Source organism: Microbacterium lacusdiani (genome assembly GCF_054779895.1).
In genome coordinates, this window is sequence record NZ_BAAGXJ010000001.1 from 56393 (window position 1) to 167072 (window position 110680).

General features: G+C 72.5%; 113 protein-coding genes, 1 tRNA gene, 2 pseudogenes and 3 riboswitches (2 of these 119 cut by a window edge). Of the genes and pseudogenes, 66 read left to right on the forward strand and 50 right to left on the reverse strand.

The window, feature by feature from the left end:
* The 5 genes from mfd to hisS form a co-directional block, all read left to right on the forward strand.
* Positions 1–1071, forward strand: the 3' end of a protein-coding gene (mfd, locus tag ACYVGN_RS00255) for a transcription-repair coupling factor (RefSeq protein ID WP_460788024.1). It extends 2553 nt beyond the left edge of the window; 1071 of the gene's 3624 nt are visible here — the last part of the coding sequence; its start codon lies beyond the left edge, outside the window; the stop codon is at positions 1069–1071.
* Between the two features lie 43 nt (positions 1072–1114).
* Positions 1115–1453: a GNAT family N-acetyltransferase gene (locus tag ACYVGN_RS00260; protein ID WP_167626768.1), complete on the forward strand. Its 339-nt coding sequence runs from the start codon at positions 1115–1117 to the stop codon at positions 1451–1453.
* A 114-nt stretch (positions 1454–1567) separates the two neighbouring features.
* Positions 1568–2728 carry a Na+/H+ antiporter NhaA gene (nhaA, locus tag ACYVGN_RS00265; RefSeq protein ID WP_460788026.1) on the forward strand — a complete coding sequence of 387 codons (1161 nt, stop codon included), beginning with the start codon at positions 1568–1570 and terminating at the stop codon, positions 2726–2728.
* Positions 2729–2765: 37 nt separating this feature from the next.
* The gene (locus ACYVGN_RS00270) at positions 2766–3422 is read left to right on the forward strand and encodes a nucleoside triphosphate pyrophosphohydrolase (RefSeq protein WP_055989940.1); all 657 of its coding nucleotides are present in this window, start codon (positions 2766–2768) and stop codon (positions 3420–3422) included.
* 15 nt (positions 3423–3437) lie between these two features.
* Positions 3438–4724, forward strand: coding sequence for a histidine--tRNA ligase (hisS, locus tag ACYVGN_RS00275; protein WP_460788027.1), 1287 nt, complete (start codon positions 3438–3440; stop codon positions 4722–4724).
* 6 nt (positions 4725–4730) lie between these two features.
* Here the strand turns inward: hisS and ACYVGN_RS00280 are convergent, their stop codons facing one another.
* Entirely contained in the window at positions 4731–5213 is a 483-nt protein-coding gene (locus tag ACYVGN_RS00280; protein ID WP_460788029.1) for an NUDIX domain-containing protein, read from the reverse strand.
* 13 nt (positions 5214–5226) lie between these two features.
* Positions 5227–6504 carry an APC family permease gene (locus ACYVGN_RS00285; protein ID WP_460788031.1) on the reverse strand — a complete coding sequence of 426 codons (1278 nt, stop codon included), beginning with the start codon at positions 6502–6504 and terminating at the stop codon, positions 5227–5229.
* An 89-nt stretch (positions 6505–6593) separates the two neighbouring features.
* On the opposite strand from ACYVGN_RS00285, the gene nagA reads away from it, so the two are divergent.
* The 7 genes from nagA to ACYVGN_RS00320 all read left to right on the forward strand — a co-directional run bounded on the left by nagA (position 6594) and on the right by ACYVGN_RS00320 (position 13754).
* The gene (nagA, locus tag ACYVGN_RS00290; protein WP_460788032.1) at positions 6594–7748 is read left to right on the forward strand and encodes an N-acetylglucosamine-6-phosphate deacetylase; all 1155 of its coding nucleotides are present in this window, start codon (positions 6594–6596) and stop codon (positions 7746–7748) included.
* Between the two features lie 57 nt (positions 7749–7805).
* Complete coding sequence (locus ACYVGN_RS00295) at positions 7806–8480, forward strand: O-methyltransferase (protein WP_460788034.1); 675 nt, start codon at positions 7806–7808, stop codon at positions 8478–8480.
* Positions 8481–8595: 115 nt separating this feature from the next.
* A complete protein-coding gene (gene eno / locus ACYVGN_RS00300; RefSeq protein WP_460788035.1) occupies positions 8596–9876 on the forward strand; it encodes a phosphopyruvate hydratase in 1281 nt (426 codons plus the stop codon).
* Between the two features lie 31 nt (positions 9877–9907).
* Complete coding sequence (locus ACYVGN_RS00305) at positions 9908–10450, forward strand: septum formation initiator family protein (RefSeq protein WP_460788037.1); 543 nt, start codon at positions 9908–9910, stop codon at positions 10448–10450.
* 73 nt (positions 10451–10523) lie between these two features.
* Positions 10524–11042, forward strand: a complete 519-nt coding sequence (locus tag ACYVGN_RS00310) for a DUF501 domain-containing protein (protein ID WP_055989919.1) — start codon at positions 10524–10526, stop codon at positions 11040–11042.
* Positions 11039–12343: a S8 family serine peptidase gene (locus ACYVGN_RS00315; RefSeq protein ID WP_055989916.1), complete on the forward strand. Its 1305-nt coding sequence runs from the start codon at positions 11039–11041 to the stop codon at positions 12341–12343. Before ACYVGN_RS00310 ends, ACYVGN_RS00315 begins: the two co-directional genes overlap by 4 nt.
* A gap of 19 nt (positions 12344–12362) precedes the next feature.
* Complete coding sequence (locus ACYVGN_RS00320; protein ID WP_460788038.1) at positions 12363–13754, forward strand: NAD(P)/FAD-dependent oxidoreductase; 1392 nt, start codon at positions 12363–12365, stop codon at positions 13752–13754.
* 329 nt (positions 13755–14083) lie between these two features.
* On the opposite strand, the pseudogene ACYVGN_RS00325 reads toward ACYVGN_RS00320, so the two are convergent.
* Positions 14084–14812 (reverse strand): annotated as a pseudogene (locus ACYVGN_RS00325) (carbon-nitrogen hydrolase family protein); the annotation flags it as partial.
* A gap of 152 nt (positions 14813–14964) precedes the next feature.
* Between ACYVGN_RS00325 and ACYVGN_RS00330 the strand changes: the two are divergent.
* Together ACYVGN_RS00330 and ACYVGN_RS00335 are read left to right on the forward strand one after the other, a co-directional pair.
* Entirely contained in the window at positions 14965–15129 is a 165-nt protein-coding gene (locus ACYVGN_RS00330) for a hypothetical protein (RefSeq protein WP_460788040.1), read from the forward strand.
* Positions 15130–15182: 53 nt separating this feature from the next.
* Positions 15183–15800 carry a hypothetical protein gene (locus ACYVGN_RS00335; RefSeq protein WP_460788041.1) on the forward strand — a complete coding sequence of 206 codons (618 nt, stop codon included), beginning with the start codon at positions 15183–15185 and terminating at the stop codon, positions 15798–15800.
* Positions 15801–15891: 91 nt separating this feature from the next.
* Here the strand turns inward: ACYVGN_RS00335 and ACYVGN_RS00340 are convergent, their stop codons facing one another.
* From ACYVGN_RS00340 to ACYVGN_RS00350, 3 genes are all read right to left on the reverse strand, one after another.
* Complete coding sequence (locus ACYVGN_RS00340) at positions 15892–16917, reverse strand: Bug family tripartite tricarboxylate transporter substrate binding protein (RefSeq protein WP_460788043.1); 1026 nt, start codon at positions 16915–16917, stop codon at positions 15892–15894.
* 94 nt (positions 16918–17011) lie between these two features.
* Entirely contained in the window at positions 17012–17557 is a 546-nt protein-coding gene (locus tag ACYVGN_RS00345; protein WP_460788044.1) for a tripartite tricarboxylate transporter TctB family protein, read from the reverse strand.
* Complete coding sequence (locus tag ACYVGN_RS00350) at positions 17554–19065, reverse strand: tripartite tricarboxylate transporter permease (RefSeq protein WP_460788045.1); 1512 nt, start codon at positions 19063–19065, stop codon at positions 17554–17556. The genes ACYVGN_RS00345 and ACYVGN_RS00350 overlap by 4 nt, the downstream gene beginning before the upstream one ends.
* Before the next feature lie 109 nt (positions 19066–19174).
* Here ACYVGN_RS00350 and ACYVGN_RS00355 point away from each other — a divergent pair, with 109 nt between their 5' ends.
* Together ACYVGN_RS00355 and ACYVGN_RS00360 are read left to right on the forward strand one after the other, a co-directional pair.
* Entirely contained in the window at positions 19175–20212 is a 1038-nt protein-coding gene (locus ACYVGN_RS00355; protein WP_460788314.1) for an NAD(P)-dependent oxidoreductase, read from the forward strand.
* A complete protein-coding gene (locus ACYVGN_RS00360) occupies positions 20212–20931 on the forward strand; it encodes a class II aldolase/adducin family protein (RefSeq protein ID WP_460788047.1) in 720 nt (239 codons plus the stop codon). The genes ACYVGN_RS00355 and ACYVGN_RS00360 overlap by 1 nt, the downstream gene beginning before the upstream one ends.
* 32 nt (positions 20932–20963) lie before the next feature.
* On the opposite strand, the gene ACYVGN_RS00365 is transcribed toward ACYVGN_RS00360, so the two are convergent.
* The 7 genes from ACYVGN_RS00365 to ACYVGN_RS00395 all read right to left on the reverse strand — a co-directional run bounded on the left by ACYVGN_RS00365 (position 20964) and on the right by ACYVGN_RS00395 (position 27450).
* On the reverse strand, positions 20964–21731 hold the full coding sequence (locus tag ACYVGN_RS00365; protein WP_460788048.1) for an IclR family transcriptional regulator: 768 nt from the start codon (positions 21729–21731) through the stop codon (positions 20964–20966).
* Between the two features lie 91 nt (positions 21732–21822).
* The gene (locus tag ACYVGN_RS00370; RefSeq protein WP_460788050.1) at positions 21823–22362 is read right to left on the reverse strand and encodes a 3-phenylpropionate/cinnamic acid dioxygenase subunit beta; all 540 of its coding nucleotides are present in this window, start codon (positions 22360–22362) and stop codon (positions 21823–21825) included.
* Positions 22362–23861 carry an aromatic ring-hydroxylating oxygenase subunit alpha gene (locus ACYVGN_RS00375; RefSeq protein WP_460788052.1) on the reverse strand — a complete coding sequence of 500 codons (1500 nt, stop codon included), beginning with the start codon at positions 23859–23861 and terminating at the stop codon, positions 22362–22364. The genes ACYVGN_RS00370 and ACYVGN_RS00375 overlap by 1 nt, the downstream gene beginning before the upstream one ends.
* Positions 23862–23900: 39 nt before the next feature.
* Positions 23901–25151 carry an NAD(P)/FAD-dependent oxidoreductase gene (locus tag ACYVGN_RS00380; RefSeq protein WP_460788053.1) on the reverse strand — a complete coding sequence of 417 codons (1251 nt, stop codon included), beginning with the start codon at positions 25149–25151 and terminating at the stop codon, positions 23901–23903.
* Positions 25152–25153: 2 nt separating this feature from the next.
* Positions 25154–25348, reverse strand: a complete 195-nt coding sequence (locus ACYVGN_RS00385; RefSeq protein WP_460788055.1) for a ferredoxin — start codon at positions 25346–25348, stop codon at positions 25154–25156.
* A gap of 157 nt (positions 25349–25505) precedes the next feature.
* Entirely contained in the window at positions 25506–26240 is a 735-nt protein-coding gene (locus ACYVGN_RS00390) for a FadR/GntR family transcriptional regulator (protein ID WP_460788057.1), read from the reverse strand.
* On the reverse strand, positions 26218–27450 hold the full coding sequence (locus ACYVGN_RS00395; protein WP_460788058.1) for an MFS transporter: 1233 nt from the start codon (positions 27448–27450) through the stop codon (positions 26218–26220). Before ACYVGN_RS00395 ends, ACYVGN_RS00390 begins: the two co-directional genes overlap by 23 nt.
* A gap of 241 nt (positions 27451–27691) precedes the next feature.
* Between ACYVGN_RS00395 and ACYVGN_RS00400 the strand changes: the two genes are divergently transcribed.
* Positions 27692–28447: an ABC transporter ATP-binding protein gene (locus ACYVGN_RS00400; protein WP_460788060.1), complete on the forward strand. Its 756-nt coding sequence runs from the start codon at positions 27692–27694 to the stop codon at positions 28445–28447.
* Positions 28448–28494: 47 nt separating this feature from the next.
* Here ACYVGN_RS00400 and ACYVGN_RS00405 read toward each other — a convergent pair whose 3' ends face one another.
* Both ACYVGN_RS00405 and ACYVGN_RS00410 read right to left on the reverse strand, forming a co-directional pair.
* A complete protein-coding gene (locus tag ACYVGN_RS00405) occupies positions 28495–29316 on the reverse strand; it encodes a shikimate 5-dehydrogenase (protein WP_460788062.1) in 822 nt (273 codons plus the stop codon).
* Positions 29317–29354: 38 nt separating this feature from the next.
* Entirely contained in the window at positions 29355–31049 is a 1695-nt protein-coding gene (locus tag ACYVGN_RS00410; protein ID WP_460788063.1) for a formate--tetrahydrofolate ligase, read from the reverse strand.
* Positions 31050–31119: 70 nt separating this feature from the next.
* Between ACYVGN_RS00410 and ACYVGN_RS00415 the strand changes: the two genes are divergently transcribed.
* Positions 31120–31193, forward strand: a tRNA-Leu gene (locus tag ACYVGN_RS00415).
* A gap of 13 nt (positions 31194–31206) precedes the next feature.
* On the opposite strand, the gene ACYVGN_RS00420 is transcribed toward ACYVGN_RS00415, so the two are convergent.
* The 3 genes from ACYVGN_RS00420 to ACYVGN_RS00430 are packed head-to-tail and all read right to left on the reverse strand — an operon-like array spanning position 31207 to position 33208.
* Positions 31207–31563, reverse strand: coding sequence for a hypothetical protein (locus tag ACYVGN_RS00420; protein ID WP_460788065.1), 357 nt, complete (start codon positions 31561–31563; stop codon positions 31207–31209).
* A complete protein-coding gene (locus ACYVGN_RS00425) occupies positions 31536–32012 on the reverse strand; it encodes a glycosyltransferase family 2 protein (RefSeq protein ID WP_460788316.1) in 477 nt (158 codons plus the stop codon). The genes ACYVGN_RS00420 and ACYVGN_RS00425 overlap by 28 nt, the downstream gene beginning before the upstream one ends.
* Complete coding sequence (locus ACYVGN_RS00430; protein ID WP_460788067.1) at positions 31901–33208, reverse strand: polysaccharide deacetylase family protein; 1308 nt, start codon at positions 33206–33208, stop codon at positions 31901–31903. The genes ACYVGN_RS00425 and ACYVGN_RS00430 overlap by 112 nt, the downstream gene beginning before the upstream one ends.
* A 504-nt stretch (positions 33209–33712) precedes the next feature.
* On the opposite strand from ACYVGN_RS00430, the gene ACYVGN_RS00435 reads away from it, so the two are divergent.
* The 6 genes from ACYVGN_RS00435 (at position 33713) to ACYVGN_RS00460 (ending at position 39809) form a co-directional block, all read left to right on the forward strand.
* Positions 33713–34279: a LemA family protein gene (locus ACYVGN_RS00435; protein ID WP_055989900.1), complete on the forward strand. Its 567-nt coding sequence runs from the start codon at positions 33713–33715 to the stop codon at positions 34277–34279.
* A 186-nt stretch (positions 34280–34465) separates the two neighbouring features.
* The gene (locus ACYVGN_RS00440) at positions 34466–35776 is read left to right on the forward strand and encodes an HNH endonuclease signature motif containing protein (protein ID WP_460788069.1); all 1311 of its coding nucleotides are present in this window, start codon (positions 34466–34468) and stop codon (positions 35774–35776) included.
* Between the two features lie 108 nt (positions 35777–35884).
* Positions 35885–36826: an ABC transporter ATP-binding protein gene (locus tag ACYVGN_RS00445; protein ID WP_460788071.1), complete on the forward strand. Its 942-nt coding sequence runs from the start codon at positions 35885–35887 to the stop codon at positions 36824–36826.
* Entirely contained in the window at positions 36823–37680 is an 858-nt protein-coding gene (locus ACYVGN_RS00450) for an ABC transporter permease (RefSeq protein WP_460788074.1), read from the forward strand. Before ACYVGN_RS00445 ends, ACYVGN_RS00450 begins: the two co-directional genes overlap by 4 nt.
* The gene (locus ACYVGN_RS00455) at positions 37677–38501 is read left to right on the forward strand and encodes an ABC transporter permease (protein ID WP_460788075.1); all 825 of its coding nucleotides are present in this window, start codon (positions 37677–37679) and stop codon (positions 38499–38501) included. Before ACYVGN_RS00450 ends, ACYVGN_RS00455 begins: the two co-directional genes overlap by 4 nt.
* Positions 38502–38558: 57 nt before the next feature.
* Entirely contained in the window at positions 38559–39809 is a 1251-nt protein-coding gene (locus ACYVGN_RS00460; RefSeq protein ID WP_460788077.1) for an FAD-dependent oxidoreductase, read from the forward strand.
* On the opposite strand, the gene ACYVGN_RS00465 is transcribed toward ACYVGN_RS00460, so the two are convergent.
* Positions 39810–41132 carry a winged helix-turn-helix domain-containing protein gene (locus tag ACYVGN_RS00465; protein WP_460788078.1) on the reverse strand — a complete coding sequence of 441 codons (1323 nt, stop codon included), beginning with the start codon at positions 41130–41132 and terminating at the stop codon, positions 39810–39812.
* A 96-nt stretch (positions 41133–41228) separates the two neighbouring features.
* On the opposite strand from ACYVGN_RS00465, the gene ACYVGN_RS00470 reads away from it, so the two are divergent.
* Together ACYVGN_RS00470 and ilvA are read left to right on the forward strand one after the other, a co-directional pair.
* A complete protein-coding gene (locus ACYVGN_RS00470) occupies positions 41229–42518 on the forward strand; it encodes an AI-2E family transporter (protein WP_460788080.1) in 1290 nt (429 codons plus the stop codon).
* Positions 42515–43789 (forward strand): threonine ammonia-lyase, encoded by a 1275-nt coding sequence (gene ilvA / locus ACYVGN_RS00475; RefSeq protein ID WP_460788081.1) that lies wholly within the window; start codon positions 42515–42517, stop codon positions 43787–43789. The genes ACYVGN_RS00470 and ilvA overlap by 4 nt, the downstream gene beginning before the upstream one ends.
* A gap of 10 nt (positions 43790–43799) precedes the next feature.
* Here ilvA and greA read toward each other — a convergent pair whose 3' ends face one another.
* On the reverse strand, positions 43800–44288 hold the full coding sequence (greA, locus tag ACYVGN_RS00480; protein ID WP_055989882.1) for a transcription elongation factor GreA: 489 nt from the start codon (positions 44286–44288) through the stop codon (positions 43800–43802).
* 80 nt (positions 44289–44368) lie between these two features.
* Positions 44369–44764, reverse strand: a complete 396-nt coding sequence (locus ACYVGN_RS00485) for a DUF4307 domain-containing protein (RefSeq protein WP_055989879.1) — start codon at positions 44762–44764, stop codon at positions 44369–44371.
* 56 nt (positions 44765–44820) lie between these two features.
* On the opposite strand from ACYVGN_RS00485, the gene ACYVGN_RS00490 reads away from it, so the two are divergent.
* Positions 44821–45066 carry a hypothetical protein gene (locus ACYVGN_RS00490; protein ID WP_460788084.1) on the forward strand — a complete coding sequence of 82 codons (246 nt, stop codon included), beginning with the start codon at positions 44821–44823 and terminating at the stop codon, positions 45064–45066.
* A 34-nt stretch (positions 45067–45100) separates the two neighbouring features.
* Here the strand turns inward: ACYVGN_RS00490 and trhA are convergent, their stop codons facing one another.
* Positions 45101–45835: a PAQR family membrane homeostasis protein TrhA gene (gene trhA / locus ACYVGN_RS00495; protein ID WP_460788085.1), complete on the reverse strand. Its 735-nt coding sequence runs from the start codon at positions 45833–45835 to the stop codon at positions 45101–45103.
* Between the two features lie 66 nt (positions 45836–45901).
* Between trhA and ACYVGN_RS00500 the strand changes: the two genes are divergently transcribed.
* From ACYVGN_RS00500 to ACYVGN_RS00520, 5 genes are all read left to right on the forward strand, one after another.
* The gene (locus ACYVGN_RS00500) at positions 45902–46687 is read left to right on the forward strand and encodes an isoprenyl transferase (RefSeq protein ID WP_055989870.1); all 786 of its coding nucleotides are present in this window, start codon (positions 45902–45904) and stop codon (positions 46685–46687) included.
* Positions 46688–46731: 44 nt separating this feature from the next.
* Positions 46732–47841, forward strand: coding sequence for an aminotransferase class V-fold PLP-dependent enzyme (locus ACYVGN_RS00505; RefSeq protein WP_460788087.1), 1110 nt, complete (start codon positions 46732–46734; stop codon positions 47839–47841).
* A 292-nt stretch (positions 47842–48133) separates the two neighbouring features.
* A complete protein-coding gene (locus ACYVGN_RS00510) occupies positions 48134–49420 on the forward strand; it encodes a PhoH family protein (protein ID WP_460788318.1) in 1287 nt (428 codons plus the stop codon).
* Between the two features lie 165 nt (positions 49421–49585).
* Positions 49586–51817: a carbon starvation CstA family protein gene (locus ACYVGN_RS00515; RefSeq protein WP_460788089.1), complete on the forward strand. Its 2232-nt coding sequence runs from the start codon at positions 49586–49588 to the stop codon at positions 51815–51817.
* Positions 51807–52037: a YbdD/YjiX family protein gene (locus tag ACYVGN_RS00520; protein ID WP_460788090.1), complete on the forward strand. Its 231-nt coding sequence runs from the start codon at positions 51807–51809 to the stop codon at positions 52035–52037. Before ACYVGN_RS00515 ends, ACYVGN_RS00520 begins: the two co-directional genes overlap by 11 nt.
* Positions 52038–52139: 102 nt before the next feature.
* Here ACYVGN_RS00520 and ACYVGN_RS00525 read toward each other — a convergent pair whose 3' ends face one another.
* From ACYVGN_RS00525 to xseA, 5 genes are read right to left on the reverse strand one after another with little or no spacing between them, the layout of a single operon-like run.
* Entirely contained in the window at positions 52140–53534 is a 1395-nt protein-coding gene (locus ACYVGN_RS00525) for a class II fumarate hydratase (protein ID WP_055989855.1), read from the reverse strand.
* Between the two features lie 53 nt (positions 53535–53587).
* Positions 53588–54259 carry a carbonic anhydrase gene (locus ACYVGN_RS00530; protein WP_134745333.1) on the reverse strand — a complete coding sequence of 224 codons (672 nt, stop codon included), beginning with the start codon at positions 54257–54259 and terminating at the stop codon, positions 53588–53590.
* Positions 54256–54897, reverse strand: a complete 642-nt coding sequence (locus ACYVGN_RS00535; RefSeq protein ID WP_134745334.1) for a DUF4245 family protein — start codon at positions 54895–54897, stop codon at positions 54256–54258. Before ACYVGN_RS00535 ends, ACYVGN_RS00530 begins: the two co-directional genes overlap by 4 nt.
* Positions 54897–55145 carry an exodeoxyribonuclease VII small subunit gene (locus ACYVGN_RS00540; protein WP_055989846.1) on the reverse strand — a complete coding sequence of 83 codons (249 nt, stop codon included), beginning with the start codon at positions 55143–55145 and terminating at the stop codon, positions 54897–54899. The genes ACYVGN_RS00535 and ACYVGN_RS00540 overlap by 1 nt, the downstream gene beginning before the upstream one ends.
* 9 nt (positions 55146–55154) lie before the next feature.
* Positions 55155–56468 (reverse strand): exodeoxyribonuclease VII large subunit, encoded by a 1314-nt coding sequence (gene xseA, locus ACYVGN_RS00545; protein WP_460788092.1) that lies wholly within the window; start codon positions 56466–56468, stop codon positions 55155–55157.
* Positions 56469–56560: 92 nt separating this feature from the next.
* Here xseA and ACYVGN_RS00550 point away from each other — a divergent pair, with 92 nt between their 5' ends.
* The 3 genes from ACYVGN_RS00550 (at position 56561) to ACYVGN_RS00560 (ending at position 59240) form a co-directional block, all read left to right on the forward strand.
* Positions 56561–57637: a 4-hydroxy-3-methylbut-2-enyl diphosphate reductase gene (locus ACYVGN_RS00550; protein ID WP_082543019.1), complete on the forward strand. Its 1077-nt coding sequence runs from the start codon at positions 56561–56563 to the stop codon at positions 57635–57637.
* Entirely contained in the window at positions 57634–58185 is a 552-nt protein-coding gene (locus tag ACYVGN_RS00555) for a DUF6264 family protein (protein WP_134745335.1), read from the forward strand. Before ACYVGN_RS00550 ends, ACYVGN_RS00555 begins: the two co-directional genes overlap by 4 nt.
* Positions 58186–58277: 92 nt before the next feature.
* Positions 58278–59240: a D-alanyl-D-alanine carboxypeptidase family protein gene (locus ACYVGN_RS00560; protein WP_460788094.1), complete on the forward strand. Its 963-nt coding sequence runs from the start codon at positions 58278–58280 to the stop codon at positions 59238–59240.
* A 72-nt stretch (positions 59241–59312) separates the two neighbouring features.
* On the opposite strand, the gene fbaA is transcribed toward ACYVGN_RS00560, so the two are convergent.
* Complete coding sequence (gene fbaA / locus ACYVGN_RS00565) at positions 59313–60341, reverse strand: class II fructose-bisphosphate aldolase (RefSeq protein ID WP_055989835.1); 1029 nt, start codon at positions 60339–60341, stop codon at positions 59313–59315.
* A gap of 178 nt (positions 60342–60519) precedes the next feature.
* Here fbaA and glpX point away from each other — a divergent pair, with 178 nt between their 5' ends.
* Together glpX and ACYVGN_RS00575 are read left to right on the forward strand one after the other, a co-directional pair.
* Positions 60520–61500 carry a class II fructose-bisphosphatase gene (glpX, locus tag ACYVGN_RS00570; protein ID WP_134745337.1) on the forward strand — a complete coding sequence of 327 codons (981 nt, stop codon included), beginning with the start codon at positions 60520–60522 and terminating at the stop codon, positions 61498–61500.
* A 120-nt stretch (positions 61501–61620) separates the two neighbouring features.
* Positions 61621–61836, forward strand: a complete 216-nt coding sequence (locus ACYVGN_RS00575) for a hypothetical protein (RefSeq protein WP_055989829.1) — start codon at positions 61621–61623, stop codon at positions 61834–61836.
* Here the strand turns inward: ACYVGN_RS00575 and ACYVGN_RS00580 are convergent.
* Together ACYVGN_RS00580 and ACYVGN_RS00585 are read right to left on the reverse strand one after the other, a co-directional pair.
* Positions 61823–63130: a DNA recombination protein RmuC gene (locus tag ACYVGN_RS00580; RefSeq protein WP_460788097.1), complete on the reverse strand. Its 1308-nt coding sequence runs from the start codon at positions 63128–63130 to the stop codon at positions 61823–61825. The two genes, ACYVGN_RS00575 and ACYVGN_RS00580, sit on opposite strands and share 14 nt — an antisense overlap.
* A gap of 37 nt (positions 63131–63167) precedes the next feature.
* A complete protein-coding gene (locus ACYVGN_RS00585) occupies positions 63168–63755 on the reverse strand; it encodes a 3'-5' exonuclease (protein WP_055989823.1) in 588 nt (195 codons plus the stop codon).
* Positions 63756–63837: 82 nt separating this feature from the next.
* On the opposite strand from ACYVGN_RS00585, the gene ychF reads away from it, so the two are divergent.
* Both ychF and ACYVGN_RS00595 read left to right on the forward strand, forming a co-directional pair.
* Positions 63838–64911 (forward strand): redox-regulated ATPase YchF, encoded by a 1074-nt coding sequence (gene ychF / locus ACYVGN_RS00590; protein ID WP_460788098.1) that lies wholly within the window; start codon positions 63838–63840, stop codon positions 64909–64911.
* Positions 64912–64955: 44 nt separating this feature from the next.
* A complete protein-coding gene (locus ACYVGN_RS00595) occupies positions 64956–65126 on the forward strand; it encodes a hypothetical protein (protein WP_156377125.1) in 171 nt (56 codons plus the stop codon).
* A gap of 29 nt (positions 65127–65155) precedes the next feature.
* On the opposite strand, the gene ACYVGN_RS00600 is transcribed toward ACYVGN_RS00595, so the two are convergent.
* Positions 65156–65854, reverse strand: a complete 699-nt coding sequence (locus ACYVGN_RS00600; RefSeq protein WP_460788100.1) for a hypothetical protein — start codon at positions 65852–65854, stop codon at positions 65156–65158.
* Between the two features lie 71 nt (positions 65855–65925).
* Complete coding sequence (locus tag ACYVGN_RS00605; RefSeq protein ID WP_460788101.1) at positions 65926–66894, reverse strand: bile acid:sodium symporter family protein; 969 nt, start codon at positions 66892–66894, stop codon at positions 65926–65928.
* Between the two features lie 161 nt (positions 66895–67055).
* Between ACYVGN_RS00605 and ACYVGN_RS00610 the strand changes: the two genes are divergently transcribed.
* On the forward strand, positions 67056–67517 hold the full coding sequence (locus ACYVGN_RS00610) for a phage tail protein (RefSeq protein WP_134745338.1): 462 nt from the start codon (positions 67056–67058) through the stop codon (positions 67515–67517).
* Positions 67518–67618: 101 nt separating this feature from the next.
* On the opposite strand, the gene ACYVGN_RS00615 is transcribed toward ACYVGN_RS00610, so the two are convergent.
* Positions 67619–68044: a CHRD domain-containing protein gene (locus tag ACYVGN_RS00615; protein WP_460788102.1), complete on the reverse strand. Its 426-nt coding sequence runs from the start codon at positions 68042–68044 to the stop codon at positions 67619–67621.
* Positions 68045–68154: 110 nt separating this feature from the next.
* Complete coding sequence (locus ACYVGN_RS00620; RefSeq protein WP_055989806.1) at positions 68155–68448, reverse strand: DUF1905 domain-containing protein; 294 nt, start codon at positions 68446–68448, stop codon at positions 68155–68157.
* A gap of 74 nt (positions 68449–68522) precedes the next feature.
* Between ACYVGN_RS00620 and ACYVGN_RS00625 the strand changes: the two are divergent.
* Positions 68523–68735: pseudogene (locus ACYVGN_RS00625) on the forward strand (dihydrofolate reductase family protein); the annotation flags it as partial.
* A 185-nt stretch (positions 68736–68920) separates the two neighbouring features.
* On the opposite strand, the gene ACYVGN_RS00630 reads toward ACYVGN_RS00625, so the two are convergent.
* Positions 68921–69337 (reverse strand): pyridoxamine 5'-phosphate oxidase family protein, encoded by a 417-nt coding sequence (locus tag ACYVGN_RS00630; RefSeq protein ID WP_167626750.1) that lies wholly within the window; start codon positions 69335–69337, stop codon positions 68921–68923.
* 116 nt (positions 69338–69453) lie between these two features.
* On the opposite strand from ACYVGN_RS00630, the gene ACYVGN_RS00635 reads away from it, so the two are divergent.
* Positions 69454–70200 carry a GntR family transcriptional regulator gene (locus tag ACYVGN_RS00635; protein ID WP_460788105.1) on the forward strand — a complete coding sequence of 249 codons (747 nt, stop codon included), beginning with the start codon at positions 69454–69456 and terminating at the stop codon, positions 70198–70200.
* 178 nt (positions 70201–70378) lie between these two features.
* Positions 70379–70603 carry a hypothetical protein gene (locus ACYVGN_RS00640; RefSeq protein WP_460788106.1) on the forward strand — a complete coding sequence of 75 codons (225 nt, stop codon included), beginning with the start codon at positions 70379–70381 and terminating at the stop codon, positions 70601–70603.
* 77 nt (positions 70604–70680) lie between these two features.
* On the opposite strand, the gene ACYVGN_RS00645 is transcribed toward ACYVGN_RS00640, so the two are convergent.
* Positions 70681–72570, reverse strand: a complete 1890-nt coding sequence (locus ACYVGN_RS00645) for a penicillin-binding transpeptidase domain-containing protein (protein ID WP_460788107.1) — start codon at positions 72568–72570, stop codon at positions 70681–70683.
* A gap of 81 nt (positions 72571–72651) precedes the next feature.
* The gene (locus ACYVGN_RS00650) at positions 72652–73014 is read right to left on the reverse strand and encodes a nuclear transport factor 2 family protein (protein ID WP_460788108.1); all 363 of its coding nucleotides are present in this window, start codon (positions 73012–73014) and stop codon (positions 72652–72654) included.
* Between the two features lie 155 nt (positions 73015–73169).
* On the opposite strand from ACYVGN_RS00650, the gene ACYVGN_RS00655 reads away from it, so the two are divergent.
* Entirely contained in the window at positions 73170–74168 is a 999-nt protein-coding gene (locus ACYVGN_RS00655; RefSeq protein WP_460788110.1) for a magnesium and cobalt transport protein CorA, read from the forward strand.
* A 25-nt stretch (positions 74169–74193) separates the two neighbouring features.
* Here the strand turns inward: ACYVGN_RS00655 and ACYVGN_RS00660 are convergent, their stop codons facing one another.
* From ACYVGN_RS00660 to ACYVGN_RS00675, 4 genes are all read right to left on the reverse strand, one after another.
* Entirely contained in the window at positions 74194–74895 is a 702-nt protein-coding gene (locus ACYVGN_RS00660; RefSeq protein WP_055989784.1) for an SGNH/GDSL hydrolase family protein, read from the reverse strand.
* 63 nt (positions 74896–74958) lie between these two features.
* Positions 74959–75375, reverse strand: a complete 417-nt coding sequence (locus ACYVGN_RS00665; protein WP_055989781.1) for a CBS domain-containing protein — start codon at positions 75373–75375, stop codon at positions 74959–74961.
* Positions 75376–75489: 114 nt separating this feature from the next.
* Positions 75490–75615, reverse strand: a complete 126-nt coding sequence (locus ACYVGN_RS00670) for a hypothetical protein (RefSeq protein WP_460788112.1) — start codon at positions 75613–75615, stop codon at positions 75490–75492.
* Between the two features lie 51 nt (positions 75616–75666).
* Positions 75667–76446, reverse strand: coding sequence for an MFS transporter (locus ACYVGN_RS00675; protein WP_460788114.1), 780 nt, complete (start codon positions 76444–76446; stop codon positions 75667–75669).
* Between the two features lie 50 nt (positions 76447–76496).
* Here ACYVGN_RS00675 and ACYVGN_RS00680 point away from each other — a divergent pair, with 50 nt between their 5' ends.
* Positions 76497–77417 (forward strand): DeoR/GlpR family DNA-binding transcription regulator, encoded by a 921-nt coding sequence (locus ACYVGN_RS00680; RefSeq protein WP_460788115.1) that lies wholly within the window; start codon positions 76497–76499, stop codon positions 77415–77417.
* 37 nt (positions 77418–77454) lie between these two features.
* Here ACYVGN_RS00680 and ACYVGN_RS00685 read toward each other — a convergent pair whose 3' ends face one another.
* Positions 77455–78942: an MDR family MFS transporter gene (locus ACYVGN_RS00685; RefSeq protein WP_460788117.1), complete on the reverse strand. Its 1488-nt coding sequence runs from the start codon at positions 78940–78942 to the stop codon at positions 77455–77457.
* 237 nt (positions 78943–79179) lie between these two features.
* Between ACYVGN_RS00685 and ACYVGN_RS00690 the strand changes: the two genes are divergently transcribed.
* Positions 79180–81192 carry an ABC transporter ATP-binding protein gene (locus ACYVGN_RS00690; protein WP_460788320.1) on the forward strand — a complete coding sequence of 671 codons (2013 nt, stop codon included), beginning with the start codon at positions 79180–79182 and terminating at the stop codon, positions 81190–81192.
* Here ACYVGN_RS00690 and ACYVGN_RS00695 read toward each other — a convergent pair.
* The 6 genes from ACYVGN_RS00695 to ACYVGN_RS00720 all read right to left on the reverse strand — a co-directional run bounded on the left by ACYVGN_RS00695 (position 81189) and on the right by ACYVGN_RS00720 (position 88152).
* Positions 81189–82076, reverse strand: a complete 888-nt coding sequence (locus tag ACYVGN_RS00695; RefSeq protein ID WP_460788119.1) for a glycosyltransferase family 2 protein — start codon at positions 82074–82076, stop codon at positions 81189–81191. The genes ACYVGN_RS00690 and ACYVGN_RS00695 overlap by 4 nt on opposite strands.
* Positions 82077–82231: 155 nt before the next feature.
* Positions 82232–83377 carry a cysteine desulfurase family protein gene (locus ACYVGN_RS00700; RefSeq protein ID WP_460788121.1) on the reverse strand — a complete coding sequence of 382 codons (1146 nt, stop codon included), beginning with the start codon at positions 83375–83377 and terminating at the stop codon, positions 82232–82234.
* Position 83378: 1 nt separating this feature from the next.
* On the reverse strand, positions 83379–84251 hold the full coding sequence (gene nadC, locus ACYVGN_RS00705) for a carboxylating nicotinate-nucleotide diphosphorylase (RefSeq protein ID WP_460788123.1): 873 nt from the start codon (positions 84249–84251) through the stop codon (positions 83379–83381).
* Positions 84245–85831, reverse strand: a complete 1587-nt coding sequence (gene nadB / locus ACYVGN_RS00710; RefSeq protein ID WP_460788124.1) for an L-aspartate oxidase — start codon at positions 85829–85831, stop codon at positions 84245–84247. The genes nadC and nadB overlap by 7 nt, the downstream gene beginning before the upstream one ends.
* A gap of 1 nt (position 85832) precedes the next feature.
* On the reverse strand, positions 85833–87176 hold the full coding sequence (nadA, locus tag ACYVGN_RS00715) for a quinolinate synthase NadA (RefSeq protein ID WP_460788125.1): 1344 nt from the start codon (positions 87174–87176) through the stop codon (positions 85833–85835).
* A 343-nt stretch (positions 87177–87519) separates the two neighbouring features.
* A complete protein-coding gene (locus tag ACYVGN_RS00720; RefSeq protein WP_460788323.1) occupies positions 87520–88152 on the reverse strand; it encodes an NUDIX hydrolase in 633 nt (210 codons plus the stop codon).
* A 132-nt stretch (positions 88153–88284) separates the two neighbouring features.
* Positions 88285–88381, forward strand: a riboswitch (TPP riboswitch).
* Between ACYVGN_RS00720 and thiM the strand changes: the two genes are divergently transcribed.
* The 7 genes from thiM (at position 88373) to ACYVGN_RS00755 (ending at position 96771) form a co-directional block, all read left to right on the forward strand.
* Entirely contained in the window at positions 88373–89200 is an 828-nt protein-coding gene (gene thiM / locus ACYVGN_RS00725; RefSeq protein ID WP_460788127.1) for a hydroxyethylthiazole kinase, read from the forward strand. It overlaps the preceding riboswitch by 9 nt.
* Positions 89197–89871, forward strand: coding sequence for a thiamine phosphate synthase (thiE, locus tag ACYVGN_RS00730; RefSeq protein ID WP_460788128.1), 675 nt, complete (start codon positions 89197–89199; stop codon positions 89869–89871). Before thiM ends, thiE begins: the two co-directional genes overlap by 4 nt.
* Complete coding sequence (gene thiD, locus ACYVGN_RS00735; RefSeq protein ID WP_460788130.1) at positions 89871–91382, forward strand: bifunctional hydroxymethylpyrimidine kinase/phosphomethylpyrimidine kinase; 1512 nt, start codon at positions 89871–89873, stop codon at positions 91380–91382. Before thiE ends, thiD begins: the two co-directional genes overlap by 1 nt.
* 49 nt (positions 91383–91431) lie before the next feature.
* Positions 91432–91547: riboswitch (glycine riboswitch) on the forward strand.
* Positions 91548–91654, forward strand: a riboswitch (glycine riboswitch). It begins immediately after the preceding riboswitch.
* Between the two features lie 53 nt (positions 91655–91707).
* A complete protein-coding gene (gcvT, locus tag ACYVGN_RS00740; protein WP_460788131.1) occupies positions 91708–92838 on the forward strand; it encodes a glycine cleavage system aminomethyltransferase GcvT in 1131 nt (376 codons plus the stop codon).
* Positions 92835–93212 (forward strand): glycine cleavage system protein GcvH, encoded by a 378-nt coding sequence (gene gcvH, locus ACYVGN_RS00745; protein ID WP_460788133.1) that lies wholly within the window; start codon positions 92835–92837, stop codon positions 93210–93212. Before gcvT ends, gcvH begins: the two co-directional genes overlap by 4 nt.
* A 56-nt stretch (positions 93213–93268) precedes the next feature.
* Positions 93269–96079, forward strand: a complete 2811-nt coding sequence (gene gcvP / locus ACYVGN_RS00750; RefSeq protein ID WP_460788324.1) for an aminomethyl-transferring glycine dehydrogenase — start codon at positions 93269–93271, stop codon at positions 96077–96079.
* Between the two features lie 107 nt (positions 96080–96186).
* A complete protein-coding gene (locus tag ACYVGN_RS00755) occupies positions 96187–96771 on the forward strand; it encodes a GNAT family N-acetyltransferase (RefSeq protein ID WP_460788134.1) in 585 nt (194 codons plus the stop codon).
* Positions 96772–96780: 9 nt separating this feature from the next.
* Here ACYVGN_RS00755 and ACYVGN_RS00760 read toward each other — a convergent pair whose 3' ends face one another.
* Entirely contained in the window at positions 96781–97359 is a 579-nt protein-coding gene (locus ACYVGN_RS00760; protein ID WP_460788136.1) for a hypothetical protein, read from the reverse strand.
* 135 nt (positions 97360–97494) lie between these two features.
* Positions 97495–98280, reverse strand: a complete 786-nt coding sequence (locus ACYVGN_RS00765) for a CPBP family intramembrane glutamic endopeptidase (protein WP_460788138.1) — start codon at positions 98278–98280, stop codon at positions 97495–97497.
* A gap of 210 nt (positions 98281–98490) precedes the next feature.
* Here ACYVGN_RS00765 and ACYVGN_RS00770 point away from each other — a divergent pair, with 210 nt between their 5' ends.
* The 13 genes from ACYVGN_RS00770 to ACYVGN_RS00830 all read left to right on the forward strand — a co-directional run.
* The gene (locus tag ACYVGN_RS00770) at positions 98491–100119 is read left to right on the forward strand and encodes a peptide ABC transporter substrate-binding protein (protein WP_055989744.1); all 1629 of its coding nucleotides are present in this window, start codon (positions 98491–98493) and stop codon (positions 100117–100119) included.
* Between the two features lie 205 nt (positions 100120–100324).
* Positions 100325–101254, forward strand: a complete 930-nt coding sequence (locus ACYVGN_RS00775; protein WP_460788140.1) for an ABC transporter permease — start codon at positions 100325–100327, stop codon at positions 101252–101254.
* A complete protein-coding gene (locus ACYVGN_RS00780; RefSeq protein WP_055989737.1) occupies positions 101244–102185 on the forward strand; it encodes an ABC transporter permease in 942 nt (313 codons plus the stop codon). Before ACYVGN_RS00775 ends, ACYVGN_RS00780 begins: the two co-directional genes overlap by 11 nt.
* Positions 102182–103906 carry an ABC transporter ATP-binding protein gene (locus ACYVGN_RS00785; protein WP_460788142.1) on the forward strand — a complete coding sequence of 575 codons (1725 nt, stop codon included), beginning with the start codon at positions 102182–102184 and terminating at the stop codon, positions 103904–103906. Before ACYVGN_RS00780 ends, ACYVGN_RS00785 begins: the two co-directional genes overlap by 4 nt.
* Before the next feature lie 2 nt (positions 103907–103908).
* Positions 103909–104484 (forward strand): PH domain-containing protein, encoded by a 576-nt coding sequence (locus ACYVGN_RS00790; protein ID WP_460788144.1) that lies wholly within the window; start codon positions 103909–103911, stop codon positions 104482–104484.
* A gap of 96 nt (positions 104485–104580) precedes the next feature.
* Positions 104581–106485 carry a translational GTPase TypA gene (typA, locus tag ACYVGN_RS00795; protein WP_460788146.1) on the forward strand — a complete coding sequence of 635 codons (1905 nt, stop codon included), beginning with the start codon at positions 104581–104583 and terminating at the stop codon, positions 106483–106485.
* Positions 106486–106500: 15 nt separating this feature from the next.
* Positions 106501–106983 (forward strand): NUDIX hydrolase, encoded by a 483-nt coding sequence (locus ACYVGN_RS00800; RefSeq protein WP_460788148.1) that lies wholly within the window; start codon positions 106501–106503, stop codon positions 106981–106983.
* 33 nt (positions 106984–107016) lie between these two features.
* Positions 107017–107751: an AzlC family ABC transporter permease gene (locus ACYVGN_RS00805; RefSeq protein WP_460788149.1), complete on the forward strand. Its 735-nt coding sequence runs from the start codon at positions 107017–107019 to the stop codon at positions 107749–107751.
* Entirely contained in the window at positions 107748–108062 is a 315-nt protein-coding gene (locus ACYVGN_RS00810; protein ID WP_055989722.1) for an AzlD domain-containing protein, read from the forward strand. The genes ACYVGN_RS00805 and ACYVGN_RS00810 overlap by 4 nt, the downstream gene beginning before the upstream one ends.
* A gap of 40 nt (positions 108063–108102) precedes the next feature.
* Positions 108103–108558, forward strand: coding sequence for a histidinol dehydrogenase (locus ACYVGN_RS00815; protein ID WP_460788151.1), 456 nt, complete (start codon positions 108103–108105; stop codon positions 108556–108558).
* 9 nt (positions 108559–108567) lie between these two features.
* Entirely contained in the window at positions 108568–108894 is a 327-nt protein-coding gene (gene fdxA / locus ACYVGN_RS00820; protein WP_230667523.1) for a ferredoxin, read from the forward strand.
* A gap of 10 nt (positions 108895–108904) precedes the next feature.
* On the forward strand, positions 108905–110017 hold the full coding sequence (dapC, locus tag ACYVGN_RS00825; RefSeq protein WP_460788154.1) for a succinyldiaminopimelate transaminase: 1113 nt from the start codon (positions 108905–108907) through the stop codon (positions 110015–110017).
* A 216-nt stretch (positions 110018–110233) separates the two neighbouring features.
* Positions 110234–110680, forward strand: the beginning of a protein-coding gene (locus ACYVGN_RS00830; protein WP_460788156.1) for a citrate synthase. The gene runs 852 nt beyond the window's last position; 447 of the gene's 1299 nt are visible here — the first part of the coding sequence; the start codon lies at positions 110234–110236; its stop codon lies beyond the right edge, outside the window.

Consider the following 110680-nt stretch of genomic DNA (forward strand, 5'->3'; position numbering starts at 1 on the left):
GCCATCCGGCGTGAGCTGCTGCGCGAGGGCCAGGTGTTCTACGTGCACAACCGCGTCACGTCGATCAACTCGGTCGCCGCTCACCTCGCCGAGCTGGTGCCGGACGCCCGCATCGCCGTGGCGCACGGCAAGATGGGCGAGCACCAGCTGGAGCAGGTCGTCGACGACTTCTGGGAGCGCAAGTTCGACGTGCTGGTCTGCACGACGATCATCGAGACCGGCATCGACATCGCCAACGCGAACACGATCATCATCGACCGCGCCGACAAGTACGGACTGGCGCAGCTGCACCAGCTCCGCGGCCGCGTGGGCCGCGGACGCGAGCGCGCGTACGCGTACTTCGTGTACGACGAGAACAAGCCGCTGAGCGAGACCGCCGCGGACCGGCTGCAGACGATCGCGGTCCACAACGACCTCGGGTCGGGCATCCAGGTCGCGATGAAGGACCTCGAGCTGCGCGGCGCGGGCAACCTGCTGGGTGCCGAGCAGGCCGGTCACATCGCGGGCGTCGGCTTCGACCTGTACCTCCGGATGATCGGCGAGGCCGTCGCGACGTTCCGCGGCGAGGAGACCGAGGGCCCGGTCGAGCTGCGGCTCGAGCTGCCGGTCGAGGCGCGCCTGCCCGAGTCGTACATCGACGCCGAGCGCCTGCGTCTCGAGGCCTATCAGAAGCTCTCGGCCGCGGCCACCGCGACCGCCAAGGACGACGCGATCGACCTCGTGATCGAGGAGCTCGCCGACCGCTACGGCGCGCCGCCGCCCGAGGTCGACGGGCTGATCGCGGTCGCGCGCCTGCGCCGCCGCGCCGCGCAGGCCGGGCTGACGGACGTCGTCGCGATGGGCCGCAACCTGCGGATCGCGCCCGCGCAGCTCCCCGACTCGATGCGCGTGCGGCTGCAGCGCCTGTACCCGGGCGCCAAGCTGCTGGCGGGCGGCGAGGCCATGGTCGTGCCGATGCCGACCGCGGGCGGCGAGCCGCTGGGCGACGCCGACCTGCTGGCGTGGGTCGCCCAGCTGCTGGACGCGATCTTCCCCGCGGCGAAGAAGGAGGACGCGGCCACGGGATCGTGACCGGGGGTTGAGCCCGCACCGGCCCGCCGGTTGGATGGGCGTCATGACCGAGTCGCAGTCCGAGCCCGACATCGTCGTGTCCGACAACCCGGAGCACACCCGCTACGAGGCCCACTTCAGCGACGCGCAGAACCCGCACGGCGCGCTCGCCGGCGTCCTCGTCTACGAGGACGGCGAGGGAACGCGCACGCTGCTGCACACGGTCGTGTGGGAGGAGTACTCGGGCCACGGGATCGGCGGACGCCTGGCGACCCACGCGTTCGCGGACGCGCGCGAGCGCGGCGTGAAGATCGTGCCGGTCTGCACCTTCGTGCAGGGCTGGCTCGAGCGCCATCCGGAGCAGCACGACGTGCTCGCCGCGCGCCCCGACGACGCCCGGTAGGCTGGATCGCGGTGTGCCGGGAAGTCTGGTCGGCGGCGGACGAGCGTCCGTCCTCTGAACCGGCGATCCCGCCCGCATGATCCGTCAGCGGATGACGGGCGACGAAAGGCACACATGAAGCTGCTCCGCTCCGAGCGATTCCCCGCCGTCCTGCTGCTGGCCGCCGCGGCCCTCGGCCTGCTGTTCGCGAACCTGCCGTTCGGCCCGGCCGTGCTGGACCTGAGCCACGCGCACCTGGCGATCCCGGGCACGCCGCTCGACCTGTCGCTCGCGCACTGGGTGTCGGACGGCCTCCTCGCGATCTTCTTCTTCGGGGTCGCGGTCGAGCTGCAGTACGAGCTGACGACGGGTGAGCTGTCGAGCGTGCGCAAGGCGCTGCAGCCCGCGATCGCCGCGGCGGGCGGCGTGATCGTGCCGATCGCGGTCTTCCTGCTGTTCGCGGGAGGAGACCCGGCGACCCGCGACGGATGGCCCGTGCCCACCGCGACCGACATCGCGTTCGCCCTCGGCGTGCTGGCCGTGTTCGGCAAGGGCCTGCCGTCGCCCGTGCGGATCTTCCTGCTCGCGCTCGCGATCATCGACGACATCGTCGGAATCGTCTTCATCGCGGTGCTGTTCGCGCACGACATGGATCTCGGCCTGCTCGCGATCGGGATCGTGCTGGTCGTGGTGTTCGCGGTGCTGAGCCGCCTGGACGCCGGCAGCCGTGGCGCGCGCGTCGCGATCGTCGCGGCCATGATCGTCGTCGCGGTGGCCGTGTGGGTCTTCGTGCTGCTGTCGGGCGTGCACGCCACGATCGCGGGCGTCCTGCTGGGGCTCGCGGTCCAGCAGAGCCCCGGCATGCGTGCGCGGCACGTCCTCGAGCCGTGGATCAACGGCGCGATCCTGCCCCTGTTCGCCTTCGTGGCGGCGCTGGTCGTCATCCCGCAGGTGAGGCCGTCGGAGCTGTCCCCGGCCCTGTGGGGCATCCTGGTCGCCCTGCCGGTCGGCAAGATCCTCGGCATCACGCTGTTCGGCTGGCTCGCCATGCGGATGCGCCCGCGCGGCACGGCGCCGACCATCGCGCTGCCCGACCTCGTCGCGGCCGGCACGCTGGGCGGGATCGGCTTCACGGTGTCGCTGCTGCTGGCGAACCTCGCGTACGCCGAGTCCGACGCCATCCGGGATCAGGCCATCCTCGGCGTGCTCGGCGGCTCCCTCATCGCGCTCGTGCTGTCGGGCGTCATCGTGTCGCTGCGCGCGCGCCATCACCGCCTGAACGCGGCATCATCGTGACGGGCGCCTCGTGGGCGGCCGAGCGGAAGGTGAGGGGATGACGGCGGACGCGCTGCGGCAGGCGGTCGAGACGATGCGCACGGTGCGCGATCGCTGCGTCTGGACGCAGGGCATCGACCACCGCGCCCTCGTCCCGTATCTGATCGAGGAGAGCCACGAGCTGATCGACGCGATCGAGGCCGGTGGCCGCGGCGATCTGCGCGAGGAACTCGGCGACCTGCTGTGGCAGGTGCTGTTCCACGCCGAGATCGCCTCGCGCGACGCGGCCGAGCCGTTCGACATCGACGACGTGGCGGCGACGCTCGTCGAGAAGATGGTGCGGCGGCACCCCCACGTGTTCGCGGGGGAGACGGCCGAGACGCCCGAGCGCGTTCTCGAGCTGTGGAACGCGGCAAAGGCCGCCGAGAAGCGGCAGCGCCTCAGCGTGCTGGACGGCGTCGCCCGCTCGATGCCCTCGCTGGCCCTCGCGCAGAAGCTGGTCGGCAAGGCCGCCCAGGTCGGCGCGGGCGACGAGATCGCCGTGGCCGTGCACGACGCGGCCGAGGTCGGCGCGGTGCCGGAGAGCGAGGAGGAGCTGGGCGACCTGCTTCTCACGCTGGCGGCCGCGGCCCGCGCGAACGGCTGGGACGCCGAGCGCGCCCTCCGCGAGCGCCTCCGCGCGCTGGAGGCGGAGATCCGCGAGCGGGAATCCTGAGAGAATTGCTTCCCTATGGCTGCTGTGAACGCCCCGCGCGGCATGCGCGACTTCCTCCCCGCTGACAAGGCCCGACGCGAGCGCGTGCTCGCCGTGATCCGCGAGCGCTACCGCGCCCACGGGTTCGACGAGATCGAGACGCCCGTCATGGAGGAGTACGCGCGCCTGCACGCCGGCATCGGCGGCGACAACGAGAAGCTCGCGTTCAACATCCTGCGTCGCGGTCTCGACGCCGACGCGATCCGGCACGCCGCGGACGACCCCGCGAAGCTGACCGACCTGGGCCTGCGCTACGACCTCACGGTGCCCCTCGCCCGGTTCTACGCCACGAACCGCGGCGAGCTGCCCACCGTGTTCCGGTCCATCCAGATCGCGCCCGTGTGGCGCGCGGAGCGTCCCCAGAAGGGGCGCTACCGGCAGTTCATGCAGTGCGACATCGACATCATCGGCGACGCGTCCGCGCGCGCCGAGGCCGAGCTGATCGTCGCGTCGCTCGACACGCTCGTCGCGCTCTCGCTCGAGGGCGCGACCGTGCGGATCAACGACCGCCGCGCGCTCGACGCGATGCTCGAGGCGTTCGGCTTCGCGCCCGAGGAGCGCCCCGGCGTGCTCATCACGATCGACAAGCTCGACAAGATCGGTCCCGGCGGCGTCGCGGCCGAGCTGCGCGAGCGCGGCGCGACGGCCGGGGCCGTGGACGCCTTCGAGGGGTTCCTGAACGGGCTCTCGGCCGCCGAGGCGCCGGCCCGGTTCGGCCGGGACCAGATCGTCGCGAAGCTGCCCGGCGGCATCCCGGACGAGATCGTCGACCACCTCGTCGGCGTGGGAGAGGCCGTCGCGGCGGCGCGCGGCGGCGGCGAGATCCCGCTGCAGTTCGACCCGTTCCTCGTGCGCGGCATGGGCTACTACACGGGCACGATCTTCGAGCTCGCACACCCCTCGGTGTCGTATTCGCTGGGCGGCGGCGGACGCTACGACGGCATGATCGGACGCTTCCTGGGTCAGGACGTGCCGGCGGTCGGGTTCTCGATCGGGTTCGAGCGCATCGTGGACCTCGTCGAGACGGCCGGGGCGGAGACCGCCGAGGCCGTCGTGCTGGTGCACGACAAGGACGTGCCGGTGGCCGAGCTGCTCGCGCTGAAGGCCGCGCTCGTGGCCGAGGGCTCGCGCGTGCGCCTCGAGCAGCGCACCCGCAACCTCAAGGGGCTGCTCGACCGCGCGACGGCCGACGGCTACACGGCCTACGCGAGCGTGGCCGCGGGCGCGACGCGCGAGTCGCTGGAGCTCAGGCCCCTGGGCTGATCCGCCTCAGAAGCCGAGCGGCAGGATGGGCCGCAGCGCGCGCTCGCGCCAGGCGTCCAGCACGATGCGCTCGTGCGGCACGACGGGGTCCGGCAGCGCGTCGAGCGGGAACCAGCGCAGGTCGGACGCCTTGTCCTCCTGCAGCACGGGCTCGCCCGTCCACGTGCCGCACGCGAAGAACACGTCGATCCGCTCGTCGATCGCCGCGCCGTCTCCCGTGCGGTGCTCGAGCGTGAGGAACTCGAGGTCGCCCGGCGCGACGCCGACGCCGAGCTCCTCCGCGGCCTCGCGCACCGCGGCCGCGAGCAGGGACTCGCCGCGCTCCACGTGACCCGCCGCGCCGGCGGCCCAGTGCGCGTCGTAGCAGCCGGTGCCCGCCCGCAGCTGCAGCAGGACCTCGTCGCCGCGGCGGAGGAACACGTAGGCGGCGGGGATGACGGTGAAGCGCCCATGGGCCGCCGCGTAGGCCTCGGTGTATCGCTCGCTCATGGGCTCCAGCCTGTCAGTCGCCGTGACCCGCGTCGGCGCGCGAGCGCTCGCGCATCAGCCGGATGGCGCGGAGCGCGAGGCCGATCGCGACCACCGCGGCCCCCGCGGCGACGCTCTGCCACGGCAGCGTGAAGGCCAGCACGACGCATCCGATCGCGCCGAGCACCTGCATCCAGCGCGGGTACCGGCGCACGGCGGCGCGCTGGCGGTACGCGGACAGGTTCGCGATCAGGTAGTACAGCAGCACGCCGAAGGACGAGAACCCGATCGCCCCGCGGAGGTCTGCGACCGCGACGACGGCCACGACGATCGCGCCGACCGCGATCTCCATGCGGTGCGGAACGTGGAACCGCGGGTGGATCGCCGAGAGCCACGACGGCAGGTCGTGCTCCCTCGCCATCGCGAGCCCCGTGCGGCCGATGCCGGCGATGAGCGCGAGCAGCGCGCCGAGCGACGCCGCGGACGCGCCGATCCGCACGACCGGCTCCGCCCAGCCCCATCCGGCCGCCGCGACCGCGTCCGACAGCGGCGCGGCCGACGCGGCGGTGCCGGCGGACCCCAGCGCGGCGAGCAGGGAAGCGCCCACCAGCGCGTACACCGCCAGGGCGATGAGGAACGCGATCGTGATCGCGCGCGGGATGACGCGCGCCGGATCCCGCACCTCCTCGCCCATCGTGGCGATGCGCGCGTACCCCGCGAACGCGAAGAACAGCAGGCCCGCGGACTGGAGCAGCCCTCCCACGCCGGCCGGCAGGTCGCCGCCGAACCCGCCGTCCGCCGCGGCCGGCGCCGCGAAGCCGGCCGCGACCGCCACGGCGAGCGCCAGCAGCGCGACGGTCACGATGATCTTCGCCGCGAGCGCCGTGCGCGTGACGCCCAGCAGATTGACGCCCGTGAGCGCCACGACGGCCGCGATCGCGACGGGCCGCTCCCAACCGGCGGGGGCCGCGTAGGCCGCGAACGTCATGGCCATCGCGGCGCAGCTCGCGAGCTTGCCGATCACGAAGCACCATCCCGCCGCGTACCCCCACCAGGCGCCCAGCTCGGCGCGGCCGTAGGCGTAGGTGCCGCCCGACGTGGTGTGAACCGCCGCCAGCTGGGCCGACGCGGTCGCGTTGCAGTACGCCACCACGGCGGCGATCGCCAGCCCCGCGAGCAGCCACGAGCCCGCCGCGGCGGCCGCGGGCGCGAAAGCGGAGAACACGCCGGCGCCGACCATCGCGCCGAGTCCGATCGCGACCGCGTCGCCCAGCCCGAGACGGCGGGCGAGGGCGGGGGAGGAGGAGCTCATGGGCCGGATTGTAGGCGATCGACGTGTCCCGGCGGGGAAGCGGTCTAGACCGGTCCTCCACTAAGCTCGGACGGCGTGAGGATCGCCCGATGAACGCCCCCGCCGCCACCGTCATCCACTCCGCGCGCCTGGTCACGCATCGCGGCGAGACCGCGGACGCGTGGGTGCGCTTCGAGGGCGACCGCGTCTCGGCCACCGGGACCGGGGACGGCTGGCGCGCGCAGCCCGCCGATGAGGTCGTGGACGCATCGGGCCGCATCCTGACGCCCGGGTTCATCGACCTGCACTGCCACGGCGCGGGCGGCTTCGCGTTCGACATCGCCGAGGACCACGCGATCGAGGCCGCGCTCGCGGTGCACCGGCGGCACGGCACCACGCGCAGCGTGCTCTCGCTCGTGACCGCCGCGCTGCCGGACCTCACGTCGCGCCTCGAGGCCATCGCGCGCGTCGCGAAGGCCGACCCGCTCGTGCTCGGCTCGCACGCCGAGGGGCCGTTCATCGACGACGAGTTCCGCGGCGCGCACGACCCGCGCCTGCTGATCCGCGCCGACGCCGAGGCGATCGAGGCCGTCCTCGAGGCCGCCGACGGCACGCTGCGCCAGCTGACCATCGCGCCGGAGCACCCCGGCGCGCTCGAGGCGATCGAGCGCCTCACGGCCCAGGGCGTGCGCGCGGCCGTGGGACACACGGGTGCGGACCTCGAGACCGCGCGCACCGCTTTCGACCGCGGCGCGTCCATCCTGACCCATGCATTCAACGGCATGCGGGGCATCCACCACCGGGCCCCCGGCCCCGTGATCGCCGCGATCAGCTCGGATCACGTCACGCTCGAGGTCATCAACGACGGCGTGCACGTGCATCCCGAGGTGGTGTCGATGGCGTTCTCGTCGGCGCCGGGCCGTATCGCGCTCATCACCGACGCCATGGCGGCGGCCGGCGCGGCCGACGGCGACTACATCCTCGGGTCGCTCGCGGTCGTGGTGCGCCACGGCGTCGCGCGGCTGAAGGACGGCGACGCGATCGCCGGCTCGACTCTGCTGCTCGACGAGGCGCTGCGCCGCGCGGTCGAGGCGGGGATCCCGCTGCCGGACGCCGTCGGGGCGCTCACGATCGTCCCCGCCCGCACGCTCGGCCTCGACGACGGGCTCGGCACGCTCGAGCCGGGCTACGCGGCCGACGCCGTGCTGCTCGACGTCGAGCTGCGCCCCGAGTCGGTCTGGGCGGCCGGCGAGAAGCTGCGCTGACGGGCGGGATCGCGGCACCGGCTTGACGCGCGCCGCGCGCGGCACTGGGATGGCGGCATGGCCGAACCCACGCTCGAGAACTGGACCGCCGCCGACCGCTGGCTTGCCGACGTCCTGATCGGACCCGACCCTGCGCTCGACGCCGCGATCGCGGCCCAGCAGGCCGCCGGGATGCCGGGCATCGAGGTCGCGCCGGTCTCCGGCAAGATGCTCCACCTGCTCGTGCGCATCTCCGGGGCGCGGCGCGTGCTCGAGATCGGCACGCTGGGCGGCTACTCCACGATCTGGCTCGCGCGGGCGCTCCCGGACGGCGGACAGGTCGTCACGATCGAGGCCGAGCCCGCGCACGCCGAGGTGGCCCGGTCGAATCTCGCCAGGGCCGGCGTCGCGGACCGCGTGGACGTGCGCGTCGGCGGAGCGCTCGACGTGCTGCCGACGCTCGAGGGCGACGGCGAGCCCTTCGATCTCGTGTTCATCGACGCAGACAAGGAGTCGAACACCGCGTACCTCGACTGGGCGGCGCGGCTCGGGCGGCCCGGCGCCGTGGTCGTGGTCGACAACATCGGCCGCGAGGGCGAGATCGTGCGCGACGACTCCGAGGACCCGATGGTGCAGGGGACACGCGCGGCGCTCGCGATGCTGGGATCCGATCCGCGCTTCGACGCCACCGCGCTGCAGACCGTGGGGATCAAGGGCTGGGACGGCGTCGCGATTGCGGTGCTCGCGGGCTGACGGCCCGGCCGCAGGGGCGGGCGCCGTCACACGGCATGAGGGCGTCACGGCGGGGCCATAGACTGACCGCGGGGCTCTGCGGCCCCGAACCCGTCCACTCAGAGGGAGTCGTTCCGTGGCACTGATCGAAGCTGTAGGCGCGCGCGAGATTCTGGATTCGCGCGGAAACCCGACCGTCGAGGTGGAGGTGCTGCTCGACGACGGCATCGTGCAGCGGGCGGCCGTCCCCTCGGGCGCGTCGACCGGCGCCTTCGAGGCGTACGAGCTCCGCGACGGCGACAAGGGCCGCTACGGCGGCAAGGGCGTGCTGAAGGCCGTCGACGCCGTGATCGGCGAGCTCGGCCCGGCCATCGAGGGCCTCGACGCCAGCGATCAGCGCGTGATCGACGCCGCGCTGATCGAGGCCGACGGCACCCCCAACAAGCAGCGCACGGGCGCCAACGCCATCCTCGGCGTCAGCCTCGCGGTCGCGAAGGCCGCCGCCGACAGCGCCGACCTGCCCCTGTTCCGCTACATCGGCGGCCCGAACGCCCACGTCCTGCCCGTCCCCGCGCTCAACGTCATCAACGGCGGCGCCCACGCCGACACCGGCGTCGACATGCAGGAGTTCTTCCTCGTGCCGCTCGGCGCCGAGACGTTCAGCGAGTCGCTGCGCTGGGGCACCGAGACCTACCACGTCCTCAAGAAGGAGCTGCAGGCCGGCGGCTACGCCACGGGCCTCGGCGACGAGGGCGGCTTCGCGCCCGACCTGCCCAGCAACCGCGGCGCGCTCGACTTCCTGATGGCCGCGATCGAGAAGGCCGGCTTCACGCCCGGCAAGGACATCGCCGTCGGCCTCGACGTCGCGTCGACCGAGTTCTTCGAGAACGGCGTGTACCGCTTCGAGGGCAACGAGTGGTCGGCCGAGCAGATGACCGCGTACTACGAGGAGCTGCTCGCCAACTACCCGCTCGTCACGATCGAGGACGCGCTGGCCGAGGACGACTGGGAGGGCTGGAAGGCCCTGACCGAGCGCATCGGCTCCAAGGTCCAGCTCGTGGGCGACGACCTGTTCGTCACCAACCCGCAGCGCCTGGCCGAGGGCATCCAGAAGCGCGTCGCCAACTCGCTGCTCTGCAAGGTCAACCAGATCGGCTCGCTCACCGAGACGCTCGACGCCGTCACGCTGGCGCAGAACTCGGGCTACACGGTCATGATGTCGCACCGCTCGGGCGAGACCGAAGACACCACGATCGCCGACCTTGCGGTCGCCGTGAACGCGGGTCAGATCAAGTCGGGCGCGCCCGCTCGCAGCGACCGGGTCGCGAAGTACAATCAGCTTCTGCGCATCGAGGAGGAGCTGGGCGCCGGTGCGACCTTCGCAGGTCGCGGCGCGTACCCGCGCTTCACCGCGTAACCAGTCGCACAGATCTACCGGAGGGGGAGCCGTGAGCAGGAAGACGGCTCCCCCTTCCGCGTCCCGGGGCGCGGGCGGCGCGGCCGCGCCCGCCGCGCGTGCGGATGCCCGCGAGTGGCTCGGGGGCATCCGGTTCTCGGGCTTCGCCGCGATCATGCTGGGCCTCGTGGTGCTGGCCGTGCTCGTCCTGGCCCCGACCGTGTCGACGTACGTGGAGCAGCGGCAGAAGATCGCCGCGCTCCAGGAGTCGGTCCAGGTCACGCGCGAGGAGATCGCCGAGCTCGAGCGGGAGCGGGATCGCTGGAACGACCCGGCGTTCATCACCGCCCAGGCACGCGAGCGGCTCTACTACGTCAAGCCGGGGGAGGTCTCCTTCCTGATCGTGGACGACCTCGACGAGGCCGAGGTGCCGCGCGACCCGGAGCCGGTCAGCGCCGACGTGGAGGAGCGGGCCGCGGACTGGATGGGCGTCCTGCTGCGTTCGATCGTGGGCGCCGGCACGGCCGAGACCGCCATGGAGATCACGATCGGCGTGCCGGACGAGCCGGAGCCGACCGAGACGCCCGCGCCCTGACGAGACCTCACGGAATGCTGGCAAGCGGCCGCCCTGGCCGGGGCTCCCGGTGCGCCGCCGGTAGCCTGGAGGGGTGACGACTCCTCCCTTCGATCCCGTGCGCCCGGTCGACCTCGAGGTGGTCTCGGCGCAGCTCGGGCGCGAGGCCCGCGGGGTCGTCGGCATCGCCGCGCGCTGCGTGTGCGGCAACCCCACGGTGGTCGCGACCTCGCCGCGACTGCCCGACGGCACGCCGTTCCCGACCTTCTACTACCTGACGCACCCGGCCGCCACGGCCGAGATGTCGCGACTCGAGGCCGGCCAGCTGATGCCCGAGCTCGCCGCGCGCCTCGCCGAGGACGCCGAGCTGGCCGCGCAGTATACGCGCGCGCACGAGGCGTACCTCGCCGACCGCGCCGCGTTCGGCGACGTGCCCGAGATCGACGGGATCTCCGCCGGCGGGATGCCGACGCGCGTCAAGTGCCTGCACGCCCTCGCGGGCCACGCCCTCGCGGCGGGCCCCGGTGTGAACCCGATCGGCGACGCCGCGCTCGAGCGCTCCGCGTGGTCGCCCGACCGCTGCGAGTGCGCGGAGCCCGGGAAGGCCGGATGACGCGTCTGCGCCGGATCCTCGCGACCGCGGTCCTCGTGGTCGTGCTGACCGGTGCCGCCCCGACGCCGCCGCCGACGCCCGAGGGCACGCCGAACCCCGCGGCGACCGCGGAGCCGACGCCGCGCGAGCGCCAGTACTGGCTCGAGGAGTACGGCATCACCGACGCGTGGGAGACCACGCGCGGCGCGGGTGTGACGATCGCGATCATCGACACGGGCGTGGTCGCCGGGCCGGCGCAGTTCGAGGGCGCCGTCGTGGGCGGCACGGACGTGTCGGGCGCCGGCGCCCCCGACGGGCGCACGCCGGTCGACGTCGTCAACCGCAACCACGGCAGCTGGGTGGCCTCGCTCGCGGCCGCCCGCAGCGGCGGCGACCCGCGGGCGATGATCGGCGTGGCCCCGCAGGCGAACCTGCTCTCGGTCTCGCTCGGATTCGGCTCATCGGCGGCCGTGCCGTTCGCGCAGCAGGTCGCGGAGGCCATCCACTGGTCCGTCGACAACGGTGCGGATGTCATCAACCTCTCGTTCACGACCAACAAGCAGAGCTGGGACGAGTCGTGGGACGACGCGTTCCTGTACGCGATGGAGAACGACGTCGTGATCGTGGTCGCCGCGGGCAACCGCGGCGCGGGCACGAACTCCGTCGGAGCGCCTGCCACCATCCCGGGCGTCCTGACGGTCGCCGGCGTGGATCCGCAGGGCAAGGCGAGCGTCGAGGCCTCGACGCAGGGCATCACGATCGGCGTCTCGGCGCCCAGCGAGAAGCTGCTCGGGGTGTCGGCGGACGGCGAGATCGTCGAGTGGGACGGCACGAGCGGCGCGGCGCCGATCGTCGCCGGCATCGCGGCCCTGGTGCGTTCGGCGCATCCCGAGCTGAGCGCGAACGACGTGATCAACCGGATCGTGCAGACCGCGCGCAAGCCGCCGGGCGTCGCCAAGGTCCCCGACGCGTTCTACGGCTACGGCCTCGTCGACGCGAACGCGGCGGTCAACGCGGCCGTCGCCCCCGTCACGAAGAACCCCATGGGCGACCTCGAGCGCTGGATCGCGCTGCACCGCCGCCAGGACGCCGCCCCGCAGCCGACGCAGTCCCCGGCCCCGGTCGAGATCCCGCCGCTGCCGCCCGCCGACCCGCCCGCGGAGGCCGGCTCGGCCTACCTGCCCACGGCCGACGGCCTGCGCTACGGCACCCTGCCGCTCGTGGCCCTCAGCGGCGCTGGTATCCTCGTGGTGCTGGGCGTCATCGCGGCAGTGCGACGCGTCCGATCGGCCCGTGTGCGGCGGTCGCCGGGCAATCCCTGACTCAAGGAGTTCTTCACTCGTGCCCAAGATCCTCATCGTCGGTGGCGGCTACGCGGGGTTCTACACCGCGTGGAAGCTGGAGAAGCACCTGCGTCGTGACGAGGCGGAGGTCGTCATGGTCGACCCGCTTCCGTACATGACGTACCTGCCCTTCCTGCCCGAGGTCGCGGCCGGCTCGATCGAGCCGCGCCACACGGTCGTCTCGCACCGTCGTCACCTCAAGACCACCAAGGTCATCACGGCCAAGGTCACGGGCATCGACCACGCCAACAAGACGGCCACGATCACGCCCGAGGGCGGCGAGCCCTACGAGATGGCGTACGACCAGATCGTCGTGACCGCCGGATCCGTCTCACGCACGTTCCCGATCCCGGGCATCGCCGAGAACGCCGTGGGCCTGAAGTCGGTCGAGGAGGCCGTCTTCGTCCGCGACACCCTCATCTCCAACTTCGAGAAGGCCGCGGCCCTGCCGGCCGGCGACCCGCTGCGCCAGCGCCTGCTCACCGTCGTGATCGTCGGCGGCGGCTTCGCGGGCATCGAGACGTTCGCCGAGCTGCGCTCGCTCGCGTCGTCGCTCGTGGGCAAGTACCCCGAGATCTCGTTCGAGGAGACCCAGTTCCACCTGATCGAGGCGATGGGCCGCATCATGCCCGAGGTCTCGCTGCCCACGAGCGAGTGGGTTCTGAAGGACCTCGCGCAGCGCGGCGCCAACGTGCACCTGGAGACGCAGGTCACCAGCGCGGTGGACGGCGTGGTCGAGACCTCGACCGGCCAGTCGTTCCCGAGCGGCCTGATCGTCTGGACCGCGGGCGTCATGGCCAACCCGGCCGTCGTGCGCGGCAGCGACCTGCCGACCGAGCCCCGCGGCCGCATCACGACGCAGGCCGACCTGCGCGTGGTCGACGGCGAGACCGTGGTCGAGGGCGCCTGGGCCGCCGGCGACATCGCGGCCGTCCCGGACAAGACCGGCGGCCTGCCCGACGGCACGTGCGTGCCCAATGCGCAGCACGCCGTGCGCCAGGCCAAGCGCCTCGCCAAGAACCTGGTCGCCGTCCTCCGCGGCGACGAGCCCGTCGACTACTTCCACAAGAACCTCGGCGCCGTCGCGGGCCTGGGCCTCTACAACGGCGTCTTCCAGTCCGGCAAGTTCGCGCTGAAGGGCTTCCTGGCCTGGGTCGCGCACCGCGGCTACCACGGCCTGGCGATGCCCACGTGGGAGCGCAAGTGGCGCGTGCTCTGGGGCTGGTGGCACAACCTCTGGCTCGGCCGCGACATGGTGCAGCTGAGCACCACGCAGTCGCCGCGCGTCTTCTTCGAGACGTTCGCGTCGCGTCCGAAGCCCCCGGTCGAGGCTCCCGTCGAGCCTGCGCCGGAGAAGGCGCCCGAGCCCGTCGAGGCCGGCGCCCGCTGAGGCCGACGCCCGAGAGCCGCCGCTCCTCCTTGGTGAGGGGCGGCGGCTCTGTCTTTGGACGGAGCGCAGCGTCGCTGTGCGCAGGCTCCTCGGCGGCCTCGGCACGAGGGGTGAAACGGGGGACGACCGGAGGTGCCGGCTCCTGGTTGAACACGAGCCGGAACACGTCCGGGCGCGAGTGGTGGCCGACCGGATCCGCCGCCGACTTCGCGATCGCGATCAGGGCGAAGTCGAGAGCGGCGTACAGGATGCCCTCCGCGGTCTCCGAGAGGCTCCGCCAGCGAGCGGCCCTCGGGGCCGTAGATCCGCGCGAAGCCGTCTCCTTGCAGCAGGAACTGCCGCCTCAGGTCGGTGTCGGCGAACAGGTCGTGCCCCGCCTGACCCACCACGGCGCACGGCGCGAGCACGAACGTCTGTCCCTCGACTGCGTACATCAGGCGCGCGGCGTTGTTCACCTCGGCGCCCAGCGCCTGCGCCGCGCCGCGGTAGACGGAGAAGCTCGGCCACGATGCGACGTGGATCTGCTCGCCCTGGCTGTACATCGCGTACTTCGTGAGCGGTTGCAGGTGCTCCCAGCAGCTCAGCGCGCCGACCTTGCCGAGCGGGGTGTCGAACACGACGATGTCGCTTCCGTCGCCGTCGCCGAACACCGACCGCTCGACGTGCGTCGGCTTCAGCTTGCGGCGCACGTGCACCGAGCCGTCGGGCTGCGCGATCGCCTGCGACATGTACAGGCTGCCGCCGTCGCGCTCGCTGAACCCGAACACGATCGTGATGTCGTACTCGACGGCGGTAGCCGAGATCCGCGCCATCTCCGAGCCGTCGCGCGTCATCGAGCTCGCGGCGTAGTGGCGCACGAGCGACATGCCCCACGCGGGCGCGTCCAGCCAGATCCACCACGGATGACCGGGGATGAACGTCACAGGAAAGACGACGATCCGGGCGCCGTTCGCGGCTGCCTGGGCCGCGAGGTCGGCGGCCTGCTCCACGCCGGCATCCAGGTCGAGCCATCGGGGCTCGGCTTGCACAGCGGCGGCGCGCACGGTTCTGTGTGTCATCGGGACTCCTCACGTCGATCGGTTGGGTGACTCGACGGTAGGTTCGGCACGCGCCGGGCGCTCGGCGATCCGCGCACCGGGAATCGGCGATTCGCGCACGATCGGCCGGTATCCGTCTGGTGCGGGCCGCGCACCGGCCCTACGGTGTCGTCATGGAAGCGCTCCGCGCGGCAGGCATCGACGAGTGGTCGCGGATCTGCAGCGACAGCTTCGTGCCCCTGCGCGCCCGCGGCGACGCGGACTTCCGCGGTGCGATCGCACACCGCGCGCACGGCGCGACCCCGAGCCGCTGGCGGCGAGACCGGGCCGGCGCCTGAGATCCCGACCGCGCGGCTCCGGGCGCCCCATGGCGGCGGGCTACGCTGGTGCCATGCGCGCACGGTGGGAGCTGCTCGTCGAGACGGAGCCCGCCGACCCGGTGCACGGCCTGGCGCAGGACGTCCGGTTCGCGGAGCACGTCCTGTCGGGGGCGCGGCGCCCGCTGCTGCGGCTGTGGCAGCCGGATCGCGCGGCGCTGCTGGTGGGATCCGATGCCGCCGTGCCGCCCGCGGCCGACGGGGTCGTCGTGGCGCGACGCGCGACACCGGGGGAGCCGTGGCCGGCTCCGGCGACGGACGTCATCCTGTGGTCGGTCATCGCGCCGCGGTCGGCGCTGAGCATGGACGACGGGGGCAACCCGCTCGACGCGGTGAGCGAGTGGGCGCTGTCCTCGTTGCGCCAGCTCGGGATGCAGGCCAGCCTGGCCCCTGGCGGAGCGGTGATGACCCCCATGGGCCCGGTCGGCGCGTGCGCGGTCGTCGAACGCGACGGCGTCCTGCTCGGCCAGGGGATCATCGACTACGCAATCCGGCCGGCGGATCGTCCCGGACACGAGGGCCTCGACACCGAGAACGTCCGCAGCCAGTCGGGGCTGCCGCTGCCGCTCGTGATCGACCGGTTCGCGCGCATGGCGCGCACGCTGCACCTCGCGGCGCCGGTCTCCGACTGAGCTGCGCGTCGACGGCCCGCGGCACGACTGAACGGGGGCCGACCGGCGGTGCCCCCGCCCGTCGACCCCCGCGCCCGAGGGGGATCGACCCTCAGCCCGTGTAGGCTTTCTTGACCAGCTCGACGTAGTCGGCCGGCGAATCCATCAGCGTCTCGATCAGGGTCTGGATGTCCTGGCCGCTGCGGAAGAACACCGGGCGACCGGCGTCGGCAGCGGTCTTCTGGAACGCAGCGTCGGTCGCGACGGCCTCGAACGCATCGCGGAGGGCCGCCAGCGTGCCGGCGCCCACTCCGGGCGGGGCCGCGATGATGCGCCCGCTCGAGACGAGCGCCGAGTGCGCCTCGGCGAGCTCCTTCGCCTCGTCCGGCACGACCTCGAGCAGGTTCGGGACGTCCGCGATCTGTGCTTCGCCGGTGTTCTCGCCGATCACGAGCACGGGGAGGAGGTCGCCCGCGTCGATGCCGGGCAGCTGGCTGCCCAGCGAACGCGAGTGCAGCTCGACGTTGCCCTGGACCACGCTCAGGCTCGCCTCGTTGCTCGACGCGAAGCCCGTGACGACCTCGTTCCCGAGACCGAGCAGCTCGTTGAGCACGACCGCGTCGATGTACTCGTTCGATCCCGGGCCGGTCGCCGCGAAGCGGTGGCCCGCCAGGTCCTCGGGGCCCGCCACGCCCGATCCGGGGCTCGTGACGACGACGTCGGGCTCGGAGCTGATCTGACCGATGTAACTCATCGCCGCGGCGTCGTACTGGACGCCGTCGGCCTCGGCCAGGGCGGAGCCGACGTGGCCCGGGCCGTTGAGCAGCACGATGGTCAGTCCGTCCGGCTTCGCGTGCGAGACCTCGTTCGTCGCGAGGATGCCGCCGGCGCCGGGCTTGTTCTCGACGATGACGGTCGCGCCGAGCTCCTCGCCGAGCTCGGGCGCGAGCATGCGGGCGTACGCGTCGTAGCCGCCGCCCGGATCGAAGGGAACCACCAGGGTGATCGTCTGATCCTTGAGGGCGGCCGCCGCCGCTTCGGGGTCGGCGGAGTCTGCCGGGGTTCCGGACGCTGAGGAGCAGCCGGCGAGCGTGCCGACGAGAGCGACCGCGGCCAGGCCGGTGAGGATGGTGCGCATGGGTGACCTTTCGTACTTCAGGGTCCGGTCGGCGATGACCGGGTTCGGGTGGGTGGGTGGGGGACGGGGGACGGGGGGAAGGGGGATCGGGTCGTCAGGCGAGCCCGAAGGCGCCGCCCGGCAGGGGGAGCTTGAGGACCAGTTCGAATGCCAGGTAGATCACACCGACCAGGGCCACGGTGTACGCCACGGCGAAGCGCCACGACTTGCTCGCCTGCAGCCGGAGGTAGGCGAGCGTGAACCCGCCGATCGCGATGTAGATGCCGAGGATCGAGAGCGCGACGAAGAAGCCGCCGAGCCATCCGATCGACGTGAGCCAGTCGCGGGCCGTCAGGCTCTTGAAGAACTCGTACTCCTGCTCGGACATCGACTTGGCCGCCTCGGGCACGTTCGCCTTCGGGGCGTCGGGCTTGCGTGGGAAGAACACGACGCGCACGAGGAACGTCGCGGTGGCGACCATGCCGGCCACGCTCACGCCGAGCGGGAAGTACGCCGCGAGCGGCTTCCAGGCGGTCGCCATCGCGAACGCGCCCGCGAACACGATCAGGAGCACGAGGGTGATGACGAGGTCGGAGACGTTGATGCGGCTCCACCGGCTCGCCGGCTCGCCCTCGGGCGTGCGGATGACTTCGGTGCTCATGCTCGGCCTCCCGTGAGGATGCGGGCGCGCTTGGCTGCGCGCTTCTGACGTCCCAGACGGACGGCGGTGAACAGGATCATCGCGGCGATGATGCACTCGACGACGATGACGCCCGGGCGGTCCAGCCACCCCCACTGGAACAGGGTGTAGCTGACCGTGAAGTAGCGCTCCAGGATCTCGCCGAGCACGAGGCCGAGCAGCAGCGGGACGCGCGGCCACTTGAAGCGGCTCGCGATGACGCCGATCGCGAGGAACACCAGCATGATCCACACGTCCTCGAGCGTGTTCTTGCTCGCGAAGGCGCCGATCGTGAGCATCGCGATGAGGAACGGCACCAGGATCCGTCCGGTCACGGAGGTGAGCCGGGCGAGCGGGCGGATCAGCAGGAAGCCGAGCACGACGGCCGCGAGGGTGCTGAGCACGATGATCCACACCAGCGACAGCGTGATCTCGAGGTTCTCCGTCAGCATCTCGGGGCCCGGGTTCAGGCCGAGGATCAGGAAGGCGCCGAGGAGGACCGCCATGCTCGCGCCGCCCGGGACGCCGAACGCGATGGTCGGGACCAGGGCCCCGCCGTCCTTCGCGGTGGTGGTCGACCCCGCCGCGACTACGCCCTCGATCGATCCGTTCCCGAACTCCTCGGGGTGCTTGGAGGTCTGCTTGGCGTGACCGTAGGCGATGAACTGCGACACCGAGCCCCCGAGACCGGGCAGGATGCCGAGTGCGGCGCCGATCGCGCTCGCGCGGAGCGTGAGCCACCAGTGGCGGAAGCTCTCCCGGATGCCCTGGAGGACGCCGCCGAGGTGCGGTTGGGTCGCGTTCTTGGTGTGCCCCTCCTTGTCGAGCATGGTCTGCAGCACCTCGGCGCCACCCAGCAGACCGACGACGACCGGGACGATGCCGATGCCCTCCCAGAGGTGCAGGCTGTCGAACGTGTAGCGCGGGACGCCCACGTTCGGGTCGATGCCCACGAGCGAGAGCAGCACGCCGGCGGTGGCCATGACGAAGCCCTTGTGGATGCTGCCGGTCGACAGCGAGGCGATGAACGTGAGGCCGAGGACCGCGGTCGCGAAGAGCTCGGGCGCGCTGATCGCCATGATGAGCGGGCGCATCACGGGGATCAGCGCCATCAGGAGGACGGCCCCGAAGATCGCTCCGATGGCCGAGCTGGACAGCGACGCGCCCAGCGCCCGGCCGGCCTGCCCCTTCTTGTTCAGCGGATAACCGTCGAGCACCATCGCCGCCGCGGTCGGCTCCCCGGGGATGCCGAACAGGATCGACGTGAAGTCTCCCGCGATCGACGACACGACGTACATGCCCAGCAGCAGTGAGAAGGCCGGGACGGGGTCCATCCCGAACGTCACGGGGATGAGCAGCGCGAGCGTGACCGCTCCGCCCAGTCCCGGCAGGATGCCGACCACGAAGCCGATGATCACGCCGATGAGCAGCATCAGCAGAGACATCGGGCTCAGGGCCTGTTCGAGCGCACTCCCGATCGCCTCGAGCATGCTCTATCTCCTCTCTGGCGTCTTCGCCAGGCGGGGACCGCCGCCGGCGAGCCGGCGAGGCAGTGTCCGTATGCACCGCGCCGTTGCACTGTGCAGAAAAATTCTCTTCATGAGCGAGTCTAGGTGTGCCCGAAATGCGCTGTCAAGCCGACGTCGGGGGTGTCGATGCGGGGATGATGGCGGACCGGCGGTTCTCAAGCAGAAAGAAGTTCTGTATTGTGGGACAGGCGAAGGCGCACGAAGGGTGAACCATATGAACACGAACCATGTCGGAGTCGTCGGTCTCGGCGTGATGGGCAAGGCGCTCAGTGAGAGCCTCATCGCGGGCGAGCATCCGGTAGCGGTGTGGGATCGCCACACCGACCGCGTCGCGACGACCGCCATGATCGGCGCGGCGCCGTCGGTGAGTCCGCGGCAGCTCGCGGAGCAGAGTGATGTGATCTTCCTCGCCCTGCCCAACCCGACGGCCGTGCGCGAGGTGCTGTACGACGAGAGCACGGGCGTGCTCGCGGGCCTGCGCCCCGGCGCGCTCATCATCGACATGACCACGGGCGATCCCGAGCTCGCGCAGGACGTCGCGCAGCGCGTCGCGTCGCTCGGCAACGGCGCGCGCTATGTGGATGCGCCGGTCTCGGGCAAGGCGCCCCACCTGACGCTCATGGTCGGCGGTGCCGAGGGCGTGCTCGGCGGCGCCGCCGAGATCGTCGCGGACGTCGCCCGCACCGTGATCTACGCGGGCGCCCTGGGCGACGGGTTCGCGATGAAGCTCGTGCACCAGCACGTGAAGTACGCGACGCACCTCGCCGTCGCCGAGGCCCTCGTGATCGCCGAGAGCGCGGGCCTCGACCTCGCGGCGGTGATCCAGGCGCTCGAGAGCTCGAGCGGCGTCGCGGGTGGGCAGCGCGGAGTGATCGAGCACGTCACGGGCGACAAGCGCGCCGTGGCGAAGCACGCGCCCGCCACGACCATCGCCAAGGACATGCGCCTGGCGTCGGGCTTCGCCCGGTCCGTCGGGGTGACGAGCGCGACGCTCGACGCCGCCGCCGAGTTCTTCGGCGCCGCCGCCGAGGGGGAGTACGCCAAGCGCCCCTACCCGGAGAGCACCGCTCTGCTCCGCACGCTGCGCACGGCCGAGCGAGGGGCGTGATGGCGCTCGACGCCGGCACGCGCGAGCTGCTCGCCGAGGCCTGCCGGATCCTGGCGCACGCGGGCCTGGCGGAGGACATCCTGGGGCATGTGAGTCAGCGCACCGAGGCGGGCATCGCCATCCGGTGCCGCGGACCACGCGAGAGCGGCCTGCTGTTCACGAGCCCCGAGGACATCCACGAGGTGCGGCCGGGTGTCGCGCTCGAGGGCGGGTACTGCGCCCCGAACGAGTTCCCGATCCATGCCGAGGTGCTGCGCGCGCGGCCCGACGTCAACGCGGTCGTGCACGCGCACGCGCCGCACGTCGTCGCGGCCGATCTGGCCGGCATCCGGATCCGCCCGGTGGTGGGCGCGTACAACATCCCCGCGATGCGGATGGCCTCCGAAGAGGTGCCGCTGTACCCGCGGAGCCTGCTGATCAACACGGACGAGCTCGGCGGCGACGTCGCGTCGTCCCTCGGCGACGCGTCGGTGCTCGTGCTGCGTGGCCACGGGATTGTCTCGGTGGGCCGCACGGTCGAGGAGGCGGTGGTCCGCGCGATCAACATCGAGATCCTCGCGCGGATGCTGGTGCTCGCCAGCGCGCGCGGCCCGGTCGAGTACGAGGTCTCCGACGAGGATCGCGCCGCGATGCCCGACCTCGGGTCGACCTTCAACGACACCTACGTGTGGCAGTACCAGCGGTCCCGGCTCGTGCACGCCGGCCTCGCCGTGCGCTGACCTGCCCGGGTGCGCTGCGCGCGGCCGGGCCGTCAGGCCGGCGGGGCCGCGCGCAGCGCCTCCTCGATCTGCGCCGCCGCCGCGTGCAGCTGGCGCGCGATCTGCTTCTGGTCCTGCTTGGACATGCGGGCGGACGGGCCGGCCGCGTTGATCGCGGCGATCGCGACGCCGTGGGGATCCTGGACCGTCATGGCCATCGACGCGACGTCGTCAGGACGGAAGTTCAGCGCGTAGCCGACCTCGCGGATCTGCTCGAGCTCGTCCCGCAGCGCATCGACGTCGACGTCCTGCTCCGCGAGGGTCTGGAGGATCCGCTCGAGCTGCTCCTGCGGCAGATCGGCGAGGAGGGCGCGACCCATCGCGCTCGTGTGCGCGGGGAGCACCTGACCGGTGCGGTCGGCCACGCGCAGCTGACGCTCGCCCTCGACGCCGAACACGTAGCGCACGTTCATGCCCTCCAACACCGCGAGGTGGACGGTCTCGTCGAGGCGCAGGGCGAGCTCGGTGAGGATCGGGCGTGCGAACGCACGGATGTCCATGTGCTGCACGGCCTTCAGGCCGAGATCCAGCAGGACCGGCCCGAGCGTGTAGGTGCGGACCTCGGGATCCTGCCGGATGAAGTCGTACGACTGCAGCATCGCGAGGAGCCGATGCGCCGTGGAGGTCGAGACGCCGAGCGCGGCCGCGGCGTCCGACAGCCGGATCCGCGGCTGATCCTTGAACATCAGCAGCAGCCGGAGCGCGTTGCCGACGGAGGAGATCGGATAGTTCGGCTGCTTCGCGGCGTCGGCGTCGGTCACGTGTTCATTCTAGAAAGGTTTCCCGCTGGGTGGCGAGGTCGAGGACCTGCGCCACCCAGCCGGGGGAGGCTCGCGCCGCGCGGCGCGAGCCTCAGAGGAAGACCGACAGGTTCTTCGCGAGAAGCACCGTCTGGTCGAGGAGCAGGTAGCGGCGCACGACCTTCCAGCCGTCGTCGGTCCGGCGCAACGTGTCCTTGCGGCGGCCGACGAAGAAGTCGGTCTCGTCCGCGACACGGTTGCGGTAGACGAGGAACCGGCTCGAGAGCTTCACCTCGGGCCAGGTCACCTCCTCGATCCGCACGTTCGTCACGAGGTGCGAGACGCGCGAGACCGGCTCCTCCGCCCAGTGCACGCCGGTCGCGAGCTGCATCACGCGCAGCTCCACCGTCGACTTCGGCTCGTCGAACCAGCACACCTCGGAGCCCGCCTTCGTCTCGCCGCGCGTGTCGGCGTCGGCGTACTCGACGTTCATCCGCAGGGGGACGCTGTACTGGTAGTCGTCCGCGAGCAGGTCCAGCCACTCGTTGTAGCGGCGCTCGTCGAGCAGGTCGGCCTCGGCGTAGAGGAACTCCGAGACCTCCTGGAGGAGGTTCCAGCGGTCGGGGCCCTGGGTGTGGTCGGGGGCGGACATCAGTACGTCTCCTTCTCCGAGGCGAGCTCGGCGGCGGCCTCGTCCTGCTGGCGGCGGATGATCGCGTCGATGCGGTCGTCCGACTTGGCGATCGCGATCAGCTCCTCCCAGCTGAGGTTGTCGACGAACTCCGACCAGCGCCGGTAGAACGCGCGGGCGTTCACCTCGCCCGAGATGGCGTGGTTCGAGTGCACGGCGCGATCCAGCTCGGACAGCTGCTCGGTGCCGAGCCCCTGCTGGTAGTTGTACGGGTACCGCTGGGCGACGACGCCCTTGGACGCCTGGGTCGCGTAGTCCCAGTTCTCCATGTCGTCCTGCTCGGTCATGCCTGCGGGACCGCCGTAGCGCATGTAGTACTGGCGCAGCCACTCGCGCACGTGCTCCGGCGCGCGCTTGTCGGTCAGGAACCAGCGCCATACTTCGGTCTCGGTGGGGCTGATCGGGTGCGCGACGAGGATGCTGCGCGGGAAGCCGGCCGCGAACGACATGTTCGGGAACATCGTGGCGGGGCCGCGGCCGCCGAGCCGGCGGCCCTCCGCGTCCAGGCGCTCCTTGCGGACCTGCCACGCCTCGTCGAAGTACGCGTTCATCTCGGGCTCGAGGAACTCGGGGTACGCGATCTCGTACGCGAGGTTGTCGCTCGCGCCGTGCCCGTTGCGGAAGGAGGTCTTCATGCGGCCGGTCGAGTGGCCGCCCTGGTCCTGGCGCTCGCCGTGGCGGCGCTTGCCGCGGCCGCCCGGGCCGATGCCGACGGCCTCGACCGACGCGTGCGTCGACGCGCCGTGGTAGGTGTCGCCCAGGAAGTTCTCCGAGACGAACTTCCAGTTCGACTTGATGCGCCACTTCAGCACGCCGTGGAACACCTCGGTGTCGCCGGGCGTGCCGTCGAACGCGTCGGCGAGGTTGTCGAGCCACCAGTGGAAGTCGCCGACGTAGTCGAGGAACTCCTCGGCGTTCTCGTCCCAGTTCGCGAACACGAGGCCCTTGTAGTTGTAGACCTTCGGGCAGCGCACCAGGCCCCAGTTCGGCTTGTCGAGCTTGCCGTCGTAGGCGGCCTTCATGTGCGGCACGCCGAACAGGTCGCCGGGAACGTTCACGAGGCTGCCGTCCATCGAGTACGACCACGCGTGGTACGGGCACGTGAACTGGGTCGTGTTGCCCTCGTCGTAGCGGCACACGCGCATGCCGCGGTGCCGGCACGAGTTGAGGAGCACGTAGATCTCGCCGTCCACGTCGCGCGTGAGCAGCACGGGGTCGCTGCCCATCCATGACGAGAAGTAGTCGCCCGGCTCGGCGACCTGCGACGCGTGGCCGACGAAGAGCCAGGCGCGCGGGAAGAGGTTCTGCATCTCGAGGTCGAAGACCTCCTGGCTGAAGAAGACCTCGCGGCTGATCTGACCGGTCTCCAGGTCGACCAGGTCGCGCGCGCGGCGCGGATCGGCGGCGGGCGCCGGGGGAGGAGGGGTCTCGGAGGTGGACCCGATGTTGGTGGCGGCCATCGACTGCCTCGCTTTCGTGGGTGTGGGATGTGGGGGTGTTCAAACGCCGACGGGGCGGGCGCCCGCGGCGAGGGTCTCGAGCTCGACGAGCATCTCGGCCGTGGTCGGATCGAGCGGCATCAGCCGGCGTACGGCGACCATGCCGCGCGGCCACCCGAACGTGACGACCGCGCCGCAGCCGCCGTCGTCGCCGTGGGTGTAGATCGCGACGCGACGCGGCGTCGGGCCGTCGAGGGTGAGGAGGTCGACGTGCGCGTCCGGGTCCGGATGGCCGGCGACCTGGATCTTCTCGCCGAACTGATCGGACCAGAAGTACGGCGCCTCGCGATACCCGACGGGGTCGCGGGGATTGAGCAGGTTGTGTGCGACGACCGTCGCCTGATCGGCGGCGTTCGTCCAGTGCCCGACTCGCCGCGGCTTGGCCGAGTGCACGTCGTAGAAGTGCGCGACGTCGCCGAGCGCGTACACGCCCGCGGCGCCGAACGCCCGGCAGCGCGCATCCGTCACGACGCCGCCGTCGACGCGGAGGCCGGAGCCGTCGAGCCAGGCCGTGTTCGGCTCCGACCCCATGCCCGACACCAGCACGTCCGCGGCGATCTCGGTGCCGTCCGTCAGCGTGACCATGGCGCCGTCGCCGGCGCGCGCGATAGACGCGACCTCGGCCCGGCTGCGCACGTCGACGCCGTGGGCGCGGTGCGTGGCGGTCACGTGCGCGCCGACCGTGGCGCCGAGCGCGCGCTCCAGCAGATGCTCGCGGCGGTCGACGATCACGGCGTCGAGGCCCAGTTCGCGCGCCACGGACGCCGCCTCGGCGGAGATGAATCCGCCGCCGATCGAGACGAGGCGACGGCCCTCGGCCAGACGCGAGCGGAGCGCGTCGGCGTCCGCGAGCGTGCCGATCACGTGCCCGATCGGCTCGCCGTCATCGGCCCGCAGGGGCCGCGGGCTCAGCCCCGTCGCGATCACGAGCGCGTCGTAGTCGAGGGCGGTGCCGTCCACGAGGGTGAGGGTGCGGGCCCGGGGGTCGAGCGAGGAGGCGGCCGCGGGAATCACGGTGGCGTCGACCGACGCCCATCCGCCGGGGATGAGGTCGATCTGCTCGCGCGACCACGTGCCCTTGAGGTACTCCTTGGACAGCGGCGGACGGTCGTAGGCCTCACCCGGCTCGGGTTCGACGACGACCAGCTCGCCCGTGAAGCCGTCGGCCCGGAGGGCCTGCGCGGTGCGGGCGCCCGCGACGGATCCGCCGACGATGACGATCCGCTCGGGATGGCCGGCCGCGGGTGCCACGGTCAGTCCTCCGCCAGGATGAGCGCGTTCACGGGGCAGCTGCGGATGCCGGCCTGCACGGTCGGCAGCTCGCCTTCGGCCACGGTGGCGCGGGTGACGACGACGAGTCCCTCGTCGTCGAGGTCGAGGTGGTCGGGGTCGATGGCGACGCAGTTGCCATAGCTCTGGCACAGGTGTCGCTTCGCTTCGATCCGCATGGTGACTCCTAGGGGGTGAGTCGCCGCGGCGGGCGCCGGGCGGTCCAGGGAGCTCGCTCGTCGTCGAGCATCCGTCGTGTTAATGGTTAGACCATTTACGCTTCGATGATCCTCGTCCGCAACGCGGTTGTCAAGACGGGGCGGGTGGCGCCGGTGATCAGGCGGAGGCGACGCGCGCGGCCGTGCGCTGCAGGTGGGCGCGCATCACCGCGACGGCCGCGTCGACGTCGCGCGCGGCGACCGCGTCGATGAACTGCCTGTGCTCGTCGACGCCGCTCGTGTCGCTGTGGTGGGCGTCGGTCAGCGAACGCAGAATCGGGCCCTCGAACGAGGTCAGCAGCAGCACGATCGCGGGGTTGTGCGTCGCGGCCGCCACGCGGCGGTGGAAGTCGAACGATGCGCGCGCGTCGTAGATCCCGCGCTCGCGGGCGGCGTAGGCGCTGTCGCACAGGGCCCGCAGGTCGGCGAGATCCTGCGCGGTGGCGCGCTCGCAGACGAGCGGGGTGATCCCGAGCTCGACGATCGAGCGCGCCTCGGTGATGTCCGCGCTGCTGAGGGCCGAGAGCGCCAGCAGATCGCCGATGCTGTCGCGCACCACGTCCACGGAGGGCACCGTGACGACCGCGCCGCCGGCGACGCCGACCTTGACGGTGATCAGGCCGTTCGCCTCGAGGATGCGCAGGGCCTCCCGGAGCGTCACGCGGCTCACGCCCAGGCGTTCGCAGAACTCGCGCTCGGGGGGCAGGCGGTCGCCGACGGCGATCGTGCCGTCCTGGATGAGCGCGCGGATCCGGTCCGCCACGGTCTGCGATGACCGCTGCGTTTCGATCGGCGCGAACAGTTCGGCGGGTACGGTCTGCAGCTCCCGCTTACCGTGTCGGGTCGTCGTCACCGGCCGCATCGTCCTCGCCTTCCTGTGACGGTTCCGCCTTCGTCCGGCGCCGGAGCGCCGCGAGGGCGGGGGTGGACATCATGATACCGGCCACGCCGGAGGCGATCGCGGCGCTGGGCAGGACGAGGACCAGCCCCGCCGTGAGCAGGGGGGAGATCAGCAGGGAGATCGACCGGAACGTCCCGATCGCCGCGATCGCTCTGCCGCGCTCCTCGGGATCGACCGAGTCCGCGGCCAGGGCCGGCCCGACCGTCTGCAGGACGCCCGCGCCGGCGCCGGACACGGCGAGCACCGGCACGACCAGCGCCAGCGGTCCCGGCAGGAATGCCGCGGCGGCGAGACCGAGCCCGGCCGCGGCGGTGCCGATCGCATTCGCGGCGGCGGCCCCCCACGCGTGGATGCGACCCGCGATGGCGCTGCCGCCGAGCGACGCGAGGTTGGCAACCGTGACGAGCGCGCCGACGATCGTGACGGAGTGGCCGGCCGCGGTGAGGACCACCGGAAGGTAGGAGTTCAGCACGCCCCGCCAGGCGCCGCCGACCGCGGTCATGCTCGCGGCCGTGGCGACGCCCGGTCGCAGCCAGATCCGGTCGGGTCGTGTTCCTGCCGCCGTCCGCGGCCTCCCCGCGAACGGCGCGAACCGGATCAGGGCCAGGGACGGGATCACGGCGAGCGCACTCAGGGCGCCGGCCGCGATCAGCGCGGCCTGCAGCGACAGCGCCCCGATCGCGCCTGCGAGCGCGGGGCCGATCAGCTGGCCGACGCCCTGCACGACGTTCAGCCGGGACAGGGCCGCCACCGCGGAGTCGGAGGAGCGCACGACGTGCGTCTGGCTCCCGGTCCAGAAGTACGCGCGCGCCGCGCCCTGCAGGAGCTGCGCGACGACGAAGGCCCACAGCTGGGTGCTCGCGCCGAGGATGAAGCACGACCCCGCCAACAGGAGCGTGGCGGCGACGATGAAGTGCTTGGTGGGGATGCGGCTCATCAGGGCCCCCATGCCGAGGCGTGCCGCCGTCTGCGACACGGCCGACAGCGCGACGATGAGGCCTACCACGCCGATGGGATGCCCGGCCTGGACCGCGATGAGCGGGATGGCAACGGCCGCCATCGCCTGGCTCACCGCGAACGTGAAGTTCGCGGTCTGCGTCAGCAGATGGTCGCGGTGCGTGCGCTCGGATCGCGGGTCGGTGGGATCGTGGTCACGCGCCATTCGGACCTCCGCTCAATGGTTAGACCATTCTACAGCGCCCACTGCAAATCATGGCAACGCCCTCGCCATCGGCTGTTCGCGTGCTTGGCCCGGCGCTTCTCGTCGGATCCGACGTTCTCGAACGCCTCGTCGCGTTCCCGTCAGAGACGCCCCCTGCCTCCGAGCATAGGCCGCGCCCCGGCTCGAGGCGCGCGGGCTCACCGTGGGCTACCCCCCCCCGTCGGCGCCGATCCTCGAGGGCGTGGATCTCACCTTCCCGCCTGGGCGCATCACGGCGCTCATCGGCGGCAACGGGTCGGTCCACTCTGTTGCGCACCGTCGGGGGAGCGCTGCCGCGGGCTCGGCGGCGGCGTGCTGCTCGACGGGCGCCGACCTGCGGACGCGTTCGCGGCGCGACGTCGCGCTCACGGTGTCGTTGCTGCCGCAGCAGCCGATGGCGCCCGAGGGGCTCACGGTGCGCGGACTGTGCGAGTGCGGCCGCCACCCCCACCGCGGGTTCCTCGCACGCGAGCGTCGCGAGGACCGGGAGATTGTCGACCGCGCCCTGGCGTCGGCGGGACTCGGCGAGCTCGCCGAGCGTCCACTCGATGAGCTGTCGGGCGGCCAGCGGCAGCGTGCGTGGATCGCGATGGCGCCGGCTCAGGCGACCCCGATCATGCTGCTGGACGAGCCGACCACGTATCTCGACATCGCTCACCAGCTCGAAGTGCTCGATCTGCTCGCCGATCTCAACCGGCGCGAGGGCATGACCATCGTCATGGTGTTGCACGAGCTCAACCTCGCGGCGCACTACGCGCACCACATCGTCGCCCTGCACGGGGGCACCGTGCACGTCAGCGGCGTCCCGGCGGCCGTCATGAACGCCGACATGATGAGCGCCGTGTTCGGCATCCGGGCGGCGGTCGTGAACCATCCGCTCACGCGCGCCCCGCTCGTGCCGCCGACGCCCGAGACGCCTTACACCGGCGAACGTGCGTTCGCGCCGCACGCACGGTGACGGCGAGCCGGCTCCCGCGAGCTGATCGACGGCCCGCGCGTGCGGCGTCAGGCGCCCGCGCGCATGAACTCCTCGGCCGCGCGGACCTGATCCTCCGTGGGCCGGAGGCCGGTGTACAGCACGAACTGCTCGAGCGCCTGCAGGGTCGCGACCTCCGCACCCGTGATGACCGTCTTCCCCGCGGCCCGGCCGGCCGCGATGAACGGCGTCTCGGCGGGGAGTGCGACGACGTCGAACACCACGGCGGCGTCCGCGATCGCGGCCTCCGGGAATGCGAGCGCGTGCTCGTCGGCACCGCCCGCCATCCCCAGGGGCGTCACGTTGACGAGGACGTCGGCCGTGCGGTCATCGAGGTCGGCCCGCCAGCCGAAGCCGTACAGGTGGGCAAGTGCCCGGCCGCGCTCCTCGTTGCGCGCGACGATCGTGACGTCGCCGAATCCCGCGTCGCGGAACGCCGCCGCGGTGGCCTTGGCCATGCCACCGGATCCGCGCAGCAGAACCGTGGCGGCGGGGTCGAGACGGTTGCGCTCGATGAGCTGCGCGATCGCGGAGTAGTCCGTGTTGTAGGCCGTGAGCACGCCGTCGTCGTTGACGACCGTGTTGACCGAGTCGATGGCCGTGGCCGACGCATCCATGCGGTCGACGAGCGCGATCACGTCCTCCTTGTACGGCATCGAGATCGCGCAGCCGCGGATCCCCAGCCCGCGCACTCCTGCGATCGCCTGCCCGAGATCCGTCGGCGCGAAAGCCTTGTAGATCCAGTTCAGGCCGAGCGCCTCATACAGGTGGTTGTGGAATCGCGTGCCGTTGTTGCTCGGGCGAGCCGACAGCGAGATGCACAGCGTCATGTCCTTGTTCAGCATCGTCACGTCCTCAGCGTACGTGTTGCCGATGTGCGCCGCCGCGGTCAGAACAGGCCGGTGATCCGGCCGTCGTCCGTCACGTCGATGTGCGCCGCCGCGGGGTCGGCGGGCAGGCCGGGCATGGTCATGATGTCGCCGCAGATCATCACGACGAACTCCGCGCCCGCCGCCAGCCGCACCTCGCGCACGTCGACGACGTGTCCGGACGGCGCGCCGCGCAGCTTCGCGTCGGTCGAGAAGGAGTACTGCGTCTTGGCGACGCACACGGGGAGGCCCCCGTAGCCCTCCGCCTCGAGCGTCTCGACCGCGCGCAGCACGGATGCCGAGCCGGTCACGTCGGCGGCGCCGTACACGCGCTGGGCGATCGCGCGCATCTTGTCCCACAGGGGCGCCTCGTCGGCGTAGGTGAAGGTCGGGGCGGCCCCGCCCTCGTCGCACAGCCGCACGACCTCGCGCGCCAGGTCCTCGGCTCCCGCGCCGCCGTCGGCGAAGTGGGTCGCGGCCACGGCGCGCACGCCCATCCGCTCGGCACCCGCGATCAGCGCCGCGATCTCGGCGTCGGTGTCGTCCGCGCGGCGGTTGATCGCCACGACGCACGGCAGGCCGTACACCTCCCGGACGTTGCGCACGTGCCGGTCGAGGTTCGCCAGCCCTCGCTCGAGCGTGGCGACGTCCTCGACCGGCAGCTGCGGCACGTCCACCCCGCCGTGGTACTTGAGGGCGCGGACCGTGGCGACGATCACCGCGCAGTCCGCCTGCACGCCCCGGCGCCCGACGATGTCGGCGAACTTCTCGGCCCCGAGATCGGCGCCGAAGCCGGCCTCGGTCACCACGTAGTCCGCCAGGCGCAGGGCGGCCTCGGTCGCGATCAGCGAGCTGCAGCCGTGCGCGATGTTGGCGAACGGGCCGCCGTGCACGAATGCGGGCGTGTGCTCGAGCGTCTGCACGAGATTCGGGGCGAGCGCGTCGCGCAGCACGGCGGTCATCGCGCCGTGCGCTCCGAGGTCGGCGGCGGTGACGGGCGCGCCGGAGCGGGTGCGGGCGACGACGATGCGGCTGAGGCGCCGCTTGAGGTCCGCGAGGCTCGTCGCGAGGCAGAAGATCGCCATCACCTCGCTGGCCACCACGATGTCGAACCCGCTCTCGCGCGGGTGCCCGTTGCCCGTGCCGCCGAGGCCGATCACGGTATCGCGCAGCGCGCGGTCGTTCATGTCCAGGACGCGGCGCCACGTGATGCGCCGCACGTCGATGCCCAGCGCGTTGCCGTGGTGCACGTGGTTGTCGATCATCGCGGCGAGCAGGTTGGTCGCGACGGCGATGGCGCCGAAGTCGCCCGTGAAGTGCAGGTTGATGTCCTCCATCGGCACGACCTGCGCGCGGCCTCCGCCCGCGGCGCCGCCCTTCATGCCGAACACCGGGCCCAGGGCGGGCTCGCGCAGGCAGATCATGGCGCGCTCGCCGATCCGGGTCAGCGCGTCGCCGAGCCCCACCGTGGTCGTGGTCTTGCCCTCGCCGGCCGGGGTGGGGGAGACGGCCGTGACGAGCACCAGCCGGCCGCGCGGCCGATCCGCCAGGCCCTGCAGCCAGGACAGCGCGACCTTGGCCTTCGTGCGTCCGTACGGTTCGAGCGCCTCGTCGGGGATGCCGGCCGCCGCGGCGATCTCGCCGATGGGGCGCAGGCGAGCGGCCTGGGCGATCTCGATGTTGCTCGCGGGCGTGTGGCCGGGGGTGTGCGGCACGGGACCTCCTGCGTCTTCGTCGACAGCGGCACCAGGCTATGCCACGCGCGGCGGGTAACGTGGAGCGACCGCCCCCGTAGCCCAACCGGCAGAGGCAGGCGACTTAAACTCGCCGCAGTCTGGGTTCGAATCCCAGCGGGGGCACGCGCGCGTCGGCTCAGATGTGCTGCGCGACCGCGCGCATCAGCGCCCTCTGGTCGTCCGCCCAGAGCCGCACCTGCTCCACGAGGTGGTCGCCGCCCTTCGGCGCGAGGCCCGGCAGCCGCACGACGGTCGGCCGCTCGAGCGCGATCAGGATGTTGGTCTCGTTCGCCATCCGCAGCGCGAGGGTCGCGCGGCCGTCCTCGTCGGCGATCCGCGGCGCCTTCTCCTCGTCGGCGCGTCGGGCGATCTCCACCGAGGCGATGTCGTCCCACGCGAGCGGCACGTCGATCTCGAGCCCGCTGCGGGCGCGGATGCCCTCGTGGCCGACCGTGTGCGGGCGCATCAGCATGGCGCACAGCGGTGCTTCCACATCGCCTGCATCGTGCCGTAGCACCAGCGGTATCGCTGCCGCCACAGCGCGCCGATCGAGGCGGGTGCCTCCGTCCACGCGACGGCGTCGTCCTGGTACACGACGCGCCAGCCGTCCCGGCACACGGCCATCGTGAGGTCCGTGCACTCCGCGACGTCGAACAGGCGCCGGTCGAGGTTGAACCCCACGACGTACTCGATGTGCTGCCAGGCTCCGAGCACGCCGCCGCGGTTCACGATCTTCGTGTTCCCCGACACCGCGCCGACGCGGCTGTCGGAGAACGGCTGGATGAGCGCGCGCACGGTTCCCGGCTCGAACACGGTGTCGCCGTCGACCATCACGATGAGCTCGTGCGACGCAGCGCGCAGGCCCGTGTTGAGCGCGGCGGGCTTGCCGCCGTTGGGCTGCCGGATGACGCGGACCCGCGGCAGGGCGAGCGCCTCCACCATGTCGGCGGTGCCGTCCGTCGAGCCGTCGTCGACGACGATGATCTCCACCTCGTGCTCGACGCGGCGATCGAGCGGACGGCCGCCTCGATGCCGGCGGACTCGTTGTAGGCCGGCACGATGACCGTCACCGGATCGAGCACCACGGGCCGCGCCGGCTCCTCCCGTCGCCGTCGCGCGGCACGGCGATGCCGAGCCGCCGCGGCCACGGCCAGCACGGCCCGCGCGACGGTCAGGGCGCCCGTGATCACGAGCATCCACGCGATGACGGTGACGACGGCGTCGCTGATCCGGATGCCCCAGGCCGCCGCGGACGCGGCCAGGCGGTCGCCGGGTGCCGCCTCGGTCATCACGGGCTCCAGCCCCACGGCCTCGCTCACGGTCGTCGCCCGGTGCCCGGCGTCGTCGAGCCGGTCGAGCGCGCGGTCGAGCGCCGCGACGGTCGCGGCGCGGTTCCGGCCGCCGTCGTGCAGCAGCACCACCTGGCCCGACGCGGCGCCGTCCACGATGGCGCGCTCGATCGCATCCGGGTCCGGCGTCTCCCAGTCGCGGGCGTCCTTCGTCGCGAGCACCGTGAGGTAGCCCTCGTCGCCCGCGTGCCGGATGGCCGACCACATCGCGTCGTCGACCGCCGAGTTCGTCGAGGTGTAGGGCGGCCGCAGCAGCGACGCGGACCGCCCGGTCGCCTCGATGATCGCGAGCTGCGCGGCGTCGATCTCGACCTCGCGACGCCACGCGGGGGCCGTGGCGAGGTCGACGTGCGTCAGGGTGTGCACGCCGAGCTCGTGGCCTTCGGCGCCGATGCGCCGCGCGAGGTCGGGGTGGTCGATCACGGCGGTGCCGACCGCGAAGAATGTCGCGGTGGCGCCGTGCTCGCGCAGGACGTCCAGGATGCGCGGCGTCCACTCCGGATCGGGCCCGTCGTCGAACGTGAGCGCCACGGTGCCCGGCGCGGGTGACGCCGTGCGCGGATCCGCGCCCCTCGTGTCGATCACCGGCCCGCCGTGGAGCACCTCGGAGGGAACACGCTCGGCGCTCGCGGTCGCGGGCGGCGCCGCGTCGCCGATCGTGCTGAGGCGATGGGTGTAGCCCTGCACCAGCAGGGCGACCAGGACGGCGAGCAGTACGGCCGCGAGGACGACCCAGTGGGCGCGCTCCGCGGGACGTCGCCGCAGGGCCCGTCGCATGCCGCCGGTCACGGTCGCGGCGGCTCGGTCGGCTTCTTGGCGCGGCCGGGGGCGTCGCCGCTGCGGCCCGGCGCGGTCGCGGTCTCGGGCTCCGCGGTCGGCGCCGGAACGGCGGCCGTGGCGGGCTCGGCCTCGGGCTGCGTCGTGACGGCGGGCTGAGGCGTGGGGGTGGGCGTCGGAACCTCGACGGTCTCGGGAGCGGGCGCCGTCGTGGGCCGCGCGGCGGGCGCCGGCGTCGCAACCGGGGTCGGTCGCGGCGCGGGGGTCGCCGCCGCGGCGCCCGGCTCCGGCGTCCCGAGGTGTCGACGAACACCGGCTTCGCGGCGAGCGTGGTCCGGGCTTCACGCAGCTGTCTTCGGGTCGATATCCGGCCCCATTGCAGGAAGCGCGCGCTCCGAGCGCGCTGGGGACCTGTCCCCGGAGCGACGATGGGGAGGCCCTGCGAGTCCCGCGGCCGCCGATCGTGCGGGGAGGACCCGCGTCTAGGATGGGGGCAATCACCGAGGGGGGTTCCCGATGGAATGGCTGATTCCTGTCGTCATCGTGCTGGCGATCGTCGTCATCGCCGGCATCTACCTGTGGGCGACGTACAACTCGCTCGTGCAGCTCAACGTGCGGGTGGACGAGGCCTGGAGCGACATCACGGTGCAGCTCAAGCGCCGCGCGGACCTGATCCCCAACCTGATCGAGGCCGTCAAGGGATACGCGGCGCACGAGAAGGCCGTGTTCGAGAACGTCACCCGGGCACGCGCCGAGACCCTCTCTGCGCAGGGGCCCGCCGAGGCGGGCGTCGCCGAGGGGCACCTGCAGCAGGCGCTCAAGAGCCTGTTCGCGGTCGCGGAGGCCTACCCGCAGCTCCAGGCCAGCCAGAACTACCTGCAGCTCCAGCACGCCCTCGTCGACACCGAGGACAAGATCCAGGCGTCGCGCCGGTTCTACAACGGCGGCGTGCGCGAGCTGAACACCAAGATCAAGGTCTTCCCGAACAACCTGTTCGCACGCAACCTCGGCTTCCACGAGCGGGAGTTCTTCGAGGTGGTCGACGGCGCCGCAATCGCCGAGCCGCCCCGCGTCCAGTTCTGACCCTTCGGTCGTTGAGCGGAGGCGTGCCAGCGCCGGCGTCGAAACGTGTCCGAACCCTCCCTGCCGGCCGGCGCGCCGCTCGTCCACAGGGTGCCGTAGCGACGACTTCTCCACAGATTCGGTTCACTGACCTGATCTGCCCTTTCCGGCCCGCTGAATGTCGGTGGCCCCTGGAAGAATCGGAGCATGACGACACAGGCGCACTCGACCGGGTGGACTCCCACCCTGGGTGAGCTGGCGCGCATGTCGGAGCTGGTCGAGGGGTTTCTGGAGGACCAGGCGGTCATCGCGAGGGCGCAGGCGCGTCAGGCCAAGCGGCTCGCCGAAGCGCGGGCGATCGCGGAGGCGCAGATGCGCCGCGCCGGCATCGGGTCGGAGTTCGAGCACCCGGTCCGATCGATGGCTGCCGAGTTCGGAGTGGCCGCCCGGATCTCCGACCGGTCGATCCGGATGCGGATGGAATGGTCCGTCGACCTGGTTGACGGGTTCCCGGCGACGTTCGCGGTGTTCGAGGAAGGGCGCATCTCGGAGGCCCACGTCCGGGCGATCGTCGACGCCGGCAGTCGTCTGGAGGATGAGGACGCGCGGGCGGAGTTCGAGCGGATCATCCTGCCCCGCGCGGTGAAGCTCACCGCGGGGCAGCTCGGGTCGGTCGCACGGAAGCTCGCCGATGACATCGAGCCGCTGCCGTTGGAGGAGCGCCACGAGGAGGCGATGGCCGACCGCTCCGTGAGCGTGGCTCCGCTTCCGGACGGGATGGGCGAGCTCACCTACATCGGCCCGGCCGTGACGGTGTACGCGATGCACGACCGGGCCACTCAGATGGCGCGCACGATCTACCGGACGAAGGCCGAGGGCGACGAGCGGACGTTGGATCAGATCCGGGCGGACGTGTTCGCCGAGATCGCCCTCGCCGGGCTCCCCACGGCGGATTTGATCGACCAGCAGGGCGGGGATGCCCTGACGAAGATCAAGGCGACGGTGCAGGTCACGGTCCCGTGGCAGTCACTGACCGGCGTCGGTGACGAGTCGGCGTTCCTCGCCGGCTATGGCCCGATCCCCGCGGAGGCCGCGCGCCGCCTCGCAGGGGAGGCGGCGACCTGGACGCGCCTGTTCCAGGATCCCGACACCGGGTGCCTGAAGACGGTCGACACGTATACACCGACCAAGGCGCAGCGCCGGTTCCTGATCGCCCGGGACGAGCACTGCCGCTTCCCCGGCTGCCGGCAGCCCGCGATCCGGTGCGAGGACGACCACACCATCCCGTACTCCCGCGGCGGCCCCACGAGCGTCCGCAACCTCGCCAACCTGTGCCGCGCCCACCACGTCCTGAAACACAACTCCGCGTGGAGATTCCGTCACGGGCCGGGCGGCGTGATGGAGGTCATCAGCCCCACCGGCAAGGCCTACAAGCACAGACCCACCCCGGTGGTCCGGTTCGAGGCGTCCTCGGAGATCGCGCGCGCCGACTTCGGCGCAGACCCGCCGCCGTTCTGACGTGCCGGTGGCGGTCTCCTGTGTTTCGACTCCGCTCGCTGGCGCTCGCTCCGCTCAACGATCGAACGGGGTCTGCCCATTGTCGGAGGCCGCGGATATGGTTGTCCGGTGTCCGAACCGGTGATCTCCGCGCAGAGCCTCGTCAAGACGTACAAGGTCAAGGGCAAGCCGGACTTCGTGGCGGTCGACGGGCTGAGCTTCGAGGTGGCTCCGGGGGAGTCGTTCGGCCTGCTGGGCCCGAACGGCGCCGGCAAGTCGACCACCATGAAGATGATCGGCGCGGTCTCGGCACGCACCGCCGGCGAGCTGTCCATCCTCGGCCTGGACCCCGACCGCTACGGGCCCGAGATCCGCTCCCGGCTGGGGGTCGTGCCGCAGCAGGACAACCTCGACGGCGAGCTCAACGCGCGCGAGAACCTGTATATCTACGGGCGCTACTTCGGGCTGCCCAGCCGCGTGTGCCACGAGAAGGCCGACGAGCTGCTCGCTTTCGCGCAGCTGTCGGACAAGGCCAAGAGCAAGGTCGACCAGCTCTCGGGCGGCATGAAGCGCCGCCTCACGATCGCCCGCGGGCTCATCAACGACCCGCGCATCCTGCTGCTCGACGAGCCGACCACGGGCCTCGATCCGCAGGCGAGGCACGTGCTGTGGGATCGGCTGTTCCGGCTGAAGGAGCGCGGCACGACGCTCGTGCTGACCACGCACTACATGGACGAGGCCGAGCAGCTCTGCGACCGCCTGATCGTGGTCGACCACGGCCGCATCATGGCCGAGGGCACGCCCGCATCGCTCATCCGCGAGCACTCCAGCCGGGAGGTCCTCGAGGTGCGCTTCGGATCCGAGCGCAACGAGCAGGTCGCCGCGCAGCTGCAGGGCATCGGCGATCGCCTCGAGGTGCTGCCGGACCGCATCCTGATCTACGCGCACGACGGCGAGGCCGTGCTCGAGCGCGTCACCGCGGCGGGTCTGCAGCCCATCACGAGCCTCGTGCGCCGCTCCAGCCTCGAGGACGTGTTCCTGCGGCTGACGGGAAGGTCGCTGATCGAATGAGCGCCACGCGCACGGCGCAGCCGACTCTCGACGAGCTGCGCGCCGAGGCCCTGGAGTGGGGCCGCCGCCCGCGACGCCGGGGCAGCTGGTACGTCACCGAGCACATGGTGCGCGCCATGCGGGCGTACGGATGGACGATCGTGGTCGGCGCGGTCGGGCAGCCGATCATGTACCTGCTGGGTCTCGCGCTCGGGCTCGCCGCGCTCATCCGGGTTCCCGTCGTCGACCACGGCACCGAGGTGCCCTACCTGGTGTTCGTTGCGCCCGCCCTTCTGGTCACGGCCGCGATCGCGGTCGCGTCCGAGGAGATGACCTACCCGGTCATGGCGGGGTTCAAGTGGCGGCGGTACTTCTACGGCTTCAACGCCTCCGCCCTGTCGAGCCCGCAGATCACGCACGGTGTGATCGCGGGTGCGGCCGCGCGGATGGCGGTCGCGGTCGCCGCGTACTACCTGTTCGTGTGGCTGTTCGGGTCCGTGCCCCAGCCGGGAACGGGGTGGCTGGCCATCCCCGCCGGCCTGCTCGCCGGGCTCGCGTTCGGGATCCCGCTCATGGCCTACGCCGGCTCGCTGCAGGACGACAAGGGCCAGTTCGCGCTCGTGCAGCGGTTCGTGTTCATGCCGATGTTCCTGTTCTCCGGCACGTTCTACCCGCTCGACACACTGCCCGTGTGGCTGCAGTGGATCGGCTGGATCTCGCCCCTGTGGCACGGCTCCGAGCTCGGACGAGCGGCCACCTATTCGGCCGGCATCGCGCCCGGGATGCTCGCGGTCCATGTGACGTACCTGGCCGCCCTGTGCGTGGCGGGGTACGTCTGGGGCCGTCGCGTGTTCGTCCGGAGGCTCGCCCGATGACCGCGGTGGCAGACGTCGAGGACACCACGCGCCGCGGGGGAGTGCGCGCCCTGTGGGCGGGCAATCCCTGGTCCGTCGTCGAGCGCGGACTCGTCGCGGCCCGGTCGTCGAGCTGGATCGTCGTCCTCTCCGGGTTCTTCGAGCCGGTCTTCTACCTCGCCTCCATGGGCATCGGTCTGGGCGCCCTCGTCGGCGACGTCCAGACCTCCCAGGGGGTCGAGGTGAGCTACGCCGCGTTCATCGCCCCCGCGCTGCTCGCCGTCTCGGCCATGAACGGGGCCATCTACGACTCCACCTGGAACGTCTTCTTCAAGCTCAACTACGGCAAGCTCTACGAGGGCATGCTGTCCACGTCGCTGGGGCCGCTGGACGTCGCGCTCGGCGAGATCCTGTACGCCCTGCTGCGGGGCCTGCTCTACGCGACCGGCTTCATGGCGATCATGCAGCTCGCGGGGCTGAACCTGTCGTGGACCGCGATCCTGGCCCTCCCGGCGGTGCTGCTGATCGCGTTCGGCTTCGCGAGCCTCGGCATGGCCGTCACGAGCTACATGAAGACGTTCCAGCACATGGACTGGATCAACTTCGCCCTGCTGCCGATGTTCCTGTTCTCGGCCACGTTCTACCCGATCGCGGTGTACCCGGAGTGGGTGCAGCAGATCGTGATGGCGCTGCCGCTGTGGCACGGGGTCGAGCTGGTCCGCGGACTGACGACCGGCGTGCTGAGCGTCGGGCTCCTGTGGCACGTCCTCTACTACGTCGTGATGATCGCCATCGGCCTGGTCTTCACGACCAAGCGGCTGCGCGCCCTCTTCCTCGGCTGACGGGCGCCGTCGCACCCGGCTGTGGCGGATCCGGCGCGCCTGCGGGATCGTGAGGGCATGAGCGAACGAGCCCCGGGCACGGCCCGCTGCATCGTGGTCGGCGGAGGCCCCGCCGGCATGATCGCGGGGCTGCTCCTCGCCCGCGCCGGCGTGGACACCACGGTGCTCGAGAAGCACGCCGACTTCCTCCGCGACTTCCGCGGGGACACCATCCACCCGTCGACCCAGCTGCTGCTCGACGAGCTGGGCCTCGCGGACGAGTTCGCGAGGATCCCGTTCTCGCGCCTCGACGGCGTGCGCGTGCCCGCCGCGGACGGCACGGTCGCAACGCTCGCGGACTTCGGGCGCCTGCGCCACCCGCATCCATTCATCGCCATGGCCCCCCAGTGGGACTTCCTCGATCTGCTGGCCGACGCGGGCCGGCAGGAGCCGCGCTTCCACCTGCGCATGCGCACCGAGGTGGTCGAGCTCGTCCGCCGCGACGGAGCCGTGGCCGGCGTCCGCTGCCGAGATCACGCGACCGGGATGACCGAGGAGCTGCACGCGACGCTCACGATCGGGGCGGACGGACGCGGCTCGCGCGTGCGCCGTCTCGCGGGGCTCCGGATGCGCGAGTTCCCCGTGCCGTTCGATGTGCTGTGGTTCCGCATCGCCGCGCGCGACGCTGACGGAGCGCCCGTCGATGTGGGGCGGACCCTGCTGCCGCGGGGCGCGGGCGGGCGCCTGTTCATCCTGATCCCGCGCGGCGACTACGTGCAGGCGGCGATGCTGATCCCCAAGGGCTCCGAGCCCGAGCTGCGCGCCGCGGGGATCGGCGCCTTCCGCGCGGAGGTCGCCGCGGCCGTCCCGGAGCTCGCGGCCGCGATGGAGGACGTGGGCTTCGACGACGTGCACCTGCTGGACGTGCGGCTGAACCGCGCGCGACGGTGGTGGACGCGCGGCCTGCTGTGCATCGGCGACGCGGCGCACGCCATGTCGCCCGTGGGCGGCGTCGGCGTGAACCTGGCTGTGCAGGACGGCGTCGCCGCCGCGGCGCTCGTCGCCGAGCCGCTGCTGCAGGGTCGGATGAGCGACCGCGTCGTGACGGCCGTGCAGCGCCGGCGCGCGCCGGCGACGATCATCACGCAGGCGGCGCAGCGCATCGTGCACCTCGGTCTGCGTCGGGCGTTCGCGCGTCGCACGGTGCCGCTGGTGCCCGGCACCGTCGCGCGTCTGCTGCGGCTGGCCCCCGTGCTCAGCGCCGTCCCCGCGCGCGTGGTCGGCGTGGGCGTGCGTCCGGAGCATGCCCCGGACTTCGCGCGTCGCTGATCAAGCGGGGTCGAGCGCCGGCTCGACCCCCTCCGCCGGGACCGGCTCGGGGGCAGACGGCTCGACCGAGGGGCGCTCGTGCCGGGCGGCATCCGGCATCGCGAATGCGAGGTCGGCGGTCGCGTCGCCCCACGTCGAGATCGAGATCCGCTCCAGACCCTGCCAGGCGGCCGCCTCACGGAGCGCCGTCGCGACCCGCTCCGCGCTCGCCGTGGGCACGCCGGCCTCCCACCACGCGGACTGCACCCGCAGGGTCGACGCGGGGCGGTCGGCCTTCAGGTCCACGCGGCCGACGATGCGGTCATCCACGAGCACCGGCAGCGAGTAGTAGCCGTAGCGGCGCCGGTCCGCCGGCGTGTAGATCTCGATCCGGTAGTCGAAGTCGAACAGCCGCTCGGCCCGCTCCCGGAACCACACCACGGGATCGAACGGCGTCAGCACCGTCGCGGCGGTGATCCGGCGTGGCAGCGTCGCGTCGCGGTGCGCCCACGCGGGCAGGGGAGAGGAGCCCCGGTTCCACCCCTCGACCGCGACCGGCGCGAGCTCGCCCGCGTCGACCAGCTCGTGCACCGCCGCCAGCACGGCGCGGCGATCGCGGATGCGGTAGTAGTCGGCCAGGTCGGACGCCGTCGCGACGCCGGACGCGCGTGCGGCCCGGCGCATGAGCTCGCGGATCGCATCCTCACTGCTCACCTCGACGTCGAGGAGCGCCGCCGGGATGACCTGCTCCGTGAGCCCGTACCGGCGCTCGAAGCCCCTTCGTCCGGCGATCGCGACCTCGCCGAAGCGCCACATCATCTCGAGCGCGCGCTTGACCACGTCCCAGTCCCACCAGGGCCCGCGCGCGCCGCGGTGCGCGTCCGACTCGATCTGCGCGGGACGCAGCGGCCCGCGTGCGGCCAGCTCGGCGCGCACCCACTCGACCGTCGCCGCGTTCTCCGCGTACCAGCTGTCCGGGCCGCCGTACTTGGCGCGCATGGCGTCCATCCGGAACCGCCACAGCGGCCAGTCCTCGACCGGCAGGAAGGTCGCCTCGTGACCGAGGTACTCGAAGTACGCGCCCGTCGAGCGGGGCCGGCCGCCGGCGCCATGGCGCATCACGAGCCGGTCGAGGATCGCGGGATCGTAGGGGCCGAGCCGCGAGAACAGCGGCACGTAGTGCGAGCGCGCGAACACGTTCACGGAGTCGATCTGCAGCGTGCCCATGCGCGCGATCGCGCCGTTGAGCTGGCGCGCGCCGGGGGACTCGGGGCGGGGACGGGCGAAGCCCTGCGCCGCCAGCGCGACGCGGCGGGCCTCGGCCAGGGACAGCTGCTGCTTCACGCGCGCCACCCTAGCGGCGGGCTCCGACATCGCGGGCGGGCGCAGCGGCTGACATATATGCCGGGGCCGGAGAGGCCCGGCTTTAGACTGACGCAGATGAGCGACGACAAGCCCCGCGGCGGGTTCTGGGACGTCTTCCGGCCGCGCCCGGCCGAGTCGTCGCGCGGCCGTCCGACGGCGCGCCCGGCGGCCTCCGCGCCCGACGCCGTGCCGCTCGGCCTGCGCATCGCGACCGCCTACGCGTGGCGCTTCCTCGTGATCGCGGCCGCCGCCGGGGTGCTGGTCTGGCTCGTCATCCAGTTCAAGCTCCTGGTCATCCCGCTGCTCGTCGCGATCCTCGTCACGGCCCTCGTCTGGCCGGCGCTTTCCTGGCTGCTGCGTCACCGCGTCCCGCGCTGGGCCGCCATCGCGCTCACCATGATCGGGACCATCGCGATCGTCACCGGCCTGGTGTGGCTCGTCGTGTGGCAGGTGTCGCGCGAGATGCCCTCGGTGCGCGGGCGTGCTTTCGAGGCGATCGACCAGCTGCGCGGCTTCCTGGTCGGGATCGGCATCTCCGAGGCCGAGATCGACGCGTACCTCGCGCAGGGCGTGGATCTGCTCCAGGAGCAGGCCGGCACGCTGTGGAGCGGCGCGCTCGCCGTGGGATCCACGGTCGGCCACCTGGGCGCGGGCATCCTGCTGACCCTGTTCGCCCTGATCTGCATCCTCGCCGACGGCGGCGGCATCTGGCGCTGGACCGTCCAGCTGTTCCCGCGCGAGGCGCGCGCCGCGGTCGACACCGCAGCGCGCAACGGCTGGCGCACGGTGATCAACTACGCGCGCACGCAGATGCTCGTCGCGACGATCGACGCGGTCGGCATCGGCCTCGGCGCGTTCTTCCTCGGCCTGCCGATGGCGATCCCGATCGCCGTGATGGTGTTCCTGGGATCCTTCGTGCCGCTCGTCGGCGCGATCGTGACGGGAGCGGTCGCGGTGTTCATCGCGCTGGTCTATCACGGCATCTGGATCGCGCTCGCGATGCTCGCGGTCGTGCTGGCTGTGCAGCAGATCGAGAGCCACGTGCTCCAGCCGATCCTGATGGGCTCGGCCGTGAAGGTCCACCCGCTCGCGGTCGTCATGGTCGTCGCGGGCGGATCCATGATCGCCGGCATCCCCGGCGCCCTGTTCGCCGTCCCGCTGGCCGCGTTCGTCAACGTGGTCGCCGTGACGCTGTCCTCGGGGTCGTGGCGCACGGGCGAGCCGCTGCACGGCGACCTGATCTGGGAGACCGTCCCCAAGACCATCGGACCCGCCAAGGGCGACGGGCACCACCGCACCGGAACCGCCCGCGCCGGGGACGCCGAGCCCGGCGGCCCCGCCCCCACGAACGGAACGCACACGTGACGACCCTCGACCCCCAGCAGCCCGCCGAGCCGACCGCCGCCGCGCCCGCCATCCCGACGCTCGAGGAGTTCGAGGCGGCGGCGCGCAGCCTGGCCGACGTGGTCGAGCACACGCCGCTCGAGTACTCGCTGCACCTGTCCGAGGTGCTGGGCGCCCCGGTGCGGCTGAAGCTCGAGAACCTCCAGCGCACCGGGTCGTTCAAGGTGCGCGGCGCCACCTACCGGCTCGCGCAGCTGACGCCGGAGGAGCGCGCGCGCGGCGTCGTGGCGGCGTCGGCGGGAAACCACGCGCAGGGCGTGGCCCTCGCAGCCCAGCAGCTCGGCATCCCGGCCACGATCTACATGCCGCTCGGCGTGCCGGTGCCCAAGCTCATGGCGACGCGCGGGTACGGGGCCGAGGTCGTGCTCGAGGGCGCCACCGTGATGGAGGGCCTCAAGCGCGCGGCGGAGCACGCCGAGCGCATGGGCGCGGTGCTCATCCACCCGTACGACCACCGCGACGTCGTGATCGGCCAGGGCACGCTCGGGCTCGAGATCATGGACGACGCCCCCGACGTCTCCACGATCATCCTCGGGATCGGCGGCGGCGGCCTGATCGCGGGCGTCGCGGCCGCGGCGAAGGCCCGGGCGGCCGCCGAGGGCCGCGAGGTGCGCATCATCGGCGTGCAGGCCGAGAACGCCGCGCCGTTCCCGCCGTCGCTCGCCGCCGGCCGGCCCGTGTCCGTCGAGACGCAGCCGACGATCGCCGACGGCATCCTCGTCTCACGCCCCGGCGACGTGCCGTTCGAGATCATCCGCGAGCTGGTCGACGAGGTCGTCACGGTCAGCGACGACGACATCGCGCGGGCGCTGCTCGTGCTGCTCGAGCGCGCCAAGGTGGTCGTGGAGCCGGCGGGCGCGGTCGGCGTCGCGGCGATCCTCGCGGGCAAGGTGAAGACCACGGGGCCGACGGTCGCCGTGCTGTCGGGCGGCAACATCGACCCGCTGCTGCTGCAGCGAGTTGTCGCTCACGGCCTGGCGGCATCCGGGCGCTACATGACGGTGAAGATCCCGCTGCCCGACCGACCCGGACAGCTCGCGCGCGTGTCGGAGCTGATCGCCGAGGCGGGCGCCAACGTGGTCGAGGTGCTGCACACCCGCCACGGGCAGGGCCTGCAGATCAGCCAGGTGGCGCTGCAGATCTCGGTCGAGACCCGCGGCCAGGAGCACCGTGAGCTGACGCTCCAGATCCTCCGCGACGCGGGCTACGAGCCCGAGGTGCTGCCCGACTAGAAGGCGTCCCTCAGCCGGTGAAGGTCTCGACCTTGACGATCTCGACCGGGATCTCCTTGCCGTTGGGGGCCGTGTAGGAGGTCTTGTCGCCCTCCTTGAGGCCGAGGATGGCCGCGCCGAGGGGGCTCTGCTCGCTGTACACGTCGAGGTCGGTGCCGCCCGCGATCTCGCGGCTGCCGAGCAGGAAGCGCTCCTCGTCGCCCAGCACGAGCGCGGTCACGACGGTGCCCGACTGCACGGTGCCGTCCGACTCGGGCGCCTCGCCGACGACGGCCTCCTTGAGCAGCGCCTGCAGCGTGCGGATGCGCATCTCGATCTTGCCCTGCTCGTCCTTGGCGGCGTGGTAGCCGCCGTTCTCCTTGAGGTCGCCCTCCTCGCGGGCGATCTCGATGCGCTTGGCGATCTCCTCGCGGCCGGTGGTCGAGAGCTGCTCGAGCTCGGCGGCGAGTCGGTCGTAGGCCTCCTGCGTGAGGAAAGTGACCTGTGCGTCATTGGACACGATGGACTCCTTCGATCGGGCGGGGATAGTGCAAGACGCCCCGGCGTTCGGCCGGGGCGTCGCGAGTCAGTCCGGAAAGACTACGTGACCCAGCAGGTTTCGACCAAACCGGTCGTCGCCTCGGCGACCGTCGGGACGGTCTCCGTGCGGGACATCGCGTGGCCACCGTCGCCCTCGTACCGGACGATCTTCCAGCCGACGACGCCGAACTCCTGGTCGAGCGCCTGGACCGCGCACGCGACGTCGCGTCCCGGCGGCGCGGTGAGCTGGAACGACACCCGGACGCTGTGCTCGTCGAGAACCTCGTACCCGAGACCGTCGACGGACACGGCGTCGAGGGAGGTGGACACGGCGGTCCAGCCGAGCCACCCGATGCCCGCGGCCGCGACGGCGATCACGGTGCCCCACAGCATCCGCCGGCGCGCGGGGTCGGCCGTCCGCCCGTAGCGGTCGTCGAGCTCGGCCTGCGTGGTCATGCGCGTCCTCGGGGAAAGTTAGGCTGGTTCCACCAGGCTAGAACAGGAGCCACCCGATGCAGGCCCTCGGCACCATGCCCACCCCCACGCCCACGCCCACGGTCGACCCCATGCTGGTCAGCCCCGGGCCGATGGGCTTCGCCGTGATCGTCATCCTGGTGGTCCTGGTCACCCTGCTGGTGCTCGACATGCTGCGGCGCGTGCGCCGCGCACGGTACCGCGAGGAGGCCAACGAGGCGCTCGACGCCGAGGAGGCCGCCGCCCGCGAGCGCGAAGCGCGCCGCGACGCGGAAGACGGATAACCGAGCGCGACCGTGCCGTGAGGCGGGCGCGGCGTCACAGGGCGTGGGGCAGGGGATCCAGCGCGATGAGCAGGGCGCCGGTCCAGTGGCACAGGAAGGCCAGCACCGTGCAGACGTGGAAGATCTCGTGGAAGCCGAAGTGGCCGGGCCAGGGATTGGGGCGCTTCATGGCGTAGACCGCGGCGCCGGCCGAGTAGAGCAGGCCGCCGGCGATGACGAGCACCATCATGGCGGGGTTGGCCTGGAACAGGTCGACGAGGTACATCACGGCCGCCCAGCCGAGCAGCAGGTAGAGGGCGACGTACAGCCAGCGCGGAGCGCCGAGCCAGAACACGCGGAACAGGATGCCGAGGAGGGCCCCGCTCCAGACGAGCACGAGCAGCAGCGTGCCCTTCTCGGGCGGAAGCGCCAGCACCGCGATCGGCGTGTACGTGCCGGCGATCAGCAGCAGGATGTTCGCGTGGTCCACGCGGCGCAGCACGGCCTTGACGGACGGGTTCCAGTCGAAGCGGTGGTACACCGCCGAGTTGCCGAACAGCAGCAGCGACGAGGCCATGAACACCGCGGACGCCCACTTGGCGGGCGCGCCCTGCGCGAGGCTGATCAGCACGATCCCCGCCGCGACCGCGACCGGGAACGTGCCGGCATGGATCCAGCCGCGCCAGGTCGGCCGGATGTCCGTCTGCGCGTCGTGACGGGCCTCATCCAGCAGGGGCAGCTGCGGCACGCCGTCTTCGGAGGTCGGGTCGTCGTCGTGCGGCTGCGTCATGCTCCGAGCGTACGCGGCATGGCATGCCGCGCACGGCACACGGGCGGGCCGGAGTAGCGTAGGCACGTGCGAAGGACGCGATCGATCGAGGGCCGCGGCCCGCTGTACCGGCTGTACAGCTCGCGCCTGCGCCATCAGATCGACTCCTCGCGGGTGCCGCATCACGTCGCGATGGTGATCGACGGCAACCGCCGCTGGGCCCGGCAGCTCGGCTACGAGACCGCCGCACACGGTCACCGCGCGGGCGCCGCCAAGATGATCGAGTTCCTCGGCTGGTGCGACGAGCTCGGGATCAAGGTCGTCTCGCTCTACCTGCTGTCGAACGACAACCTGCGCAAGCGCGACGAGCGCGAGCTGGCCGACCTGATCGAGATCATCGCCGACCTGGCGGCCGAGCTCGCCGAATGCGGCGACTGGCGCGTGCAGCACGTCGGCCGTGCCGATCTGCTCCCGGAGAGCCTCGCCGCCGCGCTCCGCGACGCCGAGGAGCGCACGCGCGACCACGGCGGGCTGCACGTCAACCTCGCGGTGGGGTACGGCGGCCGCCACGAGATCGTCGACGCCGTCCGCCGCATCATCGCCGCCCACGGCGAGCGCGGCGGCACGCTCGAGGAGCTCGCGGAGAACCTCACGCCCGAGGCGATCGGCGAGCACCTGTACACGGGCGGGCAGCCGGATCCGGATCTCGTGATCCGCACGAGCGGCGAGCAGCGGCTGAGCGACTTCCTCGTCTGGCAGAGCGCGCACAGCGAGTTCTACTTCGTCGAGGCCCTCGGGCCCGACCTGCGCGAGGTCGACTTCCTGCGCGCGATTCGCGACTACGCGACCCGCGAGCGCCGCTTCGGCGGCTGAGCGCCACCCGGCCCCGTCCTGCGCGCGCCTGCCAGAATGGGCGGGTGAGCACCATCGCGGATTTCCGGTCGTCGTTCCCCGGGGAGCCCGGCTACCTGAACTGGGCGTCCTTCGGGCCGCTGTCGCCCCAGGTGCGCGACGAGGTCGTCGCCGATCTGGAGATGCTGGGGACGGGCCGGGCCAGCAGCATCGCGCACGTGCACGAGCGCATCGACGAGGCCCGTGGCGCGGTGGCCGGTCTGCTGGGAGCGGCCGTCGACGAGGTCACCCTGCAGCCCTCCACGACGTACGGCGTCATGCACGCGGTCTACGGGCTGTCGGGCGGTGTGCTCGCCTCGCCCGCGGAGTTCCCGACGATCCCGACGGCGCTCACACGCGCGGCCGACGCGTTCGGGCGGGTGCGCCCGCAGTGGCTGGCGCCCGAGGGCGGCTGGGTCACGCCCGAAGCCGTCGCCGAGGCGCTCGACGCCGACACCGTCGCGCTCGCCGTGAGCCTCGTCGACTTCCGCACCGGCTACCGCGCCGACCTCGCGGGCCTGCGCGAGGCGATCGGGCCCGACCGGCTCCTGATCGTGGATGCCGTGCAGGGATTCGGCGTGATCGACGCCGACTGGTCCGCGGCGGACGTCGTGTGCGGCAACGGGTACAAGTGGCTGCGCGCCGGCCGGGGGACGGGCTTCGCGTGGTTCAGCGCGCGTGCGCGAGCGTCCATCGCTCCGGTGCTGTCGGGATTCGGGGGTGCGGAGGGCGGCATGACGCCCGACGCCGTGCCGCCGCCGGCCGCCACCGCCCAGGCCTACACGATCTCGGGCGCCGACGTGCTGGCCGCGGCCCGCCTGGCCGTCGCCGTGGGGCAGGTCGCGGACGCCGGCGTCGCCGAGATCGAGGCGGCGCTGACGGAGCGCGTGGATCGCGTGATCGAGATCGCGCAGCGGCACGGCATCCCGATCGACACGCCGCTCGAGCCGGAGCGCCGCGCCGGCATCGTCGCGCTCGCGCCCGCGAGCGTCGCGGCCCTGGGCGCCGAGCTGGCCAACCGCGGCGTCACGGCGACCACGCGGTCGGGGACGGTGCGGATCGCGCCGCACGTCGGCACCGACGACGAGACGCTCGGCCTGCTCGACGAGGCGTGCGCGGCCGTCGCGCGGGGCTGATCCGGCGCGTGTCGGGCCGCCGCGGAAAGTTCACGCACCTGTTACGAACGACACGCCTGTAATTCGTCGCGCGGAATGCGCGGATGGTCGTACGTTGTCCGCATCGGGCAAGGTGCCCGGTCGGGTCGGCCATCCAGGTTCGCGACTCGTGGCCCCAGGTCGACTCGAGTGAAGCCGGGCAAGGTCCCGGGGTCGGGAGTGGGGCGTGACCATCAGCACAACTCAGCAGGCCAGCCGTCGCGGCAGCACCGCGCGAGAGGCCGCACCTGACGACGCGTCGTCGGAGCAGGCACTGCGCACGTACGTGCTCGACACCTCGGTGCTGCTGAGCGATCCGCGGGCGTTCTTCCGCTTCGCCGAGCACTCGGTCGTGATCCCGGTCGTGGTGATCGGCGAGCTCGAGGGCAAGCGCCACGACCCGGAGCTCGGCTACTTCGCGCGGCAGGCGCTGCGCCACCTCGACGAGCTGCGCATCGAGCACGGCCGGCTCGACTTCCCGGTCCCGGTGGGCGAGGGCGGCACGCTCCGCGTCGAGCTCAACAACACCGACGCCACCGTGCTGCCGAGCGGCATCCGGCTCGGCGACAACGACAGCCGCATCCTGGCGGTCGCGATGCACCTCGCGCAGGACGGAAACGACGTCACGGTCATCTCGAAGGACCTGCCGATGCGCGTCAAGGCCGCGTCGCTGGGACTGTCGGCCGAGGAGTACCTGGCCGAGCAGGCCGTCGACTCCGGATGGACCGGGATCGCGTCGCTCGATCTGTCGGGCGACGAGATGGCGGACCTGTACGAGACGGAGGTCGCCTCGCACGACGACGTCCGCGGCATCCCGGTGAACACGGGCCTGGTGATCCACTCCGAGCGGGGCTCGGCGCTGGGGCGCGTCACGGGGGAGGGCGAGCTGCGGCTGGTGCGGGGCGACCGCGACGTGTTCGGCCTGCACGGCCGCTCGGCCGAGCAGCGCATCGCGATCGACCTGCTGCTCGATCCCGAGGTCGGCATCGTGTCGCTCGGCGGCCGGGCCGGAACCGGAAAGTCGGCGCTCGCGCTCTGCGCGGGCCTCGAGGCCGTGCTCGAGCGCCAGCAGCAGAAGAAGATCATCGTGTTCCGCCCGCTGTTCGCGGTCGGCGGCCAGGAGCTGGGCTACCTGCCCGGCGACCAGGCCGAGAAGATGAACCCCTGGGGTCAGGCGGTGTTCGACACGCTTGGCTCGGTCGTCTCGAACAACGTGCTCGAGGAGGTCATCCAGCGCGGGCTGCTCGAGGTGCTGCCGCTCACGCACATCCGCGGCCGGTCGCTGCACGACGCCTTCGTGATCGTCGACGAGGCGCAGTCGCTCGAGCGCAACGTGCTGCTCACCGTGCTGAGCCGGATCGGCCAGAACTCGCGCGTGGTGCTGACGCACGACGTCGCGCAGCGCGACAACCTGCGGGTGGGACGTCACGACGGCATCGCGAGCGTGATCGAGACCCTCAAGGGCCACGGCCTGTTCGGTCACGTCACCCTCACACGCTCGGAGCGTTCGGCGATCGCCGCGCTCGTGACCGACCTCCTGGAGGCCGGCGAGCTCGCCTGAGCCGTCATCGCCCGCGAGGTCGCACCCCGGCAGGGGCGCGGCCTCGCGGCGTCGGGCACGGCGCGCCCGCCGCGCCGGTGGCCGGGAGCGTTCCTATAGTGAGAATCGCCGGGGTCGGCGACGACTCCGGCGTCCTGCGTTCACCGATGAAGGAGTCGTGCGCTCATGTCCGAGACCCTGACCACCGCGCCGGAACGGGAGCTGCCTCCCGTCGCGGCCGAGGACAAGCCGAGATGGACCCCGCTCAAGATCGCGATCTGGGCCGCGATCGCGCTGCTCGGCGGCGTCGCCTGGACGATGCTGGCCATCGTGCGGGGCGAGACCGTCAACGCGATCTGGTTCGTGTTCGCCGCGGTCTGCACCTACCTGATCTTCTACCGCTTCTACGCGAAGTACATCGAGAAGCACCTGGTGCGGCCGGACGACCGGCGCGCGACGCCCGCCGAGTACAAGGCGGACGGCAAGGACTACGTCGCCACCGACCGGCGCGTGCTGTTCGGACACCACTTCGCGGCCATCGCCGGCGCCGGCCCGCTCGTCGGGCCCGTGCTCGCGGCGCAGATGGGCTACCTGCCCGGCACGCTCTGGATCATCGTCGGCGTCGTGCTCGCCGGCGCCGTGCAGGACTACCTCGTGATGTTCTTCTCGATGCGCCGCGGCGGCCGCTCGCTCGGCCAGATGGCCAAGGACGAGCTCGGGCGCTTCGGCGGCGCGGCCGCCATCCTGGCGACGCTGCTCATCATGATCATCATCACGGCGATCCTCGCGCTGGTCGTGGTGAACGCGCTCGGCGAGAGCCCGTGGGGCGTGTTCTCGGTCGCGCTGACGATCCCGATCGCCCTGTTCATGGGCGCATACCTGCGCTGGATCCGCCCGGGGAAGATCACCGAGGTCTCCCTGATCGGCTTCGCTCTGCTCATGGTCGCGATCGTCGCGGGCGGCATGGTCGCCGAGACCGAGTGGGGCCAGGCGATCTTCACGCTCGACCGCACCACGATCGCGTGGGGCATCATCGTCTACGGCTTCATCGCGGCCGTGCTGCCGGTGTGGATCCTGCTCGCCCCGCGCGACTACCTGTCCACGTTCATGAAGATCGGCGTGATCGTCGCGCTGGCCGTGGCGATCATCTTCGTGCGTCCCGAGATCGCGGTTCCCGCCTTCAGCGAGTTCGCGGGCGGCGAGACCGGCCCGGTGTGGCCGGGAAGCCTGTTCCCGTTCCTGTTCGTGACCATCGCGTGCGGCGCCCTGTCGGGGTTCCACGCGCTGATCTCGTCGGGCACGACGCCGAAGATGATCGAGAAGGAGCGCCAGACGCGCTTCATCGGCTACGGCGGCATGCTCATGGAGTCGTTCGTCGCGATCATGGCGCTCGTCGCCGCGATCTCGATCGACCGCGGCCTGTACTTCGCGATGAACGCCTCGGCCGCCGCGACGGGCGGCACGGTCGAGGGCGCCGTGGCGTTCGTCAACAGCCTCGGCCTGACGGGCGTGAACCTCACGCCCGAGGTGCTGACGGGCGCGGCCGAGTCGGTCGGCGAGGAGTCGGTGATCTCCCGCACGGGCGGCGCGCCGACGCTCGCGCTGGGGCTCGCGCACATCATGCAGCAGTGGATCGGTGGACCGGCCATGACCGCGTTCTGGTACCACTTCGCGATCATGTTCGAGGCGCTGTTCATCCTGACCGCGGTCGACGCGGGCACGCGCGTGGCGCGGTTCATGCTCCAGGACTCGATCGGCAACCTCGTGCCCCGCTTCAAGGACACCTCGTGGCGGGTGGGCGCGTGGATCTGCACCGCGATCATGGTCGGCGGATGGGGCGCCGTGCTGCTGATGGGCGTCACGGACCCGCTCGGCGGCATCAACACCCTGTTCCCGCTGTTCGGCATCGCGAACCAGCTGCTCGCGGCGATCGCGCTCGCGGTCGTGATGTCGATCGTCGCCAAGCGCCGCACGTTCCGGGTGCTGTGGATCGTCGGGCTGCCGCTCGCTTTCGTGACCGTCGTGACGGTCACCGCGTCGCTGTTCAAGATCTTCTCGCCGGTCCCGGCCGTCGGCTACTGGGCGAACCACGTGGCGTTCCGCACGGCGCTCGACGCGGGCGAGACCTCGTTCGGCACCGCCGGAACGCCCGAGGCGATGGCGGCCGTCGTGCGCAACACGGCGATCCAGGGCACGCTGTCGATCGTCTTCCTGGTGCTGACGCTCATCGTCATCACGGGGTCGATCATCCGCGTCGTGCAGGCGCTGCGCGGCACCGAGGTCGTCGACAACGAGGAGCCGGCGCGCCCGTCGCACCGGTTCGCCCCCGCGGGCCTGATCGCCACGCCCGAGGAGCGCGAGATCCAGAAGCAGTGGGACGCGCTTCCCGCCGACCGGCAGCCGGTCCGTGGCCACTGACAGCGCGGTCGCGACCCGGTCGGGCGCCCTCGGGGCGCTCGGCCGGGCCTGGCGCGCGCTGGCGTGGTACGCGAAGGGACTGACGGGCGAGTCGAAGTACGGCGCCTACGTGGCCCACGAGCGCGCCGCGCACCCGGATCGCGCGCCGCTCACGGAGCGCGAGTTCTGGCGCTGCGTCTACCGCGATCAGGAGGCGAACCCCGGCAGCCGCTGCTGCTGATCATCCCTTGCTCGTTGAGCGACCGAGCGCTCAACGACCGGAAGGGCCCGGAGGACGATGTCCTCCGGGCCCTTCTCACTGATCCGCCTGACGGCGGATCCGTCAGCCCGGGTGGGTCATCGAGAGGAGGTCGAGCTTCTCGTCGAGCTGCTCCTCGGTGAGCTCGCCGCGCTCGACGTAGCCGAGCTCGATCACGGCCTCGCGCACCGTGATCCCCTTGGCGACCGAGTGCTTGGCGATCTTGGCGGCGGCCTCGTAGCCGATCAGCTTGTTGAGCGGCGTCACGATCGAGGGGCTCATGCCGGCGAAGGCCTTGGCGCGCTCGAGATTGGCCTCGAGGCCCGAGACCGTCTTGTCGGCGAGCACGCGCGACGCGTTGGCCAGCAGTCGGATCGACTCGAGAAGGGCGGTGCCCATGACCGGGATCGCGACGTTGAGCTCGAACGAGCCCGACGCGCCGGCCCACGCCACGGTCGCGTCGTTGCCGATCACGCGCGCGGCGACCATCAGCACGGCCTCCGGGACGACCGGGTTGACCTTGCCCGGCATGATCGACGAGCCCGGCTGCAGGTCGGGGATGCGCAGCTCGGCGAGGCCCGTGTTGGGGCCCGAGCCCATCCAGCGCAGGTCGTTGTTGATCTTGGTCAGCGAGACCGCGATCGTGCGCAGCGCACCCGACGCCTCGACCAGGCCGTCGCGGTTGGCCTGGGCCTCGAAGTGGTCCTTGGCCTCGGTGATCGGCAGCCCGGTCTCCTCGGCGAGCAGCGCGATGACCTTCTGCGGGAAGCCGAGCGGCGTGTTGATTCCCGTGCCCACGGCGGTGCCGCCCAGGGGCACCTCGGCGACGCGGGGCAGGGCGGCCTCGACGCGCTCGATGCCGAGGCGCATCTGACGCGCGTAGCCGCCGAACTCCTGGCCGAGCGTGACGGGCGTGGCGTCCATCAGGTGGGTGCGGCCGGACTTGACGGCGTCCTTCCACAGCTCGGCCTTCTCCTCGAAGGCCTTCGCGAGGTGGTCGAGCGCCGGGACGAGGTCCTCGATGAGCGCCTGCGTGACGGCCACGTGCACCGACGTCGGGAACACGTCGTTCGACGACTGCGACGCGTTCACGTGGTCGTTGGGGTGCACGTCCGAGCCGAGCTTCTGCGTCGCGAGGGTCGCGAGGACCTCGTTCATGTTCATGTTCGACGAGGTGCCGGAGCCGGTCTGGTACGTGTCCACCGGGAAGTGCGCGTCGTACTGGCCCGTGACGACCTCGTCGGCCGCGGCGGCGATCGCGTCGGCGATCGCGCCGTCCAGCGTGCCGAGCTCCTTGTTCGCGAGCGCGGCGGCCTTCTTGATGCGGGCGAGCGCGGCGATCTGCGTCGACTCCAGGCCCTTGCCCGAGATCGGGAAGTTCTCTACCGCGCGCTGAGTCTGCGCGCGGTAGAGGGCGGACGCCGGAACGCGCACCTCGCCCATCGTGTCGTGCTCGATGCGGTACTCGATCTCGGTCACTTCGTCGTCCCTTCGGATGGCGTCTTCGTCAATGGGGGTGGTTCGGGTGGGGCTCAGGCCGCGGCGTCGTTCGACGTGCCCAGGATCACGTCGGGCACGACCGTGCCCTCGGCCAGACGGTAGTTGGCGCCCACGATCGCGAGGCGGCGCTCGGCGACCGCCGTGCTGATCAGCTCGGAGCGCTGCAGCAGCGCCGTCACGGTGTCGCGCAGGTGCTCGCGGCCGACCTGCTCGGCGTCCACCGTCTCGGGCGTGACGCCCTGGTCGGCGCTCGCCCGCAGCACGCGCCGCACGGCGGGGACGATGGGGGCGATCAGGCGCCAGATCGACGGCGGCAGCACCGGCGCATCCGCGTGGGTGCTCTCGATCGCGGCCCGCACGGCGCCGCACGCGTCGTGGCCCAGCACGACGATCAGCGGCACCTTCAGCACCTCGACGGCGTACTCGAGGCTGCCGACGATCGAGTCGCCCGCGACCTGGCCCGCGTTGCGCACGACGAAGAGGTCGCCGAGGCCCATGTCGAAGATGATCTCGGCCGACAGGCGCGAGTCCGAGCAGCCGAACAGCGCGGCGCGGGGGGTCTGCGCGGCCGCGATCTCGTTGCGGCGCTCCACGTCCTGGTGCGGGTGCTCGGGGGTGCCGGCCACGAATCGGGCGTTGCCCGCGACCATCTCGGCCCAGGCCTCGTCGGGCGTCACTGTGCGGGTGGCGTCGGCGCTCGTCATTCCTGCTCCTTCATGAGCTCCAGCAGCTGGGGCGCGATCAGCTCCGCGACCTCAGCGGTCTTCTCGGGGGTCGATGAGCCGTACAGCAGCACGTGGTCGGCGCCGGCCTGGGTGCCGAGCGCGTACGACACGTTCGCGTTGCCGTCGGGGTTCACGTCGTAGGTCTGCCAGGTGATGCCCGCGATCACGACCTCGCCCTCCGGCGCCGTGCCGCCCAGCTGCTGCGCGGCCCAGGTGGCGTCGGCGTCGAAGCCCTGCGAGAAGCGCAGGAAGCTCTCGTCACCCGGCACGTACACGATGTTCCAGGACGCGGGGGCGCCCGGCTCGACCTGGGCCTGGTTCACGCGCCAGCCCTCTTCCTCGCCGGGCACGGGGGGCACGATCGCGGTGCCGTACGTCTCGGAGGCGACCTCCGCGATGGGCGCCGGGTCGATGCCCGGGCGGGGAGCCGGCTCGCCGCGCGGCACGGCCCACACGATGACCAGCACGATCGCGAGCGTCGCCACGAGGGCGATCACGAGGTTCCGGATGTTCTGGCTCTCGCGGTAGGCCTTGGAGTTCGCGGCCTTGCGGGCGGCCGTCTCCTCGGGCGTCTCCGGGCGTCCGAGCTCGGCGACGATGCGCGGCTCGCGAGCCATCAGCCCTCGTCCTCTGCGTCGCCGCCGCCCTGGGCGGCCTCGAGCCGGCGCTTCGCGCCCCGCAGCCACTCATCGCAGCGTGCGGCGAGGGCCTCGCCGCGCTCCCACAGCGCGAGGGACTGCTCGAGTGTCGGCGCGCCCTGCTCGAGCTCGCCGACCACGCGCACGAGCTCGTCGCGCGCCTGCTCGAACGAGAGGGTGGCGACGTCCGCCGGTGCCGATCCGGGAAGTGCGGGCTCGGAGGTCACGATCCCATCCTACTTTCCGGTGTCCGACGTCTCGGACGGCGTGGTCGTCGGGCCCTCGGGCAGCTCGCCGGTCGACGTCGCTCCGAGCGCGCCGCGGTCGAGCGTCACGACGATGCGGGTGCCGGCGGGCGCCTGGGCCGCGTCGCGCAGGATGACCCCGCCGTCGGCGTGCGCGATGGCGTAGCCCCTGGCCAGGGTCGCGGCGGGGGACAGCGCGCGCAGCGACGCGCGCAGCTCGGCCGTCCGCAGCCGTCCCTGCTCGACGCGGCGCTCGATCAGCTCGCGGCCGCGCGTGACGAGCTGCCAGACGTCCTGCGTGCGGGTCCGGATGAGGTGCTCGGGGGAGCGCAGCACGGGCCGGGACCGCAGCTGCTCGAGCTGCGCGATGTCGTGCGCGATCCGCTGCGTCAGGCGCGTGGTCATGCGGGAGCGCAGCTGCGCCACGATCGCGCGCTGCTCGCCGACGTCCGGCACCACGCGCTTGGCGGCGTCCGTCGGGGTCGAGGCGCGCAGGTCGGCGACGTCGTCGAGCAGCGGATGATCGTTCTCGTGGCCGATCGCGCTGACGATCGGCGTGCGCGCCGCGGCGACCGCGCGCACCAGCCGCTCGTCGCTGAAGCCCAGCAGCGTCTGCGGATCACCGCCGCCGCGGGCGATGATGATGACGTCGACCTCGGGGTCGGCGTCCAGCCGCTGCAGCGCCGCGAGCGTCTCGGGCACGCACCGGTCGCCCTGCACAGCGGCGTACTCGGTCCGGAAGCGCACGTGCGGCCAGCGCAGCTCGGCGTTGCGGTGCACGTCCTTCTCGGCGTCCGAGCGCTCGCCCGTGATGAGCCCGATGCAGTGCGGCAGAAACGGCAGGGGCTTGCGGCGGGCGGGGTGGAACAGGCCCTCGGCCCGCAGCTGCGCGCGCAGGCGCTCGAGGCGCTCGAGCTGCTCGCCCAGACCGATGTGCTTCATGGCCGACACCTGGAAGGTGAAGTCGCCGCCCTTGGCGTAGTAGTCCGCCTTGACGCACGCCACGACGTGGTCGCCGACCTTGAGGTCCGCCGGGATGCGGCCGCGCACGCTCGACCAGAGCCGGATGGAGATCTGCGAGTCGCCCTGCAGGTCCTTCAGCCGCGCGTAGACCGCGCCGGCGCGCACGTTCCAGGAGGTGATCTCGCCCTCTACCCAGACGGAACCCCAGCGCTCGATGAAGCCCTTGATCGTCTGGTTCAGGCGCGCCACGGAGGTGGGGGCGTCCGGCCGCGAGTCGCGGGGCGGGACGCTGTCGGGCGGCGGGGCCTCGCCCGGCACCGCCACCGGCTGGAACGACGTCATGCCACCTCTGGTCTGCCTCGGGAGTGGTTCTGGGTACCGGACGGGATGGCCGCGCTCGGGCCCCGCTCAGGGGCCGCCCGTAGAATCGACGTGTGAGCGCCACCGCCATCTCTCTGCCCGTGCCCGCCGTCCCGGCACGCCGGGCGGACGTCCGCCGCGAGCCCCTCAAGGATATCCCGGGCCCCGGACGCAAGCGGGTGCTGCTCGCGGCGCCCCGCGGCTACTGCGCCGGCGTCGACCGGGCGGTCATCACGGTCGAGAAGGCCCTCGAGCGCTACGGCGCGCCCGTGTACGTGCGCAAGCAGATCGTGCACAACATCCACGTGGTCACGGAGCTCGAGAAGAAGGGCGCGATCTTCGTCGACGAGGTCGACGAGGTGCCCGAGGGTGCGCACGTCGTCTTCAGCGCGCACGGCGTCTCGCCGGCCGTCGTGAACGCGGCATCCGACCGCGGTCTCCAGGCGATCGACGCGACCTGCCCGCTCGTGACCAAGGTGCACCGCGAGGCCGTGCGCTTCGCGCGGGACGACTACCAGATCCTGCTCGTGGGCCACGTGGGCCACGAGGAGGTCGAGGGCACGGCGGGCGAGGCTCCCGACAACGTCGTGATCGTCAACTCGCCGGAGGAGGCCGACACGGTCGAGGTGCCGGACCCCGAGAAGCTCGTGTGGCTGTCGCAGACCACGCTGTCGGTGGACGAGACCATGGAGACCGTGCGCCGCCTGCGCGAGCGGTTCCCGCATCTGCAGGATCCGCCGTCGGACGACATCTGCTACGCCACCCAGAACCGCCAGGTCGCGATCAAGAAGGTCGCGCGCGACGCCGACCTCGTGATCGTCGTGGGCTCCGCCAACTCGTCCAACAGCGTGCGCCTGGTCGAGGTCGCGCTGCAGCACGGCGCGAAGGCCGCGTACCGCGTCGACTACGCCGACGAGGTGCGCCAGGAGTGGCTCGAGGGCGTCGAGACCGTCGGCGTCACGAGCGGCGCCTCGGTGCCCGAGGTGCTGGTGCAGGAGGTTCTCGCGGACCTGGCCGGCGCCGGATACCGCGAGGTCGAGGAGGTGCGCACCGCGGAGGAGGACCTGATGTTCTCGCTGCCGAAGGAGCTGCGCCAGGACGCCACGGGCCGTCGCGACGACCGCGCCATCGGCGGCCGGGGCCGCGCGTGACCGACGCGACGTCGCCCGGCGAGCCGCGCCCGCGGCCGCAGTACGGCGAGTACGCGACGCCCGAGGAGCAGCGCGCCCGCATCCGTCGGCCTCAGCCCCTCCCGCCGCTTCCCGAGCCCGGCGCGCCGCCCGCGACGCCTGTCTCCCCGGTCGGCGCGCCCGTGAAGGCCGCCGGCATGACTCCCGGCCGCCTGATCGACCGCGCCGCGGCCGTGGCCCTGCTCGTGTACGGGCTGGTCAGCATGGTGAACGCGATCTCGGCGATGCTGGACCCCGCACCGCTGCTCGACGCGATGGGCCTCGACGCGGGGGAGCTGGGCGTCACCTCGACGGGCGGCTGGGGCATCGCGGCCGCGCTCCTGCTCGCGGGCGGCTGGCTCCTGACCGCCTGGCTCACGTGGCGCGCGCACCGGCGCGGATGGATCCTGTTCTGGATCCCGCTCGCCGGCGGCTTCGTGTTCAACGCGCTCTCGGGCCTCGTCGTGGCGTTCGGCCTGCTCAGCGACCCCGCGGTGCTGCAGGCCGTGCTCGACCAGGCCGCCGGCTAGGCCGGATCAGGGGCCGATCCGGGTCGTCTCGGGGGTCGTTCCGGGGCGGGTCGCCGCACGGACGGCGTCCCGGTGGGTGAGACTGGACGGCGATGAGTCCGTTCAGCCGCCGCCGTCGTCAGCGTCTCGCCCGTTTCGGGCTCTTCGTGGCGCTCGCCGGCGGACTCGGCCTGGGCATCGCCACGTTCGCCAACTCGGCGGTCGGTCCCGGGACCGACCGGGTGCCGGAGGCGGTCGCCGAGGAGGTCGCGGAGGCGCCGGCGGTCGTCGCGCCCGAGATCGATCCGACGCGCCTCGCGTGGCCCGCGCAGGGAGCGGCGGCCGTGGCCGTCGGGGACGGACCCGTGGTCGCGCGGTCCGACCACGCCGTGCCGATGGCCAGCATCACCAAGCTGGTCACCGCGTTGATGGTGCTCGAGGAGCGTCCCCTCACCGTCGGCGAGGCGGGCGCGGAGTACCACTTCGTGGAGAAGTGGAACGCGTCGTACGAGGAGTACACGGCCCGCGGCGAGTCCGCGCTCAAGGTGCCCGTCGGCGGCATCCTGACCGAGTACCAGCTCCTGCAGGGCATGCTGATCGGATCCGCGTGCAACTACGCCGACATCCTGGTCGCCGACATCTGGGGCGATGACGCGGCGTTCGCTGTCGCCGCCCGTGACTTCCTCGCCGGGCACGGGCTCACCGACATCACGATCGTGGAGGCGACCGGCATCGACCCGGCGAACACGGCCACGGCCGCCGCGCTGATCGAGCTTGGGCGGCTCGCGCTCGCGCATCCGGTGATCGCCGAGATCGTGGCGACCCCCGCGGTCGAGCTGCCCGGCGCCGGGCTCGTGGAGAACACGAACGACCTGCTGGCCGACCCGGGCGTCGTCGGGATCAAGACCGGGACGCTGGAGGGCAGCAGCCTGCTGTCCGCGAAGGACGTCGCGCACGCCGACGGCACGGTCCGCGTCTACGCGGTCGTGCTGGGGCAGGTCGACGACGAGGCGCGCTTCACCGAGTCCCGCGCGCTGTACGCGGCCGTCGAGTCGCAGCTCTCCGCGATCGGCTGAGGCCCCCGCCGGGAACGGCGGAAGCCCCGACCCGCACGCGCGGGCCGGGGCTTCCGGATGATGTCGTCGGCGTCAGCGCTGCGACTGGCCGTACGAGCCGAGCTGCTTGGTGGCCTCGACCACGCGCGCGGCCATCGCCGTCTCGGCGACCTTGCCCCACGCGCGGGGGTCGTACTGCTTCTTGTTGCCGACCTCGCCGTCGATCTTCAGGACGCCATCGTAGTTCGAGAACATGTAGCCGGCGATCGAGCGCGTGAACGCGTACTGCGTGTCGGTGTCGATGTTCATCTTGATGACGCCGTTGCGGACCGCGGTCGCGATCTCCTCGTCGGTCGAGCCGCTGCCGCCGTGGAAGACGAGGTCGAGCGGCTTCTCGCCGGTGCCGAACTGCGCGGCGATGCCCTCCTGGATCTCGCCGAGCAGCTCGGGGCGCAGCTTGACGCCGCCGGGCTTGTACACGCCGTGCACGTTGCCGAAGGTGAGGGCCGCGATGTAGCGGCCGTTCTCGCCGAGGCCGAGCGCCTCGACGGCCTGGGCGACGTCGGCGACCGTCGTGTAGAGCGCCTCGTTCGAGCCCTCGTGCTTGACGCCGTCCTCCTCGCCGCCGACCACGCCGACCTCGATCTCGAGGATCGAGCCGATGTTCTTGGTGCGGGGCAGCAGCTCCTTGGCGATCTCGATGTTCTCGTCGAGCGGCACGGCGGAGCCGTCCCACATGTGCGAGTGGAAGATGGGGGCGCCCGTGGCGGCGAACTGCTCCTCCGAGGCCGCGAGGATCGGCAGCAGGAAGCTGTCGAGCGCGTCCTTCGGGCAGTGGTCCGTGTGCACCGCGACGGTGATGTCGTACGAGGCGGCGACGCGCTTGACGTACTCCGCCATCGCGATCGCGCCGACCGCGCGGTTCTTGACCGTGTGGCCCGCGAAGTAGTCCGCGCCGCCCGTCGTCACCTGCAGGATGCCGTCGCTGCCGGCCTCCTGGAGGCCCTGGAGCACCGAGTTGATGGTCTGCGAGCTCGAGACGTTGATGGCCGGATAGGCGAAGCCGCCGGCCTTCGCTCGATCGAGCATCTCCGCGTACTGATCCGGGGTGGCGAAAGGCATGGACGACTCCTTGGAATGTCGGTCTATGAAGCGTCGCCAGTCTAGCGGCGGGCGGGGCGCCTTTCAGGCGGGTCCTGGGGCGGAGGGACGGTGGGTCCATTCGCGAATCGGAAAGAATCGCGATTCCTGTCGGCCGGATCGGCGGTGCGCGGACGGCTCGCACCCCTACGCTCGAAACATGCAGACCTCCGACATGTCTCCGCTCCACCCGGATCGCAACATCGCGCTCGAGCTGGTGCGCGCCACCGAGGCCGCCGCCATCCGCGCGGTGCCGTTCATCGGGCGCGGCGACAAGCTGGCGGCCGACGGCGCCGCGGTCGACGGGATGCGCGCCTTCCTCTCCACGGTCGACTTCGACGGCGTCGTCGTGATCGGCGAGGGCGAGAAGGACGCCGCTCCGATGCTCTTCAACGGCGAGCACGTCGGCACGGGCAGGGGACGCTCGTACGACATCGCCGTGGACCCGATCGACGGCACGACCCTCACCGCCGAGGGACGCAACAACGCCCTCTCCGTGATCGCGCTGTCCGACCGCGGCACCATGCTCGACGCGTCGAGCGTCTTCTACATGGACAAGCTCGTCACCGGGCCCGCCGGCGTGGGCGTCGTCGACATCCGCCTGCCCATCGGCGAGAACATCCGGCTGCTCGCGAAGGCGCTCGGCAAGCCGGTGGACGAGATGGTCGTGTCGGTGCTGAACCGTCCGCGTCACGAGCAGCTGATCCGCGAGATCCGCGAGACCGGGGCCGGCACCCGCCTGATGAGCGACGGCGACGTCGCCGGCGGCATCAACGCCGCGCGTCACGACGCCCGCACCGACATGTGCGTCGGCGTCGGCGGCAGCCCCGAGGGCATCGTGACGGCCTGCGCGATCAAGGCGCTGGGCGGGCATATCCAGGGCCGGCTCTGGCCGCGCGACGACGACGAGCGTCAGAAGGGCATCGACGCGGGCCTGAAGATGGACCATGTGTACGAGGCCGACGACCTCGTCGCGGGCAACAACACCCTGTTCGTCGCGACCGGCGTCACCGACGGCGCGCTCGTCGCGGGCGTGCGTCGCGAGGGGGACTACGTCTACACCGAGAGCGTGGTGCTGCGCAGCCACTCCGGGACGCTGCGCCGCGTCTCGTCGGACCACCTCGTCTCGAAGTGGCTCTGACCCCTCGCTGAGTCCCACCAGGTGGCGCACGGCGCCGCGCGTGATGGAGCTGTGACCGACTTCGGAGGATCCGTCTGGGACAATGGATCCGGACGGCGGACACAGCAGGGGGACGAAGGCATGTCAGTACAGCACGCGCCGGTGCAGAACGTGCAGCAGCACGTCGCCTCGCCGCGGACGGGCTCTCAGCCGGTCGTCGACCCCGCGCGCCGTCCGGATGTGCTTCTCCGCGTCCGCCGTGCGCCCGGCCAGGAGCCCAGCGCCTGGTGGTTCATCGGCTCCTTCGTGGTGTTCTCGGGCGCCGTCACGGCGCTGCTGAGCTTCATCCCCGGCTGAGCGGTTCGCCGCTCTCGGTCGCGGCCTCCAGTCGCGACTGATCCAGCCGCGCCGCGATCGACTCCGTGACCGGCGCATCGGGCACGTCCAGCGCCTCGATGAGCTCGGGCGCCGCCATCCGGCGCGTCGACGACAGGATCGGCTTCGGCTCGGCGGTGGACGCCAGCTTGGTCGCGTCGATGCCGGGGAACCGGCGGGCGGTGACGAGAACCCGCGACTCGAGCGAGCCGGCGAACCGGTTGTAGGAGTCGACCGTGCGCTCGATCGCGCGCCGCAGATCGTCGGCGTGCTGCGCGAGCGTGCCGAGCCGCTCGTACAGTTGGTTGCCCAAAGTGAACAGCGTGCGCGCCTCGTCCGACACCTCGTGCTGCGTCCACGCGTAGGCGACGGTCTTCAGCACCGCCCACAGGTTCACGGGCGAGGCGAGCGCGACCCGCTTGGAGAACGCGTACTCCATCAGCGTCGGATCCTCGTCGAGCGCGACGGCGAGGATCGACTCGCTCGGCAGGAAGCAGACGACGAACTCCGGGCTGGACGGCAGGCCCGTCCAGTAGGCCTTCTTCGCGAGCGCGTCGACATGGGAGCGCACGGCCTTGACGTGCTGCTTCAGCAGGTCGCGGCGCCGGCGGGCGTCATCCCCCGTCGTCGTGTCGGGGATCGCCGTCGCGTCCAGGAAGGCGTCGAGCGGCGCCTTGGCGTCGATCGCGATCGCCTTGTCGCCCGGCAGGCGCACGACCATGTCGGGGCGGCCGGCGGCGTCGCCCGTCAGGGTGGCCTGCGTGTCGAAGTCGACGTGGCGCACCAGGCCGGCGGACTCGACGACCCGGCGCAGCTGCGTCTCGCCCCACACGCCGCGCGCGGTCGTGGAGCGCAGCGCGCCCGCGAGGGACTCGGTCGTGGCGCGCAGCGCCTCGTCCGACGCCTGCGCCCGGCGCAGCTGCTCGGCGATCGTGCCGAACTGCCCGGCGCGCTCTCGCTCCATCTCGTCCACGCGCTGCTGCATGCGCCCGAGGCTCTCGCGCACCGGGGCCAGCGCCGTCAGCACGGCGCTCTCGCGGCGGGCGCGCTCCTCGGCCGCCGTGCGCTCGGCGTGCGCGTGCGCCTCGGCGTCCCGGCGGAGGTCCTCCTGCCGCTCGAGGGCCTCCCGGAGCGCGCCGACCTCGGCGTCGCGCGCCGCGAGAGCCGCGCGGGCCTCGGCCGTCTCGGCGGCGGCCCGGCCGGCGCGCGCGAACCACCCGATGGCGGCGCCTGCCGAGAGGGCGACGATCATGAGCAGAAGGGCGAGTGCGTCCATGGGGCCATCGTGACCGGGGCCTCGGACATCGTGCCGATCAGGCGGCCGCGACGACCGCGGGAGCGATCTGCGCGGTGCGCACGCCCAGCGCCTCCGCCAGCCCGTCGACGTCGTCGGCGCCGCTGCGGCGGGCCGCGTCGATCAGGATGTGCGCGCACGCGAGCGCGTCGGCGATCGCGTCGTGGTGCGCGAAGCCCGTGAACCCGGCGGCCTCGGCCGCCACGGGCAGGCGATAGGACGGCAGCTGATAGGCCTTGCGGGCCACGGCGAGCGTGCACAGGTAGCGGTAGGCGGGGAGCTCGTAGCTCGTGACCTCGCAGGCGGCGCGCAGGACGCCCATGTCGAAGCTCGCGTTGTGCGCGACCAGCACGTCGTCGCCGGCGAACCCGATCAGGTCCTCGATCTGCTCGTCCCACCCCAGCGCGTCCTCGACGTCCGCGGCCGTGATCCCGTGGATGCGGGTGTTCCACTCCTGGAACAGGTCGTGGCCCGCGGGCGGGCGGATGAGCCATCCGGTCTTCTCGACGACGCGGCCGTCGCGCACCTTCGCGAGGCCCACCTGGCACGCCGACGCCCGAGATCCGTTGGCCGTCTCGAAGTCGATCGCCGTGAAGTCCAGTGCCACGCCTCGAGTCTGCGGGCCCGGTCGCGGGCGGCCCGGCAGGCGCGCCGGGGGAGGGGCATGGCCCCGCGTAGACTGGACTCCCGTGGCTCTCACTATCGGCATCGTCGGCCTGCCCAACGTCGGCAAGTCCACCCTCTTCAACGCCCTGACCAAGAACACGGTGCTCGCCGCGAACTACCCGTTCGCGACGATCGAGCCCAACGTGGGCGTGGTCGAGCTGCCGGATCCGCGCCTGGACCGCCTCGCCGAGATCTTCGGCTCGCAGCGCATCCTCCCCGCGCCCGTGTCGTTCGTGGACATCGCGGGCATCGTGCGCGGCGCGAGCGAGGGCGAGGGCCTGGGCAACCAGTTCCTGGCGAACATCCGCGAGGCCGACGCGATCGCGCAGGTCGTGCGCGGCTTCGCCGACTCGGACGTCGTGCACGTCGACGGCAAGGTCGACCCGGCCTCCGACATGGAGACGATCAACACCGAGCTGATCCTCGCCGACCTGCAGACCCTCGAGAAGGCGATCCCGCGCATCGAGAAGGAGGTCAAGGGCAAGAAGACCGACCCGGCCGTCCTGGATGCCGCGAAGGCCGCCAAGGACGTGCTCGACACGGGGAAGACCCTCTTCCAGGCCGGCTTCGACGTCTCGCCCATCCGCGAGCTGGGCCTTCTGACCGCCAAGCCGACGCTGTTCGTCTTCAACGTCGACGAGGGCGTGCTGACCGACGAGGCGCGCATGGCCGAGCTCGCCGCGCTGGTCGCCCCCGCCAAGGCCGTGTTCCTCGATGCCAAGGTCGAGTCGGAGCTGATCGATCTCGACGCCGACGAGGCGCTCGAGCTGCTGCAGTCGCTCGGCCAGCAGGAGTCGGGCCTCGACCAGCTCGCCCGCGTGGGCTTCGAGACGCTCGGCCTGCAGACCTACCTCACCGCCGGCCCCAAGGAGTCGCGCGCGTGGACGATCCGCAAGGGCTGGACCGCCCCGCAGGCCGCGGGCGTCATCCACTCGGACTTCGAGCGCGGCTTCATCAAGGCCGAGGTCGTCTCGTTCGCCGACCTGGACGAGGCCGGATCGATGGCCGACGCCAAGGCCAAGGGTCGCGTCCGCATCGAGGGCAAGGACTACGTCATGCAGGACGGCGACGTCGTGGAGTTCCGCTTCAACGTCTGACGTTCTGCGCGTAACGTGAGCCTCCCGGCGAGAGGAGGATCCCGATGTCCGCAGACGCCGACGACATCGCGCCCCGGCACATCCCAGCCCTCGAAGAGTCGACCATCCCGGAGCTGGAGGAGGACGAGACGATCGCGCCCCGGCCGGAAGAGGAGATCGCGGACGTTCTTCGGGCAGAGCCCGACGTCGCGGATCACAGCGGCCGCAGCGAGTGACATCCGGCCCGGGGTGCCCCGTGGCTGGCTCAGGAGAACAGCTGGCGGAGCGCGTCCGGGTCGCCGGAGTCGACCACCTGCTGGACAGCGTGGATGACGTCCTGGTCGGTCAACATGCCCTTGAGCGTGTCGTTCCAGATGGCCCGCACGGTGTCGATGTCACCTGCGTCGACCGCCACGCCCGCCGCCGTGATGGCCTCCTGGTAAGGGATCTGCTGGAAACCGGCCTGCGCGTCCACCGGACTGTGGAGCGGCACCCACGGGGTGCCGGGGTTCGGTGTGAGCCAGAGCACCAGCCCCGGGTACACGTAGTGTTCGTGGTTCAACGAGGCGAGGTTCGGGTACGCGCAGAGCCGTTCAGCGATCACGGCCTCGACGTCGCCGGCCGCGACGGTGTACGTCAAGGGGGCCCCTTCGTCGCCGAAGGTCACCTCGCCCTGCGCGAACTCCCGTGCGCCGAGATCCAGCAGAGGCTGCCTTCGCTCCCAGCGCCAATCGTCCGTGTAGCTGACGACCTCCGACATGCGCGAGCAGGTCTCCGGCTCGGCCGAATCCGGCGCTGGAGCGGCCGTGGGAGTCGGCTCGCTCTCAGCGGCAGCCGCAGCGGGGGAGGCCTTGGGCGTCTGCTCGGCGGCCTCGGGCGCGGCGGTGGCGGTGCATCCGGCCAGTGCCATCGTGGCGAGGGCCAAGGCGGCAAGCGCCGTGCCGATCGCGGCGTTGGGGGACATGCGTGCGGCTCCTTCGATGGCGCGCCTCATGGTCACAGCAGCGATCAAGCGGTCTCGCGCGGTGCCCGCCGTCACTCGTCGGTGACGTGGCGGCGTCCCATGATGAGCGCGAAGATCGCGCCCGACAGGTTGTGCCAGACCGAGAACACCGCGGCCGGCAGCGCCGCGAGCGGCGAGAAGTGCGCGGCGGCGAGCGAGGCCGCGAGCCCCGAGTTCTGCATGCCGACCTCGATGCTGATCGCGCGGCGCTCGCGCTGCGTCATCCGCATGCCCCACGCGGCGAGGTAGCCGAGCAGCAGGCCGAAGCCGTTGTGCAGGAACACCGCGAGGAAGACGAGCAGGCCGGCCCCGACGATCCGGTCGGCGCTGCCGGCGACCACGGCCGCCACGATCAGGGCGATCGCCACGGTCGACAGCCACGGAAGCACGGGCTGCGCGCGCTCGACCCAGCGGCGCAGCAGCAGGCGCACGACGAGGCCCGCGACGACCGGCAGCAGGACCGTCTGCAGGATCGACATCATCATCGACGCGAACGGGACGTCCAGGAACTGCCCGGCGAGCCACAGGGTCAGCAGCGGCGTGAGCACCGGCGCCAGCAGGGTCGAGCACGTCGTGACGGTGACCGACAGCGCCGTGTCGCCCCGGGAGAGATACGTGACGACGTTCGACGCGGTGCCGCCCGGGGCGCAGCCGACGAGGATCACGCCGGCGGCGAGCTCGGCCGGCAGCTGGAGCGCGAGAGCGATGACCCACGCGGTGAGGGGCATGATCAGGTACTGCAGGACGACGCCGATCGCCACCATCCACGGGCGCTTCAGGATGCGCGTGAAGTCGGGGAGCGTCAGCGTCAGGCCCATCCCGAACATCACGACGCCGAGCAGCCACGGCACCGCCTGCCCGAGCGGCGCGACGGCGCCGGGCAGCAGGAAGCCGATGACGCCGGCGACGATCACGAGGATGGGGAAGACCGTCACGGCGAGGCGCGCGGCGCGGTCGGCTGCGGGGGAGGCGACGTCGGGGACGCGTTCGATGGTGCTCATCCCTCTTGGTTATCAGATTTCTCCCGTGCACCGTGCGTTCTGCGCAGTCGCGAGGCCTGCGCGGCCGCGGAAGGTGGGCGGAATGATCGGTGGGTCGCGTTCCCTCGTCCGCACTCGTTCGCGCGCTAGCGTGGACCCGATCACCGACTCGAGGAGGCCAGATGCCGGACGTCGTCGACTTCGTGAACGTGTCGACCGAGGGGCTGGAGTCGTCGCCCGTGGCTGAGGCGCTCGCCGGGCTGCGCGCGAACGAGGCGCGGTACTTCAGGAACAAGTACGACCACACGTTCGAGGTCACGCCCGCCGATGAGGCACCCGACGTGATGGCCTACATCGAGCGGGTGCTCAAGGACGAGCGCGGGATCGAGATCGCCTCGCGCCCGCTCGAGGTGTCGGAGTTCGAGGTCGACGGCATCCGGTGGAGCTACGTGTTCTACGAGTCGGGGCTCTCGATCAATGTGCTGTACACGCTCGCCGAGGGCGGGAAGCGCGCCGTCGGGTTCAAGCTGTCGCAGGGCATGGATGTCCCGACCGAGCTCGCCGCGTTCAAGTTCGCTCGGCAGCGCTCCAAGCTGGCCGGCGAGATCCGTGGTTCGTACTTCGTGATCAAGGGCGAGTACTGAGCGCAGGCGCTCGTCCGCGGGGTCCGCGGGGCCGAGTGCGACCACCCGCCGCTGCCGATGGCTGTGGATGAGCGGACGGGCGGTCGCGCCCCGGGCCCTGGCTACTTCAGCTGGCCGCGCACCTCGCCGCCGGGGTACGTCGGCGTGTGCACGTTGACGTAATAGGCGCCCGGGTTGGCGCGCACGCCGTCGAGGATCGCGGGATCGGTGACGGTGGTGCAGTCGTCGACCTGGAACGAGGTCTCGGCCGGCACCTCGAGCGGGATGACCACGGGGCCCGGCTCGTCGCGCGGGCCGATGTGGATGTGCGCCGCGCCCGCCGGCTGCGTCAGCCCGACGACGTCGAGTGTGTAGCAGACCTGATCGCCGTCGATCGTGTAGGTGAACTTGCCGTGCGCGCCTCCTTCAGCGCCGGTCGTCTCCTGTCCGTTGTTGACGGGGATGGCCGGTGCGGCGTGGGCGGCCGCGGTGCCGGCGGCGAGGACCGCGACCGCGGTCGCGAGCGTGGCGCGAGTGAGGTGGTGCATGATGTGACGCCTCTTCCTTGTGGTCCACACCGCGGCGCGGGCGCGCCGCGGGCTCCCCCTGTGAACGGGACACGAGGCGGGCCGCGTCCGGGTTCAGAACCCGATCGCGGTCACTCGATCTCACCGGGGAGCAGCACCCGTGCGGCGACCACGTCGCCGATGTCGATCCGCTCGGCGCGCTGGACCGCGACCTTGATCGGGAGCAGGAAGCGGCCGTCCTTCGGCCACATCGCGGTGTCGAACTCGGTGTCGCCGATCGTGGCGATCACCGGCACCTGACCCCAGTAGATCAGGCCGCGCGCGGCCTGCTTTATGTCCTCCGAGACGTCCACCGGCAGGGGTGCGAACACGAACGGAGCCGGACCGCGCCACGAGATCAGCTCCGCCTCGAACTCCCATGCCATGCGGCCGAGGCTACTCGCGACGCCTCTGGACCGCTCGGGGCCGCCGCGCCAGACTGACGCCGGAGGTGATCCGCATGGCACGGACCGTGGTCTACGAGTTCGGCGTCTCGCTGGACGGGTACATCGCTGCCCCCGACGGGTCCATCGACTGGACCACGCCCGACGAGGAGGAGATGACGTTCCGCACGGCGCACACCGCCGAGCTCGACGCCCACCTGTGCGGGCGGCGGCTGTACCAGGACATGCTGCCCTGGGAGAAGGGCTTCACGTTCGGCGAGAGCGGGCCCGACTTCGCGCGCATCTGGCAGAACCTGCCTAAGGTCGTGTTCTCGGCGGCGGCACGCCGTACCTGCCGCACCTGGCCGGCCCGCTCGCGCTCGAGCTCGTCGAGTCCCGCGCCATCGGTCAGATCGTCTACCAGCGGCACCGGCGCATCCGGAGCTGACGGCGGCCCGCACGGCGTCCGACCGGCTCAGTCGCCGCGCCCGTGCTCGCGCTCGCGGCGCACCCGACGGCCGGACAGGCTCTCGATCGCGAATCGCAGATGCAGCGGGCGTGTACCGCCGGCCCACGGCACCACGCGTCCCGGGTCCGGGATGCGCGCGACCTCGTCATCGGCCATCACGGCGAGCGTGCCGTACGTCAGCACGCTCCAGCCGATGCCGCCGATCGGCTCGTGGTAGTCCACCTCGAAGGCCAGGGGGCCCTCGGCATCGGGGAGCGCGCTGAGCACGCCGTCGGTCGTGGTGCGGATGACGACGTCGCCCTCGTGCATCAGATAGCTCACGGGGATGATCTCCACCCGTCCGTCGCGGACGAAGCCCAGACGACCGACCGTCGCGGAGCGCAGCAGCTCTCGGCAGTCCTTCTCGCTCAGCGTGACGATCACCCTGCACCTCCGCTCGCGCGACGGCTCGCGCGCTCCGATGGTACGACCGCTGGGGTCGTGCGCCCAAGGCCCGGCCGCGCGCGCAGGGGAGGGCTCGCGGGTGCGAGGATCGAGGGGTGACCGCTCCGAAGTACCGCGAACTCGCCGAGATGCTGCGACAGCAGGTCTCACAGGCCCCGATCGGCGCACCGGCGCCGAGTGAGCGCCAGCTCGCCGAGGAGACGGGCGTCTCGCGGATGACCGCGCGCCGGGCGATCGATGAACTCGTCAAGGAGGGGCTGCTGACCCGCGAGGTGGGCCGCGGCACGTTTGTCGCCCGCCCGACCATCAGCGTGCCGCTGCAGCTGACGAGCTTCACCGACGACATGCGCGCACGAGGTCACGTGCCGTCGAGCCGCCTGCTCGAGCTGGCGGACCGGCCTGCGGACGCGAGGGTCGCGGGGGTGCTGGGGGTGGAGCAGGGCACGCCCGTCACGGTGCTCGCCCGCGTGCGGATGGCGGACGGCGTGCCCATGGCGATCGAGCGCAGCAGCCTGCGCGCCGACCGGTTCCCCGGCCTCGCCCGCTACGACTTCGAGAACGAGTCGCTGTACCGCGTCCTCTCGGAGGACTACGGCGCGCGGTTCGAGGCCGGGGAGCAGGTGATCCGGGCGGGCATCGTGCGGGACGAGGACGCCGAGATCCTGGAGATCCCGAGCGGCGCCCCCGTGCTCGAGCTCGTGCGCGTCTCGGTCTCGCGAGGCGAGGTGGTCGAGTGGACCACGTCGACCTACCCCGCCTCGCGGTTCGAGCTGTCCGCCCGGATCGCTCCGGTCACAGTTCGGGGATCTGAGCCTCGAAGCGCTCTACGAGTCCGCGATTGAACTCGTCGTTCCCCGGCATGTTGTGTCCGGAGGTGGGCAATGGGTGGGGAGTTTTCGGGAATGGTATAGCCCACTTGTTTCCGGCATGCCACACGCCGCAGCGGTCGCCGCGGTAGCGTCGGGTCGTCCGGCGCGCAACCCCTCGCATCGCCGCCCGCATCGTGCGTACGGTCGCGGCATGGCACTCGACACGATGCTCGCGGCAGATATCGAACAGCAGCTCAAGCCGATGGATGAGCGGGAGCGCGCGCAGTTCACGCTCGACCTCGTCGAGGTCGTCCACCGGTACGCGACCTCCGACGCGGTGGGCGAGGAGAAGGTGTCCGGGGAGGAGGGGATCGAGTCGGTCGTGGAGGCGGCGAGGCGCCATCTCGAGGCGGTCACGCGCGCCTCGGCCGACTGAGCCGGCACGTCGCTCGGTCGCCGGTCACGGGGGACCGGCGGCCGCGCGACGCGCGTCAGGCCGGGCGGCCCGGCCGCTCAGCCGCGCTCGAGCAGCGCCTGCAGGAGGGGGCCGGCGGTCTCGGCTCCGGAGACACCGGTCTCGACGAACACCGCCACGGCGAGATCGCCGTGTGTGCCCACCATCCAGCTGTGCGTCGGATACGCGCCCGCGTCATCCGGCTCGCCGTACTCCGCCGTCCCGGTCTTCGCGCCGACGGGCTCTCCGGGGATCGCCTGCAGGAACGGCGCGGAGCCCTCGGCGACGACAGCCCGCATCAGGTCCTGCAGGGCCGCGGCCTCGTCCGCCGTGAGCGGCTGCGCGGGCGCGGCCTCTCCCACCCGGTCGGCGATCAGGTGCGGCACGACCGTGTGGCCGGCCTGGATGGAGGCGGCGACCGTCGCCATCGCCAGCGGCGACGCGAGCACGCGCCCCTGACCGATGAGGTCGGCGGCCCACTCCGTCTCGCCCGTGGGCTCCGGCACCTGCCCGAGGAACGCGGGGTATCCGAGATCGATCTCGGCCCCGAGGCCCAGGCTCTCGGCCGCGGCGGCGAGCGCGTCCGCGTCGATCCGGTCCCGCGCGCCGATCAGCGCCGTGTTGCACGAGTTCGCGATCGCCGACCGGAACGAGATGTCGCCCGTCGCGCCCGCCGGGTAGTCGTCGTAGTTGTGGAACGTGTACCCGTCGACCGTGACGGATGCGGGGCAGCTCAGGACGTCGTCCGGCGCGACGCCCGCGCGCAGCAGCGCGAGCGCCGTGACGAGCTTGAACGTGGAGCCGGGGGCGTACTGGCCGGCCGTGGCGGCGTTGGCGCCGCCGTTGCCCTGGCCGTTCGCGGCCGCGAGGATCTCTCCGGTCGAGGGGCGGATCGCGACGATGGCGCTGTCGGGGGAGTCGGCGCCGCCCAGCCCCGACAGGATGCGCTCCGCGTCCGTCTGGAGCGCCCGGTCGAGGGTCAGCGCGAGGGGCTCGGCGGGCTCGCCCTCGAACGTGGCGATGCTGCGCCGGGCCGCATCCGGGTCGACCGCGTCGATATGGATCGTGGGCGTTCCGCGGAGCGTCGCGTCATGCGCCGCGAGGAGGCCGGCCAGTCCGACCTGGTCGCCGGGGCGCACCGCGCCGTCGGAAGCCTCGACGACCTCGGCCGTCGCCTCCCCGACGTAGCCGAGCAGCTCGCGCGCGAACGTGCGCGTGGGTGCGAGAGGGATCTGATCCGGGACCCGCAGCGCACCGGGGATGCCGGCGAAGTCCGGGCTCACGTGAGCCTGCTCCTCGCCCTCGCGCACCACGAGCGCCTCGACGAAGGCCTCGGGCCCCGCGCCCTCCGCCGCCGCACGGAAGGCGACCGGGTCGATGCTGACCGCGGCCGCGATCCGCTCCGCCGAGGCGCCCACCTCCTCGGCGGGGGTGTTGGCCTTGTCGAGGCCGTACCGGCCCACGGGGCGCATCGTGACGATGGGCTCGCCGGCGGCGTCCACCACATCGGCGCGGGGGCCGTGCTCGCGGCGGATCTCGATCCGCTCGTCCGGGGCGAGCTCGGGGAGGAAGGTCGACGGCGACCAGTCGACGACCCACTCCTGCTCGCGTTCGACGAGCCGGGCGGTCGTGTCGTAGGTCCACTCGCGGCCCTCGATGGTCCACGTCCAGTGCAGGGGGACGGCGGCCTCTGATCCGTCGCGTTCCAGCTCGTCCGCGACGACCTCGACGTCGTAGTCGGAGAGCGGCTCGACCTGCTGGGCGAAGTCGGCCGCGGCGTCCGGCTCGGCGAGCTCGACGCCGTCGAGGGTGTGCGCCGACAGGGCGGCCGCCAGGTCCGCGGCGGCGGCGCGCGCGGCGTCGCCGACGGCGTCGGTGCACGCCGCGAGGGGCAGCAACAGCAGCGGGAGGAGCATCACGGCGGCTGCGCGGCGGGACGAGACGGGCATGGATGTCCTTCCGAGCGAGCCGTGAGGTGCCCCGCCATACTGCCATGACGGCGCGGGCGCGGGGGCGGGTCCCGGGCACCCTCAGGCGTCGTCGGCGGCCTTCCGGGGAGTCATGAACCACTCCACGAACTTCTCCGCGCGGCCGTCGGGGGCGAGGTACACCTCCCAGAGGTTCACGTACCGCTGGTGCCCCGGGTAGTCGACGTGGCCCTTGATGATGCCGAGCCGGTCGTCCTCGATCAGCACTTCGAACGCGTACTCGGGCTCGACGGGCTCGTCGTCACCCCACATCTCGACGATGGCGTCGATCCCGCGCGTGGGCTCGGGGTCGTTCGGCCGGAACCAGTACTCGGCGTCGTCCGTGAAGATGGCGCGGACATCCGCCTCGTCCTTCGACTTCCAGGCCCGGAGGTAGCCGTCCAGCCATTCCTGTGCGCGTGACATGCCTCGATCTCCTTCGATCACGGCGGGCCGGCGCCCGCTCCTCGATGATCCCACCGCGGGCCCGGACGGGACAGGGGAGCGGCCGTGCTGCGCACGTCGGCCCTGGCCGGCGCGCGCCTCCGGGACGCGGCGACGGGCGCGGGGACAATGGGCGAGTGCCCATCATCGACAACGCCGTGTACGTCGCCGGACGTCGCATCGAGAACCCCGCCAGCCTCGAGGACACCTTCGAGCACATGCGGGACCGGAACGGCATGGCGTGGATCGGCCTCTTCCGGCCGACGACGGAGGAGATCCAGAAGGTCGCGCAGGAGTTCTCGCTGCACCCGCTCGCGGTCGAGGACGCGCTGTCGGGGCACCAGCGCGCGAAGCTCGAGCGGTACGGCGACACGCTGTTCGCGGTGCTGCTGCCGGCGCGGTACGTCGAGTCGCGGGAGACCGTCGAGCTCGGCGAGCTGCACGTGTTCGTGGGCCCGGACTTCGTGGTCACCATCCGGCATGCCGAGTCGCCGGACCTCGCCCGCGTGCGCAAGCGCATGGAGGCCGTCCCCGACTTGCTCGCGCTGGGCCCGGAGGCCGTGCTGTACGCGATCCTCGACGAGGTGGTCGACGAGTACGAGCCGGTCGCGGGCGGCCTGCAGAACGACATCGACGAGATCGAGGACCTGCTCTTCAGCGACGACGGCGCCGAGCTGTCCCGCCGGATCTACGAGCTCTCGCGCGAGGTGATCGGCTTCCAGCGGGCGGTCGATCCGCTCAGCACCATGCTGGAGTCGCTCCTGCGCGGCGCCGACCGGTACGGGGTAGACATCGAACTGCAGCGGTCGCTGCGCGACGTGCTGGACCACACCATCCGGATCGCGCACCGGCTGGCGTCGTACCGCGCCATCCTCGACAACGCGCTCACGGTGAACTCGACTCTCGTCACACGACGGCAGACCGAGACCGCGCTCGCCCAGAACGAGCAGGTGAAGCGGATCTCCGGCTGGGCCGCGATCCTGTTCGGCCCGAGCATCGTGGCGGGCGTGTACGGGATGAACTTCGAGCACATGCCCGAACTGGAATGGGTGTGGGGTTACCCGATGGCGCTGGCGCTCATGACCGTGACCGCCGTGGGGCTGTACACGGTGTTCAAGTGGCGCAAGTGGATGTGACGGCGCGCGGGACCGTGCTCGCGCCTCAGAGCGCGCCGGCCACGACGAGGGCGTCGCGGAGACGCTCGGCGTAGGCGCGGTGCCCCTCCGCGGTGAGATGGACGCGGTCGGGGCCCACCGGCAGGTCCCAGTCGAGGGTCGACACGTACGCCAGGCCGCGGGCCTCCGCCGCGTCGGCCAGGACGCCGTCCACGGCGGCCTCTCCCTCGCGCCCCGGCACGTCCACGGGGCCGACGACCACCACGCGATCCACCGCCCGGGCGGCGTCGAGCACGGCCGAGGCCGCCCGCTCGAGCGTGGCCGGCTGGGCGTAGACGTCGTTGAGCCCGCCCTGGATCACCAGGGTCCGATCCACCTCGGCGACCGCGCGGTCGATGCGGTCGCGGAACGAGTTCGGGCCGCACCCGCCGGTGTTCACGTAGCCCGTGAACGCGATCGCGTCCAGCTCGACCGTCAGACCGGGCTCGAGCGCGGGCAGCGCGTCGGTCCAGCGGCGGCCGCGATCGCGCAGCGAGTCCCCGGCCGAGTAGGAGTCGCCCAGCACGGTGAGCTCGCGGTCGCCCGCTCCCAGGCGCTCGATCTCGCCGAAGCGCTGCTGGTATGCGCGGATGTCGTCGCAGCCCGGGGGAGCGTCCTCCGCGCGCGTCAGCGACACGGCAGCCACCGCGCCGCCCGCGGCGAGAGCGCTCGCCGCGAGGACGGCGGCGAGGATCCGGCGATGACGCATCCGCTCAGTCTGGCGCGCCGATCCTGCCCGGACCCTGGACGCCGCCGCCCGCACCCCGCGCGGTCACTCCTCGGAGATCTGCTCGACGGTCTCGCCCGTCTCGGTCGCCTCGAGATTGCGTGCCACATCGGCCTGGCTGATGATGCCGACCAGCTGGTGGTCCTCGATCACCGGCAGGCGGCGCACCTGGTGCTGCTCCATGAGCGTGAGCGCGTCGCGGACGTCGGCGCCCGCATCCACCCAGACCGGCGTTCCCTCGCCGAGCGAGCCCGCCGTGTCCGTGCGGGGGTCCCCGCCCTTCGCGAGGCACTTCACGACGATGTCGCGGTCGGTGAGCATGCCCTTCAGCCTGCCGTCCTCGCCGCAGATCGGCAGCGCACCCACGTCGAGGTCCGCCAGCAGCATCGCCGCGTCCACGAGCGTGTCGTTCTCGCCGATGCAGCGGGGGTCGGGGGTCATGATGTCGCGTGCGGTGGTCATGGCGTTCGTCCTCTCTCGTGCGGTGGTCCCGGATGATCCGGGCGTGCAGTCGACGCTAGGAGGGGCCGGCAGGATGCGCCTCCGCCTTGACAGCGGCGCGGCGGGGGCGTAACCCTACGGCGCGGGCGGCGCCTCGTCCCCGCCGCCCAGGTGCCGGCCGAGCAGCAGGACCGCGACGCCCGCGAGCATCAGCACCAGCATCGCGGCGCGCAGCCCGGCCCCGTCGGCGATCGCGCCCACGAGGGGGCTCGTGCCGAGGAAGTCGAGCCCGCATGAGCCAGCTCACGATCATCACGCCCGTGCCCTCCGCGAGTCCGGGGACACGCGAGGCCGCCGTGAGCGCGCTGGGGACGAGCGTCGCGCAGCTGAGGCCGACGGCCGCCAGGCCCGCGAAGAACAGCCCGGACTGACCGCTGACGATCCCCAGGCCGCCCGCGGCGACGAGGGCGCCCCCGAGCGCGCGACCGCCGCCCTTCCGAATCGGTGGATGAGCGCATCCCCCGTGAACCTGCCGATGCACTGGCTCCCGATCACGACCGTGAAGGCGATGCCTGCCGCGCCCGCCTCCACGCCGCCGAGCTCGACCGCCGACAGCGCCGCCCAGTTGTTCGCGACGTCCTCGAGCATCGTGCCCGCGACCGCGATGACGACCAGCGGCAGCACGGCGCGCAGCACGGGAGCCCATCGTCGCAGGCGGCGGTCGGCGTGCGGCGGGGCCTCGCCGTTCGGCGCGTCCATCGGGCCGACCAGCCATGCGCCGACGCCGACCGCGACCACGCCGACGACCCCGGCCGGCACGAGGTGCACCCACATGTCGACGCCCGAGGCGGCGGCCGCGGTCGCGACCGCCCCGCCGGCGACGCCGCCCAGGCTCCACAGCGCGTGCATCGAGGAGAGGACCGGTCGGCCGGCACGCGTCTGGGCCCGGAGGCTCACGACGTTCTGCGCGACGTCGACCACGGCGTCCGCGAAGCCCGCCGCGAACAGGCAGAGGGCCAGGAGCGCTCCCGTCGGCGCCCAGGCGGCCGCGGCCACGGCAGCGGCCAGCACCGACGTCAGGGCGACGCACACCGGCAGCGGGCCGAAGCGGCGGATCGCCGTTGCCGGCGAACAGCAGGCCGGTGCCCGCGACCTGCCGGCGGGAGGAGGGCATTCGAGAGGAGATCACGCTCGGCCTGCGCGAGCTGGAGGAGTACGGTGCGATCCGCCGCATCCGGGGCGGCGCGGAGCCGGCGCCGCGGCGGGGCTCGCCCTATCCGTTCGACGTGCGCGCGGGCTCGGATCGGGCCGCCAAGCAGGCCCTCGCGGAGGCGGCGGCGCAGCTCGTCCCGGAGCGCGCGACGGTCGCGATCGACAACGGCACGACCGCGCTGGCCGTGGCCGACCGGCTCGCCGGGCGCGACCTGACCGCGATGGCGCTCTCCCTGCACGCGGCAGCCGCGCTCGCGCGCCATGCCGGCGTCGAGGTGATCGTGCCGGGCGGACCGGTCGCGCAGGACGATCTGTCGTTCCACGGTCCGGGCGCCGCGGAGGCGGTCCGGGCCATGCGATTCGACGTCGCCGTTCTCGGGGCTTGCGCAGCCGATCCGGAGGCGGGGCTGACGGTCGCCGGATGGGGCGACGCGCAGGTCAAGCGGGCGCTCCTCGAGACGGCGCGCCGCGTCGTGCTCGTCGCGACCGCCGACAAGTTCACCCGCACGGCGGCGCACCGTTTCGGGGCGCTCGCCGACCTGGACACGGTCGTGACCACGCAGGACGCGCCCGCGGACGTGGTGCATCTCCTGCGCGACCGCGGCGTCGAGGTGGTCACCGTGCCGTGCCCGAGAGCCCCTGAGCCGCGGCCCACGCCGCTGCGCGGCGGGCGTACGATGGCGGGCGTGAGTTCGCCCGAAGACGACGCCGTCGCCCCCGCCGCCGCGCCTCAGGCGCGAGCCGAGGCCGGGGCGGCGGAGCTCCTGTCCCTCGCCGCCCTGCCGCTCGTGCCGCTGGGCGAGGACGCCGCCGGCCTGTGCGTCGACGGCGTCTGCCGCCTGCCCGACTGACCGCCGCGGCTCAGCGGTCCGGGCCCAGCCGTCCGGCTCAGTGGCCGGCCGCGAGCTCGCCGGGCTGGTCCGCGGGCTTGCGCACGAAGAACGCCGCGCCCACCGCGATGATCGCCACGATCGCCGAGAACAGGAACGCCGCGCGCGCCCCCGCCGCCCCAGCGGCGAGCTCGGCCACGCCCGCCGCCTCGCGCGAGGCCGCCACCGACGCCATGGTCGTGATGAGCACCGCGACGCCGGCGGCGCCCGCGACCTGCTGAAGCGTGTTCAGCACCGCGGAGCCGTGCGAGTAGAGCCGCGGCTGCAGCGAGCCGAGCGAGGCGGAGAACAGCGGCGTGAACGACATGGCCATGCCGATCGACATCGTGACCTGCGCGATCACGAGGGCGAACACGGGGGTCGACTCGGTCAGCGTCGCGTAGAACACCATCACGCCGGCCACCAGGATCGTGCCCGGGATCAGCAGGATGCGCGCGCCCCGCGCGTCGTAGATGCGGCCGATGACCGGTCCGAGCAGACCCATCATGACGGCGCCGGGAAGCACGACCAGGCCGGCCTCCGTGGCGGTCAGGCCCGCGACGTCCTGCATGTACAGCGGCAGGGCGGTGAACGTGCCGAACATCGCGAGCGACAGGATGCCCATCACGACGATCGCCATCGTGAAGTTGCGCGACAGGAACACGCGCAGGTCCAGCAGCGCGTCGTCGACCCGCTGCAGACGCAGCTGCCGCCAGATGAACAGCGCGAGCACCACGACGGCGGCCGCGATGATGCCGCCGGCCATGCCCGCGGGCAGGGCCTGGGCGCCGCCGTGCGAGCCGCCGCCCATCTGGCTGAGGCCGAACACGATGCCGCCGAACGACAGGGCCGACAGGCCGACCGACAGCAGGTCGAGCGGCGCCTTCGACGTCTCGCCCAGGTTGGTCAGCAGCTTCGCGCCGATCGCCAGGGCGACGACCGCGATGGGCAGCACGACGCCGAAGATCCAGCGCCAGCTCGCCACGTCGAGCAGCACGCCCGCCAGGGTCGGGCCGATCGCGGGGGCGAGCGAGATGACGATGCCGACGCGGCCCATGATGCGGCCGCGCGCGTGCGCCGGCACGACCCGCATGACGGTCGTCATGAGGAGCGGCATCGCGATCGCGGTGCCGGCCGCCTGCACGATGCGGCCGATCAGCAGCATGGTGAAGCCCGGGGCGACGAGGCAGATCAGCGTCCCGGCCGTGAACAGCGCCATCGCGAGCAGGAACGCCTGCCGGGTGGTCAGCCGCTGGAACAGGAAGCCCGTCGTCGGGATGACGACGGCCATGGTGAGCATGAACGCGCTCGTCAGCCACTGGCCCAGCTCGGGCGGGACGCCGAGATCGACGTTCAGGTGCGGGATCGCGATGCTCATCGTGGTCTCGTTGAGGATCGCGACGAACGCCGCGATCAGCAGCAGCCAGATGACCCGCATGCCCTTCGGGTCCACCTCGGGCTGGCGGGGGATCGAGCCGGTGCTCGGGGCGGTCTCGGTGGCGGTCATCGTGCTCCTCGGCGGAAAGGACGGATCATCCCCGCGTGTCGGCGGCCGGGGCGGCGAGCGAAGGCTCGGACGGGCGGCCGCGAGGGGGTGAACCACGCGAGGGCCGCCGGACTCTCAAGCGTAACCGCGGGGTCCGACATCCCATTCCCGCCTGGCGAGAGAATTCTCCGGGGCGTCACCGGACCGTCCTGGACCGGCCGGTGCGTCGGCGGCCGTCATTAGGCTGACCGCATGAGCATGGCGATGCGCGGGGGCGGAGGGCATCGCCCGGGCGGCTTCGGGCGCATGGACGAGGACGCGCTGCGCCGGCAGAACGCCGAGGCGCCGCGCGTGCCGGATCTGCGCCGGCGCGTGTTCGCGCTCTTCCGTCCGTACCGCGCGCGGATCGCCGCGACCATGGGCCTCGTCGTCCTGGGCGCGGCGCTCGGCGCCGTCCCGCCCCTGGTCATCCAGCGCATCTTCGACGACGCGCTGTTCCCGACCGACGGCGGACCGGTCCAGCTGCCGCTGCTCGTCCGGCTGGTGCTGCTCATGATCGGGCTGTACGTCGCGAGCGCCCTCGTGGGCGTGGCGCAGACCTGGTTCACCTCGAACGTCGGCAACCGCGTCACGGGCGACCTCCGGGTCCGCATGTTCGAGCACCTGCAGCGGATGGAGCTGGGCTTCTTCACCCGCACGAAGACCGGCGTCATCCAGTCGCGCCTGCAGAACGACGTGGGCGGCGTCTCGGGCGTCCTGACCAACACGGTCGCGAGCATCCTGGGCAACACGGTCACGGTCGTCGCGTCGCTCGTGGCGATGATCCTGATCGACTGGCGGCTCACGCTGATCGCGGTGGTGCTGATGCCGATCCTGGTGCTCGTGCAGCGGCGCGTCGGGCAGATCCGCGCCAGGATCGCGGCGCAGACGCAGCAGTCGCTGTCGGAGCTGACCGCGATCACGCAGGAGACGCTGAGCGTCTCGGGCATCCTGCTGTCGAAGTCGTTCAACCGGCAGCGCACCGAGTCGGCGCGGTACGCGGAGGAGAACGCCAACCAGATCCGCCTGCAGGTGCGCCAGGCGATGAGCGGGCAGGGCTTCTTCGCCGTGGTGCACGTGCTGATGGCGAGCGTCCCGGCGGTGATCTACCTGGTGGGCGGGTTCCTGCTGGCCGGCGACGCGGGGCTCGTGACGGCAGGGACGATCGTGGCCTTCACGACCGTGCAGGCGCGGCTGCTGCAGCCGCTGATCGGGCTGATGCGCGTCGCGCTCGACGTCCAGACCTCCGCGGCGCTGTTCGCCCGCATCTTCGAGTACCTCGATCTGCGGCCCGCGATCACCGACGCGCCCGACGCCATCCCGGTGACGGAGGCGCCCGGGCCGATCGGGCGGATCGAGTTCCGCGACGTCACGTTCCGCTACCCGGATGCGGCCCCCGACTCGCGCCCCACGCTCGACGGCGTCTCGTTCACGGTCGAGCCGGGCCAGCAGGTCGCTTTCGTCGGCCCGAGCGGCGCGGGCAAGACCACCGTGCTGTACCTGACCCCGCGGCTGTACGAGGCGTCGTCGGGGCAGGTGCTCTTCGCGGGAGAGGACGTGCGGCGCCTGCGGCACGAGTCGATCATCGACCACGTGGGCATCGTGTCGCAGGAGACGTACCTCTTCCACGCGACGATCCGCGAGAACCTCGCCTACGCGCGGCCGGACGCGACAGACGCCGAGATCGAGGAGGCGTGCCGCAAGGCGAACATCCACCACATCATCGCGGGCTTCGAGCACGGCTACGACACCGTGGTGGGCGAGCGCGGCTACCGCCTCTCGGGCGGCGAGAAGCAGCGCATCGCGATCGCGCGCGTGCTGCTCAAGGACCCGCCCGTGCTGCTGCTCGACGAGGCGACGAGCGCGCTCGACACCGTGTCCGAGCGCATCGTGCAGGAGGCCCTCGAAACGGCGGCCGCGGGCCGGACGACCCTCTCGATCGCGCACCGCCTGTCGACCGTGATCGACGCCGATGTGATCCACGTGGTCGAGGCGGGGCGGATCGTCGAGTCCGGCACGCACGCCGAGCTGGTGGCGCGCGGCGGTCTGTACGCCGAGCTCGCCGAGGAGCAGCTCGCGGCGAACCGCGTGCTCGAGGCCGAGGCCGAATCGGAGGAGGGCCGCGACCCCGCGCTGCGCGCGCGCCGCGCCGACCGCCCGCCGGCCGACGAGCACGCACCGGCCGAGCCCGTCACGCTGCTGGAGTCGCCCGCGCCTCTTCCCGAGCCCTAGGTGGCGAGGGACTCGGACAGCTCGGCGGCGAAGTCGCGGATGAGGGCGCGGGAGGAGTCCTGGGACATGGCGGTGAGGCGGGGGACGTCCATCCGCAGGATCTGGCCGATGCGGGCCCGAACCGCCGCCTCGGGGCCCTCGCGGCGCAGCACGTCGACGCCGTCGCGCAGGGCGTCGAGCGCCGCGGCCAGCACGTCGGGGTCCGCCTCGTGCTGGGTGATGGACGTGCCCTCGGCGCGCACGCGCCAGTGCACCACGGGCTCCGGGATGGTGTCGATCGCGCGTGCGCGCGCGTACATGGCCTGCGTGACAGCCTGATCCTCGTACAGCCCCTGCGGGAACCGCAGGCCCTCCCACAGCTCGGCGCGGCTGGCTTTGGACCAGGCGACGATGTTGCCCGTCACCTCGGGGTGCTCGGCCAGCGTCACGCCCGTGCGCGCCGGGGACGTGGACGCCACGACCCACGGCTGGACGGGGGAGGGCGCGTACCCGCCGCCCGGCTGCGGGCGCAGGCGCGCATAGGCGCCGACGGCGACGTCGCTGCCGGAGCGCTTGAGGGACCCGACCAGGAGCTCCAGCGCGCGCGGGAGCATGACGTCGTCGGCGTCGAGGAAGCCGACGTAGGGCGTGTCCACCAGCTCGAGGCCCGTGTTGCGGGCGGCCCCGAGACCGCGCCGGGACGGATGGGGCGCGAGCCGGAACCGCTCGTCGCGCCCCGCGAACCGCGCGAAGACGGCGCCGGTCTCATCCGTCGAGCCGTCGTCGACCAGGACGGCGCGCCACGCGTCCAGGGTCTGCGCCTGCAGCGACGCGAGCGCCTCGGCGGCGTAGAGCGCGACGTCCCACCCGGGCACGATGACGGTGATCAGCGGGTCGGAGGTCACCTCGCGATCCTACGGCCGCGCGGCGCGCGCGGGGCGGGTGGGGAGCCGAGCTGCGGACGGGCGCGGCGACGCCAGGAGAGGAGATCTGCACGGCTCAGGAGGAATCCCGGCCGGAAGCTCCGGGATCCGGTAGATCTCCTCGGTCCAGGGCCGGATCAGGATCCGCGCACGGCGGCGACGGACGCGGCGATCGCCTCGGCGACCGGGCCGAGCGGCGCCCGGTGCGAATGCGCGAGGGTGATCCGCACGGCGGTCTGCGCGACCTCGGGATCCACGCCCATAGCGAGCAGCACGTGCGAGGGGTCCGAGCTGCCCGCCGCGCACGCCGAGCCGCTCGACGACACGACGCCGCGGCGCTCCAGCTCGAGCAGGACGGCCTCGCCGCTCGTCCCCGCGAAGGTGAAGCTCGCGGTGCCGGGCAGGCGGCGGGTCGGGTGGCCGGTGAGGCGGGCCGACGGGACGAGCGCGAGCACGCGGGCGACGAGCTCGTCGCGCTGCCCGGCGACGCGGGCCGCGTTCGCGGCGCGCTCGGTCTCGGCCAGCTCGAGCGCCGTGGCCAGCGCGACGGCCCCCGCGACCGACTCCGTGCCGCTGCGGCGGCCGCGCTCCTGCCCGCCGCCGTGCAGCAGCGGCTCGAGCGGGATCCGGCCCCGGATGGCGAGCAGGCCGGTGCCCTTGGGGGCGCCCAGCTTGTGACCGGCGATCGTGAGCGCGTCCACCGGCAGCCCGGCCAGGGGCAGCCACCCGGCCGCCTGCACCGCGTCGGTGTGGAAGACCGTCCCGGGCGCGGCGGCGCGCAGCGCCGGGAGGTCCTGGACCGTGCCGACCTCGTTGTTCGCGAGCGCGACCGTCACGAGCGCCGTGTCGTCTCGGACGGCCCCGGCCAGCGCGTCCGGATCCACCAGGCCGTCGCCGTCCACGGGCACGTGCGCGACCTGGAAGCCGTGCACGCGGCGCAGGTGCTCGGCGGAGGCCAGGATCGACTCGTGCTCGATCGGGGACGTGACGATGTGGCGGGCCCCGCGGTCGAGCATCGCGGCGATCGCGACGCCCTTCACCGCGAGGTTGTTGGCCTCCGTCCCGCCCGACGTGAAGACGATGTCGCCGCGGCGCATGCCGAGCACGCGGGCGACGCGCGCGCGGGCGTCGTCGAGGGCGGCCGCGCCACGCTCGCCGACCGTGTGGTGGCTGGACGGGTTCCCGAATTCGCCCGTGAGGTACGGCGCCATGGCCTCGAGCACCTCGCGCCGCACGGGCGTGGTGGCCGCGTGGTCCAGGTACAGGGCGTCGAGGTGCGGCACGTCAGTCGCCGATCTCGACGTCGAGGCCCAGGTCCAGGGCCGGCGCGGAGTGGGTGAGCGCGCCGACCGAGATCACGTCGACGCCCGTCTCGGCGATCGCGCGCACGGTGTCCAGCGTCACGCCGCCCGAGGCCTCGACGACCGCGCGGCCCGCGATCAGGTCGACGCCGCGCCTCAGGTCGTCGAGCGCGAAGTTGTCCAGCATGACCGTGTGCGCGCCCGCAGCCAGGACCGGCTCGATCTGGTCGAGCCTGTCGACCTCCACCTCGACGTGCGTGGTGTGGGGCAGGCGCGCGATGCCCGCGCGCAGCGCGTTCGTGAGGGCGGCGGCGCAGTCGGCGCCCTTCGCACCCGCCGCGAGCACGGCGAGGTGGTTGTCCTTCGCCATCACGGCGTCCGACAGCGAGTGACGGTGGTTGAAGCCGCCGCCCGAGCGCACGGCGTGCCGCTCGAACGCCCGCAGCCCCGGGGTGGTCTTGCGGGTGTCGACGATGCGCGCGCCGGTGTTCGCCACGGCCGCGACGTACTGCGCGGTCAGGGTCGCGATGCCCGACATCCGCTGCGCGAAGTTCAACCCCACGCGCTCGGCGGTCAGGACGGCGCGCGCCGGGCCCTTCACGACCGCGAGCACCGCGCCCGCGTCGAACGTCTCGCCGTCCCGCGCGCTCACGTCGACCCGGATGGCCGGGTCCGTGAGGCGGAAGGCGGCCGCGAAGACCGCTCCGCCGCTGAACACGCCGGCCTCCCGGGCGACGAGCTCGGCCCGTGCGGTCGCCTCGGCGGGAAGGAACGCCTGCGCGGTGAGGTCGCCCCAGGGTGCGTCCTCCTCGAGCGCCGCGCCGACGACGCGGTCGATGGTCTGCGGGGTCAGCATGCGGCTCCTGCCGGCGTGAGGTCGTAGGCGGGATCGGCGGCTCGGGACTCGACCGGGGGATGCGCCCCGCCCGAGAGCCGCGGCTCGTCGGATCGGAAGTGGGCGCCGACGGATCGGGTCCGCGCGCTCGCCGCGGCGATGGTCGCCGCGGCCACGAGAAGCATGCCGGCGTCCTCATGCTCGGCGACCGTGCGCGGGGTCGTGGCGTCGCGGCGCCACGCCGCCACGACCGCGCCCGCGCGCGCCAGCCCCGCCTCGTCGCGGACCAGACCGACGTGCTCCCACATCAGCGCGCGCAGGGCGGCGCGCGTGAACGGCGGCGCATCGGCGGCCGCGGCGACCGGTTCGGCGGCGGCCGCCGTCGGCTCGGGGCCCGGCCAGCCGGACCGCCGCCGGCCGCGCTCGGCGATCGCGATCGCGGCGCGCGCCCCGAACACGGCGCCCTCCAGCAGCGAATTGGACGCGAGGCGGTTCGCGCCGTGGACGCCGGTGCGCGCGGTCTCGCCGACCGCGTAGAGCCCCCGGAGCGTCGTGCGACCCTCCAGGTCCGTGCGCACGCCGCCCATGAGGTAGTGCGCCGCGGGCGTCACCGGAATGGGTTCGGACGCCCAGTCGAGGCCGCGCGCCCGCACGGCCGCATCGATCGAGGGGAAGCGGGTGCGCAGCGGGTCGGCGCCGAGCGCCGTGGCGTCCAGGCGCACGGGACGGCCGCCCTGCGCCGCCATCCGGTTCGCGATCGCGCGGGCGACGACGTCGCGCGGCGCGAGCTCGCCGTCCGGATGCGCGTCGAACGCGAAGCGCCGCCCGTCGTCGTCGATCAGCACCGCGCCCTCGCCGCGCACGGCCTCCGAGATCAGGAACGGATCGCCGGGGGCCGGCCCGTCGGCGATCAGCACCGTCGGGTGGAACTGCACGAACTCCAGGTCGGCCACGGCGGCGCCCGCGCGCAGGGCCGCGGCGATGCCGTCCCCCGTGGCGACGGCCGGGTTGGTGGTGCGGGCGTACAGCATGCCCGCGCCTCCCGTGGCCAGCACCACGGCGTCGGCGGACAGCACCGCGTCGCGGCCGTCGATGCGGACGCGCGCGCCCGTCACGGCGCCCGTGCGCCCGATCGCGAGGTCGAGCAGGAACGCGTGCTCGACGATGCGGATGCCCATCCGGCGCGCGGTGCGCAGCAGCGCCGTCTCGATCGCGAGGCCCGTGGCGTCGCCGCCGGCGTGCAGGATGCGCGGGAACGAGTGCGCGGCCTCCAGGCCGTGCTGCAGGCGACCGGAGGCGTCGCGGTCGAACTCGACGCCGCAGCGGGCGAGCTCGCCGATCCGCTCCGGGCCCTCCTGGACGAGCACGCGCACGGCGTCCTCGTCGCACAGGCCCGCGCCCGCCGCGAGCGTGTCGGCGACGTGGTCCTCGAGGCGGTCCTCGGGCATCACCACGCCCGCGATGCCGCCCTGGGCGTGCCGCGTGGAGCCCTGATCCGCGGAGCCCTTGGTGACGAGCGTGACGTCGACGCCCCGATGCGCGGCGTGGACCGCGCAGAACAGGCCGGCGATCCCGCTGCCGACGATCAGCGCGCGCGTCATGTCAGGCCGTCCGGGCGGGCGTCGCTGACGCGGGCTTCGCGGCGAGCATCCGCTCCAGCGCGACCCGCGCGGGCGCCGCGACCTCGTCCGCCACCGTGATCCGGTTCACGACGCGGCCGGCCACGAGCTCCTCGAGCGTCCACGCGAGATAGCCCGGGTGGATCCGGTACATCGTGGAGCAGGGGCACACCACGGGGTCGAGGCAGAGGATCGTGTGCTGCGGGTGCTGCGCCGCGAGGCGCTGGACCAGGTTGATCTCGGTGCCGATCGCGAACGTCGTGGGCGCGGTCGCGCTCTCGATCGCGCGCCGGATGACGTCGGTCGAGCCGGCCTCGTCGGCCGCGTCGACGACGGGCATCGGGCACTCGGGGTGCACGATGACGCGCACGCCGGGGTGCTCGGCGCGCGCCCTGTCGATCTGGTCGACAGTGAACCGCCGGTGCACCGAGCAGAAGCCGTGCCACAGGATCACGCGCGCATCGCGCAGGTCCTGCTCGGACGAGCCGCCGAGCGGGCGATGGGGGTTCCACATGGGCATCTGCTCGAGCGGCACGCCCATGGCCTTGGCGGTGTTGCGCCCCAGGTGCTGGTCGGGGAAGAACAGCACGCGGCGCCCGCGCGCGAACGCCCACTCCAGCACGGTGCGCGCGTTGGACGATGTGCAGACGATGCCGCCGTGGCGGCCCACGAAGCCCTTGATCGCCGCCGAGGAGTTCATGTAGGTGACCGGGATCACCGGCAGGAGGCCGTCGGCGTCGGGCTCGTCCAGCGCGCCGTAGACGTCCTCGAGCTGCTCCCAGCACTCCTCGACCTGGTCGATGTCGGCCATGTCCGCCATCGAGCAGCCCGCCGCGAGGTTGGGCAGGATGACCGCCTGGTCGGGGCCCGACAGCAGGTCGGCGGTCTCGGCCATGAAATGCACGCCGCAGAACACGATCGCCTCGGCCTCGGGGTGGGCCTTGGCGGCGTTCGCGAGCTGGAACGAGTCGCCCACGTAGTCGGCGTGCCGAACGACCTCGTCGCGCTGGTAGAAGTGGCCGAGCACCACGACGCGGTCGCCGAGGGTCTCCTTGGCCGCGCGGATGCGCGCGTGCAGCTCGTCCTCGGACGCCTCGCGATACGCGGCGGGCAGCTCGCCCTGGCGCGGCGACCCGGTGGGGATCACGTCGCCCATCGAGGCGCCGGGGCCGTAGCCGGGGACCGTGTCGAAGGTCCAGGGCGTGGCCGCGAGGTCCGTCGAGCACGTGCTGCCCGCGGCGGTGCCGGCCACGATCGCCTGGATGCCGTGGTCCACGGACGCATCGACGGCGGGGCGCGGCGCGAGGGTCAGGGGAGAGGCGGCCATGTGAGCCCTCGCCTTCTGGTCGAAACGACACTTACTGTCGCGCCCAGATTAAGTCACATTGACCAGAACCGCAATTTCGATCACTTTCCGCTCACGCCCCGGCGTGGAGCCGCGGCTTCGACTCGCTTCGCTCGCACGGCGGTCGATGGCCAACCCGTGGTCGTTGAGCGGAGGCGCGCCAGCGCCGAAGTCGAAACGTGGCCGGATCGTCCCGGCCGGCTGGGGAGGTTCGGCGTCGTTTCGACTCCTCGCTGGCGCTCGTCGCTCAACGACCGGGGGTGAGGGTCGGCAGCAACTCCCTGCATCTACGGTCGTGCGAGCAAAGCGAGCGTGCGAGGCGCTTCTAGAAAGACTCAGCTTCCGCGTTGTAGCGGTAGAGGCGGGCGGGGCGGTGCTTGCCGGTGCGGAAGGACTCGGTGGGCACGAGCGCCTCGGAGCCCTCGAGCAGGCGGCGGAAGTTGGAGGGGTCGAGCCGGCGGCCGAGCACGGACTCGTACACCTCGCGCAGCTCTGTGAGCGTGAACTCGTCGGGCAGCAGGCCCGCCGCGATGCGGCTGTAGCCCACCTTGTTCCGCAGGCGCCACAGCGCGTACTCGGCGATCCGGTTGTGGTCGAACGCGAGCGCCGGCAGGTCGTCGACGTCGAACCACTCGACGTTCTCGGGCGCGCCGACGACCGAGCGCTGCGCGTCCACGAGGTCGGAGCGCAGCAGCGCCCAGTACACGACCGAGACGACCCGCGTCGGGGAGCGGTCGACGTCGCCGAACGTGTACAGCTGCTCCAGGTAGCTGGGCGTGAGCGCGGTGGTCTCGGCGAGCGTGCGCGACGCGGCCTCGCCGAGGCCCTCGGCCACGTCCAGCCAGCCGCCGGGCAGCGCCCACATGCCCTCGAACGGGTCGCGCGTGCGTCGCACCAGGGGGATCATCAGCCGATCCGAGTCGGGATCGGGGCGGAGCGAGAAGATCACGGTCGACACGGCCACCCGGATCTCGTCGCCCGAGGCGGTCGCGCCCCGCTCCTGATCCTGCGCATCCGGCGTCCTGCTCACCCCTCGAGCCTATGCGGTCGAGGTCGCCCGCCCGGGAGGCGCAACCCGGATAGGATCGCTCGCAGTGGCACGGGGTGTCCCCACCGGGGGACTGAGATCACACCCGTATCGACCTGATCTCGTTAGTACGAGCGGAGGGATGTCGCTGATGAGTGACGTGTATCTGTCGTCCGGTCCGGATGCGGGAGCCGTGCTGGCACGGCTGCGCGAGGACGCACCGCTGGTGCAGTGCATCACCAACTCCGTGGTGGTGAACTTCACCGCCAACGCGCTGCTGGCCGCGGGGGCGTCGCCGGTCATGGCGGACGTCCCGGGCGAGGCGCGCGAGTGCGCGCGCGTCGCGTCGGCGCTGCTGGTGAACCTGGGCACGCCGCGCGCCGAGCAGCGCGAGGCCATGCGCGAGGCGGTCGCGGCCGCCGGAGCCGCGGGCACGCCGTGGGTGCTCGACCCCGTCGGCGTGGGCGCGCTGTCCCTGCGCACGGACTTCGCGCGCGAGCTGCTCGCCGACGGCCCGGCGGTCATCCGCGGGAACGCGTCCGAGATCCTCGCGCTCGCCGGCGCGGGCGGACGCGGCCGCGGCGTCGACGCCGCCGACGACGTCGAGCAGACGGCGGGAATCGCGCGCGAGCTGGCGCGGAGCACCGGCGCGGTCGTCGCCGTGTCCGGACCCGTGGACCTGATCGCGGACGGCGGCCGGGTCGTCCGGGTCCACGGCGGCGATCCGCTCCTCACCCGGGTCACGGGCGCCGGATGCGCGCTCGGCGCGATCGTGGGCGCGGCCGTCGCGGCCGCCGGCGGCGACGCCTTCGCGGGGGCGGTCGCCGCGCACGTGCTCTACGCGGAGGCCGCGGAGCGCGCGGCCGCCGTCGCGCCGGCCCCGGGCGGCTTCGCGGTCGCGCTGCTGGATGCGCTGGCCACGGTCGAGCCCGCCGCCCTCGCGGGCCGCGAGCCGCTCCTCGCCGGAGCCGGAGCGTGAGCCGCGCGCTCGACCTGTGCACGTACGTCGTCGCCGACGTCGCCACGATCCTCTCCCGAGCCGGGCGCGATCTGGCGGCCGTCGCGGACGTCGTGCGCCGGGCGGTCGACGGCGGCGCGACGATCGTGCAGGTGCGCGGCAAGGAGCTCGGGGGAGCGGAGCTGCTCGACGTCGTCGAGCGCTCCGCCGAGGCGGTGGCCGGGCGCGCCGCGCTCGTGGTGGACGACCGGGTGGATGTCGTGCTCGCCGCGCGGGCGGCTGGCGCCCGGGTCGACGGCGTGCACGTGGGCCAGAGCGATCTGCCCGTCGACCGCGTGCGCGCGCTGCTCGGCGAGGGCGCGATCGTGGGCCTGAGCGCGAGCCGCCCGCATGAGCTCGCGGCGCTGCGCGCGCTCCCCGCCGGCACGGCCGACTACCTCGGCGTCGGTGCGATCCGCGCGACGCCGACCAAGCCCGACCACCCCGAGCCGCTGGGCTGGCGCGGGTTCGCCGAGTTCGCGGCGCTCGCGGGCCTGCCCTGTGTGGCGATCGGCGGCGTCGGGCACGGCGACGCCGCTGAGGCGCGGCGCGCCGGGGCGGCCGGGCTGGCCGTCGTGCGCGCCGTGTGCGCCGCCGAGGACCCCGCCCACGCCGCGCGGTCGCTGCGGAACGAGTGGGCGGAGGTCGCCTGATGCGCGGGCGCGAGGCGTCGACCCGCATCCCGAACGTGCTCTCGATCGCGGGCTCCGATCCCTCGGGCGGGGCGGGCGTGCAGGCGGATCTGAAGTCCATCCTGGCGAGCGGAGGCTACGGCATGGCCGCTCTCACCGCCCTGACGGCGCAGAGCACGCGCGCCGTCAGCGGCGTGCACGTCCCGCCGCCGGGGTTCGTGCGCGACCAGCTCGACGCGGTGGCGTCCGACATCCGGATCGACGCGGTCAAGACGGGGATGATCGGCGGCGCCGCGGTGATCGCCGAGGTGGTCGGGTGGCTCGACGCGCTCGCCGAGCGGCCCGCCGTGGTCGTCGACCCCGTCATGATCGCCACGAGCGGCGACCGCCTGATCGACGACGACGCGGAGCACGCGCTCCACGACCTCATCGCCCGGGCCGACGTCGTGACGCCGAACCTTCCCGAGCTGGCCGTGCTGGTCGGCGAGGACGTGGCGGGCGACTGGCCCGCCGCGCTGCGCCAGGCCCGCGCGCTGGCGGAGCGGCACGGCGTTCTGGTCCTCGCCAAGGGCGGGCACCTGCCGGGACCCGCCTGCCCCGACGCGCTCGTGTCCGCCGACGGCGTGCTCGCGGAGTTCGCCGGCCGGCGCATCGAGACGCGCAGCACGCACGGCACGGGCTGCTCGCTGTCGTCCGCGCTCGCGACGCTGTTCGCCCGCCACGGCGACTGGGTCGTGGCGACCGGGCTGGCGCGCGAGTGGCTGCGCGGAGCGATCGCCGCCGCCGAGGCGCTGGACGTCGGCGGCGGGAACGGACCGCTGCAGCACGCGCACGCGCTCTGGCGCGGCGACGGCGTCCCGCGAGCGGCCACCGAGCGGTGGTGGCGCGATGCGGCGCCCGTCCGCGCGGCCATCGACGCCGGCTCGTTCGTGCGCGGCATGACCGACGGATCGCTCGACCGCGAGGTCTTCGAGCACTACCTCGCGCAGGACGCGCTGTACCTGCGCGCGTACTCGGCCGTGCTCGCGCGCGCCGCGATGCTGGCCGGCGACGAGGACGAGCGCGCGTTCTGGGCGGCGTCCTCGGCCACGTGCATCGAGGTCGAGCTCGAGCTGCACCGCTCGCGGGTGGGGGAGCCCGCCGTCGCCCCGTCCGCCGAGACCGCGGCGTACCTCGCGCACCTCGACGCGGCCGCCGCGGCCGGCGACTACGGGGTGCTCGTCGCCGCCGTGCTGCCGTGCTTCTGGATCTACGAGGACGTCGGGCGGCGGCTCGCGACGGCGGCCCATCCGGATCATCCGTATGCCGACTGGCTCGGGACCTACGGCGACCCCGCGTTCGCCGAGGCGACGCGCCGGGCGATCCGGATCGCCGACCGCGCGGCCACGCGCGCCGACCCCGACGCGCTGGGGCGGATGCGCGAGGCGTTCCTCGCGTCGTGCGCGCACGAGCGGGCGTTCTTCGAGCAGCGCCCCGCGCGCCACGCGGACGCCGGGGCGCCTCGTCCGGACGGGGCGCACGCGGTAGTCTGAGCCCGACACCGCGCGCTTCCCACGGCGCGGCACAACTGAAGACGGCCCCATGACCCGCGCGGGAGAGTCGCCGGGCGCCGGGATCCTCGGATCCGGGCGCGACCGCGACACCGAAGGAGCAAGCCTCCCCGCCAATCTCTCAGGTGCACGTACCGCGTGGATCGGGCCACTCTGAAAAGCGGAGCCCACGCTCCCGCCGACGGTGAAAGACGGGATGCCGCCCTCGCGGCGCCTCCCGCCGAAACTCTCAGGTCCATGACAGAGGGGGAGTTCTCCCGGTTCTCATCCGAGACCCGGGGATGACGCCAGGTCGTCAGGAGAACTCATGGATCAGCCCACGGACGCCGGGATCCCGGCCGAGGAGCCGCGCGACACGCCCCTGCGCGGCGAGCACGAGGCGCTCGGCGCCTCCTTCACCGACTTCGGCGGCTGGCTGATGCCCGTCCGCTACACGTCGGACCTCGCGGAGCACCACGCGGTGCGCCAGGCCGCCGGCCTGTTCGACATCTCGCACATGGGCGAGATCCTCGTCGAGGGCGGCGGGGCCGGCGCGTTCCTCGATCACGCGCTCGCCGGCGCCATCTCGGCCGTCCCGGTCGGTCGCGCCAAGTACACGATGATCCTCGCCGAGGACGGCGGCATCGTGGACGACCTGATCGTGTACCGGCTGCAGGACGACGAGTTCCTCGTGATCGCGAACGCGGGCAACCGCGAGGTCGTGGCGCGCGAGCTCACCGACCGGGTCGCAGGCTTCGACGCGACGGTCGAGGACCAGAGCGACGACTACGCGCTCATCGCGCTGCAGGGCCCGACGGCCGAACGGATCCTCGCCGAGACGGCGGGCGTGGTCGAGCTCTCGCTCCCGCTGCCCGAGATCCGGAACTACGCGTGGGGATCCGTGCTCTTCGGAGGCGAGCCGCTGCTGATCGCCCGCACCGGCTACACGGGCGAGGATGGCTTCGAGCTGCTCGTGCCGGTCGCGCGCGCGGCCGAGCTGTGGCGCGCGCTGCTCGCGGCCGGGGAGCCGCACGGGCTCGTGCCGGCCGGCCTGGCGGCGCGCGACACGCTGCGCCTCGAGGCGGGCATGCCGCTCTACGGCCACGAGCTGTCCCGCGACATCGTGCCCGCGCAGGCCGGGCTCGGCCGCGTCATCCCCGCCGGCAAGACCGGCTTCGTGGGGGAGGCCGCGACCGAGTCGCGCCCGGATGCGCCCGTCCTGATCGGGCTGACGGCCGAGGGGCGCCGCGCGGGCCGCGCCGGCTACGGCGTGTTCCGCGGCGACGACCTCGTGGGCGAGGTCACCAGCGGGGCGCTCAGTCCGACGCTCGGCCATCCCATCGCCATGGCGTTCGTGCGGCCGGACGCCGCCGACGCAGCCGATCTGACCATCGACGTCCGCGGCACGCGCATCCCCGCGACCGTGACCGCCCTGCCCTTCTACCGGAGGAACTCATGACCGATCTCACCGCCCTCAAGTACACCGCCGAGCACGAGTGGGTCGCCCTCGAGGGGGACCTCGCGACCATCGGCGTCACGGACTTCGCCGCCGACCAGCTCGGCGACGTCGTCTACGTCGACCTGCCCGCGGTCGGCCAGACCGTGACCGCCGGCCAGGTATTCGGCGAGATCGAGTCGACCAAGTCGGTGTCGGAGCTCTACGCGCCCGTCGACGGGGAGGTCGTCGAGGTCAACGCGGACGTCGACGCCGACCCGGCGCAGGTCAACGCGGACGCCTTCGCCGCGTGGCTGATCCGCGTGCGGGTGACCGGCGAGCCGTCCGGGCTGCTCGACCGGGACGCCTACGTCGCGCTCACCGGCGGCGACGCGTGAGCTCCACCGAGTACGCCGCGCGGCACATCGGCACGTCCGCGCGCGATCACGAGGAGATGGCCGCGGCCGTCGGCATCGCGCCGGACGGCCGCCGGCCGCTCGCCCGGTTCATGGACGCCGCGGTCCCCGCCGTGATCCGGACCGGTGCGCCGAAGGGCGCGGGCCTGCTTCCGCGCGAGGGCGTCTCGGAGGCCGAGGCGCTCGCCGAGCTGCGCGCCCTGGCCGGCCGCAACCGCGTGCGCACGCCCATGATCGGCCTGGGCTACAGCGACACGCTGACGCCGTCGGTCATCCAGCGGAACGTGCTCGAGAACCCGTCCTGGTACACGGCCTACACGCCCTACCAGCCCGAGATCTCGCAGGGCCGCCTGGAGGCGCTCCTCAACTTCCAGACCATGGTGGGCGACCTGACCGGCCTGCCGATCGCGAACGCGTCCATGCTCGACGAGTCCACGGCCGTGGTCGAGGGCATGCTCGTCGCGCGCCGTGCCGTCAAGGGCGGCGGCGACGTGTTCGCGGTCGACGCCGACGCTCTGCCGCAGACGAAGGCGATGCTGCGCCTGCGGGCCGGCGTGCTCGGGGTGGAGATCGTCGAGCTCGACCTCGCGGGCGGCGCGGCCCTTCCGGAGGGCGCGTTCGGCGCGCTCATCCAGTACCCGGGCGCCTCCGGCCGCATCTGGGATCCGTCCGGTGTGATCGACGCCGTGCACGTCGCGGGCGGCCAGGTCGTCGTGGCGGCCGACCTCATGGCGCTCACGCTGATCTCGTCCCCGGGCTCGCTGGGCGCGGACATCGTGGTGGGCTCGACGCAGCGCTTCGGCGTGCCGCTCGGCTTCGGCGGCCCGCACGCCGGGTACATGGCCGTGCGGCAGGGGCTCGAGCGGCAGCTGCCGGGCCGCCTGGTCGGCGTCTCGGTCGACGCCGAGGGCCACACGGCCTATCGCCTCGCCCTGCAGACGCGCGAGCAGCACATCCGGCGTGAGAAGGCGACGTCAAACATCTGCACGGCTCAGGTGCTGCTCGCCGTCATGGCCTCGATGTACGCGGTCTACCACGGCCCCGACGGCCTGCGCACGATCGCGACCGAGATCGCCACGAAGACCGCGCTGCTGCGCGACGCGCTCGCCGCGGCGGGCGCCGAGCCGGTGGGCGACACGTTCTTCGACACGCTGACCGTCCGGGTGCCCGGCCGCGCCGAGGCCGTGGTCGCCGACGCGCGCGAGCGCGGGGTGCTGCTGCACCTGGCCGACGCCGACACCGTCGGCATCTCGGTCGGCGAGGCCACGACCACCGACGACCTGAAGCTCGTGATCGCCGCGTTCGGCGGGACCGCGCCCGAGGAGTTCGAGGCCGCGATCGATCTGCGCGGCCTTCCGGACGTCCTGGCGCGCGAGGACGAGTACCTCACGCACCGGGTCTTCCACGCGCACCGCAGCGAGACCGCCATGATGCGGTACCTGAAGCGCCTGGCCGACAAGGACTACGCGCTCGACCGCGGCATGATCCCGCTCGGCTCGTGCACCATGAAGCTGAACGCCGCGACCGCCATGGCCGCGATAACGTGGCCGGAGTTCGGGCGCATCCATCCCTTCGCGCCCGCGGAGGACGTGCCCGGGTACCTCGAGCTGATCGGCCAGCTCGAGGGCTGGCTCGCCGACGTGACCGGATACGACCGCGTCTCGCTGCAGCCCAACGCGGGCTCGCAGGGCGAGTTGGCCGGGCTGCTCGCGATCCGCGGGTACCACGACGCGAGCGGGGACCGGCAGCGCGACGTGTGCCTCATCCCGTCGTCGGCCCACGGCACCAACGCCGCGTCGGCCGTGCTGGCCGGCATGAAGGTGGTCGTGGTCGCGACGAACGAGGGCGGCGACGTGGACCTCGCCGACCTCCGGGCGAAGATCGCGACCCACGCCGACGCGCTCGCGGCGCTCATGATCACGTACCCGTCGACGCACGGCGTGTACGAGCACGACGTGCTCGACATCACCGCGGCGGTGCACGCCGCGGGCGGCCAGGTGTACATCGACGGCGCCAACCTCAACGCGCTGGTGGGCCACGCCCGGTTCGGCGACCTGGGCGGCGACGTGTCGCACCTCAATCTGCACAAGACGTTCGCGATCCCGCACGGCGGCGGCGGGCCCGGCGTCGGCCCGGTGGCCGTCAAGGAGCACCTCGCGCCGTACCTGCCCTCGCACCCGTTCGCCCAGGGGGCGGCGGCGCGCGAGGGCATCGGACCGGTGTCGGCCGCGCCGTACGGCTCCGCCGGCATCCTGCCGATCACGTGGTCGTACATCCGGATGATGGGCCGCGACGGCCTCACGGAGGCCACGAGCGCCGCGGTGCTCGCGGCGAACTACGTCGCCGCCCGCCTCGAGGACCACTACCCGGTGCTGTACACGGGCGAGGACGGCCTGGTGGCGCACGAGTGCATCCTGGATCTGCGTCCGCTGCGCGAGCGCACGGGGATCACCGTCGACGACGTCGCCAAGCGGCTGATCGACTACGGCTTCCACGCCCCGACCATGTCGTTCCCCGTGGCGGGGACGCTCATGGTGGAGCCCACGGAGTCGGAGGACCGGGCCGAGCTCGACCGCTTCGTCGACGCCATGATCGCGATCCACGCCGAGGCCGAGCGCGTCCGGGCGGGGGAGTGGCCCGCCGGCGACAACCCCCTCGTGAACGCGCCGCACACGGCGGCCGTCGCCGTGGCGTCGGACTGGCCGCACCCGTACCCGCGCGAGGTCGCCGTGTACCCCGCGGGCGGCGACCCGACCGCCAAGTACTGGCCGCCCGTGCGCCGCGTCGACCAGGCCTACGGCGACCGCCACCTGGTGTGCGCCTGCCCGCCCATCGAGGCGTTCGCCTGATTCCGCCGCGAGACCGCAACGCCGCGCCGAGACAGCAGTGGACACCCGCTGTGTCGGCGCGGCATTGCCGTCTCAGCGCTGCGGTGCGGTTTCGGTAGGTTGAACCGGTGACCTTCGCCGACGCCCCGCTGCTGGAGAACGACCTCGTCCGGCTCGAGCCGCTGACGGCGGATCACCGCGAGGATCTCGCGGACGCCGTGGGCGACCTGCACCGGACCTGGTACACGCGCATCCCGACGCCCGACGGCATGGCCGACGAGATCGACCGCCGCCTGGCGCTGCACCGCGAGGGCCGGATCGCCGCGTGGGCGATCGTGGATGCGCGTGCCGGCCGCGCGGTCGGCATGACGACCTTCCTCAACCTGGACGAGCAGAACCGGCGCCTGGAGATCGGGTCGACCTGGCTCGGCCGCGCGGCCCACGGCACGGGCGTGAACCCCGCGGCCAAGCTCCTGCTGCTCGAGCGGGCGTTCGAGGCGCTCGGCTGCATCGCGGTCGAGCTGCGCACGCACTGGCACAACCACCAGTCCCGCGCGGCGATCGCCCGGCTGGGCGCCAAGCAGGACGGCGTGCTCCGCAACCACTCGATGACCGAGGACGGCGTCATCCGCGACACCGTGGTCTTCTCGATCCTGGACACCGAGTGGCCCGCGGTGCGCGCGGGACTCCAGCACCGGATCGCCGGTCGCTGAGCGCGCCCGTCAGGCGGCGAGCCGGTCGGACTCCGCGGCCTGCGCCACCGTGAGCGGCCTCTCGTCGCCCGTGCGCCGTGCGACCGCCTGCGCCGCGTCGAGCAGCTCGGCCCTCGTGCACAGGGGCGGCTCGTCGAACCGCGTTCCCGGTGCGGGGTGGATGGCGGCGCGCACGAGGGCGAGCGCATCCTCGTAGTCGAGGACGTCGGCCATGTCGAGCACCGTCTGCACGGGCGAGGTGGCGCGGAGCCCGAACCGCTCGGCGATCTCCGGGGCGCCGTCGTGCGACGCGGCCGGATGCACGATCAGCCCCTCGGCGGGCTCGCCGCCGAGCACGTGTACGTCGGCGATCTCGTCCCCGGGCAGCGGCAGGCGGTACAGCGCCGCGGCCGAGTGGAAGGCGAACACCGCGTCCGGCGTCGTGAGAGCCACCGCGTAGATCCGGGCGAGCGTGCGGTCGGCCCCCGACAGGGACCGCCACCGGCGGGCCGGCAGGTACACGCCGGGCCGGACGGCGACGACGTCGTCGCGTTCGACCGCGTGCTCGAGCCGGGTGAGCCAGCCGTTCTGGCGGGCTTCTTCGGCCACCAGGAGTCCGAACGCGTGTCCGGAACGACGTGCGAGCGAGAACATGAGGCAAGGATCCCGCTCCCGGGCCCTCCGCGCGCGCGACACGCGGGGATCTCGGCGCCCTGTGTCCGGATCGTGCCCTGGGGACGAGCGTCAGAACAGGTCGGGCAGGAGGGCGGCCGCGAGCGGGTACCCCACGAACGCGATCGCGTCGATGACGGTGTGCGCCACGACCAGCGGCATCAGGCGTCCCCAGCGGCGGTAGCACCAGCCGAACACCAGCCCCATCACCACGTTGCCCGCGATCGCGCCGAAGCCCTGGTAGGCGTGATAGACCCCGCGCAGGAGCGACGCCGCCACGATGATCCGCCAGGGGCCCCAGCCGAGCCGCGAGAGGCGGTCGCCGAGATAGCCGACGACGATCACCTCCTCGATCAGCCCGGCGCGCAGCGCGGAGAGCAGCAGCAGCGGCACCGTCCACCAGTCGAGCCCGCCGGGGGAGGCCTCGACCGCGACGGTCACGCCCGCCAGCCGTCCGGCCACGTACAGCGCGATGCCGGGGATGCCGATCGCGGCGACCAGCGCCACGCCGCGGCCCAGGTCCAGGCCGAACCGGGTGAAGTCGAGACCGAGCCTCCGGAGGGCGCCGCGACCCGGCTCCCACAGCAGGAACACCACGAGCACCACGAGCATGAGGTCGAACCCCACGTCGAGCACCCGGTACAGGATGTCCCACAGCACCGCGGCGTCGAGCGGGGTGTTGAGCTGGGCCGACTGCTGGGACAGGGGGCGGGGATCCAGCAGACGGCGCACGAGCGCCAGCACGGCGTAGAGCGCGGACTGGCCCACCGTGAGCGCGAGCACGATCGCGACCTCGGCCTTCAGGCGCGCGCGGGCCTGCGGCGGGGCGATTCCGGGGAAGGGATCGGTCGGCTGCACTCGGCTACCTTGCCACGACGATCGATCGGTCATCTGGTCGAAACTTCGCTGAAATCGACAGATTGCCCAATCGACGGCGAGCCGGGTAAAGGCTATGTAACGGTTCTGCTCAAACTTTGGGACAGACCGATGTGAGGCTTAGAGTCATCGCATCGCCCGCCGGTCAACCATGCCCGGCGGGGACACCCAACCTTCCCCAGGAGGAACCCTGTGAAGCGCAACAAGATCGCCCTCGCGGGCCTCGCGCTGCTGGGTAGCGGCAGCTTCGTGCTCGCCGGCTGCGCCGGCGGCGGCGGCGAGACCGGCGGCAGCGAGACCCCGGCTGCGACCACGGCCGTCATCACGACCAACGGCTCGGAGCCCCAGTACCCGCTCATCCCGACGATGACCGGCGAGACGGGCGGCGGCAAGATCGTCGACTCGATCTACGCGGGTCTGATCACGTACGAGGCCGACGGCTCGGTCGTCAACGAGGTCGCCGAGGAGATCACCGTCGACTCGCCCACGCAGCTGACGGTCAAGCTCAAGGAGGGCACGACCTTCACGAACGGCGAAGAGGTCACTGCCGACAACTTCACCAAGGCGTGGAACCTGGGCGCCCAGGCGAGCAACGCGCACTACGCCGCGTACTTCTTCGAGGACATCGAGGGCTTCTCGTACGACGAGGACTCGGAGCTCACGGGCCTCGAGGTCGTCGACGACTACACGTTCACGATCACGCTGAACAAGCCGGCGTCGGACTTCGCGCAACGTCTCGGCTACTCGGCGTTCTACCCGCTGCCCGACGTCGCGTTCGACGACATCGAGGCGTTCGGCCAGAACCCGATCGGCAACGGCCCGTACATGCTCGACGGCGAGGACGCGTGGCAGCACGACGTCCGCATCGACCTCGTGGCGAACCCCGACTACGAGGGCCCGCGCGAGCCGATGAACGGCGGCCTGGACATCGTCTTCTACGCCTCGCAGGACGCGGCGTACTCCGATCTGCAGGCCGGCAACCTCGACGTCCTGGACGCGATCCCGGACTCGGCGTTCGAGACCTACGAGAGCGACCTCGAGGGCCGCACGGTCAACCAGGCCGCCGCGATCTTCCAGTCGTTCGTCATCCCCGAGTGGATCGAGCAGTTCTCGTCGACCACCGAGGAGGGCCAGCTGCGCCGCGCCGCGATCTCGCACGCGATCAACCGCGAAGAGGTCACCGACGTGGTCTTCCACGGCACCCGCACGCCGGCGAGCGACTTCACGTCGCCCGTGATCGACGGCTGGAGCGACTCGGTCCCCGGCAGCGAGGTCCTCGAGTACGACCCCGAGAAGGCCCAGGAGCTGTGGGCTCAGGCCGAGGAGATCGCCCCGTTCGAGGGCGAGTTCACCCTCGCGTACAACGCCGACGGCGGTCACCAGACCTGGGTCGACGCTGTCGTGAACCAGATCTCGAACACGCTGGGCATCACCGCCAAGGGCGACCCGTACCCGGACTTCGCCACGCTGCTCGACGCGCGTGACGCCGGGACGGTCGGCCCGTACCGCGCCGGATGGCAGGCCGACTACCCCGGTCTGTACAACTTCCTCGGCCCGCTCTACGCCACGGGCGCGGGCGGCAACGACGGCAAGTACTCCAACCCGGAGTTCGACCAGCTGCTCGAGGAGGGCATCAGCGCGACCGACCCGGAGGAGGCTCAGGCCAAGTTCCAGGAGGCCCAGACGGTCCTCTTCACGGACCTGCCGGCGATCCCGCTGTGGTACTCGAACGTCACCGGCGGCTGGGCCGCGGGCGTCGAGAACGTCGAGTTCGGCTGGAACTCGGTGCCGCTGTACCACCTGATCACCAAGGCCGAGTAAGTCGGTCGGGAGCTTCCGCTCTCACCCGCGAGGCGGTGACGTACGCGTCACCGCCTCGCGCCGTGTTCCGCTCGTCGATCTCACGGATTTCCCAGGAATCCGGGGAGAGGATGGGCCCCGCTGAGGGCGCCCCGGATCGGGGCCCCTTTTTCCGTGCGCGTTCCACCCGAGAGCGCACGACGAGTTCCCCGAAGGGAGGGGGAGGATGGCCACCTACATCCTCAGACGGATCATCCAGGTGATCCCGGTGTTCATCGGCGCCACCCTGCTGATCTACTTCATGGTCTTCGGCATGCCCGGCGACCCGATCGCCGCGCTGTTCGGCGACAAGCAGCCGCCGCAGGCCGTGATCGACCAGATCCGCGAGCGCTACCTGCTCGACCAGCCGTTCATCGTCCAGTACCTCAACTACCTGGCCGGCATCCTGCGCTTCGACCTCGGCACCACGTTCACGGGCCAGAGCGTCGGCGAGGTCCTCGGCCGCACGTTCCCGGTGACGCTGCGCCTGGCGGTCCTGTCGATCCTGATCGCGTTCGTGCTGTCGATCGTGATCGGCGCGACGTCGGCCATGCTCAAGGGCACCGTGTACGACCACTTCCAGCTGGTCGTCGCGCTGATCTTCATCGCCGTCCCGATCTTCGTCCTCGCGTTCATGGCGCAGTACTTCCTGGCCGTGCAGCTCGGCTGGTTCAAGCCCACGGTCGGCGGCCAGAACAACTGGGGCGACCTGTGGCTCCCGGCCCTCGTGCTCGGGTTCAGCGTCTACGCGGCCAGCATGCGGCTCACCCGGTCGTCGATGATCGAGTCGCTCGGACAGGACTGGGTGCGCACCGCGTACTCGAAGGGCCTCACGCGAGGGCGCGTGATCCCCGTCCACGTGCTGCGCAACTCGCTCATCCCGATGGTGACCGACACCGCCACCAACTTCGGCATCCTGATGGTCGGCGCGACCGTGACCGAGGGCATCTTCAACGTGCCCGGCGTCGGCAACGCGCTCTACCAGGCGATCCTGCGCCACGAGACGCCCACGGTCGTGTCCTTCGTGACCGTGTTCGTCGTGGTGTACGTGCTCGTCAACCTGCTCGTCGACCTGCTCTACGGTCTGCTCGACCCGAGGATCCGCTATGTCAAGTAACGCCACCCACTACGTCGCTCCGGTCAAGGCGGAGCAGGTCGTCGTCGACGCGGTGCGCCTCGACGAGAAGAAGAGCAACCTCTGGCTCGACGCGTGGCGCGACCTGCGACGCCGCCCGCTGTTCTGGATCTCGGTCGTGATGTGCGCGATCATCGTGGTCGTCGCGCTGTGGCCGTCCCTGTTCACGTCGGTGCCGCCCCAGGGTTCCGGGGCCTGCTTCCTGAACAAGAGCAACGCCGGCCCCGAGCCGGGTCACCCGCTGGGCTTCACCCGCCTGGGCTGCGACGTGTGGTCGCGCCTGGTGCACGGCACCAGCGTGTCGATGGCCGTCGGCCTGATGGCGACCGCGATCGGCACCCTGATCGGCGTGATCATGGGCGCCCTGGCCGCGTTCTACGGCGGTTTCCTGGACTCGCTGCTGTCGCGCGTCGGCGACATCTTCTTCACGATCCCCTACATCGTCGCCGCGATCGTCGTGATGACCGTGGTGCCGCGGGACCTGCGCAACGAGCTCGTGCTGGCGTTCGCGATCGGCGGCTTCTCGTGGGCCTCGACCGCGCGCATCATGCGCGCCGAGGTGCTCCGCGTGAAGCAGCTCGACTTCGTGATGGCGTCGGTGTCGCTCGGCCTGTCGCGCTTCAAGACCCTGGTCGTGCACGTGCTCCCGAACGCGCTCGCGCCCGTGATCGTGGTCGCGACCATCGGCCTCGGCTCGGCCATCGTGGCCGAGGCGACCCTGTCGTTCCTCGGCGTCGGCCTCGGCGGCGTCTCCTGGGGCGCCGACATCAGCCAGGCGCAGACCTCGATCCGCACCTCGCCCATGGCGCTGTTCTGGCCGTCGCTCGCGCTCACCGTCACGGTGCTGGCGTTCGTGACGCTCGGCGAGCTGCTGCGCGACGCGCTCGACCCGAAGTCGAGGGCCCAGCGATGACCGAGATCCAGAACGAGGTCGTGACGAGCCGCGCCGCGCGGCGCGAGGCGACGAAGGAGAACGCCGTGACCGAGCCGCTGTTGAAGATCCGGGGGCTGAACGTCTCGTTCGGCACCGGCAAGAAGGCCCGCGAGGTGCTGCACGGCGTCGACCTCGACGTGTACCCGGGCGAGACCGTCGCGATCGTCGGCGAGTCCGGATCCGGCAAGTCGACGACCGCCGCCGCGGTGATCGACCTGCTCCCCGGCACCGGCAAGGTGACCGGCGGGACGATCGAGCTCGACGGCGTGGACATCACGCGCGCGAGCCGCCGCGAGATGGAGTCGATCCGCGGGCGCGAGATCGGCTACGTGCCGCAGGACCCGATGTCCAACCTCAACCCGGTGTGGTCGATCGGCTTCCAGGTCGAGGAGGCCATCCGCGCGAACGGCCTGGCCTCCGGGCGCCGCGAGGTGCGCGCCCGCGCGATCGAGGTGCTCCAGAACGCGGGACTCGCGGACGCCGAGCGGCGCCTGCACCAGTTCCCGCACCAGTTCTCGGGCGGCATGCGCCAGCGCGCGCTGATCGGCATCGGCCTCGCGGCCGACCCGAAGCTGCTGATCGCCGACGAGCCGACGAGCGCGCTCGACGTGACGGTGCAGCGCGTGATCCTGGATCACCTCGCGTCGCTGACCCGGGACAAGGGCACCTCGGTGCTGTTCATCACGCACGATCTGGGCCTCGCGGCCGACCGCGCGGACCGCATCGTCGTGATGAACCAGGGCGAGATCGTCGAGGCCGGCCCGAGCCGCGTCATCCTCGAGAACCCGCAGCACCCGTACACCCAGCGGCTGGTGGCCGCGGCGCCGAGCCTGGCGTCGCAGCGCATCCAGGCCGTGGTCGAGGAGCGCGGCGTGGAGCACCTGGAGGACGTCGCCGACGCCCACCCGGTGGTCGAGGTGCGCGATCTGACGAAGGACTACCGGATCCGCAAGGGCGGGTTCCGCAGCGAGCCCTTCCGTGCGGTCGACGGCGTCTCGTTCCAGATCCCGCGCGGCAAGACGCTCGCGCTCGTGGGCGAGTCCGGATCGGGCAAGTCGACGGTCGCCAAGATGGTGCTGCAGCTCGAGACGGCCACCAGCGGTCAGATCCTGATCGACGGCAAGGACACGGCCCAGATGGGGCAGAAGGACGTCTTCCGCCTCCGCAGCCGCATGCAGCCGGTGTTCCAGGACCCGTACGGCTCGCTCGACCCGCTGCGCAGCATCGGCGCCCTGATCGCCGAGCCGCTGCGCATCCACGGCGTGGGCGACGAGAAGTCGCGCCAGGCGCGCGTGTTCGAGCTGCTCGAGCAGGTGTCGCTGCCGCGCGAGCTCGCGTGGCGCTACCCGAACGAGCTCTCGGGCGGTCAGCGCCAGCGCATCGCGATCGCGCGGGCGCTCGCGCTCAAGCCCGCGATCGTCGTGCTCGACGAGGCCGTCTCGGCGCTCGACGTGCTCGTGCAGGACCAGATCCTGAAGCTCCTCGCGGACCTGCAGGGCGAGCTGGGCCTGACGTACCTCTTCATCACGCACGACCTCGCGGTGGTCCGCGTCGCGGCCGACCTGGTGTGCGTCATGGAGAAGGGCCGCGTCGTCGAGCAGGGGACCGTCGACGAGATCTTCGCGAACCCGCAGGAGGCGTACACGCAGCGCCTGCTGGACGCGATCCCCGGCGCCTCCGTGAACCTGGCCGGCCACTGAGCGTGACCGACCGAGCCCGCGTCCTCCGCGCGCCCACGGGCCTGTTCTGGCTCGTGGGCGTCGCGGCGGTCGTGGCGCTCCTGCTGGGCGACGTGGTCGTACGGGGCAGCGTGCCGCAGGCGCTGCTCATCGCGCCGTGGCTGCTCATACCGGTCTGGTTCGTCTACGTCTTCCTGTACGCCCCGCACATCGCCGTCACCGACGACGACGTGCGGGTGCACAACATCCTGCGCACCGTGCGTCTGCCGTGGTCGACCGTCGAGGACGTCCGGATGCGCTGGCAGCTCGAGTTCGAGCTCACCGAGGCCGGCCGGGCGCACGGCGACCTCGGCGCCGCGGCGCGCCGCAAGGGCGTCGTCGAGGCCTGGGCCATCACGGCCCGCCCCGGCCGGCGCCCCTCGACCCGCACCGCCCGGGCCTCCTCCGAGGCCGACACCCTCGAGGTGCTGCGCGGACTGCGGGCCTCCGTCGGCCCTCAGCCGGGCGCGCGCATCACGCGCTCGTGGAACCTGGTGGCCCTCGGGTCCGCCGTCGCGATCGCGGCGTGGTGCGTCTCGGCCTGGCTCGCCGCCGGCTGAGCGCGCCGCCGCGCGCTCGGCGGGCCGTCAGGCCCGCACGATAAGATCTCCCCGTCCGGCTCCGGACCCGCTCACTTCTTCAGTTAAGGACCCTTCATGGCGCGCGCCCTCCGCTCCGACCTCCGCAACGTCGCGATCGTCGCGCACGTCGACCACGGCAAGACCACGCTGGTCGACGCCATGCTCCGGCAGACGGGGTCGTTCGGCGATCACGCGCACGTCGAGGAGCGCGCGATGGACTCGAACGACCTCGAGCGCGAGAAGGGCATCACGATCCTCGCCAAGAACACGGCGATCACCTACAACGGCAAGCACACCGACTCGCCCGTCACGATCAACGTGATCGACACCCCCGGCCACGCCGACTTCGGCGGCGAGGTCGAGCGCGGCCTGTCGATGGTCGACGGCGTCGTGCTGCTGGTCGACGCCTCGGAGGGCCCGCTGCCGCAGACCCGCTTCGTGCTGCGCAAGGCGCTCGAGGCGAAGCTCCCGGTCATCCTGCTCGTGAACAAGACCGACCGCCCCGACGCCCGCATCGCGGAGGTCGAGGAGGAGGCGCACGACCTGCTGCTGGGCCTCGCGGGCGACCTGCAGGACGACGTGCCCGACCTCGACGTCGACGCGCTGCTCGACGTGCCGGTCGTGTACGCCTCGGGCCGCGCGGGCGCCGCGTCGCGCACGCGCCCCGCCGACGGCTCGCTGCCCGACAACGACGACCTGGAGCCGCTGTTCGAGGCGATCCTCGAGCACGTGCCGGCCCCGTCGTACGACGACGAGGCGCCGCTGCAGGCGTGGGTGACCAACCTCGACTCGAGCTCGTTCCTGGGCCGCCTCGCGCTGCTGCGCGTCTTCAACGGCGAGCTCAAGAAGGGCCAGACCGTCGCGTGGGTCCGCCACGACGGAACGACCCAGAACGCGCGCATCACCGAGCTGCTCATGACAAAGGCGCTCGACCGCTACCCGGCGGAGAAGGCCGGTCCCGGCGACATCGCCGTGATCGCGGGCTTCGAGGACATCATGATCGGCGAGACCATCGCCGACCCCAACGATGTGCGCCCGCTGCCGCTCATCACGGTCGACGAGCCGTCGATCTCGATGACCATCGGGACCAACACCTCGCCGCTCGTGGGCAAGGTCAAGGGCCACAAGCTCACCGCGCGCATGGTGAAGGACCGTCTCGACCGCGAGCTGATCGGCAACGTGTCGATCCGCGTGGTCGACATCGGCCGCCCCGACGCGTGGGAGGTGCAGGGCCGCGGCGAGCTGCAGCTCGCGATCCTGGTCGAGAACATGCGCCGGGAGGGCTTCGAGCTCACGGTCGGCAAGCCGCAGGTCGTCACGCGCAAGGGCGAGGGCGGCCGCCTCGAGGAGCCGTACGAGCACCTCACGATCGACGTGCCGGAGGAGCACCTCGGCGCCGTGACCCAGCTCATGGCCGCGCGCAAGGGCCGCATGGACAACATGATCAACCACGGCACCGGCTGGATCCGGATGGAGTTCGTGGTGCCGTCGCGCGGCCTGATCGGCTTCCGCACCGAGTTCCTCTCGATCACGCGCGGCACGGGCATCGCGAACGCGATCTCGCACGGCTACGACGAGTGGGCGGGCCAGATCGTCGCGCGTCAGAACGGCTCGATCGTGGCCGACCGCGCCGGCGTGGCGACGCCGTTCGCGATGATCGCGCTGCAGGAGCGGATGTCGTTCTTCGTGAAGCCGGGCGACGAGGTCTACGAGGGCATGGTCGTGGGCGAGAACTCGCGCGCCGACGACATGGACGTCAACATCACGAAGGAGAAGAAGCTGACGAACATGCGCTCGTCGACGGCCGACACCTTCGAGTCCATGACGCCCCCGCGCATCCTGTCGCTCGAGGAGTCGCTCGAGTTCGCCCGCGAGGACGAGTGCGTCGAGGTCACGCCCGAGGCCGTGCGCATCCGCAAGGTCGTGCTCGACGCGACCGAGCGCGGCCGCGCCGCCTCGCGCGCCAAGAAGCTCGGCTGACCCGGGGCGCTCCGCATGCCGACGCCCGAGTTCATCCTGGCGCTGCGCGAGAAGGTCGGCACCGACATGCTGTGGCTGTCGGGCGTGACGGCCGTGGTGCTGCGCCCCGGAGCCGACGGCGTCGACGAGGTGCTGCTGGTGCGGCGCGCCGACAACGGGCGGCTCACGCCCGTGACGGGGATCGTCGACCCGGGGGAGGAGCCGGCCGTCGCGGCCGTGCGCGAGGTGCTCGAGGAGGCCGACGTGGTCGCCGAGGCCGAGGTGCTCTCGTGGGTCCGCGCGACGCCGCCCATGGTCTACGACAACGGCGACCGCGCGCAGTACCTCGACCTGGTCTTCCGCTGCCGCTACGTGACAGGCGAGCCGCACCCGGCGGACGGCGAGAACTCCGAGGCCCTCTGGCGCCGCGTGGACGACCTCGGCGACCTGGACGACGACATGCGCTCCCGGATCCTGCAGGCGGCCACGGGTAGCGAAGTGGCCCGCTTCGAGCGGTGATCCGCCCCGCCGCGCGCGGGTAGTCTCGCTCCAGTGAGCAGCACCGTCCGTCCCGCACTGAACGCCGAGGAGCGCAGCGCGTGGCGGCAGGGCGTGGCGGTGTCGGTCGCGACGGGCGCCTACGGCGTCTCCTTCGGCGCGCTGTCGGTCGCCGCCGGGCTCGACGTCTGGCAGACGTGCGTGCTGAGCCTGCTGATGTTCACGGGCGGATCGCAGTTCGCGTTCATCGGCGTGATCGCCTCGGGCGGCCTCGCGGCCGCGCCGGCCGCCATCGCGTCGGCCGTGCTGCTCGGCGCCCGGAACGTGGCGTACGCGATCCGGATGAACCCGGTCGTGGCCGTCGGCCCGGACGGCGCCGTGTCGTGGTGGCGGCGCCTCGCGGTGGCGCAGTTCACGATCGACGAGTCCGTCGCCGTCTCGCTCGCGCACATCGAGCCGCGGGCGCGGCGCATCGGGTTCTGGGTCACGGGAATCGGCATCTACCTGCTCTGGAACCTCTCGACGCTCGCCGGCGCCCTGCTGGGCGACGTGCTCGGCGACGTGCGGGCCTACGGCCTGGACGCCGCGGCGGCGGCGGCGTTCCTCGCCCTGCTGTGGTCGCGACTGCGCTCCCGGCAGGCGATCGCGGTGGGTGCGGCCGCGGCGGTCGTCGCGGCTGCGGTCACCCCGTGGCTCATGCCCGGGCTGCCCGTCCTGATCGCGGCGGTCGTGGCCGTCGTAGTGGGCTGGACCGACTGGCTCGGCCGCCGGGACGGGGCGCGCCGATGACGCTCTGGACCGCCATCCTGATCGCGGCGATCGCGTGCGTCGTCCTCAAGCTCGCGGGCTATCTGACGCCGCCCGAGTGGCTCGAGCGCGAGCGGCCCGCGCGCATCACGGACCTGCTGACGGTCGCGCTGCTCGCCGCGCTCGTGGCGGTGCAGACGGTCGGGGCGGGCATGGCGGTCACGCTCGACGCGCGCGTGCCCGCGCTGCTCGTCGCCGGGGCGCTGCTGTGGCGGCGCGCGCCGTTCATCGTGGTCGTCCTCGCGGCCGCCGTGGTCGCCGCGGTGCTCCGCGCGCTCGGCTGGGCGGCCTAGCTCAGAGCGGGGCACCGGCGGGGCCGGATACCCTGGAACGATGCGCGCATCCTGGCCCTCCCGCCTCCTGCTGGCCGTCCTGGCGGCCGTCGCGGGCGCCGTCTTCGGCGTCGCCGGCACGATCGCGCACGCCTACCTCCTCGGGCCGATCCCCGTCGGGTTCGCGCTCGCGCTGATCGGCTGCGGCGCGCTGCTGATCGGCGTGCGGCTGCTGGTCGCGGACCGCTGGGTGACGTGGATCACGGGGCTCGGCATGCTCGCGATGCTGCTCGTGTACTCGGGCCGCGGCCCGGGCGGATCCGTCGTCGTGCCGCAGCCCGCGGCGGGGGAGTTCCCGCTCGGCGTCGTGTGGTCGTACGCGCTCACGGGCGTGGTCCTCCTGGTCGGCGCCTGGCCGGACCTCTCCCGCATCCGGGCGGCGTCGGCGCCGCGGACGGACGGCGCCGCCACGGCGGGACCCGGGCGCGTCGAGGGCCCCGGCTCCCACGACGCGTAGAATCGATCCGTGACTTATGTGATCGCCCTTCCGTGTGTGGACGTCAAGGACCGCGCGTGCATCGACGAGTGCCCGGTCGACTGCATCTACGAGGGTGAGCGCAGCCTCTACATCCACCCGGACGAGTGCGTCGACTGCGGTGCGTGCGAGCCGGTGTGCCCCGTCGAGGCGATCTACTACGAGGACGACCTGCCCGACGAGTGGCAGGACTACTACAAGGCGAACGTCGAGTTCTTCGACGAGATCGGCTCGCCCGGCGGCGCCGCCAAGGTCGGCGTGATCCCCAAGGACCACCCGATCGTCGCGGCCCTGCCCCCGCAGGGCGACGCGCACTGAGCGGGCCGGCATGACCGTCCGCGACCTGGCCGACTACCCCTGGGACGCGGTCGCCCCGTACGCCGAGCGCGCCCGCGCGCACGCCGACGGGATCTGCGACCTCTCCATCGGATCCCCGGTCGACCCCACGCCCGAGGTGGTGCGCCGCGCCCTCGCCGAGGCGACCGACGCGCACGCCTACCCGCAGACCGTGGGCACGCCGCAGCTGCGTGAGGCGATCGCCGCCTGGTACGCGCGTCGGCGCGGAGTGCCCGGCCTCGAGCCGCGCAACGTCCTGCCCACCATCGGCTCGAAGGAGCTGGTGGCGCTGCTGCCGCTGCTGCTCGGCCTCGGCGAGGGCGACATCGTCGTGCACCCGCGCGCGGCCTACCCGACCTACGAGGTCGGCGCGCGCGTGGTGGGCGCGACCCCCGTGGCGTCGGACGAGCCCGACGAGTGGCCCGAGGGCGCCAAGCTGATCTGGATCAACTCGCCGGGAAACCCGGACGGACGCGTGTGGAGCGTCGACGAGCTGCGCCGCGCGGTCGAGCGCGCGCGCGAGCTGGGCGCCGTCATCGCGGGCGACGAGTGCTACGCCGAGCTCGGCTGGGACGCCCCGTGGGACGCGCAGCCGGTGCCGAGCATCCTGGACCCGCGCGTCATCGGCTTCAGCCGCGCCGGCGTGCTGAGCGTGTACTCGCTCAGCAAGCAGTCCAACCTCGCCGGCTACCGCGCGGCGTTCCTCGCCGGCTGCTCCCGCATCGTGGGCGACCTGCTCACGGCGCGCAAGCACCTGGGGCTCATGCCGCCGGCGCCCGTGCAGCACGCGATGGCCGTCGCGCTCGCGGACGACGCGCACGTCGCCGAGCAGAAGGAGCGCTATCGCGCGCGTCGCGAGGTGCTGCGCCCGGCGCTCGAGGCGGCGGGCTTCCGGATCGACCGCAGCGAGGCCGGGCTCTACCTCTGGGCGACCGAGGGCCGCGACGCGTGGGAGTCGATGGGGCGGCTCGCCGACCTCGGCATCCTCGCGGGCCCCGGCGTGTTCTACGGCCCGTTCCACCCGCAGCACGTGCGCCTGTCGCTCACCGCGAGCGACGAGCGGATCGCGGCCGCGGCATCCCGTCTGCGCGCCGCGGCCGGCTGAGCGCGGTCGCGGACACCGCCGTTTCGTACGTTCCGTCAACGGATCGCCCCGGGATTGGGCGAGTGTCACAGTCGCCTCCGGCGGCCGATAGGCTGTAGGAGGTTGTCCCGGGATCCCGGGGCACCGCCCCAGCGGTGCGCCGGCGCGAACGACGGCGGTGCGCCGACTTCCTGGTGAGCGAGATCGATCGCGACAAAGACATCCCAAGGAGGCGCCGTGAGCGACGCGGGACAGCAGCCCGACAAGGCCACCCTGACCATCGGTGACAAGACCGCCGAGTTCCCGGTGCTGCCGGCGACGTGCGGGGCGCCGAGCATCGACGTGTCGACGCTGACGCGTCAGACGGGCTACACCGCGCTGGACTACGGCTTCGTGAACACGGCGGCCACCAAGTCCGACATCACCTTCATCGACGGCGACAAGGGCATCCTGCGCTATCGCGGCTACCCGATCGAGCACCTCGCGACCCGCTCGAACTACCTCGAGGTCGCCTGGCTGCTGATCTACGGCGAGCTGCCCACGGCCGACCAGCTGGCCGAGTTCGACGACAAGATCCGTCACCACACGCTGCTGCACGAGGACCTGAAGGACCGCTTCTTCACGGCCCTGCCGCACACCGCGCACCCCATGGCGGTGCTCTCGTCCGGCGTCTCGGCGCTGTCG

What these genes read in the sequence shown, in the direction of transcription:
- ACYVGN_RS00260 (WP_167626768.1), top strand. Translation starts at nt 1,115, where the DNA reads ATGACCGAGTCGCAGTCCGAGCCCGACATCGTCGTGTCCGACAACCCG.
- nhaA (WP_460788026.1), top strand. Translation starts at nt 1,568, where the DNA reads ATGAAGCTGCTCCGCTCCGAGCGATTCCCCGCCGTCCTGCTGCTGGCC.
- ACYVGN_RS00270 (WP_055989940.1), top strand. Translation starts at nt 2,766, where the DNA reads ATGACGGCGGACGCGCTGCGGCAGGCGGTCGAGACGATGCGCACGGTG.
- hisS (WP_460788027.1), top strand. Translation starts at nt 3,438, where the DNA reads ATGGCTGCTGTGAACGCCCCGCGCGGCATGCGCGACTTCCTCCCCGCT.
- ACYVGN_RS00280 (WP_460788029.1), bottom strand. Translation starts at nt 5,213, where the DNA reads ATGAGCGAGCGATACACCGAGGCCTACGCGGCGGCCCATGGGCGCTTC.
- ACYVGN_RS00285 (WP_460788031.1), bottom strand. Translation starts at nt 6,504, where the DNA reads ATGAGCTCCTCCTCCCCCGCCCTCGCCCGCCGTCTCGGGCTGGGCGAC.
- nagA (WP_460788032.1), top strand. Translation starts at nt 6,594, where the DNA reads ATGAACGCCCCCGCCGCCACCGTCATCCACTCCGCGCGCCTGGTCACG.
- ACYVGN_RS00295 (WP_460788034.1), top strand. Translation starts at nt 7,806, where the DNA reads ATGGCCGAACCCACGCTCGAGAACTGGACCGCCGCCGACCGCTGGCTT.
- ACYVGN_RS00315 (WP_055989916.1), top strand. Translation starts at nt 11,039, where the DNA reads ATGACGCGTCTGCGCCGGATCCTCGCGACCGCGGTCCTCGTGGTCGTG.
- ACYVGN_RS00330 (WP_460788040.1), top strand. Translation starts at nt 14,965, where the DNA reads ATGGAAGCGCTCCGCGCGGCAGGCATCGACGAGTGGTCGCGGATCTGC.
- ACYVGN_RS00335 (WP_460788041.1), top strand. Translation starts at nt 15,183, where the DNA reads ATGCGCGCACGGTGGGAGCTGCTCGTCGAGACGGAGCCCGCCGACCCG.
- ACYVGN_RS00340 (WP_460788043.1), bottom strand. Translation starts at nt 16,917, where the DNA reads ATGCGCACCATCCTCACCGGCCTGGCCGCGGTCGCTCTCGTCGGCACG.
- ACYVGN_RS00345 (WP_460788044.1), bottom strand. Translation starts at nt 17,557, where the DNA reads ATGAGCACCGAAGTCATCCGCACGCCCGAGGGCGAGCCGGCGAGCCGG.
- ACYVGN_RS00350 (WP_460788045.1), bottom strand. Translation starts at nt 19,065, where the DNA reads ATGCTCGAGGCGATCGGGAGTGCGCTCGAACAGGCCCTGAGCCCGATG.
- ACYVGN_RS00355 (WP_460788314.1), top strand. Translation starts at nt 19,175, where the DNA reads ATGAGCGAGTCTAGGTGTGCCCGAAATGCGCTGTCAAGCCGACGTCGG.
- ACYVGN_RS00360 (WP_460788047.1), top strand. Translation starts at nt 20,212, where the DNA reads ATGGCGCTCGACGCCGGCACGCGCGAGCTGCTCGCCGAGGCCTGCCGG.
- ACYVGN_RS00370 (WP_460788050.1), bottom strand. Translation starts at nt 22,362, where the DNA reads ATGTCCGCCCCCGACCACACCCAGGGCCCCGACCGCTGGAACCTCCTC.
- ACYVGN_RS00375 (WP_460788052.1), bottom strand. Translation starts at nt 23,861, where the DNA reads ATGGCCGCCACCAACATCGGGTCCACCTCCGAGACCCCTCCTCCCCCG.
- ACYVGN_RS00385 (WP_460788055.1), bottom strand. Translation starts at nt 25,348, where the DNA reads ATGCGGATCGAAGCGAAGCGACACCTGTGCCAGAGCTATGGCAACTGC.
- ACYVGN_RS00395 (WP_460788058.1), bottom strand. Translation starts at nt 27,450, where the DNA reads ATGGCGCGTGACCACGATCCCACCGACCCGCGATCCGAGCGCACGCAC.
- ACYVGN_RS00425 (WP_460788316.1), bottom strand. Translation starts at nt 32,012, where the DNA reads ATGGTGGAGGCGCTCGCCCTGCCGCGGGTCCGCGTCATCCGGCAGCCC.
- ACYVGN_RS00435 (WP_055989900.1), top strand. Translation starts at nt 33,713, where the DNA reads ATGGAATGGCTGATTCCTGTCGTCATCGTGCTGGCGATCGTCGTCATC.
- ACYVGN_RS00440 (WP_460788069.1), top strand. Translation starts at nt 34,466, where the DNA reads ATGACGACACAGGCGCACTCGACCGGGTGGACTCCCACCCTGGGTGAG.
- ACYVGN_RS00450 (WP_460788074.1), top strand. Translation starts at nt 36,823, where the DNA reads ATGAGCGCCACGCGCACGGCGCAGCCGACTCTCGACGAGCTGCGCGCC.
- ACYVGN_RS00455 (WP_460788075.1), top strand. Translation starts at nt 37,677, where the DNA reads ATGACCGCGGTGGCAGACGTCGAGGACACCACGCGCCGCGGGGGAGTG.
- ACYVGN_RS00460 (WP_460788077.1), top strand. Translation starts at nt 38,559, where the DNA reads ATGAGCGAACGAGCCCCGGGCACGGCCCGCTGCATCGTGGTCGGCGGA.
- ACYVGN_RS00470 (WP_460788080.1), top strand. Translation starts at nt 41,229, where the DNA reads ATGAGCGACGACAAGCCCCGCGGCGGGTTCTGGGACGTCTTCCGGCCG.
- ACYVGN_RS00485 (WP_055989879.1), bottom strand. Translation starts at nt 44,764, where the DNA reads ATGACCACGCAGGCCGAGCTCGACGACCGCTACGGGCGGACGGCCGAC.
- ACYVGN_RS00490 (WP_460788084.1), top strand. Translation starts at nt 44,821, where the DNA reads ATGCAGGCCCTCGGCACCATGCCCACCCCCACGCCCACGCCCACGGTC.
- trhA (WP_460788085.1), bottom strand. Translation starts at nt 45,835, where the DNA reads ATGACGCAGCCGCACGACGACGACCCGACCTCCGAAGACGGCGTGCCG.
- ACYVGN_RS00515 (WP_460788089.1), top strand. Translation starts at nt 49,586, where the DNA reads ATGTCCGAGACCCTGACCACCGCGCCGGAACGGGAGCTGCCTCCCGTC.
- ACYVGN_RS00530 (WP_134745333.1), bottom strand. Translation starts at nt 54,259, where the DNA reads ATGACGAGCGCCGACGCCACCCGCACAGTGACGCCCGACGAGGCCTGG.
- ACYVGN_RS00535 (WP_134745334.1), bottom strand. Translation starts at nt 54,897, where the DNA reads ATGGCTCGCGAGCCGCGCATCGTCGCCGAGCTCGGACGCCCGGAGACG.
- xseA (WP_460788092.1), bottom strand. Translation starts at nt 56,468, where the DNA reads ATGACGTCGTTCCAGCCGGTGGCGGTGCCGGGCGAGGCCCCGCCGCCC.
- ACYVGN_RS00560 (WP_460788094.1), top strand. Translation starts at nt 58,278, where the DNA reads ATGAGTCCGTTCAGCCGCCGCCGTCGTCAGCGTCTCGCCCGTTTCGGG.
- fbaA (WP_055989835.1), bottom strand. Translation starts at nt 60,341, where the DNA reads ATGCCTTTCGCCACCCCGGATCAGTACGCGGAGATGCTCGATCGAGCG.
- glpX (WP_134745337.1), top strand. Translation starts at nt 60,520, where the DNA reads ATGCAGACCTCCGACATGTCTCCGCTCCACCCGGATCGCAACATCGCG.
- ACYVGN_RS00575 (WP_055989829.1), top strand. Translation starts at nt 61,621, where the DNA reads ATGTCAGTACAGCACGCGCCGGTGCAGAACGTGCAGCAGCACGTCGCC.
- ACYVGN_RS00580 (WP_460788097.1), bottom strand. Translation starts at nt 63,130, where the DNA reads ATGGACGCACTCGCCCTTCTGCTCATGATCGTCGCCCTCTCGGCAGGC.
- ACYVGN_RS00595 (WP_156377125.1), top strand. Translation starts at nt 64,956, where the DNA reads ATGTCCGCAGACGCCGACGACATCGCGCCCCGGCACATCCCAGCCCTC.
- ACYVGN_RS00600 (WP_460788100.1), bottom strand. Translation starts at nt 65,854, where the DNA reads ATGTCCCCCAACGCCGCGATCGGCACGGCGCTTGCCGCCTTGGCCCTC.
- ACYVGN_RS00605 (WP_460788101.1), bottom strand. Translation starts at nt 66,894, where the DNA reads ATGAGCACCATCGAACGCGTCCCCGACGTCGCCTCCCCCGCAGCCGAC.
- ACYVGN_RS00610 (WP_134745338.1), top strand. Translation starts at nt 67,056, where the DNA reads ATGCCGGACGTCGTCGACTTCGTGAACGTGTCGACCGAGGGGCTGGAG.
- ACYVGN_RS00615 (WP_460788102.1), bottom strand. Translation starts at nt 68,044, where the DNA reads ATGCACCACCTCACTCGCGCCACGCTCGCGACCGCGGTCGCGGTCCTC.
- ACYVGN_RS00620 (WP_055989806.1), bottom strand. Translation starts at nt 68,448, where the DNA reads ATGGCATGGGAGTTCGAGGCGGAGCTGATCTCGTGGCGCGGTCCGGCT.
- ACYVGN_RS00640 (WP_460788106.1), top strand. Translation starts at nt 70,379, where the DNA reads ATGGCACTCGACACGATGCTCGCGGCAGATATCGAACAGCAGCTCAAG.
- ACYVGN_RS00645 (WP_460788107.1), bottom strand. Translation starts at nt 72,570, where the DNA reads ATGCCCGTCTCGTCCCGCCGCGCAGCCGCCGTGATGCTCCTCCCGCTG.
- ACYVGN_RS00650 (WP_460788108.1), bottom strand. Translation starts at nt 73,014, where the DNA reads ATGTCACGCGCACAGGAATGGCTGGACGGCTACCTCCGGGCCTGGAAG.
- ACYVGN_RS00660 (WP_055989784.1), bottom strand. Translation starts at nt 74,895, where the DNA reads ATGCGTCATCGCCGGATCCTCGCCGCCGTCCTCGCGGCGAGCGCTCTC.
- ACYVGN_RS00665 (WP_055989781.1), bottom strand. Translation starts at nt 75,375, where the DNA reads ATGACCACCGCACGCGACATCATGACCCCCGACCCCCGCTGCATCGGC.
- ACYVGN_RS00685 (WP_460788117.1), bottom strand. Translation starts at nt 78,942, where the DNA reads ATGACCGCCACCGAGACCGCCCCGAGCACCGGCTCGATCCCCCGCCAG.
- ACYVGN_RS00690 (WP_460788320.1), top strand. Translation starts at nt 79,180, where the DNA reads ATGGCGATGCGCGGGGGCGGAGGGCATCGCCCGGGCGGCTTCGGGCGC.
- nadC (WP_460788123.1), bottom strand. Translation starts at nt 84,251, where the DNA reads ATGCTGACCCCGCAGACCATCGACCGCGTCGTCGGCGCGGCGCTCGAG.
- nadB (WP_460788124.1), bottom strand. Translation starts at nt 85,831, where the DNA reads ATGACGCGCGCGCTGATCGTCGGCAGCGGGATCGCCGGCCTGTTCTGC.
- nadA (WP_460788125.1), bottom strand. Translation starts at nt 87,176, where the DNA reads ATGGCCGCCTCTCCCCTGACCCTCGCGCCGCGCCCCGCCGTCGATGCG.
- thiM (WP_460788127.1), top strand. Translation starts at nt 88,373, where the DNA reads ATGAGTGACGTGTATCTGTCGTCCGGTCCGGATGCGGGAGCCGTGCTG.
- thiD (WP_460788130.1), top strand. Translation starts at nt 89,871, where the DNA reads ATGCGCGGGCGCGAGGCGTCGACCCGCATCCCGAACGTGCTCTCGATC.
- gcvT (WP_460788131.1), top strand. Translation starts at nt 91,708, where the DNA reads ATGGATCAGCCCACGGACGCCGGGATCCCGGCCGAGGAGCCGCGCGAC.
- gcvH (WP_460788133.1), top strand. Translation starts at nt 92,835, where the DNA reads ATGACCGATCTCACCGCCCTCAAGTACACCGCCGAGCACGAGTGGGTC.
- gcvP (WP_460788324.1), top strand. Translation starts at nt 93,269, where the DNA reads ATGGCCGCGGCCGTCGGCATCGCGCCGGACGGCCGCCGGCCGCTCGCC.
- ACYVGN_RS00775 (WP_460788140.1), top strand. Translation starts at nt 100,325, where the DNA reads ATGGCCACCTACATCCTCAGACGGATCATCCAGGTGATCCCGGTGTTC.
- ACYVGN_RS00780 (WP_055989737.1), top strand. Translation starts at nt 101,244, where the DNA reads ATGTCAAGTAACGCCACCCACTACGTCGCTCCGGTCAAGGCGGAGCAG.
- ACYVGN_RS00785 (WP_460788142.1), top strand. Translation starts at nt 102,182, where the DNA reads ATGACCGAGATCCAGAACGAGGTCGTGACGAGCCGCGCCGCGCGGCGC.
- typA (WP_460788146.1), top strand. Translation starts at nt 104,581, where the DNA reads ATGGCGCGCGCCCTCCGCTCCGACCTCCGCAACGTCGCGATCGTCGCG.
- ACYVGN_RS00800 (WP_460788148.1), top strand. Translation starts at nt 106,501, where the DNA reads ATGCCGACGCCCGAGTTCATCCTGGCGCTGCGCGAGAAGGTCGGCACC.
- ACYVGN_RS00810 (WP_055989722.1), top strand. Translation starts at nt 107,748, where the DNA reads ATGACGCTCTGGACCGCCATCCTGATCGCGGCGATCGCGTGCGTCGTC.
- ACYVGN_RS00815 (WP_460788151.1), top strand. Translation starts at nt 108,103, where the DNA reads ATGCGCGCATCCTGGCCCTCCCGCCTCCTGCTGGCCGTCCTGGCGGCC.
- dapC (WP_460788154.1), top strand. Translation starts at nt 108,905, where the DNA reads ATGACCGTCCGCGACCTGGCCGACTACCCCTGGGACGCGGTCGCCCCG.